The following is a 110,771-nucleotide window of genomic DNA, read 5'->3' on the forward strand; positions in this document are numbered from 1 at the left end:
TGCTGCTCAAGGTCAAGCCGCACGACCCCGATGCGCCGCCGCACGAACTCTTCGATTCACGCTTCTACAACGCCTTCCGCGGTGCAGTGAACTGGTGCGTGGCGCACCGCTGGCTCACCATCGGCGCAACGGTGGCGATCTTCGCGCTCGGCATCGTGGGCATGGGGCGGGTGCAGCAGCAGTTCTTCCCCGATTCGAGCCGGCCGGAAATCCTGGTCGACCTGTGGTCGCCCGAAGGCACCGCCTTCGCCGCCAACGAGGACATCGCCAAGCGCGTGGAGCAGCGGCTGATGCAGGAGCCAGAGGTCGCGTCCGTCACGACCTGGATCGGCAGCGGCGTGCCGCGCTTCTACTTGCCGCTGGACTACATCTTCCCGCAGACCAACGCGTCGCAGGTGCTGGTGCTGGCCAAGGACCTGCATCAGCGCGACGCCTTGCGTCAGCGCCTGCCCGCCTTGCTGGCCCAGGAGTTTCCGGAGGTGCGCGCCCGCGCCAAGCTGTTGCCGAACGGGCCGCCCGTGGCCTACCCGGTGCAGTTCCGCGTGGTCGGGACCGACCCGGCGCAACTGCGTCTGCATGCCGACGCGGTGAAGGCGGCGATGCGCCAGAACGCGAACACGCGTGGCGTCAACGACAACTGGAACGAGTCGGTGAAGGTGATCCGCCTGGACGTCGACCAGGACAAGGCCCGCGCGCTCGGTGTGACGAGCCAGGCCATCGCCCAGGCATCGCGCACGATGTTCAGCGGCACCACCATTGGCCAGTACCGCGAGAACGACCGGCTGATCGACATCGTGCTGCGCCAATCGCCCGACGAGCGCGAAGCGATCTCGGACATCGGCAACGCCTACCTGCCGACGGCGTCGGGCCGTTCGATCCCGCTGGCGCAGATCGCCAGGCCGGTGTTCACCTGGGAGCCGGGCGTGATGTGGCGCGAGAACCGCGACTACGCCATCACGGTGAACGCCGACATCGCCGAGGGCCTGCAGGGCGCGACCGTGACGCAGCAGCTGCTGCCCGAATTGCGCGCGCTGGAAGCGAAGTGGCGCGCGGCCGGGCAGGGCGGCTACCGCATCGAGGTGGCCGGCGCGGTGGAGGAAAGCAGCAAGGGCTCGACCTCGATCGTGGCGGGCATACCGATCATGCTGTTCCTGGTCTTCACGCTGCTGATGCTGCAGCTGCACAGCTTCAGCCGGGCGCTGCTGGTGTTCATCACCGGGCCGCTGGGCATCGCGGGTGTGGCGGCGGCGCTGCTGCTCCTGAACCGGCCCTTCGGCTTCGTCGCGCTGCTGGGCGTGATCGCGCTGATGGGGATGATCCAGCGCAACTCCGTGATCCTGATCGACCAGATCGAGAGCGACCGCGCCGCCGGCGTGCCGGCCTGGGACGCGATCGTCGAATCGGCCGTGCGGCGGCTGCGCCCGATCGTGCTGACGGCCGCGGCCGCGGTGCTGGCGATGATCCCGCTGTCGCGCAGCGTCTTCTGGGGCCCGATGGCCGTGGCCATCATGGGCGGCCTGATCGTGGCCACCGTGCTCACCCTGCTGGCGCTCCCGGCGATGTACGCCGCCGCCTTCCGCGTGAAGCGGGAAGAAAAGGCGGCGCCGGTTAGCGTCTAAAATGCGCGGTTGACCGATTTCGAAGCGGGTGGTCTGCATCTGGAGGCCGCCCGCTTTTGCTTGATTCACCTGACCGCGCGGGTGGCGAAATTGGTAGACGCACCAGGTTTAGGTCCTGACGTTCGCAAGAACGTGCCGGTTCGAGTCCGGCCCCGCGCACCAGCACACCTCACAAGGAAGAACGAAAATGACCGTGAATGTTGAAACCCTCGAGAAACTCGAGCGCAAGATCACGCTGACGCTGCCCGTCGGCACCATCCAGTCGGAAGTCGATTCCCGCCTGAAGAAGCTGGCCCGCACCGTGAAGATGGACGGTTTCCGTCCGGGCAAGGTGCCGATGAACGTCGTGGCCCAGCGCTATGGCTACTCGGTGCACTACGAAGTCATGAACGACAAGGTCGGCGAAGCCTTCTCGCAGGCGGCCAACGAAGCCAAGCTGCGCGTGGCCGGCCAGCCGCGCATCACCGAGAAGGAAGAAGCGCCCGAGGGCGTGATGGCCTTCGACGCGGTGTTCGAGGTGTTCCCCGACGTCAAGATCAACGACCTGGCCAACGCCGAGGTCGAGCGCGTCACGGCCGACGTGAGCGACGAAGCCATCGACAAGACGCTCGACATCCTGCGCAAGCAGCGCCGCACCTTCGCACAGCGCCCGCAAGACACCGCCGCCGCCGACGACGACCGCGTGACGGTCGATTTCGAAGGCAAGATCGACGGTGAAACCTTCCAGGGCGGCAAGGCCGAGGACTTCCAGTTCATCATCGGCGAAGGCCAGATGCTCAAGGAATTCGAAGACGCCGTGCGCGGCCTGAAGTCCGGCGACAGCCGCACCTTCCCGCTGTCGTTCCCGGCCGATTACCACGGCAAGGACGTGGCTGGCAAGCAGGCCGACTTCATGGTCACCGTCAAGAAGATCGAAGCCTCGCACCTGCCGGAAGTCAACGAACAACTGGCCAAGTCGCTCGGCATCGAGGAAGCCACGGTCGAAGGCCTGCGCGCCGACATCAAGCGCAACCTCGAGCGCGAAGTGAAGTTCCGCGTGCTCGCGCGCAACAAGAACGCCGTGATGGACGCGCTGATCGCCAACGCCGAACTCGACCTGCCGAAGTCGAGCGTGCAGTCCGAAGTCGACCGCATGGTCGAAGGTGCCCGCGCCGAACTCAAGCAGCGCGGCATCAAGGACGCCGACAAGGCCCCGATCCCCGACGAAGTCTTCCGCCCGCAGGCCGAGCGCCGCGTGCGCCTGGGCCTGGTGGTCGCCGAACTGGTGCGTGCCAACAACCTGCAGGCCAAGCCCGAGCAGATCAAGGCCCACATCGACGAACTGGCGGCCAGCTACGAGAAGCCGGCCGACGTGGTTCGCTGGTACTTCAGCGACAACCGCCGCCTGGCCGAAGTGGAAGCCGTCGTGATCGAGAACAACGTGACCGACTTCGTGCTGGGCCAGGCCAAGGTCGCCGACAAGTCGGTGTCCTTCGACGAGCTGATGGCGCAGCAGGCCTGATCATTGTGCGACCCGGCGGGGCTTGCACCCGCCGGCACCATCCCCATCTGACCCTTCACCGGGGAATTCCCGGCAGGTCAAGCACTGAACGGAGCTATTCATGAGCGCACAGGACATCCAAGGTCTCGGCATGGTGCCGATGGTGATCGAGCAATCGGGCCGCGGCGAGCGGTCCTATGACATCTATTCGCGTCTGCTGAAAGAGCGCGTGATCTTCCTGGTGGGCGAGGTCAACGACCAGACGGCCAACCTGGTGGTCGCCCAGCTGCTCTTCCTGGAGAGCGAGAACCCGGACAAGGACATTTCGTTCTACATCAACTCGCCGGGCGGCAGCGTGAGCGCCGGCATGGCGATCTACGACACGATGCAGTTCATCAAGCCGGCCGTCTCGACCCTGTGCATCGGCTTCGCGGCCAGCATGGGCGCCTTCCTGCTGGCGGCCGGCGAAAAGGGCAAGCGTTTCTCGCTGCCCAATTCGAAGATCATGATCCACCAGGTGCTGGGCGGCGCACGCGGCCAGGCGACGGACATCGAGATCCACGCACGCGACATCCTGAAGACGCGCGAGCAGATGAACCGCATCCTGGCCGAGCGCACCGGTCAGCCGCTGGAGAAGATCGCCCGCGACACCGAGCGCGATTACTTCCTGACCGCCGACGAGTCGAAGGACTACGGCCTGATCGACCAGGTGATCTCCAAGCGCGGCTGATCCCGCCCGGCGCTGCGGCGCCTGCGCAACGACGGCGTTTTCCATGCGGAGAACGCCGTTTTTGTTTCGTTATCATTGATCCACCCCTGTTACGAGGCATTTGCCCATGGCCGAGAAAAAAGGCTCTTCCAGCGAAAAAACGCTTTACTGCTCCTTTTGCGGTAAGAGCCAGCACGAGGTCAAGAAGCTGATCGCCGGTCCTTCGGTGTTCATCTGCGACGAGTGCATCGATCTTTGCAACGAGATCATCCGCGACGAACTGCCCGCGGGCGACGAGGCGCGCGACGCGCGCAGCGACCTGCCGACACCGCTGGAGATCAAGACCAACCTCGACAATTACGTGATCGGCCAGGAGCCGGCCAAGCGCATGTTGTCGGTGGCGGTCTACAACCACTACAAGCGCCTGCGCCACAAGGAAAAGAACACCAAGGGCGACGAGGTCGAACTCAGCAAGAGCAACATTTTGCTGATCGGCCCCACAGGCTCGGGCAAGACGCTGCTGGCGCAGACGCTGGCCCGCATGCTCGACGTGCCCTTCGTGATGGCCGACGCCACGACGCTGACCGAAGCCGGCTACGTGGGCGAAGACGTCGAGAACATCATCCAGAAGCTGCTGCAGAGCTGCAACTACGAGGTCGAGAAGGCCCAGCGCGGCATCGTCTACATCGACGAGATCGACAAGATCTCGCGCAAGTCGGACAACCCGTCGATCACGCGCGACGTGTCGGGCGAGGGCGTGCAGCAGGCGCTGCTCAAGCTCATCGAAGGCACGATGGCCAGCGTGCCGCCGCAGGGCGGGCGCAAGCACCCGAACCAGGACTTCCTGCAGATCGACACGACCAACATCCTGTTCATCTGCGGCGGCGCCTTCGCGGGCCTGGAAAAGGTCATCGAGAACCGCACCGAGGCGTCGGGCATCGGCTTCGGCGCGATGGTCAAGAGCAAGGCCCAGCGCAGCATCACCGAGGTGTTTCGTGAGGTGGAGCCCGAAGACCTGATCAAGTTCGGCCTCATCCCCGAACTGGTCGGCCGCATGCCGGTGGTCGCCTCGCTGGCCGAACTGAGCGAAGACGCGCTGGTGCAGATCCTGACCGAGCCGAAGAACGCGGTGGTCAAGCAGTTCACCAAGCTGCTGCAGATGGAGGGCGTCGACCTCGAAATCCGCCCCGGCGCGCTCAAGGCTATCGCTCGCAAGGCACTGGCGCGCAAGACCGGCGCCCGAGGCCTGCGATCGATCCTTGAACAGTCGCTGATCGACACCATGTTCGAATTGCCGAACGCAACCAACGTCGACAAGGTGGTGGTCGAGGAATCGACCATCGACGAAAACAAGCCCCCGTTGCTCGTGTACCGCGAAGCAGCGAAAAAGGCCTAAAGGATCTCAATGTCCGGTCATACGCCTCTGCCTCCCGACGCCATCGACCTGCCGCTGCTGCCGCTGCGCGACGTCGTCGTGTTCCCCCACATGGTGATTCCGCTCTTCGTGGGTCGCCCCAAGAGCATCAAGGCGCTCGAACTGGCCATGGAAGCCGAGCGCCGCATCATGCTGGTGGCCCAGAAAGCCGCCGCCAAGGACGAGCCCTCGGTCGAGGACATGTTCGAGGTCGGCTGCGTCTCGACCATCCTGCAGATGCTCAAGCTGCCCGACGGCACCGTGAAGGTGCTGGTCGAGGGCCAGCAGCGCGCCCGCGTCAACAGCATCCATGACGGCGAGACGCACTTCACCGCCAACGTCACGCCGGTCGAGGTGCTCGAGGGCGCTGCCGCCCAGAAGGGCACCGAGATCGAGGCACTGCGCCGCGCGGTGATGCAGCAGTTCGACCAGTACGTCAAGCTCAACAAGAAGATTCCGCCGGAGATCCTCACGTCGATCTCCAGCATCGACGACCCGGGCCGCCTGGCCGACACCATCGCCGCGCACCTGCCGCTCAAGCTGGACAACAAGCAGGCGGTGCTCGACCTCGACAGCATCAAGGAGCGCCTGGAAAACCTGTACGGCCAGCTCGAGCGCGAGGTCGACATCCTCAACGTCGACAAGAAGATCCGTGGCCGCGTGAAGCGGCAGATGGAGAAGAACCAGCGCGACTTCTACCTGAACGAACAGGTCAAGGCGATCCAGAAGGAACTGGGCGAGGGCGAAGACGGCGCGGACATCGAGGAGATCGAGAAGAAGATCAAGCTCGCCAAGATGCCCAAGGACGCGCTCAAGAAGGCCGAGGGCGAGCTCAAGAAGCTCAAGCTGATGTCGCCGATGTCGGCTGAAGCCACGGTGGTGCGCAACTACATCGACGTGCTGATCGGCCTGCCCTGGAGCAAGAAGACCAAGATCAAGCACGACCTGGCGCACGCCGAGGCGGTGCTGAACGAAGACCACTACGGCCTCGACAAGGTCAAGGACCGCATCCTGGAATACCTCGCGGTGCAGCAGCGCGTCGACAAGGTCAAGGCGCCGATCTTGTGCCTGGTGGGCCCGCCGGGCGTGGGCAAGACCTCGCTCGGGCAGTCGATCGCCAAGGCCACCGGCCGCAAGTACACCCGCATGGCGCTGGGCGGCATGCGCGACGAGGCCGAGATCCGTGGGCACCGCCGCACCTACATCGGCGCGCTGCCGGGCAAGGTGCTGCAGGGCCTGACGAAGATCGGCACGCGCAATCCGCTGTTCCTGCTCGACGAGATCGACAAGCTGGGCACCGACTTCCGCGGCGACCCGTCGAGCGCGCTGCTCGAGGTGCTCGACCCCGAGCAGAACCACACCTTCGGCGACCACTACGTCGAGGTCGACTTCGACCTGTCGGACGTGATGTTCGTCGCGACCTCGAACTCGATGAACATCCCGCCGGCGCTGCTGGATCGGATGGAGGTGATCCGTCTGTCGGGCTACACCGAAGACGAGAAGACCCACATCGCGCTGAAGTACCTGCTGCCCAAGCAGCTGAAGAACAACGGCGTGAAGGACGAGGAGCTGCTGATCACCGAAGAAGCGGTGCGCGACATCGTGCGCTACTACACCCGGGAGGCCGGCGTGCGCTCGCTCGAGCGCGAGCTCTCGAAGATCTGCCGCAAGGTGGTGAAGGGTCTGTTGCTCAAGAAGATGACCCCCAAGGTCACGGTCGATGGTGCCAACCTCAACGACTTCCTCGGCGTGCGCAAGTACACCTTCGGGCTGGCCGAGAAGCAGAACCAGGTGGGGCAGGTCGTCGGCCTGGCGTGGACCGAGGTCGGCGGCGACCTGCTGACCATCGAAGCCGTCGCCATGCCCGGCAAGGGCGTGATCAGCCGCACCGGTTCGCTGGGCGATGTGATGAAGGAATCGGTCGAGGCTGCCCGCACGGTGGTGCGCAGCCGCGCCCGCCGCCTGGGCATCCGGGACGACGTCTTCGAGAAGCGCGACATCCACATCCACGTGCCGGACGGCGCGACGCCCAAGGACGGCCCGAGCGCCGGCGCGGCGATGACGACGGCCTTCGTGTCGGCGCTGACCGGCATCCCGGTGCGCGGCGACGTCGCGATGACCGGCGAGATCACGCTGCGCGGCGAGGTCACGGCCATCGGCGGTCTGAAGGAAAAGCTGCTGGCGGCTCTGCGTGGCGGCATCAAGACGGTGTTGATCCCCGAGGAGAACGCCAAGGACCTGCAGGACATTCCAGAGAACGTGAAGAACGGCCTCGAGATCGTGCCGGTCAAGTGGATCGACAAGGTGCTGGAGATCGCGCTCGAGAAGATGCCCACGCCGCTGTCCGACGAGGAAGTGGCGGCGTCCGCGGCCGCCGTGGCGGAGCTGTCGAAGCAGCGCGCGGCAGCACCGGCCGAAGGGTCGATCAAGCACTGAGGCCGTGAGGCTTGTCGATGCCCGAAAAAGTGTTCTATAATCTAAGGCTCGAAACGCGGGATTAGCTCAGTTGGTAGAGCGCAACCTTGCCAAGGTTGAGGTCGAGAGTTCGAGTCTCTTATCCCGCTCCAGGTTTGAAAAAGGGAAGCTTTGGCTTCCCTTTTTTTCGCAAAAACCAAGAAAAAACGAAGAATTCGAAGCTTCAAGACGACCCAGAAAAAAGCGTGGCGCGATAGCAAAGCGGTTATGCAACGGATTGCAAATCCGTCTAGCCCGGTTCGACTCCGGGTCGCGCCTCCATCTTCTCTTCAGGCCCCGCCAACCGTTGTTGTCGGGGCTGTTTTGTTTTGGGTTATCTTCGTTGCACAGACCGGCCCGGATGGTGAAATTGGTAGACACATCGGACTTAAAATCCGCCGCTTCCTGCATAAGGGGCATACCGGTTCGACCCCGGTTCCGGGCACCACCGCATGACAAGGGAGCAAGACATGCCACGCTATAACGCTCCATTCGAAATCCATGTGCATGGCGATGTGCCGCTGCGTTCGGACGTGACCTTCGCGCAGATCCAGGAGGCGCTCGCGCCGCTGTGGAAATATGCCGGCGCCAAGTCGCTGGCCGACGGCGCCACCAGCACTTACGAAGAGGAGCCCGGCATCCGCTTCGAGCAGAAGGAGCACATGCTGCAGATGTGCTGGACCGTGCCCGGCGACGAGGACTTCCGCCAGGAACTCGACGAGATGTGCATGGCGCTGAACGAACTCGCCGAGCAGGGCGCCGCCATCGAGGTCACGTTCTACGACACCGACTACGACGAGGAAGAGGGCGACCCCGAGGAGGAGTCGCGCGACGACTTCATCATGCTGTTCGTCGGCCCCAACCCCGCGGCGATCATGCAGGTCCAGCGCGACCTGCTGGTCGAAGACGTGGTGAACCTGATGGAACGCCACTTCGATGGCGCCGAACTCGGCGGTGTGGTCGCCGAGATCGACAAGCTCTTCGGCGACCGCTTCGATGCTCTCGTGAATTCGCTCGAAATCGGCAAGCGGCCGCGCGGCGGCGGCCCGGGGGGGCCGGGCGCCGGCGGCCACGGCGGCGGGCGCCGCCCGCGCCACCTCCACTAGGCGGCCCATGTCCGCGCTGCGTCCGGGCGTGCGCAAGCGCGAGGTGTTCGGCTGGGTGATGTACGACTTCGCCAACTCGGGCTACACCACGGTCGTCATCACGGCCGTGTTCGCGGCCTATTTCGTCGGCGGCGTTGCACAAGGCGCGGCATGGGCCACGTTCGCCTGGACCGCGGCGCTGAGCCTTTCCTATGCGCTGGTGATGGTGTCCATGCCCGCCATCGGCGCCTGGGCCGACCGCCATGGCGCCAAGAAGCGCGTGCTCATGATGGCGACGGCAGGGTGCGTGGTGGCGACCGCCGCCCTGGCGCTGACGCCCCAGGTCACCGGCGCGAACGCCGTGGTGCTGGCCATGGTGATGGTCATCGTCTCGAACACCTTCTATTCCTACGGCGAGTCCCTGACCGGCGCCTTCCTGCCCGAACTCGCGACGCCCGAGGGCATGGGCAAGATGAGCGGCTGGGGCTGGGGCTTCGGCTACGTGGGCGGCATGCTGACGCTGGGCGTGTGCCTGGCGTACGTGCTGTGGTCGCAGGCGCGTGGTCTGCCGGCGTCGCACTTCGTGCCGGTCACGATGCTGATCACCGCAGCGGTCTATGGGCTGGCCGCCTGCGTCACCTTCGCGCTGTTGCCCGAACGTGCCGAGCCACAGCCCGACAGCGCGCCGGAGGGTCCCTGGACGCAGTTGCGCAAGACCTTCCGCGAGGCGCGCGGCTACCGCGATTTCATGGGGGTGCTGGCGTGCACCGTCTGCTACCAGGCCGGGGTTGCGGTCGCGATCACGCTGGCGGCGATCTACGCCGAGCAGGTGATCGGCTTCCTGCCGCAGGAGACGATGGTGCTCATCTTCGTGCTCAACCTCGCAGCCGCGGTGGGCGCCTTCGCCTTCGGCTACCTGCAGGACCGCATCGGCCATCGGTTGGCGCTGGCCATCACCCTGGTTGCGTGGATTGCCGTCTGCGTGATTGCCGCGTCGGTCACGACCAAGGGCGGCTTCTGGTGGGCGGCGGCGATCGCGGGCCTGTCGATGGGGTCCAGCCAGTCGGCCGGGCGCGCGATGACGGGCTACCTCGCACCACCGGTGCGCAGTGCCGAGTTCTTCGGGCTGTGGTCCTTCGCGACGCGCCTGGCGAGCATCGTCGGCCCGTTGAGCTACGGAGCCATCACCTGGGCCACCGGCGGCAACCAGCGCGTGGCCATCCTCGCGACGGCGGTCTTCTTCGTTGGCGGGCTGCTGCTGCTGTTGCCGATCCGCATGCAGCGCGGCCGCGACGCTGCGTTAGCGGGATCGGGCGCGTCACGCTGAATCGGCCGGTCGGCCGTCACGGCGTGCGCAGCGCCTTCGGCACACGGTAGCGCTCGCCGTCGTAGCGCAGCACCACGGTGCCGTACTGTGCCGGCTGGGCCTGCTCGGCGCAGCTGCCGTCTTCCTGCATCTGCCCGCGGCTCTGGGCGACGGTGCGTGCGAGCACCAGGTCGGCGAAGGCGCTGTTGCGGTTCGGCCGGGTGGAGAGCATCGAACGCAGCTGGCGGAAGCGGCCGGTGCAGTCGGCGTTCCATTCGCCGCTCTCGTTGTCGAGCTCGACCTCCTGCATCACCTCGCGCAGCTTGCCGCTCTGCATGACGTACAGGCGCAGCGTCTCGCTCGCGAAGGTGTCGCCGCGGGTCGTGCCGCGGTAGCGCACCCGCAGGCCGAAGGCGCGCGCGTCGGGCGCCAGCACGTAGCGGCCGGTGTCGACCAGGATTTCCTGGATGGCGACGCCTTCCTCGTCCAGCGCCTCGGCCTGGAACAGGCGGCCGATGACGGTGTCGCGCTCGGTGTTCCCGTTGTCGGGTCGCTGCACCAGCAGGACCTCAAGGTCGTAGATCGTCGTCGCGCTCGCATCGCCGGACGGACGCGGCATCGGCAGCACGACGACGATGCGGCCGAGGGCGCCCGGCCACGGCTTGCAGGCGGCCAGTCGCTCGTCGAGCAGCCGATCGGGGTGCAGCCTCGCGTGCATGCGTTCGGCCAGGCCGCTTTCGCAGGCAGCCTGCGCGGCGCCTGACAGAAACAGCAGGCCGAGCAAGCAGAGGGCTTGGCGGAGTACCGGCGCTGTGCTCATGCGTTGGTTGATGTCGAAGCCGCGACCGGCGTCGCAAGGAGCCATCGCTCGGCTGCGACTTTGAACTGCGGCAGATCGCCGCTCGCCGCCAACAGCACCGATGCGTCGTCCGCGGGCCGTGCGCGCAGCAGGCCGGTACTCGTCAACAACCGTCGCGTCTGCTGCGCGACCGGTGCGCCGGTGTCGAGCAGGCGCACGTCGGCGCCGGCCAGGCGCTGGAACACGTCGGACACCAGCGGATAGTGGGTGCAGCCGAGCACCAGCGTGTCGATCTCGCCGGGGCCATCGCCGAAACGGCCGGCCTCACCGACGTACTGCGCGCAGAGCGCGGCCATACGCGCGTCGTCCCCCGACTCGATGGCGTGCGCCAGGCCGTCGCAAGGCACGAGGTGGAAGCTCGTCTCTGCCACGAGCGCCGCATGCAAGGCCGCGAACTTTGCGCTGGCCAAGGTGCCGCGTGTGGCCAGCACCGCGACATGCCGCGAGCGGCTCGCCGCCACGGCCGGCTTCAACGCGGGTTCGACACCGACCACGAGCAGCGAAGGATGCTCGGCTCGCACCACGTGGATGGCCGCCGCCGTCGCCGTGTTGCAGGCGACGACCAGTGCCTTGATGCCGTGTTTCGCGACCAGGCCGGACGCCACGGCGCGTGTTCGCTCGATCACGTAGGCTTCACTGCGCTCGCCGTAGGGCGCATGCGCGGTGTCGGCGAAGTAGACGAAGCGTTCGTGCGGCAGCTCGACCTGCAGCGCCCGCAGCACGCTCAGGCCGCCGATGCCGCTGTCGAACACGCCGATCGGGTGATCGCTGCTCGATGCCGCGAGGGCCGGGTCGAACGCCTGCCGCTTCAACTCAGGCCGCAGCGACCGCGATGGTCTTGAACTCGCCGCTGGCGATGCGCTTTTGCCACTCGGCCGGGCCGGTGATGTGCGCGCTGGTGCCGCCGGCATCGACCGCCACCGTGACCGGCATGTCGACCACGTCGAACTCGTAGATGGCTTCCATGCCGAGGTCGGCGAAGCCCACGACCTTGGCGGTCTTGATCGCCTTGCTGACCAGATAGGCGGCACCGCCCACGGCCATCAGGTAGGCGCTCTGGTGCTTCTTGATGGCCTCGATCGCGACCGGGCCGCGCTCGGCCTTGCCGATCATGGCGATCAGGCCGGTCTCTGCCAGCATCATCTCGGTGAAGCCGTCCATGCGGGTCGCGGTGGTCGGGCCGGCGGGGCCCACGGCCTCGTCGCCGACCGGGTCGACCGGGCCGACGTAGTAGATGACGCGGTTGGTGAAGTCCACCGGCAGCTTTTCGCCCTTGGCCAGCATGTCGGCGATGCGCTTGTGGGCGGCGTCGCGGCCGGTGAGCATCTTGCCGTTGAGCAGCAGCGTGTCGCCCGGCTTCCAGCTGGCCACTTCGGCGGGCGTGAGGGCGTCGAGGTCGACCTTCTTGCTCTTGTTGTAGTCGGGCTTCCAGTCGACGTCCGGCCACAGGTCGAGCGAGGGCGGCGTGAGGTAGACCGCGCCGCTGCCGTCCATCGTGAAGTGCGCATGGCGGGTGGCCGCGCAGTTGGGGATCATCGCGACCGGCTTGCTGGCCGCGTGCGTGGGGTACATCTGGATCTTCACGTCGAGCACGGTGGCCAGGCCGCCCAGGCCCTGCGCGCCGATGCCCAGCGCATTGACCTTCTCGTAGAGCTCGATGCGCAGCGCCTCGACCTTGGTCAACTCGGCGCCCGAGGCCTTCTTGGCCTGCAGCTCGTGCATGTCGAGGTCGTCCATCAGGCTTTCCTTGGCCATCAGCGCCGCCTTCTCGGCCGTGCCGCCGATGCCGATGCCCAGCATGCCGGGCGGGCACCAGCCCGCGCCCATGGTCGGGACGGTCTTGAGCACCCAGTCGACGACGCTGTCGCCGGGGTTGAGCATCGCCAGTTTGCTCTTGTTCTCGCTGCCGCCGCCCTTGGCTGCGACGGTCACTTCCAGCTTATCGCCGGGCACGATCTCGGTGAAGATCACGGCCGGCGTGTTGTCCTTGGTGTTCTTGCGGTCGAACTGCGGGTCGGCCACGACCGACGCGCGCAGCGTGTTGTCGGGGTGGTTGTAGCCGCGTCGCACGCCTTCGTTGATGGCGTCGTCCAGGCTGCCGGTGAAGCCGCCCCAGCGCACGTCCATGCCCACCTTGAGGAACACGTTCACGATGCCGGTGTCCTGGCAGATCGGGCGATGGCCGGTCGCGCTCATCTTGCTGTTGGTCAGGATCTGCGCAATGGCGTCCTTGGCCGCCGGGCTCTGCTCGCGCTCGTAGGCCTTGGCCAGGTGCGCGATGTAGTCGGCGGGGTGGTAGTAGCTGATGTATTGCAACGCGGCGCTGATCGACTCGATCAGGTCGGCCTGCTGGATCGTGGTGGTCATGACGTTTTCGTGGGTTGGACGCTCGATCAAATGCGAGTCGTTCTCGTTCGGGCTATGCTGGCGGACTTTTCGGTGCTTCCTTCCGGCAAGCACACCCCCCCATTTTGACAGCGGAGCTTTTTTCTCATGACGACCCCCTCCAACATCCGAGTCGAACGCGACACCTTCGGCCCCATCGAGGTCCCTGCCGACAAGCTGTGGGGCGCGCAGACGCAGCGCTCGCTGCAGAACTTCGACATCTCCGGCGAGACGCAGCCCAAGGAGATCATCAAGGCGCTGGCGCAGGTCAAGCGCGCCTCGGCGGTGGTGAACCACGCGCTCGGCCTGCAGGACGAGAAGAAGACGCAGGCCATCGTGGCCGCGGCTGACGAGGTCATCGCCGGCCAGCACCCGGGCGAGTTCCCGCTGGTGGTGTGGCAGACCGGCTCTGGCACGCAGACCAACATGAACGTCAACGAGGTGCTGGCCAACCGCGCCAGCGAACTGCTCGGCGGCGAGCGCGGGGAAGGGCGCCTGGTGCACCCGAACGACGACGTGAACCGCAGCCAGTCGAGCAACGACGTGTTCCCGACCGCGATGCACGTCGCAGCCGTCGAGGCGCTCACGCACAAGCTGCTGCCGGCCATCGCCAAGCTGCGCGGCACGCTGGAGCAGAAGTCGATCGCCTTCATGGAGATCGTGAAGATTGGCCGCACCCACCTGCAGGACGCCACGCCGCTGACGCTGGGCCAGGAGTTCTCGGGCTACGTCGCGCAACTCGCGCATGGCGAGGCGCACGTGCGCGCCGCGCTGCCGCACCTGAGCGAGTTGGCGCTGGGCGGCACGGCGGTCGGAACCGGCCTGAATGCCCCGAAGGGCTACGCCGAGCAGGTCGCGGCCGAACTGGCCACGCTCACGGGCCTGCCTTTCGTCACCGCGCCGAACAAGTTCGAGGCGATGGCCTCGGTCGATGCGCTGGTGCATGCGCATGGCGCGCTCAAGACACTGGCCGCCAGCCTGATGAAGATCGCCAACGACGTGCGCTGGCTCGCCAGCGGCCCGCGCAGCGGCATCGGCGAGTTGAGCATTCCCGAGAACGAACCGGGCTCGTCGATCATGCCGGGCAAGGTCAATCCGACGCAGAGCGAAGCGGTCACGATGCTGGCCGCGCAGGTGTTCGGCAACGACGTGGCCATCAACTTCGGCGGTGCCTCGGGCAACTTCGAGCTGAACGTGTTCCGCCCGATGGTGGCGCACAACTTCCTGCAGAGCGTGCGCCTGCTGGCCGACGGCATGGTGAGCTTCAACGACCACTGCGCCGTGGGCATCGAGCCGAACCGCGAGCGCATCACCGAGCTGGTTCAGCGCTCGCTGATGCTGGTGACCGCGCTCAACACGCACATCGGCTACGACAAGGCGGCCTACATCGCCAAGAAGGCGCACAAGGAAGGCACGAGCCTGCGCGAAGCGGCCGTCGCGTCCGGCCACCTCACCGGCGAGCAGTTCGACCAGTGGGTCGTGCCCGAGAACATGACCGGGCGTTGAGTGAGCGTGCCCGAGGCCACGGCGCGTCCTGCGCTGCTGGAGAGCTTCCGCACCAGCTACCGGGATCTGCTGCGCTACCTGTCGCATCGCACCGGTTCGGCCGACGAGGCGCGCGATCTGGCGCACGACACCTGGCTGCGGCTGGCCGAACTGGCGGAGCAGGGCGCGCTGCCGACGCTGCCGGATGGCGGCGAGGCGCGGGCCTATCTGTTCGCGATGGCGCGCAACCTGAGCACCGATCGGCAGCGCCACCACGGCGTCGTGTTCCGGCATGCCGATGGGCATTCTTCGCAGGAACGCACGAGCCCGGATGCGACCGAGGCGCTGATGTACCGGCAGGCGATCGCCGCGATCGAAGGGGCGCTTGGCGGGCTGCCCGAACGCGCGCGGCAGGTCTTCCTGCGGCACCGCGTGCATGGCGAGGACCAGGCCGTGCTGGCGGCGGAATACGGCGTGTCGCGCAACATGATCGAGCGCGACATGATGCGTGCGATGGACCGGGTGCAGACGGCCATGGAGCGCTGGCACACGGGCACCGCCGCGCCGTCCACCCCGCAGCGCGCAGGCCGGCGCCGCTCGCTGGCGGCCCTGCTGGGCGTGGCCGGCATGACCGCCGGGCTGGGCGGCTGGCAGGCCTGGCGTCTGTTCGTGCCGCAATGGCAGGAGGTGCTGGCGACCGGCCAGGGGCGGCTGCTGCGCCGTGAGTTGCCCGACGGCAGCGTGCTGACGCTGGACGCGCGCAGCCAGGTGCAGGCCGCCTATCTCGCGGCAAGCCGTCGCGTGCGCCTGATGGCGGGGGCCATCTTCCTGGAGGTCGTGCGCGACACCGACCGGCCTTTCGTGGTCGAGGTGCCGGGGGCGCCCACCCAAGGCGACGGACCTTCGGGCTCGGTGCGCATCACAGTGCTGGGCACGCGCTTCGGCGTGGAGCGCCTGCCGGGCGCCGCGGTCGAGGTACAGGTCGAGTCGGGAAGGGTGCGCGTGGAAGCACTCGATGCCGCAGGCCGGGTGCGGGCCGAGCGCACGCTGACCGATGGCGACTCGCTTCAGGTACATGCCGGTGCCACACCCGCGCAGGTGTTCGAGCGCCCGCCGGGCGCGATGGCCGAGGCCGCCTCCTGGCGACACGGCGTGTTCGTGCTGTCGGACATGCCGCTCGGCGCCGCCATCGAGCGCCTGGCGCGCTACCTGCCGCGGCCTGTGGCGGTCGACCCGCGCGTGGCCGGGCTGCGGCTGTCGGGCCAGGTGCGCATCGCGCAGGCAGAGGGTTTCCTGCGGGCACTGCCCGACATCGTGGCCGTGCGTTCCGTGCTGGCCGACGACCGATGGACCATCGGACCGCGCACGGCCCAATAAAAAAGATCCGCAATTGCATTCAGGATGGCGCGAGGCTGGGCCGTTGTCGTCAGGAATCTTCCTTTTTCCTGACGGGTCCAACGCCATGCAACGCTTTCCTCTTTCCAGATTCGCCCTCGACAAGCGTCTCGCCACCCTGACCGCGACGGCGACCGCGCTCGCGGCCTTCGCACTTCCGCTCGCCGCCCAGGTCGTGCCTGCGCCGGCCACCCGCGCCTTCGACATCCCGGCGCAGCCCTTGCCGGCGGCGCTGGCCTTGTTCGCGCGCCAGGCCGACGTGCAGATCGTCTTCGCAGCCGGCCTGGCCGACGGCTTGCGCGGCAACGCGGTCAGCGGCCTGCTTCGCACCGACGATGCGCTGGCCGAACTGGTCCGTGGCACCGGACTGCGGGTGCGTCGAAGCGGTGCGACGCTGACGCTCGAACGCAGTCCGCAAGCGAGCACGCCCACGCTGGAGGAGGTCACGGTGTCGGCCGACGGCGCCGAGGCCTCTGCCACCAGCCCGGTGCAGGGCTACGTGGCGCATCGCAGCGGCACGGCGCTCAAGACCGACACGCCGCTCATCGAGACGCCGCAGTCCATCACGGTCGTCGGTGCCGACGAGATGGCTGCGCGCAAGACCGATTCGATCGCCGATGCGCTGGGGTATGCGAACAGCATCGTCAGCCAGCCCTCGAGCTTCTCGCGCCTGGCGGACGACTACGTCATTCGTGGCTTCGACGCCGGTGGGCGCACGGGCAGCGTGCTGCGCGACGGCATGAAGCTGCAGGCCACCCAGTTCGACGGCGGCCAGGAGCCGTACGGGCTGGAGCGCGTCGAACTGCTGCGCGGCCCGTCATCGGTGCTGTACGGGCAGATGTCACCCGGTGGTCTGATCAACACGGTGAGCAAACGTCCCACGGCCGAAGCGATGCACGAGATCCTGGTGGAAGGCGGGAGCAACAACCGCCGGCAGATCGCCACCGACCATGCGGGCGCGCTCAATGCGGACGGCACCCTGTCGTATCGCCTCACGGCGCTAGTGCGCGAGAGCGACACCCAGATGGCAGAGGTGAACGACGACAGGCGCTACATCGCGCCGGCCCTGACCTGGCGCCCCGACGCTACGACCTCGCTCACGCTGCTGGCCAGCGAGCAGCGCATCGACACCCGTTTCGTGGCCCCCATGGCGTACGACAGCACCATCTACAGTCGCACGGCGGGCCTCAAGATCCCCTACACGCTGTTCACCGGCGAGCCCGGCTTCGACCATTACGACGGCCGGATGACCACGCTGGGCTACGTGTTCGAGAAGAGCTTCGAGGGCGGGCTGAAGCTGCGCCACGGGCTGCGCCGCTACGCGGCCAAGGTCGACTACAACTACATCACGCCGGGCGCCGTGACGCGCGGCAATCTGGCCCGTCGCTACGACGCCCGCGCGGACGATTCCTCCGCCCTCACCAGCGACACCAATCTCGAGTGGCAACGCGATATCGGTCTGTGGCAGCACACCTGGCTGGCTGGCTTCGACGTCTATCGCAAGGACTACGACGGCCAACGCTTTTCCGGAACGGCACCCACGTTGAACCTCGCCAACCCCGTGTACGGCCGCTTGCCCGTGGTGGGAAGGACCAACACCGGCTCCCACCAGATCGGACTGCAGAAAGGCCTGTACCTGCAGGACCAGATCCGCTTCGACGACCGCTGGGTGATGGTGCTCGGTGGCCGCTACGATTGGTCGGACAGCCGCACGGATTCGTACCAAACCGGCGTGCGCACCGACCAAAACGACCGCAAGTTTTCCGGCCGCGTCGGCCTGGTGCGCCTGTTCGACAACGGGTGGGCGCCGTATGCGAGCTTCAGCCAGTCCTTCTTCCCGGCCAGCGGTACCAACCGCGCCGGCGACCCCTTCAAGCCGGTGCTGGGCGAGCAGTACGAACTGGGCGTGCGCTACCAGCCGAAGGGCAGCCAGACGCTGCTGAGCGCGGCGGTCTACCAGCTGCAGCAGAAGAATGTGTTGACGGAAGACCTGGTCGACAGCGCCTACGACGTGCAGACCGGCAAGGTCCGCTCGCGCGGGCTCGAGCTCGAGGCCCGCTTCTCGCCGACACGCCACCTCCGCGTGGTGGCCTCCTACAACTACACCGACGCGCGCACCGTGGCTGACAACGACCCGGCGTTGGTCGGCCAGCGCACCGTCGGCGTGCCGCGCCACACCGCGTCGCTCTGGGCCGACTACCACCTCGCGGCGCTGGGCCTGCAGGGCGCGCGCGTCGGTGCGGGCCTGCGCTACGTGGGGCCGCTGGTCACGGCCGCGTCCGCATCCGAGCGCGAGACCGACGGCTACACGGTGATCGACCTGCTGCTGAGCTACCAGTTCGACGCCCATTGGCAGGCCAGCCTGAAGGTGCAGAACCTGGCCGACAAGCGCTACGTGCACTGCCTGTCGACCTGCCGGTACGGCGACGTGCGCACGGTGGTGGCGACGCTCGGCTACCGCTGGTAGGCGATCAGGTCCTGCGTGATCTGCAAGAAGCGGTCCACGTCGGCCGCCGAGTGGCAGTGCAGCGGTGAAATGCGCACCGCGCCATCGAGGCCGAAGGACGCCAGCATGCGCTTCGAGTAGATGCTGCTCGCGACCCGCTCGTAGACGGTGACGCCGCGCTGCGCGTACGCCTGCACCGCCTGCGTGTAGTCGAGTGCGTCGAAGCCGATGCCGATGATCAGGTCGCGCTTCGTCAGGTCGTCGTGGTCGAGGAACACGTGCACCCCCTCCATCCGGCGCAAGCCTGGCGTGGCTTCGCTGCCGTCGAGCAGGCGCGCCAGTAGCGCGCGTTCGTGCAGCTCGATGTGTTCGATGCCCGTGGCGAAGAGCGCGCGCCGATCGGTCGCGGCCGAGAACTGGCCGCCGATCCAGCAGACGTAGTCGACGATCTCGGTGATCACGGCGAACTGCCAGGGTGCCGAACTGCCCAGATCCCAGAAGGCGGGCGGTTTGCCGCCGAGCTTGTGGTGCGGCAGAACGGCCGCGCGATCGGAGACCCAGGCGATGCCCGAGCCGCGGCAGCCGAAGAACTTGTACGGCGCGATGTTGATGCCATCGACCGGCGTCTTCTGCAGGTCGATCAGGCCGTGCGGTGCGTGCTGCACGGCATCGACCACGATGTACAGGTCCGGCTTCACGGCACGCGCGCGCCGAACGATCGCTTCGATGTCGAGCTTGGCCCCCGAGATGTTCGACGCGTAGATCACGTTGAGCAGCACCGTGTCGGCATCGATCAGGCGCACGATCTCCTCGACGTCCACGCCGCCGGTCGCCGGGTTGCTTTTGGCGACCCGCAGTTCGCGGCCGAGCCGCTGGGCGTACATCGACATCGCGTCGAAGGCGGACGGGTGCTCCAGTGCGGTCGTGACCATGTTGGTCCCGGGCACGTTCTCGGCGATGGCGCGCACCATGTCGAACATCGCACCCGAGGCGGTGAGCGACGCGTACACGCTGCCGCCGTGGGCGTTAAGAATCACGCGGACGTCGTCGACGGCCTTCGACTGGATCGCCTTCAGTTCCTCGGCGATGTCGTGAATGCGTTCCGCGTTGTCGGGGATCGCGTCGATCTGCGCGAAGCGCTCGACCGCGGCCTTCAGGCGGAACGAGCCGCCCGCGTTGTCGAAGTAGAGGCGCTCGCGCCCGCGGTGGTCATGGTCGACGTTCAGGAAGCGCTCGCGGATCTGCTGCTGCAACGCATCGGCGAAAAGAAGGCCCTGGGGATGGTGGGTGGACATGCGGGGGAATAGCGGTGTGTGGGCGCGTCAGACGCCCTTGTTGTTCGGGTTCTGGAAGGCCTCGCGCACGGCGTCGGTCATCGGGAAATTCAGGTTCACGTTGCTCGGCGGGATCGGGCTGGTGAACCACTTGGCATAGAGCTGGGCCATGTCGCCCGACTTCATCAGGCCGCCGACGGTCTGGTCGACCAGCGCCTTGAACTGCGGATCGTTCTTGCGCAGCATGATGCCGTAGGGTTCCTGGCGCAGCACCACGTCCTTGAGGATCGTGTACTCGGCCGGGTTCGGCGCGGTGGCGATCAGGCCGGCGAGCTGCACGTCGTCGAGCACATAGGCCGCGGCGCGGTCGCTGGCGAGCAGCAGGAACGCGTCGGCCGTGTCCTTGCCCGAGACCTCCTGCACGTCGATGTTCTCGGCCTTGCGGTAGTTGCGCAGCAGCTGGATCGAGGTGCTGCCCGTGACCGTCGCCACCGGCTTGCCGCCCAGGTCTGCGAGCGACTTGATGCCCGAGCTCTTCTTGACCGCGACGGTGATGTTCGTGACGAAGTGGCTCGGTGCGAAATCGACCTGCTGCTGCCGCGCGACCGAGTTCGTGGTCGTGGCGCAGTCCAGGTCGACCGTGCCGTTCTGCATCAGCGGGATGCGGTTGGTCGAGGTCAGCGTCGTGTATTGCACGCGCAGGCTGGGCAGGCCGAGCTTGGCCTTCACCGCATCGACGATCTTCAGGCAGATGTCGTTGGAGAAGCCGATGGGTTCGTTGGCGCTGCCCAGCTTGTACGAGAAGGGGATGGAGCTGTCGCGGCTGCCGATCTGGATCGTGCCGCTTGCCTTGATCTTGCTGAGCGTGTCGGAATCCTGGGCTGCGGCATTCGAGGCGAGGAGCGCAGTGCCAAGAGCGATGGCGAGAGGCAGGCGGAAGTTCATGGGCATCTTTCGGGTGGAAGCGGTGGACAGGTGCGACCGAATTCTGAAAGTACGAACAGATTTAAAAAAGCGATTTTTTGTGCTGGAATCAGATCACCTAAAGCGTTCTATTCGACGCTGTCTGCACCGGAAACGCACCGTGATGACCTTCAAGCAACTCGAGGCCCTGTTCTGGATCGCGCAACTGGGCGGCTTCGGGCCGGCGGCGCACAAGCTCAACACCTCCCAGTCGGCCGTGTCCAAACGGGTGCACGAGCTGGAACGGCTGTTCGACACCGAGCTCTTCGACCGCAGCCTGCGCACGGCCCGGCTGACCGAAAAAGGCGAGGAGATGTTCGTGCTGGCGAAGAAGCTGCTGCAGCAGCGCGACGCCGCGATCGAGCAGTTCGGCAAGCCGGAAGTCATCGAGCGCCGGGTGCGCATCGGCGTGACCGAGCTGACCGCGATGACCTGGCTGCCGCGGCTGGTCGGGCTGATCCAGCAGCACTACCCGAAGGTCACCATCGAGCCCGACGTGGACGACAGCCTGTCGTTGCGGGACAAGCTGCTCGCGGACGAACTGGACCTGATCATGGTGCCCGATGCCTTTGCCGACGCACGCATTCCGGGCAAGGCGATCGGCAAGGTGGAAAGCGCGTGGATGTGCAAACCCGGGCTGGTGCCCGCGGCCGGACCGGTGCGGCTGCACGAACTGGCGCGCTACCGGATGCTGGTGCAGGGCAATGCGTCGGGCACCGGCCGGGTGTACGACGCGTGGATGAAGGAGCGCGGGGTCGAGCCCTCCAACGTCATCGTGGTGAGCAACCTGGTCGCGCTGACCGGGCTCACCGTGTCGGGCCTGGGGGTGAGCTATCTGCCGCGGCAGTGCCTCGAACCGCTGGTCGCGGCCGGCATGCTGGCGGTGCTGGACGTGGTGCCGGCCCTGCCGCCGGTTCCCTATGTGGCCATGCACAAGGGCGAGCACCGCAGCGCGCTGACCGCCTCGATCATCATGCTCGCGCAGTCCTGCTGCGACTTCACGCGGATCTTCCAGGCGGAGCCGGAAGAAGCGCTGTCGTAGTCGCCGGGTCAGTGCTCCTTGGACATCAGCTTGTCGGTGTACGCGATGGCCATGGCCGAGAACAGGAACGCGATGTGGATCACCGTCTGCGCAATGAGCACGCGGTCGGTGTAGTTGTCGGCGTTGATGAAGGTCTTGAGCAGGTGGATGGAACTGATGCCGATGATGGCGGTGGCCAGCTTGACCTTCAACACCGACGCGTTCACGTGGCTGAGCCACTCGGGCTGGTCGCGATGGCCTTCGAGGTCCATGCGGCTCACGAAGGTCTCGTATCCGCCCACGATCACCATGATCAGCAGGTTCGAGATCATCACCACGTCGATGAGGGCCAGCACCACCAGCATGATGACCGTCTCGTTGAGCGCGGTGATCGGGGCGGTGGTCTTGTAGCCGATGCTGCTGATCAGTGCCTGCAGTGCGGTCTGGCTACCGAAAGCGGCCTCGACCAGGTGCAGCAGTTCGACCAGGAAGTGCACCACGTACACGCCCTGCGCGACGATCAGGCCGAGGTAGAGCGGGAGCTGCAACCAGCGGCTGGCGAAGATGAGCCTTGGCAGCGGCCGCATCGGCGAGCTGCGCCGCACGGCGGGCGGGTTCTGGGGGTCGAAAGGATCGGGGGAGGCCATCGGGGGGACGTGAGCGAAAGAGCCCGGATTCTAGGGTCGGCCCGCGTCCGTTCGGTGAAGCCCCTCTGCCGTCGCTACCATGTCCGTCAGTCATCCGTAAGTGCCGCGGCAGACATTACGCCCGCATTCCACCCTGGCAGGAGACAACAATGAGCCAAGCATCGAACATCGAATCCGTCCTGGTCGAGAACCGGGTATTCCCGCCTTCCGCAGACGCCGAGCGCGGCGCCCGAATCAGCGGCATGGCGGCCTATGAGGCGCTGTGCGCCGAGGCCGAGAAGACGCCCGACGCCTTCTGGACCCGCCTGGCCCGCGAGAACCTGGCCTGGACCAAGCCCTTCACCCGCACGCTCGACGAGTCGAACGCGCCGTTCTACACCTGGTTCGACGACGGCGAGCTCAACGCGTCGGCCAACTGCCTCGACAAGCACATGGGCACGCCGGTCGAGCACAAGACCGCGATCGTCTTCGAGGCCGACGACGGCGCCGTCACCACCATCAGCTACCGCGACTTGCTCACGCGCGTGAGCCGCTTCGCCAACGCGCTCAAGGCCGAGGGAATACAGAAGGGCGACCGCGTCATCATCTACATGCCGATGACCATCGAAGGCGTGATCGCGATGCAGGCCTGCGCGCGCATCGGTGCGACGCACAGCGTGGTGTTCGGCGGCTTTTCGGCCAAGGCCTTGCAGGAACGCATCATCGACGCCGGCGCGGTGGCGGTGATCACCGCCAGCTACCAATTGCGCGGCGGCAAGGAACTGCCGCTGAAAGCGATCGTCGACGACGGCATCGCGATGGGCGGCTGCGAATCCATCAGGAGCGTGCTGGTCTACGAGCGCACGCTGAGCGACTGGCAGCGCGTCGAAGGCCGCGACAAGAGCTTCACCGAGGTGCTCAGCGCCATCGAGGGGCAGGACGAATGCGTGCCCGAGCCGGTGGGCGCCGAGCATCCGCTCTTCATCCTCTACACCTCGGGCTCGACCGGCAAGCCCAAGGGCGTGCAGCACGCCACCGGCGGCTACCTGCTGTGGGCCAAGCTCACGATGGACTGGACCTTCGACCTGCGGCCCGACGACGTCTTCTGGTGCACGGCCGACATCGGCTGGATCACCGGCCACACCTATGTCGCCTACGGTCCGCTCGCGGCCGGCGCCACACAGGTGATCTTCGAGGGCGTGCCCACTTTCCCGCATGCGGGCCGCTTCTGGCAGATGATCGAGAAGCACAAGGTCAGCATCTTCTACACGGCGCCGACGGCGATCCGTTCGCTCATCAAGGCGGCGGAATCCGACGAAAAAGTGCATCCGAAGAACTGGGATCTGTCGAGCTTGCGCATCCTCGGGTCGGTCGGCGAGCCGATCAATCCGGAAGCCTGGATGTGGTACCACCGAAACATCGGCCACGAGAAATGTCCGATCGTCGACACCTTCTGGCAGACCGAGACCGGCGGCCACGTGATCACGCCGCTGCCGGGCGCGACGCCGCTGGTGCCGGGCTCCTGCACGCTGCCGCTGCCGGGCATCGCCGCGGCCATCGTCGACGAGACCGGCAAAGACCTGCCCAACGGCGCGGGCGGCATGCTGGTCATCAAGCGGCCGTGGCCTTCGATGATCCGCACCATCTGGAACGACCCGGAGCGCTTCAAGAAGAGCTATTTCCCCGAAGAAATGGGCGGCACGATCTACCTCGCCGGCGACGGTGCGGTGCGCAGCGAGGACCGCGGCTACTTCCGAATCACCGGGCGCATCGACGACGTGCTCAACGTGTCGGGCCATCGCCTGGGCACGATGGAGATCGAGTCGGCCCTGGTCGCCAAGACCGACCTGGTGGCCGAGGCTGCGGTGGTGGGCCGGCCCGACGACGTGACCGGCGAGGCGGTCTGCGCCTTCGTCGTGCTCAAGCGCGGCCGTCCGACCAGCGACGAAGAGGCGAAGAAGATCGCGACCGAGCTGCGCAACTGGGTCGCCAAGGAGATCGGCCCGATCGCCAAGCCCAAGGACATCCGCTTCGGCGAGAACCTGCCCAAGACGCGCAGCGGCAAGATCATGCGCCGGCTGTTGCGCTCGATCGCCAAGGGCGAGGCGATCACGCAGGACACCTCGACGCTCGAGAACCCGGCCATCCTCGATCAGCTCGGCAAGGCGTTCTGAAGAAGGCCGTCCACGCGCGGCGTCGGTGTCCGACAGGGGCACCGGCACCGATGCGCTACAACCGCTCCTTCGACACAACGGTCTTCGGGAGAATCACATGGGTATAAGAACAGGCATCCTGCTTTTCGTGGTGCTGGTCATCGCCGCACTCGCGGCGCTCAACTGGGGCACGCTCGCCACGCCGACACTGATGTCGCTGGGCTTCATGCAGGTCACCGCGCCGCTGGGCATGATCATGCTGGGGCTGACGGTGCTGCTGGGCGTCCTCTTCGTCGCCTACGTGGTCTACCTGCAGGGTTCGGTGCTGCTGGAGACGCGCCGGCACACCAAGGAAATGCAGGTCCAGCGCGACCTCGCCGACAAGGCCGAGGCGTCGCGTTTCACCGAGCTGCGCAATTTCCTGGAAGCCCAGGAGAACACCCACATGAGCCGCAACGCGGAACGTCACGCGGCGCTGATCGCGCGGGTCGAACAGCTCGAGAACACGCTCGCCGCGCACGTCGGACAGCTCGAAGACCGGCTGGACCGGCGCGCACCGGTGGCGGTGGTGCCGACCACACCGGTTTCGCCGACCGTGATCACGCCGCCGGCACCGCGCTTCTGAGTGTTCAGCCCGTTGCGGGCCGGCTACTTGGTCGACAGCACCCAGGCTGCGAGCTTCTTCGCATCGGCTTCGCTCACCTGCGTGTTCGCTGGCATCGGGACCGGTCCCCAGACGCCGGCGCCGCCCTTCATGATCTTGGTGGCCAACAGGTCGGGGGCCGCCTTGTTGTCCTTGTAACGCGCCGCGATGTCCTTGAACGACGGTCCGAGCACCTTGCGTTCGACGGCATGGCAGCTCATGCAATTCTTGGAGGTGGCCAGCGCCAGGTCGGCGAGGGCGGGTGCAGCGGCGCCGAGGCTCAGCAGGGCGAGCAGAAATGCTCTTTTCATGGGGGCGTTTCGTGGGGTCGGTGGGTTACATTCTTTCCGACGCATTGTAGGCAGGGCCACCCAGGCCCCACGCCCTTGCGCAGAACACACCGGAGGGTTGCGCAATGTGGTTCCTGATGCTGGGCGTGCTGGGCGCTCTCCTGAAATACCTTGAGATCGGCCCCGTGGCGCAATGGTCGTGGTGGGTTGTGCTGATCCCCTTCGCACTGGCGCTGGCCTGGTGGGCCTGGGCCGACTGGTCGGGTTACACCAAGCGCAAGGTCATCGAGCGCGAGAACGCCCGCAAGCAGGCGCGCATCGACCGCCAGCGCAGCAACCTGGGGTTGCTGAGCAGCAAGTCGAACCGCAACAAGCGCCGTTGATCAGTACTTGTCGAGCACCGCGCCCGAGCTGGCGCTCGACGCGTTGAACGCGAACTTCGCCTGCACGCCACGCGTGTAGCGCGGTGCCGGCGCCTTCCAGCCTTCGCGGCGCTTGGCGATCTCGGCCTCGGGCACGTTCAGTTCCAGCTTCAGTTCGTGCGCGTCGATGGTGATCGAGTCGCCCTCGTTGACGAAGGCGATGGTGCCGCCGGCGTAGGCCTCGGGCGCCACGTGGCCGACCACCATGCCCCAGGTGCCGCCGGAGAAGCGGCCGTCGGTGATCAGGCCGACGCTTTCGCCCAGGCCCGCGCCGATCAATGCGCCCGTCGGTGCCAGCATCTCGGGCATGCCGGGGCCGCCCTTGGGGCCGAGGTAGCGCAGCACCATCACGTCTCCGGCCTTGATCTTGCCGGCCAGGATGGCGGCCAGCGCCGATTGCTCGTCGTCGAACACGCGCGCCGGGCCGGTGATGACCGGGTTCTTCAGGCCCGTGATCTTGGCGACCGCGCCTTCGGGCGACAGGTTGCCCTTGAGGATGGCCAGATGACCTTCCGCGTACATCGGCTTGTCGATCGGACGGATCACGTCCTGGTCGGCGCGCGGCACGTCGGGCACGTCCTTCAACACTTCGGCGATGGTCTGGCCGGTGATGGTGATCGCGTCGCCGTGCAGCAGGCCGGCCTTGAGCAGCACCTTCATCACCTGCGGGATGCCGCCGGCGTTGTGCAGGTCGACGGCCAGGTACTTGCCGCTGGGCTTCAGGTCACAGATGACCGGCACCTTCTTGCGCATGCGCTCGAAGTCGTCGATGGTCCAGTCGACCTCCGCCGTGTGTGCGATGGCCAGGAAGTGCAGCACCGCGTTGGTCGAGCCGCCGGTGGCCATGATCACCGCGACCGCGTTCTCGATGGCCTTCTTGGTCACGATGTCGCGCGGCTTCAGGTCCTTCTTGATCGCCTCGATCAGCACCTTGGCCGATTCCTTGGCCGAGTTCTGCTTCTCGTCGTGCGGGTTCGCCATGGTCGACGAGTAGGGCAGCGACATGCCCAGCGCCTCGAAGGCGCTCGACATGGTGTTGGCGGTGTACATGCCGCCGCAGGAGCCGGTGCCAGGGATGGCGCGCTTCTCGATCTGCAGCAGGTCTTCGTCGCTCAGGTTGCCGGCGGCGTTCTGGCCGACCGCTTCGAACACGCTCACGATGTTCAGGTCCTGCCCCTTGTAGCGGCCGGGGAGGATGGTGCCGCCGTAGACGTAGATGGCCGGCACGTTGGCGCGCAGCATGCCCATCATGCCGCCGGGCATGTTCTTGTCGCAGCCACCGACCACCAGCACGCCGTCCATCCACTGGCCGCCGACGCAGGTCTCGATGCAGTCGCTGATGACTTCGCGGCTGACCAGCGAGTACTTCATGCCTTCGGTGCCCATGGCCATGCCATCGGAGATGGTGGGCGTGCCGAACACCTGCGCGTTGCCGCCGGCTTCCTCGATGCCCTCGATGGCCGCGTCGGCCAGCTTCTGCAGGCCCGAGTTGCAGGGCGTGATGGTGCTGTGGCCGTTGGCCACGCCGACCATGGGCTTCTTGAAGTCGCTCTCTTCGTAGCCCATCGCGTAGTACATCGAGCGGTTGGGTGCGCGCGACTTGCCTTCGACGATGTTGGCGCTGCGGCGGTTGATCTGGAGGGGTGGGATGGCCATGGTGGGTCTCTTCTCGTGGGGTTGTCTTGGCTTCGATGAGCGGCGCCCAGTATCCGCCCTTTGATTGATTGCTTCCAATCCATTTTGACGGGTCGATTGATATGCTCGGCCTATGAAGGAAACCCTCATCGACCTGCGGGCCTGGCGCCAGTTCGTGGCGGTGGCCGAAGAGCTGCACTTCGGCCGCGCCGCCCAGCGCCTGCACATGACGCAGCCGCCTGTCACCCAGGCCATCGCGCAACTCGAGAAGACGCTCGGCATCGTGCTGTTCGACCGCACCCGCCGCCGTGTGGCGCTCACCCCCGCCGGCGAGGCGCTGCTGCCCGATGTGCGCGACATGCTCGAGCGCGCCCAGGCGCTGCCGGCGCGCGCCCGCGCGGCGGCGGCCGGGGAGGTCGGGCGCGTGCGCCTGGCCTTCGTCTCGACCATCGGCTTCGAGCGGTTGCCGGTGTGGGTGCGCGAGTTCCGCGCGCTCTGCCCCGAGGTGGCGCTGGAGCTGGTCGAGGCCACCGGCGACGTGCAGCTCGAAGGCTTCGCACGGGGCGAGATCGACGCCGGCCTGATGCTGCACTCCCCCGGCTTCGCACCGCCCGGCCTGGAGCGCCTGGCGGTGGCCGACGAGCCGCTGGTGCTCGCCATGCCGGCCGCGCACCCGCTGGCGCGCGCCGATCGGCTGGCGCTGGCCGACGTGCTGGCCGAGCCGCTGGTGATGTTCCCGCGCCGCATCGTGCCGTCGCTGCACGACGCCATCCTCGGGCTGTACCACGCGGCGGGCCGGTCGCCGGCCGTGGCGCAGGAGGCGATCCAGATGCAGACCATCGTCAACCTCGTCTGGGGCGGGCTCGGCGTGGCCTGGGTGCCGGAGAGCGTCACGCAGTTCCAGCGTACCGGCGTGGTCTACCGCGCCGCCGATGCCTTCGCGCCGACGGGCCGCCGGCAGAGGGCCGCGCCGCTGCCGCGCTGCGAGACCAGCCTGGTCTGGCCGGCCTCGGCCGACAACGCCGCGCTGGCGCGCTTCGTCGCTTTCGTGGCCGAGCGCGGGTTGCCGCCGGCGTCGCAGAAGCAGCACACGGCATAGGCACAATCGCCCGATGCTCATGTACCCCCACATCGACCCGATCGCGCTGCAGATCGGGCCCCTGGCCATCCATTGGTACGGCCTGACCTACCTCGCCGCCTTCGGGCTCTTCTTCTTTCTCGGCACCCGCCGGCTCGGCCACGAGCCGTACCGGTCGCTTGCCGCGCAGGGTGTCTGGAGCCGCAAGGACGTGGAGGACATCCTCTTTCTCGGCGTGCTCGGTGTCATCGTCGGCGGGCGCCTCGGTTACTGCCTGTTCTACAAGCCGGGCTACTACCTGACGCATCCGCTCGAGATCTTCATGGTCTGGCAGGGCGGCATGAGTTTCCACGGTGGTCTGCTCGGCGTGATCGGCTCGATGGTGTGGTTCGCCAGGTCGCGTGCACGGCCCTTCTGGCAGGTGATGGACTTCGTCGCGCCCTGCGTGCCGACCGGCCTGGCTGCCGGGCGCGTGGGCAACTTCATCAATGGCGAGCTGTGGGGCCGGTTCAGCAGCCCCGACCTGCCGTGGGGCATGGTCTTCCCGCAGAGCGGCTCGATGCTGCCGCGGCACCCGTCGCAGGTCTACCAGTTCCTGCTCGAAGGGCTGCTGCTCTTCGTCATTCTCTGGCTCTATGCCCGCAAGGAACGCCTCGAGCGCCGCGTGTCGGCCGTGTTCCTGATCGGCTACGGCGCAATGCGCTTCATCGCGGAGTACTTCCGCGAGCCCGACGACTTCCTCGGTCTCTTGGCGCTCAACATGAGCATGGGCCAGTGGCTGTGCGTGCCGATGATCGCCTTCGGGCTCTGGCTCTACGCCACGGCGCCAAAGCGGCACGCCTGACGCGCCATCACATGCAGCGGAACATGACGCCGGTTTCGCCCGGTGCGCGTTCAAGGATCTGCGCCGTCTGGCCCTTCTGCTGGCAATAGCCCACGGCATCGGCCGTGCTCGGCGCGCGCGTCCGGCCATTGGGGTAGGTGACGACTTCGTAGGCCTGGGTGCCGCAGCCGGCAAGGATGCAGGCGAGCGGCAGGACGTACAGGAGCGGGCGGAGAGAGAAGGCGTGGGCTCGGTTCATCCGTCCGATTCTGGCGCAGTCGGTCCGACGGGTGGGTGCAGCCGGTAAAAGCACGGCGGCCCGCCCTGGACGCTGTCAGCCTGCGAGCCGCAGCGCCGACGCGAAGCGGCGTGCCGTGCCGCTCAGCGGGTCGGTGAATTCAAGGGTCTTGGCGAGCAGTTGCAGCGGCTGGTCGTAGCGCTCGCTGCCCACCGGCAGCCACGTCGGGTAGATCGGGTCGTTGACGATGGGCATGCCCAGCGCGGCGCAATGCACGCGCAGCTGGTGCGTGCGGCCCGTCACCGGCGACAGGCGCAGCCGCGCACGGTCGGTGCCCCGCATCTCCAGCAGCTCGAAGCGGGTTTCCGAGTTCGGCTCGCCCGGCGCTTCCCACACCGGCATCTTGCCCTTGATGCTCTCGAGTCGGCTGCGGTGGACCGGTGCCAGCGTGTGCCCGGCCGGCCAGTGCACGATCGCCTCGTAGGACTTCTCGACGCGGCGCTCCGCGAAGAGCGCCTGGTAGGCGCCCCGTGTCGCGGGATCGAGGCTGAAGAGCACCAGGCCCGCCGTGCTGCGGTCGATGCGGTGCACCGGCACCAGCGTGTCGATGCCCAACTGGCGCTTCAGCCGAACCAGCAGGGTTTCCTGCACGTACTGGCCACCGGGCGTGACCGGCAGGAAATGCGGCTTGTCGGCGACCAGCAGATGCGCGTCCTGGAACAGCACCTGCGCTTCGTAGGGAATGCGCGGTTCGTCGGCGAGCGTGCGGTAGTAGTACAGACGCTGATGGCCGCGGTACGGCGCGTCGGGCCCGATCGGTCGGGCGGCGTCGTCGACCACGTCGCCCGCCTGCATGCGGTCGCGCCACGACGCTTCGGTCACGGCCGGAAAGCGCTCCACGAAAAAGTCGAGCATGGTCGGCCAGGTGCCGGCCGGCAGGCCGACGGTGCTGGGGCCGACGCCGTCACGTGTCGGCAGGGGCGGTGGCGAGGGTGGGGTTGGCGGGACGGAGGAGCGACGCACGATGCCCCGAATGTACCGGGCAGGCGCCCCCGGTCACGGCTGGCGGAAGGGCTGGCCGACCGCCGCGGGCATGCGCGCTCCACGACCCAGCCCGGCCAGGATCGCCAGTGCCGCGAGGTACGGCGTCATCTGGATCACATAGGACGACACCGGCAGGCTGAAGGCCTGCACGCGCAGCGACAGCGCCTCGGCCGCCCCGAAGAGCAGGCAGGCGAGCACACTGCCGCCCGGCATCCAGCGGCCGACGATGATGGCGGCCAGCGCCAAGTAGCCGCGGCCGCTGGTCATGCCGTCGGTGAAGGTGCCGACCTGCTGCAGCGACAGCACCGCGCCGCCCAGCCCGGCCAGCGCGCCGCCGCCGATGATCGCCGCGATGCGCACCCGCGTGGGGTCGGCACCGGCGGCGAAGGCGGCCAGCGGGTTCTCGCCGACGGCGCGCAGCGTGAGGCCGGCGCGGCTTCGAAAGAGGAACAGCGCCAGCGGCACGATCAGCGCGAAGGCCAGGTAGGTGAGCGGCGGTTGCCGAAACAGCAACGGGCCGACCCACGGCAGGTTCGACAGGCCTGGCACCGACCACACGTCCAGCAGCGGCACGCGGATCGCCGCGCCGCCTTCGCGGCCGCCCGCGATCATCCGGACCAGGAAACTGGTGAGCCCCAGCGCCAGGATGTTCGCGGCGATGCCCGTGACCATGTGCTCGGTGTGAAAGCGCGTGGTCGCGATCGCCACGACCAGCGCCATCGCCATGCCGGCGAGCGCGCTGGCCACCAGGCCGACACCCGCATTCGATGCGGCATGCGTCACCACCACACCCAGAAAGGCGCCAGCCAGCATCTGCCCTTCGAGGCCGACCGCGAAGGTGCCGCTGCGCTCGCACAGGATGCCGCCGAGCGCGGCGAAGATCAGCGGCGTGGCGATGCGCAGGCTGGCTGCCAGGAAGTCGAGGAGAACGGCGGGTTCCATGGGTCAGGTCCTGTCGTGGCTCGAACGGCCGATGCCGCACAGCACGAAGATCATCGTCAGGCCCTGGATGACCAGCACCAGGGACGAGGGCACGCCGACCTGCCGCTGCATCGCGAGCGCGCCGGTTTCCAGAAAGCCGAAGAACAGCGCCGACGGCAGCACGTAGAGCGGGTTGAGCGCCCCCATCAGCGCGATGGCCACCGCGTTGAAGCCGAAGCCGGCCGAGAAGCCCTCGATCAGCCGGTAGTGCACGCCCAGGCATTCGATGGCGCCCGCCAGGCCGGCCAGCGCGCCAGCCGTGCCCATCAGCCCGAAAACCGCGCGCCCATGCGACACGCCGGCATAGCGCGCGGCCGGCAGGCTGGCGCCCACCACCCGCCAGCGAAAGCCCAGCGTGGTGCGCCACAGCAGATGGTTCGCACCCAGCGCCGCGGCCACCGCGATGGCGATGCCCAGGTGCAGGTCGGTGCCAGGCACCAGTTTCGGCAGCCAGGCGGCCGCATCGAACAGCGGCGACTGCGGGAAGCCCGCGCCTTCCTCGCCCATGCGGCCGTGCAGCAGTTCGGCCACCAGCAGCAGGGCGACGAAGTTCAGCAGCAGCGTGACCAGCACCTCGTGCACGCCGCGCGTCACGCGGATCGTCGCGGCCAGCCCGGCCCAGGCCGCACCGCCAGCGGCCCCGGCGGCCAGCGCCAGCGGCAGCAGCAGCCAGGCCGGCAGGCCCGTCGCAAACAAGGCCACGGCCGATGCCGCCGCGCCGCCGAGCGCCAGTTGCCCTTCGGCGCCGATGTTGATGACCCGGCCGCGAAAGCACAGCGCGATGCCGACCGCGCAGAGCAGGTAGGGCGTCGTCTTGTTCAGCCCCACGACCACGCGGTCCCAGCCGCCGAACGCACCCATCAGCAAGTGGTAGTAGGCCGTGAGCGGGTTCTTGCCCGCCAGCAGGATGAGCATGGCCGTGAGCAGGAAGGCCATGCCCACCGAGGCCGCGGCGCGCCACAGGGCGCCCGCGCGCCGGGTGGCACCGAGCAGGTCGGGAATGCGCCAGGCCGCGCGGGTCGTTGGCGCTGGCGCGCTCATGGGCTCACCGCCTGCAGCGCCCCGGCCATCGCCAGCCCGATGCGTTCGAGGTCGGCCTGCGCGCGCGGCACCACGTCGACGACGCGGCCCTCCGACAGCACGCCGACGCGGTCGCCGACGGCCAGCACTTCCTCGAGCTCCGACGAGATGTAGAGCACCGCCGCGCCCTGGTCGCGCAGGCGGCGCAGGCGGTCGATCACGAACTGCGTGGCGCCGGGGTCGAGTCCCCAGGTCGGCTGGAAGGCGATGACGACCTCGGGCTGGCGGCCCAGTTCACGGGCCAGCGCCACCTTCTGCTGGTTGCCGCCGGACAGCGTTCTTGCGGGAGCGTCGGGCGAAGCGGCGCGCACGTCGAAGTCGCGCATGCGTTCGATCGACAGCCGGCGCGCCGCGCCGCGGTGGATGCGGCCGAAGCGCGAGTAGGGCGCCCGGCTCACGTCGCGCAGCATCAGGTTCTCCTCGATCGACATGCCCTGGACCAGGCTGGTGCCGGCGCGGTCGGCCGGAATGTAGGCGATGCCGGCGGCCAGGCGCTGCGCTGCGCCGCCACGCGTGATGTCGATGCCGTCGAACACGATCTGCCCGCGCGTCGGCCGTGCCAGGCCCGCGAGCGTGTCGGCCAGTTCACCCTGGCCGTTGCCGTCGATGCCGGCCAGTGCGAGGATCTCGCCGGCCCGCAGGTCGAAGCTGGCGTCTTTCAGGCGCTCGACGCCGCTCGCATCGCGGGCTGCGAGCCCGTGCACCGTCAGCCGCACACTGCCCGGCGGGGTGGCGGCGGCCGGTGGCGCGGCGGTCGTTTCGCGGCCGACCATCAGCCGCGCCAGCGACTCCCGCGTGGCGCCGGCCACCGCGGCGGTGCCGGCCACCTGGCCATCGCGCAGCACCACCACCTGGTCGGCCACCGCCAGCACCTCGCCGAGCTTGTGGGTGATGAAGACCACCGAATGGCCCTCGGCCCGGAAGCGCCGCAGGAAGTCGAGCAGCCGCGCGATCTCCGGCGGCGACAGGATGGACGTGGGCTCGTCGAGGATCAGCAGGTGTGCGCCGCGCAGGATGGCCTTGAGGATCTCAACCCGCTGCTTCTCGCCGAGCGCGAGCTGCTCGACCCGCGCGTCGGGGTCGATCTCCAGCCCGTAGCGCGCCGCCGCATCGCGCACCTGCGCCGCCACGCCGCGGCGGTCAAGCCAGGGGCCGGTGGCGCCGCTCCAGCCGAGCATCAGGTTCTCGGCCACCGTCATGGCCTCCACCAGCGTGAAATGCTGGTGGATCATGGCGATGCCCGCCTGCAGCGCGGCCTTCGGGCTGCCGGTGTCGAGTTCGCGGCCCTCGTAGACGATGCCGCCCTCGTCGGGCCGCACCATGCCGAAGAGCACCTTCATCAGCGTGCTCTTGCCCGAGCCGTTCTCGCCGAGCAGGCCGACGATCTGCGCGGGCATCACGGTCAGGTCGACGCCGCGATTGGCCCGCACCGTGCCGTACGACTTGGAGATGCCGCGCATCTCCAGCAGCGCGCCGCTCACAGGCCGCCGCGCGCGTCTTCCTTGACGACGTTGACCTTCAGGGCCCCGCTGGCGAACTGCTTCTTCAGGCCGTCGATCTCGGCGATGACCTCCTTCGGCACGGCCGGGCCATAGGCCTTGTCCTTGCTGTACATCAGCTCGGCACCCGGGTTCCTGGCTTCGTAGCCGTAGGTGATCAACGTGGGCTTGAGCGTGCCGGCACGGGCTTCGGCGGCGGCCGCGACGTACATGTCGTCCCACTTCTCGATGATGGCGGTCAGCACGTTCTGCGGCGCGGCGTCCACGTTGCCGAACGAGCGGCCGCTGGTGAACACGTTCTTCTCCTTGGCCGCCTGGATGATCCCGCTCTGGGCGGCATTGAGCTTGCCGAAGACGAAGTCGGCACCGCCGGCGATCAGCGCCAGCGCCGCCTCCTTGGCCATGGCCGCGTCTTCCATGTCCTTGATGTAGATCACGCGCACCTCGGCGGTCGGCTTGACGCTCTTCACGCCCTGGCGGAAGCCGCCCACCTGCTGCACGACGTTCGGCAGGCCTTCGAGCCCGTTGACCGAGCCGATCTTGCCGGTCTTGGACATGCGCGCGGCCAGCACGCCCATGAGGTAGCCGACCTGGGCGTTGTCATAGTCGACCGAGGTCACGTTCTTGCCCGCACCGGCACCGCCCGAGCCCACGACGAAGGTGGTCTTCTCGAATTCCGGGCCGACGCGCTGTGCGGCCGAGAGAAAGCGGCCCGAATGGCCGATCACGGGGTTGAAGCCGCGGCGTGCGTAGTCCTTCATCGTCTCGATGTGGTCGGCCGGCTGCACGTTCTCGGAGAAAGCGGTCTCGGTGCCCGCCGCCTTCATCTTGGCGATCGCGGCATAGCCGCTGGCGTTCCAGCTCTGGTCGTTGATCGAGCCGGGCAGGAGCAGGGCGACCTTGCCCTGCGCCGAGGCGTTCGACAGGGTGGCGAGGCTCGCCGCGCCCAGAAGCAGCAGGGTGGCGGCACGCGCGAAGGGGCGGATGGCAGCGGTGAGGGACATCGAGGACTCCGTGAGATGGGGGTGCCAAGCTTGCGCAACATCCAGGCCAGCATCGGCGCACCAGGGCGCATACGACGGCGACGTCGGCGCACCTTGCGCGTTCAGCGCGTGCATTCACTTTCCATCAAATACGAAGCGCCCCGGTGCCCATCCGGCATCGCCTCGCGTGCACGACCGAAGCGGTGCATGGCGCCAACGGCGCCCCAAAAAAGACGGCCGGCCCTGGTCAGGCTTGGTGCATGGCGACGAGCTCGCCGCGCAGGTGTTCGGCGAAGCGCGCCGATGCCACGGGCAGTACGCGGTCGCGCAGCGTCATCAGCACCAGCCGGCTGGCCGGCAGGCTGCGCTCCTCGATCGGGATGGCGCGCAGGCGCGGGTCGCCGGCAGCGCCCAGGGCGATCTGGAAACTGACGCCGCCGGACTGGCAGGCAAAGCTGCGCATCATCTCGAAGGAGTTGCAGACCAGCGCCGCGACGGGCTGTTCGGACGCGTTCTCCAGCAGGTCGTCGATCACGCCACGCCCCGACAGGCTGCCGTCGGGCAGCGCGACCGGGTACTTCAGACAGTCCTTGAGCCGTACGCTGGCGTGCCCGGCCAGCGGATGGTCGGCCGCGACCACGGCACAGGTGCGCTGCCGCGCCTGCGCGAGGATGCGCACGCCGCGGCCGGGCGGCGGGTTGAACACCAGCGCCAGATCGACCTCGAAGTCGAGCAGCGCCTGCACGGCGCGTTCGCGGTCGAGCACCTTGACGGCGAAGCTGACGCCGGGATGTTCCGCCTGGAAGGCGACCAGGGTGCGCGGCAGAAAGGCGGGCGCGAGCGCCTGACTGACGGCCATCGACACGTCGCCGCGCCGCAGTCCCCGCAGCGATTCGATTTCGGAGCGCACGTGGTCCAGGTCGGCGGCCCGTCGCCGCGCATAGCCCACGAACAGCTCGCCGGCCGCGGTCAGGCGCACGCCGCTGGGCAGGCGCTCGAAGATCGGCGTGTCCAGCTCGCGCTCGAGTTCCTTGATGCGCCGGTTGACCGCCGAGGCGGCCACCTGGAGCGCTTCTGCCGCACTGCGGATGGACCCGCAGCGCGCCACGGCGTCCACGTAGTCGAGGTATCGGAGATGCTGCATCGCCCCGCGTTGCAATAGCGATGCCCGGCACCGGGCAGCACCTCTGAACAGGTTATTCCCTGACGTTGCAACGCGCCTTTGCATGGTGTGCCGCCGGGCCACGCGTTCTAGGCTGAATTCACGGACCACTGCGACGCGGCGCGCGCGATGAAGCAATCCGCTTTGCGCACAACGGGCTTCAGAGCGGTCACCTCATGGACGACAACGCGCGGTGCATGGGCACATCATTCGTGGATTGGCAGGATCTGACGCAGGCCTACCTGGCCGGAATCGAGGCACTGCGCCGCGGGGAGCCGGGCGCCACCGAGGCGCTGCGACGGCTCGCCCTTGAACTCGAGCACTGTGACGGGGCCGTCGCGCAACACCTGGCTTGAAAGCAGGCCTCCGAGCTGACGCCCGGGATTGGGGAGGGCCGAGCGCCCCGAAATCGGTGGCGAAGCGATCTCGTCAGGCCAGGCGACCTTTGGGAAAGGGCTGGCCTTGGCTCTGCGCAAAGTTCTTGAGCTCTGCGTACATGGCCAACATCTGCGCTCGCGCTGCCGCGTCGCCTCGCTGCACGGCCACCACAGCAGCCGCATATTGGTCCGTCAACTCATACCAACGCGCCGCATCTTGAGACGCCACCGTCGAACCAGTAAACATTCCTATCCTCCGTGGAAATCGCGCTGTCTTTGCGGCGCGAACTTAAGTATTCCCTCTTAAAGCGAAATGTACAACATTCTTGCTAAGTTGTTGTGACAGATCGGTATTTTGGTGAGTCGTCGGTGCGACGCAGCATTGATGGGAGGGCCGGGGAAGGGCGCAGCGGCTCGACGCGATAATGCGCACCTGTGAAAAATGCCCTGCCTTTCCCGCTCGCTTCGGCGGGCTCGAACGCCACCGCGCGCCTGCGCCGAGGCTGAGCGGCGTCTCATCCCATCCACCGATCAGAGCGGACGGTCGCTGCGCCGACGTTGAAGACAGTTCATGAGAACGTACCTCGAGAATTTCAGTGCGCTCTGCCGCAGGAGCCTTCTTTCGCTCGGGCCGCAGCAGCGCGGCATCGGGATTCAGTCGTTTCCGCACGGCACCTGCGGCGTGGTCACGGAATTGACAGGGCGGCTGCTGTACGAGATGACCGGCGAGCAGGGCGCACATGTGTGCGGGACGGGTCACCCGGACCTGGGAGCGCTGCAATCGCATGCCTGGCTCGAGGTGCGCGGCTACATCGTCGACCTGACCCATGACCAGTTCCAGGGGACCGGGATGACCGGCTGGGTGGCGCAGGCATCCGCGTCCGACTGGCACGGCAAGTTCAACCGAGAGGTGTATCCGTTTCGGCGCTCGCCCCGCGGGGCGCTCTATGCCAACGAGGCGTATGTCGCCATGAAGAGCGCGGCCAGCCATCTCTGGCTCGGTCCGCGTCGGACGGACATGCCGGCGATCGGCCAGGGCTGTTGACCCTGCGCCGGACACGGCGCCCCCAACGTGGCGACGGAACGCGCCGCTGCCGAGAGAGGGTTTGTCCGGACCTCTTGACACTTGTTGGCCTACGTTGCCTTGTTCATAATTATCCGTAATTACCCAAAATTACAGAGGTGAGCGCCGACAGCCTGTCGTCGCATTTCCTCCCAGGGTCCGACCGGAGCCACCATGCGCCTCGTCCCGAATTCGTTGCACGACCAGGTGGCTGCCACCTTGCGCGAGGAGATCTTCGCGGGGTCGCTCACGCCCGGCAGCTTCCTCGACGAGACGGGGCTGTGCGAGCGGCTGGAAATCTCGCGGACGCCGCTGCGCGAGGCGCTCAAGGTGCTCACGGCCGAAGGGCTGCTGCGCCACGAGCCGCGCCGCGGGTGCTTCGTGGCCGAGGTCACGCAGCGCGATCTCGACGAGATCTTCCCCGTCATCGCGCTGCTCGAAGGGCGCTGCGCCTGGGAAGCCGCCCGCAACGCGAGCGACGCCGACATCGAGGCGCTGGCCACGCTGCATGCCCAGCTCGAGGCACACGCCAAGGCGCAGCGCATCAACGCCTACTACGCCACCAACTTCACCATCCACGAGGCGATCATCACGCTGGCCGACAACCGCTGGCTCGCGCAGACGATCGGCGATCTGCGCAAGATTTTGAAGCTCGCCCGCCTGCAGCAGCTGAAGGCCCCCGGCCGCCTGGAGCAGAGCCTGGCCGAGCACCTGGCGGTGTTCGCTGCGCTGAAGGCACACGACAGCGACGGCGCCGAGGCCGCCATGCGCACCCACCTCCATCGCCAGCGCGAAGCCTTGCGCGCCGTGGCGCTTCAACAGAAATCGAGGCTCGTTTCATGAATGCTTCCACCTGGATCTCGCGCAGCGTGTCGCGCTTGCGCGCCCCGGCCCCCGCCAAGGACCATGCCGTCACCGAGCCTGCTGCGAAGAAGACGACCAAGCCCGAGTTGCCACCGCGTTCCCTCAGCGAACGGCTCGACGCCACGCTGCGCCGCCATGGCGAGGCGATGACGCCCCGCGCCTTGCGGCGTGCGCTGACCGACCTGCAGGCCGTGGTCGACGCCCGCGTCAGCGAGGTCGAGGCCGGCCGCCGTGCCTGCGAGGTGATGCACTGGTACGGCGAGCTCGACGCGGCCGAGCGGCGCGACGTGTGGTTGCTGATCAGCGAACGTTTCGCACCCGACGGCAAGAAGCTCAGCAGCGCGCGGGCGCGTCACGAGGCCGCCGTCGGCACTGCCGACGAGGGGCAGGCCGAGGTGCACCTGCGCCGCGCGCTCGCGTCTCCACGGGCCCGGCTGCTGCAGCGCTTCACCATCGATCCCGAAGGCATGCGCTTCCTGCTCGACCTGCGCGCGGAAGTGCTGCCGCAGGTCAAGGGCGAGCGCCGCTTCGTGCCGCTCGACGCCGAGCTGGAACACCTCTTCTCGACCTGGTTCGACGTGGCCTTCCTCGACCTGCGCCGCATCAGCTGGGATTCGCCGGCTTCGCTGATCGAGAAGCTGATCCAGTACGAGGCGGTGCACGACATCAAGAGCTGGGCCGACGTGAAGAACCGGCTCGACAGCGACCGGCGCTGCTACGGTTTCTTCCACCCGCGTCTGCCCGACGTGCCGTTGATCTTCGTGGAGGTCGCGCTGGTCGACCACATCAGCGACGGCATCGTGCCGCTGCTCGACGAGGCCGCGGCGCTGGCCACTGCGGACAAGGCGACCACCGCCATCTTCTATTCCATCAGCAACACGCAGACCGGGCTGCGCGGCGTGAGCTTCGGCGATTCGCTGATCAAGCGCGTGGTCGAGACGCTGCAGGCCGAGTTCCCGAAGCTCAAGGTGTTCGCGACGCTGTCGCCGATCCCGGGCTTCCGGCATTGGCTGGGCAAGCACGCGGCCGAGATGCTGCTGCGCCTGGACGACAAGCGCGCCGCCGAGCTGGGCCGGGCGCTCGGCTCGCTGCCGCCCACGCCCGACCGACTGCTGGCCGCGGCCGACGAGGCGCTCGCGCTCGACCCCAAGTCGCCGGTGCGGCAGACGCTGATGCAGTGCGCCGCCGAGTACCTGGGCCGCGCCACCATCGAGGGCAAGCCGGTTGACCCGGTGGCGCGCTTCCACCTGGGCAACGGGGCCCGCGTCGAACGGCTGAACTGGGCCGGAGACCCCTCGCCCAAGGGGGTGAAGCAGTCCTACGGACTCATGGTCAACTACCTCTACGATCTCAAGCGGCTCGACAAGCACCGCGCCCTGCTCGCGCAGGGCAAGGTGGCGGTGTCGGGCGAGGTCGATGGCCTGTTCCTCAAGGGCTGACCCGACCTCTCTTTCCAAGGGCCGACCCCGCACCGAAGGCCCCGGTGCGCAGCGATTCCAACAAGACAGGAGACACATCCATGATCCACCCCTTCCAGCGGCGCGACATGCTGCGCCTGGCCGCCGCCGCGGCCGCCGTCCTCGGTGGCGGCGCGCGCGCGCAGTCCGGCTGGCCGTCCAAGCCCGTCACCATGATCGTGCCGTTCCCGGCCGGTGGCGGCACCGATGCTTTCGCGCGGCCGCTGTCGGCGCAGTTCTCGAAGACCACCGCCCAGACGCTGGTGATCGACAACCGGGGCGGCGCGGGCGGCACGCTGGGAGCGAGCATCGCGTCGAAGCTGCCGGCCGATGGCTACGGGCTCTTCATGGGTGCGGTGCACCATGCGATCGCACCGTCGATCTACCCCAAGCTCGACTACGACATCCAGAAGGACTTCGTGCCGCTGATGCTGCTGGCCAATGCGCCGCAGGTGGTGGTGGTCAACCCCAAGCGGGTGACGCAGCCGACCATCCAGGAATTCATCGCCTACGCCAAGCGCAACCCCGCGAAGATGAACTACGGCTCGGCCGGCGCGGGCACCTCGCACCACCTGGCGGGCGAACTCTTCAAGCAGCAGACCGGCACCTTCATCACGCACATCCCGTACCGCGGCGCCGGCCCGATGCTGCAGGACCTGATCTCCGGCAACGTCGACGTCTGCTTCGACGGCCTGGGTTCGTCGTCCGCACACATCAAGGGCGGGCGCATCAAGGCGCTGATGATGGCCGGTGCCAAGCGCAACCCGGCCTTCCCCGACGTGCCCTGTGCGGCCGAGGTCGGCCTGCCCGACTACACCGTGACCACCTGGTACGGCCTGTGGGCGCCCAAGGGAACGCCGGCCGACGTGCAGGCGAAGATCATCGAGGAGATGAAAAAGGCCCTGGCCTCCGACGAGCTCAAGACGATCTGGAACGCCAACGGCTCCGACATTCCCAACGTCACGATGGCGGCCTACGCCGACTTCGTGAATGCCGAAGTCAAGCGCTGGGCGACGGTCGTCAAGACCTCGGGCGCCAAGCTGGAGTGATGAACGCACAAGGCGGCCGGCATGGCAGGTGACATCAGGATCGAACGCGACGGCGACATCGCCGTCGTCACGCTGGTACACGCGGGGCGTTTGAATGCCATGTCGCGCACGATGTGGCGTGCGCTCCGCGCCGCCTTCGTGGCCTTCGAGACCGACGCCGCGCTGCGCTGCATCGTCGTGCGCGGGGAGGGCGGTGCCTTCTGCGCGGGCGGCGACATCTCCGAGTACCCGGCCTTCCGCTTCGACCCCGTGCAGTTGCGCAGCTTCCATGAAGACGAAGTCGGCGCTGCGCTGCAGGCAATGCTCGACTGCAGCGTGCCCGTCGTCGCGCAGATCGAGGGCGCCTGCATGGGCGCGGGCCTCGAGATCGCAAGCTGCTGCGACATCCGCCTGGCCGGTGCGTCCGCCAGGTTCGGCGCGCCGATCGCCAAGCTCGGCTTCCCGATGGCGCCGCGCGAGGCGGCCGTGGTGCACCGCGCCGTGGGCGACGTGCTGGCGCGCGACATGCTCCTGGCTGCCGGCGTGCACGACGCGCAGCGCCTGCTGTCCGCCGGCTTCCTGCTGCGCGTGGTGCCCGACGATGCGGTGGCCGACGAAGCCGTCGCGTATGCACGTCGCATCGCCGCGCTCGCTCCCGAGGCCGCGCGCGCCAACAAGCGCGTGCTGTCCGCGCTCACGTTCCAGGGCATGACAGGCCTCACGGGCCTGCTGCCCACCGCCTACGACTACGCCGACTCCCCCGAACACCGGGAAGGCATCGCCGCCTTCCTGGCCAAACGACCGCCTCATTTCTGACCTATCGCCGAGACACCGATGACCTCGAACGCCAACCTCTTTGCCGCGCTGCGCGCCGGCTTCTCCGCCGACCTCGATGCGGTCGCCGTCGAAACCGACGACGGCCTGCTGTACACCTGGGGCGACCTCGACCGCGCCAGCGCGATGATCGCCAACCTCTTTGTCGCCCTTGACCTGGAGGAGGGTGCGCGCATCGCGGTACAGGTCGAGAAATCGGTCGAGGCGCTGATGCTCTACCTGGCGACCCTGCGGGCCGGCTACGTCTTCCTGCCGCTCAACACGGCCTACCGCGGCGCCGAGATCGAGTACTTCATCGGCAACGCCGAGCCGGCCGTGGTGGTGTGCAGCAGCGCCAATGCCGACTGGGTCGGCCCGATCGCACTGGCCGCCGGCACGCGCCACGTCTTCACGCTGAACGACGACCGCACCGGCACGCTGCTCGACGTGGCCGTGCAGTGCAGCGACCGCCACACCGTCGCGCAGCGTGGCGAGGACGACCTCGCCGCCATCCTCTACACCAGCGGGACCACCGGCCGCAGCAAGGGCGCGATGCTGACGCACCGCAACCTGCTGTCGAACGCCGAGGTGCTCAAGGACTACTGGGGCTGGACGGCCACCGGAGGGCCTGACGGCCGGGGCGACGTGCTCATCCACGCGCTGCCCATCTTCCACGTGCACGGCCTGTTCGTCGCCATCCACGGCGCGCTGCTCAACGGCAGCAAGATGATCTGGATGAACAGGTTCGACCCGAAGCGCGTGGTGGCACGGCTGCCGGACGCGACGGTGTTCATGGGCGTGCCCACGCTCTACGTGCGCCTGCTGGCCGAGCCCGGCCTGACGAAAGAGGCATGCAGCACCATGCGCCTCTTCGTCGCCGGCTCGGCACCGCTCCTGATCGAGACCTTCCACGAATGGCAGGCGCGCACCGGCCACACCATCCTCGAGCGCTACGGCATGAGCGAAACCGCCATGCTCACGTCGAACCCCTACAAGCCGGTGCAGGGCGAACGGCGCGGCGGCACGGTCGGCTTTGCATTGCCGGGCGTGCAGTTGCGGGTGCGTTCGTACGAAGAGGGCCGTGAAGGGCTCGATTGCGGAACGGACGAGATCGGGCACATCGAGGTTGACGGCCCCAACGTCTTCGCCGGCTACTGGCGCATGCCCGAGAAGACGAAGGACGAGTTCACCGCCGACGGCTTCTTCAAGACCGGCGACGTCGGCAAGATCGACGGGCTGGGCTACATCACCATCGTCGGGCGCAGCAAGGACCTGATCATCAGCGGCGGCTACAACGTCTACCCCGCCGAGATCGAGGGCTTCATCAACGAGATGGCCGGCGTGGCCGAAAGCGCGCTGGTCGGCGTGCCGCACCCGGACTTCGGCGAGGTCGGCGTGGCGGTGGTCACCGTGAAGCCTGGCGCCAGCGTCGACGGCGACGCCATCGTGGCCGAGCTCAAGGCCCAGCTGGCCAATTTCAAGATCCCGAAGCGCTGCTTCATCGTGCCCGAGCTGCCGCGCAACGCGATGGGCAAGGTGCAGAAGGCGCTGCTGCGCGAGCAGCACAAGGGGCTGTTCACGCAAGGCTGACGCCGCAAAAAGAACCGGTCAACCGCCGCTTGCTTCATTGAGCCGCGCGAGAAGCCCGGCCAGCTGCGAAATCTCGGTGCTCGACCATCCGCGCATCCGTTCGGAGAAACGGTTCCCCTTGTTCGCCAGGGCCCGGTCCATCTTTTTGCGGGCATCCTTCGTCAATGCGTAGATGGTCACCCGGCCATCCGAGGGGTCTGGGTACGCTTCCACAAGACGGCTTTGGGTCAAGGCCTGGAGCAATCTGCTCAAGGCGCTTCGGTCCATGGCAAGCGCTTGTGCGACCCGCGTGGAACGCGTTGCGCCAACGGCGTGCAGCCATTGGAGCACCTGGAAAGAGGCGCCCGATACTGCTGGCGTGAAGTCGGCCGCCGTCTCGGCGGTGAATGCGCGCGCGGACGACAGCAGTGCATTGAGCTGCGTGCCCAGTTCCAGAAGCGCCTGTTCCCGGGGAATGCCTGCATCGTCCATATGATGTGCAAATATCCATTAATCTGTTAAAGTGGATTTTTGCACATGACCTGGAGCTGGGGTGGATACGTTCTCGACAATCGTGCTGACCGGGGCGACGAGCGGATTGGGCCGGATCGCGGCGTCGGCCCTGGCACGGCCCGGTGTTAGGCTCGTACTCGTCGCGCGCAACAAGGCCAAGGCGCAGGCCACGCGTGCGGCGTTGCTGCAAGAGGCGCCGGGTGTGGCCGTCGACTGCATCCTGGCCGACTTCGCCAATCTGCGCAGCGTCGCGCAGGCCGGCGCTCGCATGGCCGCAGACTACCCGCGGATCGACGTGCTCATCAACAACGCCGGAATCCACGCGTTCGAGCAACGGGTCACGCCGGACGGCTTTTCGGAGATGGTTTCCACGAACTACCTCGCGCCTTGGCTGTTGACCGCCTGCCTCCGGCGCTCGCTCGTCGCAGCGGGGTCATCACGGGTCGTGACGGTGGGCTCCGAAGCATCCAGGCGTGCGGGCGGGCTCGATATCGCGCACGACCTGACGGACACGCGCCCCTTCTCCCGCCTGGGCTCTTCGGTCATGTACGGCAAGACGAAGTTGATGGCCATCATGTTCAGTGCGGAACTGGCAAGGAGACTGGCGTCCACGGCCGTCGTCGCCAACAGCGTCGACCCCGGATTCAACGTGACCGGGCTGGGCCGGGAGCTTCCCTTCGCCGCGACGCTCGAGCGTGTCCTGCGCGTGCTCCGCGTAGGTGCGCCGGAGCGGGGCGCGGCCATCATCGCTCGTCTGGCCACGTCCGAGGCGTTCACGGGTGTCAGTGGCGGCTATTTTTCCCGAGAGGCCAGACGCCTGGAGCCGGTTCAACCGGGCGGCGATGAACTCAAGCAGCGGCGGCTCTGGGTGGCGACCGAGCGATGGCTGGCGCCGTTCCACCGAACGGTCCCGCAGGGCGCTTGACGGGGCACCGCAGCACGTACCATTGCCGCGCGGCGCTTGGGCCGTCTTCCAATTCAGCGCGCGCGCCCGACCCGGTGCGACCGCAAGGGCTCACATGGACAAGTTGTCGTCGCGCGAACGTCTGGGCATCGGCACGGTGCTCCCGGCCACCTGCCTCTTGCTGCTGCTGCATTTCGGGCAGGACGTGCTGCGGCCGATCGCCATCGCCGCGGTGCTGAGCCTGGTGCTCGCACCGCTCGCACGCCAGTTCGCGCGCACCGGCATGGGCCGCACGGTCGCCACGCTGGTGTCGGTGTTGCTGGTGGCGATGGGCGTGGTCTGCATGAGCGCGGTGCTGGCGATCCAGCTGGTCGACGTGGGTGCGGGGCTCCCGCAGTACCGGGCCGCCATCACGTCCAAGGTCGAGTCGGTTCGGGAAGTCGTGGTCCGGCCCTTCGAGCGCTTCGAGGCGGAACTCAAGGGCGTGGCGCCGCAGGCCACGCCCGCGCCGACGCCGCCCGCGCGCGCGCGCGCGTCCGCACGGCCGGCTGCGCCGGTCGCGAGCACCGAGCCCTTGCCGGTGCAGATCCGCCAGACCCCGCCGTCGGCGGGCGACCTGGTGTCGAAGCTGCTGTCGTCGCTGTGGGGACCCATCGGCGAGGCCGGCATCGTCTTCATCCTGCTGGTGTTCATCCTGCTGGAACACGAGTCGCTCAGCGACCGCTTCATCCGGGTGATCGGCGTGGCCGAACTCGGCCCCACGGTACAGGCGCTGAGCGACACGGCGCAGGGCGTGTCACGCTACTTCCTGTCGCAATTCATCGTCAATGCGACCTTCGGCGCGATCGTCGGCGTCGGGCTGTGGGCGATCGGCATCCCGCACGCGGCGCTGTGGGGATCCATCGGCGCGCTGCTGCGTTTCGTCCCCTATGTCGGCGTGCTGGCGGCGGCGGCGCTCATCGCGATCTTCAGCGCGGCGGTCGATCCGGGCTGGTCGCTGGTGCTGTCGAGCCTGACGCTCTTCATCGTGCTCGAACTGGTGGTGGCGCATGTCGTGGAGCCGCAGGTCTATGGCCACAGCACCGGGCTGGCGCCGCTCGCGGTCATCGTGTCGGCGCTGTTCTGGGGCGTGATGTGGGGGCCGGCCGGCCTGCTGCTGTCGACGCCGCTCACGCTGATCATCGTGGTGGTCGGCCGACATGTGCGAGCCCTGGAGCCGCTGTCGATTCTGCTGACCGATGCGCCGGGGCTGAACGCGGGGCAGCGCTTCTACCAGCGCGCGCTGTCCGACAACACGGCGGCCATCATCAAGGACGCACGGCTCTACCTGCGGCGCAGCACCTTCGCCAAGTACTGCGACCAGGTGCTGCTGCCGGGGCTGGCGCTGGCGGGGCTCGATTTCCAGCTCGGGCGCATCGACGTGCGCCAGCGCGGGCGCATCGAGAAGACGGTGGTCGGCCTCGCCGAGACGCTGGCGGGTGGTCCGTCAGGCAAGCGCTTCGGCCGGCGCCGGTCGACCGTGTCGCTGGCCGATGCCAGCCTCGGCAGCCGCCTGCGACAGATCCGCGAATCGCGCCTCGGTCCGTACCAGGGCCGGCTCGACGTGCCGTCGCAATCGATCGTGCTGTGCGCGGGCTTCGGCTCCGAGCGCGACGAACTGCTCACGGAACTGCTGGTGCGTGCACTCCGCCAGGACGACGTCGACGCCCGGAGCGTGTCGCTTGCCGAGCCGCCAGACCCGGAAATGGCGGACAAATCGATCCTGGTGGGCACCGTGTTCCTGGCGTACCCGCGGCACGACGCCATCGACACCTGGCGCGCCACCGCGGCCGAGATGCGTGCGGCGCTGCCGCATGCCGCGCTGGCCACCGTCAAGCTGCCGCTCGACGAGGCGGGAGCGGATGAACAACTGGTGAAGGACTCGGTCGACCTGATCCTTCACTCCTACTCGGAGGCCGAGGCCTTCGTGCTGCAGGGCGCGAAGGCCAGCTCGTAGCCAGGCCGGCGCTCGGCCGGTCGGGTGGCTGCGGGTGCCTACTTGACCAGCAGCACCGACACCGGGCTCTCGGCGACCACCTTGGTGGCTACCGAGCCCATCAGCGCGCGGCCGAACATGCCGTGGCCGTGCGTGCCCATCACGATCAGTTCGGCGCCGGCAGCCTTGGCCGCGGCGACGATCTCCTCGGGTGCGTGGCCGTGGCGCAGCTGGACCGCGTAACCGGTGATGCCCTGCGCGTCGAGGTATTTCTTGACCGGGTCGAGCACCTTGGCGGCCTCCTCGGCGTAGTAGCCCTCGACGATGTCCTTGGTGACGTGGCGCGTGACATTGGCCGGCAGGCCGGTGCTCACGTTGACCAGCACCAGGTCGCTGCCCTGGCCGAACATGCTGCGGTTGGTGATGAGGTAGGCGAGGGCCTTCTGCGTGAAGGCGCTGCCATCGACGGCGACGAGAATTTTCATGATGTCTTCTTTCCTTGTTCGTGAAAACGGGTGGGCCCATGGCCGCACGTCGTGCATGTGACCACATGCGCCGCGAGGCTTCCAATGAAGCCCCCGAGACGGCTGCGGTCTTGTCCTCGCGCGTTCAGCGCAGCACCAGCACCGGCAGCGTCGAATGCGTCAGCACATGCTGCGTCTCGCTGCCCAGCAGCAGGCGCTTGATGCCCTTGCGTCCATGCGACGCCATGACGATCAGGTCGCACTTGTGCTTCTTCGCGGCCGCGACGATCGACTCTGCGACCAGGTCGGAACTGACCGTGGCGGTCTTGATCTTCACGCCGCTGCTCTTCGCCCGTGTGGCGACCGCGGCCAGCGTTTCCTCGGCTGCCACCGCCCATTGCTTCTCGATGCGGGCGATGTCGTCGGGCGCGAACACCATGGCGCCGTCAAAGTAGGCCTTCGGGTAGCGCGGCACCACCGTCAGCGCCACCAGATCGGCGCCATGCTGGGCCGCCAGCGCGATGCCTGTGGCCACGGCCTTGCGCGACAGGGTGGAGCCGTCGGTGGCGATGAGGATGCGTTTGAACATGGTGTTCTCTTCGTGATGGGACCAGGCCGAGCCTAGGCGCCGCCACAGCGCACGGCTTGATCCAGATCAAGCGACGCCGCGGTGCCCGGCGCTAGCCTTGCGGCATGCAAGCTGCCCTCCCGTTCGCCGCGCCCGGCCTCGCCCTGCCGGACGCCGCCGGATCCGCGGCGCCGGCCGCGTCCACCGCGCTCGATGACCCGGCCGAGTGGGCGGCCTTCGGCCAACCGATGGATGGCGATGCGCCGGGCGGCCGCTGGTCGTCGCAGGTGGTGGTCGAGGGCATGCACTGCGCGGCCTGCGCCTTCACGGTCGAAGCGGCATTGGCGCAGGTGCCCGGCGTGCTGCGCGCCGAGGTCAACGCGGCCACGCGGCGTGCGCGCATCGTGTGGTCCGCAGCCGAGGTGCAACCGTCGCGCTGGTTCGCCGCCTCCGCCGCGGCCGGCTACCCGCTGGTGCCGGCCGGCGACCTGCAGGCCCGTGCGCAGCGGGCCCGCGTGGCCCGCCTGGCGCTGTGGCGCTGGCTGGTCGCGGGCTTCTGCATGATGCAGGTGATGATGTATGCGTACCCCGCGTACATCGCGCAGCCCGGCGACATGTCGGCCGACGCGGCGCAGCTGCTGCGCTGGGCCTCCTGGGTGCTCACGCTGCCGGTGGTCTTCTTCTGCTGCGGCCCGTTCTTTCGCAGCGCGTGGCGCGACCTGCGGCAACGCCGCGTCGGCATGGACCTGCCGGTCGCGATCGGCATGGCCATCACCTTCGCCGTGAGCACCGCCGCCACCTTCGACCCCACCGGGCCGCTCGGCGCCGAGGTCTACTTCGACTCGCTCACGATGTTCGTGTTCTTCCTGCTGACCGGCCGCTGGCTGGAGACGCGGCTGCGCGACCGCACGGCCGGCGCGCTGGAAGCGCTGATGAACCGGCTGCCCGACAGCGTCGAACGGCTGGCACCCGACGGCCGCTTCGTGCGCGTGGCCGTGCGGCGCCTGCAGGCGGGCGACACCGTGCGCGTGCTGCCCGGCGAAGCCTTCCCGGCCGACGGCGTGGTCGTGCTCGGCGACACCAGCGCGGACGAAGCATTGCTCACCGGCGAGTCGCGCCCGGTGCCGCGCCCCTGCGGCGCGCGCGTCCTGGCCGGCAGCCACAATCTCGCCGCGGCCGTGCAGGTGCGCATCGACGCCGTGGGCGGCGGCACGCGTTTCGCGGAGATCGTGGCCCTGATGGAAAGCGCGTCGCTCGGCAAGCCGCGCCTCGCGCAACTGGCCGACCGCGTGGCACGGCCTTTCCTGATCGGCGTGCTGGGTGCGGCCGCCTTGGCCGGCGCCTTGTGGTGGCAGGCCGGCCCGGGACATGCGCTGATGGTCGCTGTCGCGGTGCTGATCGTCACATGTCCCTGCGCGCTCTCGCTGGCCACGCCCGCCGCGATGCTGGCCAGCGCCGGGTCGCTGGCGCGCGGCGGCGTGGTGGTGCACGACCTGCAGGCGCTCGAGGCGCTGGCGTCGATCGACACCGTGGTCTTCGACAAGACCGGCACGCTCACGCGCGACACGCCGCGACTCGACCGGGTGTACAGCCGGCGCGGCGTCATGCCGGGCGACGCGGTCGAACTGGCCGCCGCACTGGGTGCGCAGTCGCTGCACCCCGCGGCGCGGGCGCTGGTCCACGCGTGGCAGATGCAGCATCGGGTGCCGCCGGACTGGACCGCCTCGCAGGTGATCGAACAGGCGGGGCGGGGCCTCGAAGGGGTGCTGCAGCGGCGTCAACCCCTTCCCGGTGCCGTGCCGCGCCGTCTGCGCTTCGGTGCGGCGGATTTCTGTGGCGTGACGCCCCTCGCGTGCGACGCCACGCAGGTCCACCTGGCCGACGAGGCCGGCTGGGTCGCGAGCTTCGTGCTGGCCGAAGACCTGCGCGAGGACGCGGCCGCCGCGGTCGGCGCGCTGCAGGCGCAGGGCATCGGCGTGCAGCTGCTCTCGGGCGACCGCGACGCCGCGGCGCGCGAGATCGCGCAGCAGGCCGGCATTCGTGACGCACGCGGTGGCTGTACGCCCGAAAACAAGCTCGCGGCCATGCGGGCGCTGCAGGCGGCAGGATGCAAAGTGGCCATGGTGGGCGACGGCCTCAACGACGGCCCGGTGCTGGCGCAGGCGCACGCATCCTTCGCCTTCGGCAAGGCGGTGCCGCTGGCGCAGGCGCGCGCCGACTTCATCGTGCTGGGGGATGCGCTGTCGGCCATTCCCGCGGCGATCGCGCAGGCACGGCGCACGCTGCGCATCGTGCGGCAAAACCTCGCCTGGGCGGCCGGCTACAACGCGCTGTGCGTGCCGCTCGCGCTGGCCGGCTGGCTGCCCGCGTGGCTCGCGGGGCTGGGCATGGCGGGCAGTTCGCTGGTGGTGGTGCTCAACGCCGCGCGGCTCGCGCGGCCGGCGGTGCCAGCGGTGCCAGCAAGAGAGCAGGGCACCTGATGGACATCCTCTTCCTGCTCATCCCGTTCTCGGTCGTGCTCGTGCTGCTGATCCTCGGGGGCCTGTGGTGGGCCGTGGACCGTGGGCAATTCGACGACGTCGACCGCGAAGGCGAGCGCATTCTTCAGGGCGATTGATCTGTATCAAGCCGTAGGATGTGTCTCACCAAGACACTGACCGGGTCTCATAGAAAAGGCCCGACGATGCAAGTTCCCAACCCTCCCGCAGCGGTTTACAGCGACACCGCTGTCCGCCAGTTCGCCATCATGTCCGTGGTCTGGGGCGTGGTCGGCATGCTGGTCGGCGTGATCATCGCGTCGCAGCTCGCCTGGCCCGAACTCAACCTCGGCATCTCCTGGCTCAGCTACGGGCGGCTGCGCCCGCTGCACACCAACGCCGTGATCTTCGCCTTCGGCGGCTGCGCGCTGATGGCGACCAGCTTCCACGTGGTGCAGCGCACCTGCCAGGTCCGGCTGTTCGCGCCAGCGCTGGCGTCCTTCGTGTTCTGGGGCTGGCAGATCGTGATCGTGGCCGCGGCCATCAGCCTGCCGATGGGCTACACCAGCGGCAAGGAATACGCCGAGCTCGAATGGCCGATCGACCTCCTGATCACGGCGGTGTGGGTGGCCTACGCGATCGTGTTCTTCGGCACCATCGCGATGCGCAAGGTGCGCCACATCTACGTGGCCAACTGGTTCTACGGCTCCTTCATCATCGCGGTGGCATTGCTGCACATCGTCAACAGCGCGGCCATCCCGGCCGGCTGGATGAAGAGCTATTCGGCCTACGCCGGCGTGCAGGACGCGATGGTGCAGTGGTGGTACGGCCACAACGCGGTGGGCTTCTTCCTCACCGCGGGCTTCCTCGGGATGATGTACTACTACATCCCCAAGCAGGCCGGTCGGCCGGTGTACTCGTACCGGCTCTCCATCGTCCACTTCTGGGCGCTGATCTTCACATACATGTGGGCCGGCCCGCACCACCTGCACTACACCGCGCTGCCCGACTGGACGCAATCCATCGGCATGGTGTTCTCGCTGATCCTCCTGGCGCCCAGCTGGGGCGGGATGATCAACGGTGTGATGACGCTGTCGGGCGCCTGGCACAAGCTGCGCACCGACCCGATCCTTCGCTTCCTGATCGTCGCGCTGTCCTTCTACGGCATGGCCACCTTCGAGGGGCCGATGATGTCCATCAAGACGGTCAATGCCCTGAGCCACTACACCGACTGGACCGTCGGCCACGTACATGCCGGCGCCCTCGGCTGGGTCGGCCTGATCACGATGGGCTCGCTCTACTACCTGATCCCGCGCCTGTGGGGCCGCACCGAGATGCACAGCATCAAGGCGATCGAGTTCCATTTCTGGATGTCGACCATCGGCATCGTGCTCTACATCGCCGCGATGTGGATCGCCGGCGTGATGCAGGGCCTGATGTGGCGCGCCATCAACGCCGACGGCACGCTCACCTACACCTTCGTCGAAGGCGTGAAAGCCACCTATCCGTACTACGTGGTGCGTCTGCTCGGCGGCCTGCTGTACCTGGGCGGCATGCTGGTCATGGCCTGGAACGTCGCCATGACGGTCGTCGCCGGCCGCTCGGTGCGCGCGCCGATCCCCGCACTGGTCCATGCCTGAACGCCTGAAAAAAAGCACACCATGAGTTCCAACGCACCCAAGACCGGCAAGACCGGCTTCTCCCACGAGAAGATCGAGACCAACAACTTCCTGATGATCGTGCTGATCCTGCTGGTGATCGCCGTCGGCGGCCTGGTGGAGATCGTTCCGCTGTTCTTCCAGAAGTCGACCACCGAGGCCGTGACCGGCGTGAAACCGCTCGAGCCGCTGCAGCTGGTCGGCCGCGACATCTACACCCGTGAGGGTTGCTACAACTGCCACTCGCAGATGATCCGCCCCTTCCGCGCGGAAACGCTGCGCTACGGCCACTACTCGGTGGCGGGCGAGTTCGTCTACGACCACCCCTTCCAGTGGGGCAGCAAGCGCACCGGGCCCGACCTGCACCGCGTGGGCGGCAAGTACAGCGACGAGTGGCACCGCATCCACCTGAACAACCCGCGCGACCTGGTGCCCGAGTCGAACATGCCGGCCTACACCTGGCTCGACACCTCGCCGGCCGACGCGGCCAGCATCGGCACCCACATGACGGCACTGCGGCGCGTGGGCGTGCCCTACACCGACGAACAGATTGCCGGCGCCAAAGAGGCCGTGGCCGGCAAGACCGAGATGGACGCCCTGGTGGCGTACCTGCAGTCCCTCGGCCTGGCACTCAAGTAACGGGAACAGAGCGAACCATGGACATCACCACCCTTCGCATCGCGGCCACGCTGGCCTCTTTCGCCACCTTCATCGGCATCCTGGTGTGGGCCTTCGCGCGCCGCAATCGCGCGGGCTTCGACGAAGCCGCGCAGTTGCCCTTCGAACAGGACTGAAGCGAACATCATGAGCGATTTCATCAGCGGCTTCTGGTCGCACTACGTCACCGTCATCTCCCTGCTCAGCATCGCAGCCTGCGCACTCCTGTTGTGGATCACCAACCGGACGCGTGCGCCCATCGGTGGCGACAACACCACCGGCCACGTCTGGGACGAAGACCTGCGCGAGATGAACAACCCGCTGCCGCGCTGGTGGGTGGGCCTGTTCGTGCTGACCATCGTGTTTGGCCTCGGCTACCTCGTGGCCTACCCGGGCCTGGGCAGCATGCAGGGCCAGCTCGGCTGGAGCACGACCGGCGAGTACGAAAAAGAGATCGCCAAGGCCAACGCCGAACTGGCGCCGGTGTATGCGAAGTTCGCCGCGATGCCGGCGGACCAGATGGCGCGCGACCCGCAGGCCATGGCGATCGGCGAGCGGCTGTTCCTGAACAACTGTGCGCAGTGCCACGGCTCGGACGCGCGCGGCAGCAAGGGCTTCCCGAACCTGAGCGACGGCGACTGGCTGCATGGCGGTGACCCGGCCAAGATCCAGGAGTCGATCACGCTCGGTCGCATCGGCGTGATGCCGCCGATGGCGGCGGCCGTGGGCACGCCGGATGACGTGAAGAACGTCGCCAACTACGTGCTGAGCCTGTCGGGCAGCCCGCACGACTCGGTGCGCGCCGGCCTGGGGAAAGCCAAATTCACCGCCTGCGCGGCCTGCCACGGCATGACCGGCGGCGGAACCCCCGCACTGGGTGCGCCCAACCTGTCGGACCGCATCTGGCTGCACGGCTACGGGCAGGACGCGATCATCTCGATCATCAACACCGGCAAGACCAACCAGATGCCGGCCCAGCAGGAGCGGCTGACCGAGGCGCAGATCCACGTGCTGGCCTCCTACGTCTGGGGCCTGTCGAACGCCCCGCAGACGGCGTCGCGCTGAGCGCGGCCGTCCAGCGTCTGCCTTCATGGCCGCCTCCCCACGACCCGCACCAGCGCCCGCACCGGCATCCGCCACGCCGCGCAAGGTGATTCCCATCGCCCCGGCAGAGGGCGAGGGCGTCGGCCTCTACGAAGCGCACAAGAAGATCTATGCGCGCAGCATCCAGGGCGTGTTCGCGCGCTGGCGCTGGGCCATGGTGTTCATCACGCAGATCGTGTTCTACGGGCTGCCGTGGATCGACTGGGGCGAGCGGCAGATGGTGTTGTTCGACCTGGCCGCGCGGCGCTTCTACATCTTCGGGCTGGTGCTCTATCCGCAGGACCTGATCTACCTCACAGGGCTGCTCATCATCTCGGCGCTGTCGCTCTTTCTCTTCACCGCCGTGGCGGGCCGCCTGTGGTGCGGCTACGCCTGCCCGCAGACGGTCTACACCGAAATCTTCATGTGGGTCGAAGAGAAGATCGAGGGCGCCCGCAGCGCGCGCATGCGGCTGGACAAGGGCGCGCTGTCGATGGAGAAGGGCGTCAAGAAAACCTTCAAGCACGTGGTGTGGCTGGGCATCGCGATGTGGACCGGCTTCACCTTCGTCGGCTACTTCACGCCCATCCGTGACCTCGGCATGGCCTTCCTGCAGACGCAGATGGGCTCGTGGGAGGTGTTCTGGGCCTTCTTCTACGGCTTCGCGACCTATGGCAACGCGGGTTTCATGCGCGAGCAGGTCTGCAAGTACATGTGCCCGTACGCGCGCTTCCAGAGCGCGATGTTCGACCGCGACACGCTCATCGTCAGCTACGACACCGCCCGCGGCGAGCCGCGCGGCGCCCGCGGCAAGCAGCACGAGCGCAATGGCCTGGGCGACTGCATCGACTGCACGCTGTGCGTGCAGGTATGCCCGACCGGCATCGACATCCGCGACGGCCTGCAGTACGAATGCATCGGCTGCGGCCTGTGCGTGGACGCTTGCAACACCGTGATGGACAAGATGGACTACCCGCGCGGCCTGATCCGCTACGCCACGCAGAACGGCCTGGCCGCGCGCTGGTCGGCGCGCCAGGTGGTGGCGCGCGTGATCCGCCCGCGCGTGCTCGTCTACACGGGCGTGCTGGCGGCGCTGTGCATCGGCCTGCTCGCGAGCCTGGTGGTGCGCACGCCGCTGAAGGTCGACGTGGTGCGCGACCGCGCTTCGCTTGCGCGCATCGTCGAGGGCGGCATGCTGGAGAACGTGTACCGCCTGCAGGTCATGAACGCGACGGAAAGGCCGCAGCGCTATGCCATTGCGGCCAGCGGCCTCGAAGGCCTCACGGTCGCCGCTGGCGATTCGGTCGAGGTCCAGCCTGCCGAATCGCGCTGGGTCGCGGTGCGCCTGCAGCTGCCGTACGGTGCCGCGCCCTCGGGCTCGCACCCCGTGTATTTCGACGTGCGGGCGGCCGACGGCGGCGCCCACGTGTCGGAGAAGGCCATCTTTCTCGTTCCGCGCTGAACTACAGGAGACAAACCCATGAATGCCCTTGCATCGAAGACACCCGCCGAGCCAGCCGAGCCATGGTGGAAGTTCCCGCTCGTCTGGATGGTGATCGCCGGCCCGGCGATCGTCGTGGTGGCCGGGTTCGCCACGCTGTGGCTGGCCATCCGCACGCCCGACCCGGTGGTGTCTGCGGACTACTACCGCCAGGGCATCGAGATCAACAAGACGCTGGCCGACAAGAAGCTGATGCCGGCCCAGGCAGGACGCAACCATGCCGCCACGCCCAGCGACGACGTGCCCTTGCCCAAGCGCTGAGACGGCCGCGATGAAACGCCGCATTCGCCGCCTGGCCTGGATCCTCTGGCCCTCGTTCCTGCTGGCCTGCGTGGTCGAGATGCTGGTGTTCGCCATGGTCGACCCGAGCGACGTGCACTGGCGCGGCGAGCCGCTGCCGCTGTCGCGCCAGGGGCTCTACACCGCGAGCTTCTTCGTCTTCTGGCTGTTGGCGATGGGCTCGAGCGCGCTGACCGCGCTGCTCGCGATGTCGCGGCGCGAGGTCAACACGCCGGCGCGTTGACCAACCGGCGCAGCTTGTCGGCGTCGACGATGCGCACATGGCGCTGCTGCACCGCGACGATGCCGTCCTCGACGAACTTCGACAGCGTGCGGCTCACCGTCTCGAGCTTGAGGCCAAGGTAGCTGCCGATCTCCTCGCGCGTCATGCGCAGCACCAGCTCCGACTGCGAGAAGCCGCGCGCGTGCAGGCGCTGCACCAGGTTCAGCAGGAAGGCCGCGAGACGCTCCTCGGCACGCATGCTGCCCAGCAGCAACATCACGCCGTGCTCGCGCACGATCTCGCGGCTCATGATCTGGTGCACATGCCGCTGCAGAGCCGTCACCTCGCGCGAGAGTTCCTCGATGCGGTCGAAGGGCATCACGCAGACTTCCGCGTCTTCCAGTGCCACCGCGTCGCAGGTGTGGTGGTCGTTCACGATGCCGTCCAGGCCGATGATTTCGCCCGCCATCTGGAAGCCGGTGACCTGGTCGCGGCCGTCCTCCGAGGTCACGCGGGTCTTGAAGACGCCGGTGCGGATGGCGTAGAGCGAGGTGAAGCGCTCGCCGTTGTGGAACAAGGTCTCGCGCCGCTTCACCTTGCGGCGCGTGGCGACGATCTCGTCGATGCGCTTCAGGTCGGCGGGCTGCAGGCCGATCGGCATGCACAGCTCGCGCAGGTTGCAGTTGGAACAGGCGACTTTGATGGTTTCGGGGGTCATGGGCTGCGGGCGAGGCAGGCGGGGAGGGCGCTGCCGACGCGTCGGTGGTTTGAGGGAATTGTTCGCGAGCCGTGGGTGCGCAGGCTTGACGGGCGTCAATGAAGAAGGGCCCGGTTGGCGGCACAGTCGACGAGCCCTCCGCGCCCCATCACCATGCCATCCACCCTCCTTACCGAATCCGCCGCGCCGAGCCGGCTGCAGTTGGTTCCCCCGTCTGCCGCACCCGCCGCACCCACCATGACGCCGGCGACCCTGAAGCGCTTCGATGTTGCCGGCCCGCGCTACACCTCGTACCCGACCGCGGACCGCTTTGTCGAAGCCTTCGGCAGCGACGACTACGCGCAGGCGCTGCGCCAGCGCCGCATGGGCACCAGCGCCCGGGCGCTGCCGCTGTCGCTCTACGTGCACGTGCCGTTCTGCGCGTCGCTGTGCTATTTCTGCGCCTGCAACAAGATCGTCACCAAGCACCACGAGCGCGCCGACGACTACCTGCGCTATCTGGCGCGCGAGGTCGATTTGCAGGTGGCGCAACTCGGGCGTGGCGCGCTGGTGAGCCAGCTGCACCTGGGGGGCGGTACGCCGACCTTCCTGGACGACGCCAGCCTCGGCCGCCTCATGGACATCCTGCGCAGCGCCTTCGTGCTGGCGCCCGACGGCGAGTACTCGATCGAGATCGACCCGCGCACCATCGACGAGGGCCGGCTCGAGAAGCTGGCGGCGATGGGCTTCAACCGCCTGAGCTTCGGCGTGCAGGACTTCGACCCTGCGGTGCAGAAGGCGGTGCACCGCATCCAGCCTGCGGCGCAGGTGTTCGACCTGATGGCGGCGGCGCGGCGTCTTGGCTTCATGTCCATCAACGTCGACCTGATCTACGGCCTGCCGAAGCAGACCGCCGCCTCCTTCGACCGCACGCTGGCGCAGATCTGCGACCTGCGGCCCGACCGCATCGCGCTCTATGCCTATGCCCACCTGCCGGAGCGCTTCAAGCCGCAGCGCCGCATCGAGGCGGCCGAGCTGCCCGACGCGGCGACCAAGGTCGACATGCTGTCGCGCTCGATCGCCGCACTCACCGCGGCCGGCTATGTCTACATCGGCATGGACCATTTCGCGCTGCCGACCGACGCGCTGGCCATCGCCAAGCGGCAGGGCCGGTTGCACCGCAACTTCCAGGGCTACAGCACGCAGCCTGACTGCGACCTGGTGGCGCTGGGCGTGTCAGCCATCGGCCGCGTCGGCGCCACCTACAGCCAGAACGCGAAGACGCTGGAGGAGTACTACGACCTGCTCGACCAGGGTCGCCTGCCGGTGGTGCGCGGCCTGGCGCTGTCGCGCGACGACGTGCTGCGGCGCTCGGTGATCATGGCGTTGATGTGCCAGGGGCAGGTGAACTTCGAGTCGATCGCGCTGGCGCACCTGATCGACTTCCGCCGGCACTTCGCCGCCGAGCTCGAAGCACTCGAGCCGCTGGCCGCGCAGGGTCTGGTGACCCTCGGCGAGCACGAGATCGAGGTGACGCCGACCGGCTGGTTCTTCGTGCGTGCCATCGCGATGGTGTTCGACCGCTACCTGCAGGCCGACCGCAACCGCACGCGCTTTTCAAGAATCATCTAGGTCCGCCATGCAGACCGCCCTTGTCGGCACCGCACTCCTGATGGGCCTGGCCGGCGGGCCGCATTGCGTCGCCATGTGCGGTGCGGCGTGCGCCGGCGTGATCCGCATCGTGCGGCCGCCGCCGGGCGGCGGGGTGGCGGCGCTGCCCGCGGCCACCCCGACCGTGCCGGCCGCACTCGCTTTCCACGCAGGCCGCGCGGCCGGCTATGCGCTCGGCGGCGCCATCGCCGCCATCGCCGTGCAGAGCCTGGCGCTGGCCAGCGAGCAGGTCGCTGCGCTTCGGCCACTGTGGCTGCTGATGCACGTCTTCGTGTTCGCGTGGGGGCTCGTGCTGGCCGTGTCGGGCCGGCAGCCGCTGTGGACGCATGGTGTGGGCCGATGGCTGGCGCGTGGGCTCAAGCCGCTGGCCGGCTCGTCGTGGCGCGTGCTGGCCACGGGCGCGCTCTGGGTCGGCATGCCCTGCGGGTTGTTGTACTCCGCGCTGATGCTCGCCGCGCTCGGCAACGGGCCGCTGGAGGGCGCGGCCGTCATGGCCGCCTTCGCGCTCGGCAGCAGCGTATGGCTCTTGCTGGCCCCCTGGCTGTGGCGGCACCTGCGCAACGGCATCGGCCCCGTGCGCCGCGAAGGGGGCACGCGCATCGCGGGCGCCTTGCTCGCGGCCGTGGCGCTGCAGGCCGTGTGGCATGACCTGAGCCAGCAGATCGCGATCTGGTGCGTCTAGGCGCCGACGTCGCTCGGTGGGTACAAACCCGCTGAGGCGCTGCGGGGCGGGTCCGTACATTGGTCGTCCTTTTCGAGGAGACACGACCCATGAGACTTTCTTTCATCCGCACGGTGGCTGCGGCCCTTGCGGTCTGTGCCATCGGTGCCGCATCGGCGCAGGACATCAAGGAGCGCACCCTCAAGCTCGGCCTGCAGAACCCCAAGGGCCATCCGGCCGTCATGGGCGCGGAGAAGTTCGCCGAGATCGTCGCCGCCCAATCGGGCGGAAAGATCAAGGTGACCCTGTTCCCCGGCGGCGTGCTGGGCGGCGACGCGCAGACGGTGTCGGCGGTGCAGGGCGGCACGGTCGAGATGACGGTGCTCAATTCGGGCATCCTGGCCGCGCAGGTCAAGGAGTTCGCGATCTACGACTTTCCCTTCCTGTTCGCCAATGCGCGCGAGGTCGATGCGGTGGTCGACGGCCCGTTCGGGACGGCTCTGCACGCCAAGCTGGCAGACCGGGGCATCATCGGGCTGGCGTACTGGGAGCTGGGTTTTCGCGACCTGACCAACAGCAGGCGCCCCATCCGCAAGGTGGAGGACATCGCGGGCCTCAAGCTGCGCGTGATCCCGAACCCGATCAACATCGACTGGGTCAAGGCGCTCGACGCCAACCCGACACCCCTGGCTTTTCCGGAGCTGTACGCCGCGCTCGAGCAGCGTGCGGTCGATGGGCAGGAGAACCCGGTCAGCGTGATCCTCGCCAACAAGTTCGCCGAGGTGCAGAAGCACCTGGCGCTGACCCATCACCAGTACAACCCGCAGTCGGTGATCGTGAGCAAAAAGCTGTGGGACGCCATGAGTGCGGCCGAGCGGCAGATCCTCCAGGGCGCGGCGACCGAGGCCGGCCGCTACCAGCGCACCGTGTCGCGCGAGCTTGCCGCCACCCAGCTCGATGCACTCAAGAAGGCCGGCATGCAGGTCACCGAACTGCCGACGGACGAGCAGGCCAAGCTGCAGGCGAAGATCAGGCCGGTGATCGCGAAGTACAGCGCGAGCGTGGGCGAGACGACGCTCAAGGACCTCGAGGCCGAGCTCGCCAAGCTGCGCAAGTAAGGCGTCAGGCGGCGCGCTTCTTCAGCAGCGGCGACGCGCCGCTGGCCTGCGCGAGCTGGCGCGTGGTGTCGAGCAGCGCCGGCGCCAGGGCAACCATCCGCTCTTCGGTCAGCCGCACCATCGGGCCGGCGATGGTGACCACGCCGATGACGCTGCCGTCGGGCGTCTGGATGGGCGCCGCCATGGCCGTCATCGCAGGCGCGAACACCTCCACGATCATGCTGTAGCCGCGCTGGCGGGCCGCCTTGAGATAGCCCAGCAGCGCCTTCACCGAGGTGACGGCGCGCGGGCCGAAATCCTCCGGCCGGCCGAAGCCCTGGGCCGCGACCAGTTCGAGCGCCTGCTCGTCACGCATCGTCGACAGCCACGCATGGCCGGCCGAACTGCACGACAGGTTGACCGACAGCCCCATGTCGGGGTCGTAGCGCAACCCGCGCGTCGCGCCCTGCGACTTGGCGACGAAGGTGAGGGCGTCGCCGTCGACCACCGCGAGCCGCACCAGCTCGCCCGATTCGGCGGCCAGCCGGTCGAGCAGCGGCTGCGCGACATCGACGATGCCGCTGGAACTCAGAAAGCCGAGGCCGAGCGACACCAGTTTGATCGTCAGCATGTAGTCGCCGTGGCTCTGGTCCTGCCGCACATAGCCGCAGCGGACCAGTTCCGCGAGCAGCCGGTGCGTGGCGCTCAGGGGCATCTCGAGCTCGGAGGCGAGGATGGACAGCGCCTTGCCTTGCGGGTGGGCGGCCAGGTGCTCCAGGACTTTGAAGCTGCGCTCGAGGATGCTGCTCATCGCGAATGGTCGTGTCGGTGCTCGGGGAGATCAGACGCGACTCTAGCAAAAAATCGCAAAGGGTTTCCACTATGGAAACAGTTTCCACTAAATCCTACGATTCGTCCGGTTGCCGAACCCGGCGTCGGCCTTTCGTCCGAACAACGTCCACATTGCGCCCGAATCCGCGAGGAGACCTCCATGAGAAAAACCACCCGCCTGCTGGCCGCCGCCGGCCTGTCCGTCCTGATGGCCTTGCCGGCCTTCGCGCAGCAGGAGCGCGTCATCCGCTTCGGCCACCTCAACAACGCCGACCACCCGGTGAGCTTCGGCGTGAAGCGCTTCGCCGAATTGCTCGCAGCCAAGAGCGGCGGCAAGATGAAGGTGCAGGAATTCCCGGCCTCGCAGCTGGGCAACGAGATGCAGCAGCAGTCGGCGCTGCAGGGCGGCGTGCAGCAGATGTCGGCCCCGGCGACCACCTCGCTCGCCGGCATCGTGAAGGAGTTCGGCCTGGTCGACTTCCCCTTCGCCGTGAACAGCTTCGCGCAGGCCGATGCACTGCTCGACGGCCCGCTGGGCCAGGCGCTGATCGCCAAGCTGCCCGAGAAGGGCCTGGTCGCGCTCGGCTACTGGGACCTGGGCTTTCGCAACGTCACCAACAGCAAGCGGCCGATCACCAAGCCAGAAGATCTCGACGGGCTCAAGATCCGCGTGATTCCCAACCCGGTGTTCCTGGAGACCTTCAAGGCTTTCAAGGCGAACCCGGTGCCCATGCCCTTCGCCGAGCTGTACGGCGCGCTGGAGGCCAAGGCGGTCGACGGGCAGGAGAACCCGTACGCGGTCATCCTGTCGAACAAGTTCTTCGAGGTGCAGAAGTTCGTGAGCGCCACGAACCACGTCTACGCCGCGAACATCGTGCTGGTGAGCAAGAAGTTCTGGGACTCGCTCACGCCGGCCGAGCAGAAGATGATGAACGACGCCGCCAACGAGGCACGCGGCTACCAGCGCCAGGTCAGCCGCGCCGCCGCCCAGCGCGCCGTGGGCGACCTGCAGGCCAAGGGTCTGCAGTACAACGAACTGGCGCCCGCCGAGCAGGCGCGCATGCGCCAGATCGCCAAGCCGGTCACCGAGAAGTTCGCCGCCAGCTACGACCCGGCGATCGTCAAGCTCTACAACGACGAGCTGGCGCGCATCCGCAGGTGACCCGAACGAGCGCACACACACCCGACACCCCATGAAGATCCTCGTCCTCCACGGCCCCAACCTCAACCTGTTCGGGCGCCGCGAACCCCACATCTACGGCACCACGACGCTGGCGCAGATCAACGAACGCCTGGAACGCCTGGCCGGCGAACTCGAGGTTGAGCTGGCCATCCTGCAGTCGAACCACGAAGGCGCGCTGGTCGACTTCCTGCACGAGCACATCGACATCGCCCAGGGCGCGCTGGTGAACCCGGCCGGCCTCACGCAGCACGGCGTGCCGCTGCACGACGCGATCAAGGCGATGCCCTTTCCGACCATCGAGGTGCACATGTCGAACATCGCGGCGCGCGAGGCGTGGCGTGCGCATTCGATCATCTCGCCCGCGGTCAAGGCGACCATCCAGGGGCTGGGACCAGTGTCGTACCTGGCGGCGCTGCGTGCGCTGGTCGACACGCTCCGCGCGACGGCCTGACCCCCATCGAGGAAGCCCATGAACCGATGGATCGACGGCGCTTGCCGCGGCATCGAGGCGGTGATCGCCTTCATGCTGGCGGTGATGGTCGTGCTCGTCTTCGGCAACGTCGTGCTGCGCTACGGCTTCAACTCCGGCATCACGGTGTCCGAGGAGGTGTCGCGCTGGCTCTTCATCTGGATGACCTTCCTGGGCGCCGTGGTGGCGCTGCGCGAGCACGGCCATCTGGGCGTCGACATGGTGGTGCAGCGCCTGCCGCGGGGCGGCAAGAAGGCCTGCCTGCTGTTCGGCCATGTCGTGATGCTCTACATCGTCTGGCTGCTGTTCCAGGGCAGCGTCGCGCAGGCCCGCATCAACTGGGACGTGACCGCGCCGACCACGGGCGCATCGATGGCGATCGTCTATGCGTCTGGCATCGTGTTCGCCGTGCTGGCCGGGCTGATCCTGCTGCTCGACCTCTACCGCATGTTGAGCGGCCAGCTGGCCGACGACGAGCTGGTGATGGTGCAGGAATCGGAAGAAGCCGTGCAGCTGCAGCAGATCCTCGGTGAGGTCTCCGCACAATCCGCGTCGCCGACGGCGCAGCGCAAGGTGTCCCCATGACCATTCTCGTTTTCGTCGGCGCGCTGCTGCTCGCCATGGCGATCGGCATCCCGATCGCGTTCTCGCTGCTGGCGAGCGGCGTCGCGCTCATGTGGCACCTCGACCTGTTCGACGCGCAGATCCTGGCGCAGAACGTGATCGGCGGCGCCGACAGCTTCCCGCTGCTGGCGGTGCCTTTCTTCATGCTGGCCGGCGAGATCATGAACGCCGGCGGCTTGTCCAAGCGCATCGTCGACTTCGCGCTCGCGCTGGTCGGCCATGTGAAGGGCGGGCTGGGCTACGTGACGATCATGGCGGGCTGCCTGCTGTCGGCACTGTCGGGTTCGGCGGTGGCCGATGCCGCCGCGCTGACGGCGCTGCTGCTGCCGATGATGGTGAGCGCGGGCCACGACAAGGCGCGCGCCGGCGGGCTCATCGCGGCCACGGGCGTGATCGGGCCGGTCATCCCGCCGAGCATCGGGCTGGTGATCTTCGGCGTGGCGGCCAACGTGTCGATCTCCAAGCTGTTCCTCGCGGCCATCGTGCCGGGCCTGCTGATCGGCGGTGCGCTGTGGGTCACCTGGGCCTGGCTGGTGCGCCGCGAGAAGATCGTGCCGCCGCCGCGCAAGTCGGGCGCCGAGATCGCCACGGCCTTTCGCAAGGCGCTGTGGGCGCTGATGCTGCCGGTGATCATCCTGGTGGGCCTGCGCATGGGCGTCTTCACGCCGACCGAGGCGGCGGTGGTGGCCGCGGTGTATGCACTGTTCGTCTCGACGGTCATCTACCGGGAGCTGTCGTGGCGCACGCTCTACCCGGTGTTCGTCAGCGCTGCGAAAACCAGCGCCATCGTGATGTTCCTGATCGCCGCGGCCATGGTGAGCGCGTGGCTCATCACGGTGGCCGACCTGCCGTCGAAGGTGATCGGTCTGCTGCAGCCCTTCATGGACAACAAGATCCTGCTGATGGTCGCGATCATGGTGCTGGTGATGATCGTCGGCACCGCGATGGACATGACGCCGACCATCCTGATCCTCACGCCGGTGCTGATGCCGGTGGTCAAGGCGGCCGGCATCGACCCGGTCTACTTCGGCGTCATGTTCATCATCAACAACTCGATCGGCCTGATCACGCCGCCGGTCGGCACGGTGCTCAACGTGGTGGCGGGGGTGGGGCGCATGAAGATGGACGACGTCACCCGCGGCGTGGTGCCGTTCATGATCGCGGAGTTCGCGGTCATGTTCCTGATGGTGATCTTTCCGTGGCTGGTGACGGGGCCGGCCAAGTTCTTCCACGGCTGACCCGTGCCGATCACTGCGGGCGCGCTTCCGGCAGCTTCGCGATCACCTTGATCTCGAACTGGAAGCCGTAGAGCCAGGTCACGCCGATGCCGGTCAGCGTCGGGTGCGGCGCGCTGCCCCAGTACTCGGGCACCACCTTCCAGATGGTCTCGAAATTCGATTCGGGATCGACCACGAACAGGGTGACGTCGACCACGTCGTCGAAGGTGCAACCGGCCGCCTTCAGGATGGCATTCAGGTTCTCGAAGGCGAGCCGCACCTGGGCTTCGAGCCCGGGTTCGGGCGAGCCGTCGGGGCGGCTGCCGACCTGTCCCGACACGAAGAGAAATCCGTTGGACCGGACCGCCGGCGAATAGCGGTTCTTTTCATAGAGGGCCTGGCGCCCCGCTGGAAAAACGACATCGCGTTGTGTCATGGAATGCTTTCTCTTTGCGGGCGACATCGCGCCCCGGGGTTGCTGATGCAGGGACTTTAGAGACGCGTGCTTCCCGGATAAACAGGCAGCATCAACAATCACTGTTTGTCGATCCCGAACAATCGTCGAATGCCTCTGGAGCCTTGATGGACCGTTTCGATGCGATGCACGCTTTCGCTCGCGTGGTGGAAACGCGCAGCTTCACCAAGGCGGCCGAGACCTTGCACATGAGCAAGACCAGCGTGACGCAGCTGGTGCAGCAGCTGGAAGCGCGACTGCGCGTCAAGCTGCTCAACCGGACCACGCGCAAGGTCAACGTCACCGCCGATGGCGCGGCATATTACGAGCGCGTCGTGCGCCTGCTGGCCGACATGGACGATGCCGAGACCAGCCTGTCGAGCGCCTCGGCCTCACCGCGCGGGCGGCTGCGCGTGGACGTGCCCAGCCCGCTGGCCCGCATGATCCTGGTGCCCGCATTGCCGGCCTTTCACGCGCGCTACCCGGAGATCCAGCTCGACATGGGCGTGAGCGACCGCATGGTGGACCTGATCGGCGAGAACGTGGACTGCGTGGTGCGCGGCGGCGTGATCACCGACCCGTCGCTCATGGCCCGCCATGTAAGCGACCTGGCGCTCGGGGTTTATGCCGCACCGGGCTACCTGGCCAGCGCCGGCACGCCCTCGCACCCGCGGGTGCTGGACGACGGTGCCGGGCACCGCATCGTCGGCTACGTGTGGTCGCGCACGGGCAAGACCTTCCCCTACGCCATGCGGCGCGGCGACGAGCGCGTCGAGGTGCAGGGGCACTGCGCCTTCTCCTTCGACGACGGCAACGCCTATCTGGAGGCCGGCCTGGCGGGGTTGGGGATTCTCTGGCTGCCGGAGTACATGGCCAAGGCGCATGTGGCACGCGGCGAGCTGGTCGCGCTGTTCGAGGAGTGGCGGATGGATCCGATGCCGATGTTCGTGGCGTTTCCGCCGAACCGGCGTGTCAGCGCCAAACTCCGCGTGTTCATCGACTGGGTGATCGAACTGATGGCCCAGCATGCACCCGTCTCGGCCGGCCGCGACGCGTGACCGCACGTCGCGGCGGCCTTTGCGGCATCAGCCCTGCAGGCCCTTCCAGAGCATGTACGCCGCCAGCACGTAGAGGATGCTTGCGAACACCCGCTTGAGCTTTTTCACCGGCAGGCTGTGCGCCGCCTTGGCGCCCAGTGGCGCCGTGAAGACGCTGCAGGCCGCGATCACGACCAGCGCCGGCAGCCAGATGTAGCCGAAGGCGCCGGCCGGCAGGCCCTGCACGTTGTGGCCGCTCACGATGTAGCCGGCCACGTTGGCGACCGCGATCGGGAAGCCCAGCGCCGCGCTGGTGGCGACCGCGTTGTGGATGGCGACGTTGCACCAGGTCATGAAGGGCACGCTGATGAAACCGCCGCCCGCGCCGACCAGGCCCGAGATGAAGCCGATCACGCCGCCTGCGCCGAGCTGCCCCGCGGTGCCGGGCATCTGGCGCGTCGGCTTGGGTTTCTTGTCGAGGAACATCTGCGTGGCCGAGAAGCCGACGAAGAGCGCGAAGAAGATGGCCAGCGCCGTGCCCTTGAGCAGCGCGAAGACGCCGAGGCTGCCGATCAGGCTGCCGATCACGATGCCGGGCGACAGCCGCTTGACGATGTCCCATCGCACCGCGCCGCGCTTGTGGTGGGCGCGCACGCTCGAGATCGAGGTGAAGATGATGGTGGCCATCGAGGTCGCGATCGCCATCTTCACGGCCAGGTCGGCGGGCACGCCGCGGTGACCCAGGATGATCGTGATGAAGGGCACCATCAGCATGCCGCCGCCGATGCCCAGCAGGCCTGCCAGGAAGCCGGTGCCGATGCCCAGCACGGCGAGTTCGAGGATGAGCATCGGTTCGAGCGACATGCGAGAGACAACTTCCGTCAGAAAAAACGACGGCCCCGATGAGGGACCGTCGCGGGCTGAAAAGGTGTCTGCAGTGGGGTGTGCCGGACCCGCATCCTGAACCAGGGTTCAGGTGGGCGAGGGCAGCAAGACTTCGGGTTCATCTGACGCGAGATGATCACGCCCGTCTAGCGATGTACCAAGCCCGGCTCCGGAGAGCATTGGAACAAGGAAATATTAAGCCCGACACGCACTGCAGACCCCTCCGATTTTACGCATGCATCGCGTCGGACGTGTAGGCCAATGGGCCACGCGATCTGCCGAATTCGCGTTGACAACAACGCGTCGGCGCGTCAGAGAAGCAGGCCGTCGCCCGCGAGCGCGTGATCCAGACGCTGGATCAGTTGGGCCGCGCGTGCGTAGTCGGGTGCCGTGCCATTCAGCGCCGCCGGTGCCGGCTCGACCGGAGCAGCCGGGGAAGGCGCGGCGGCGGGTTGCTGGCCCAGGTCGAAGGCCAGGTTGAGTGCGGCCAGCACCGCGATGCGGTCGCGTGCCTTCACCTTGTTGGCGTCGCGGATCTTGCACATGGCCACGTCGACGCGTTCGACGGCTTCGCGCAACTGCGCTTCGCCGCCTTCGGGGCAGCCGAGCAGGTAGCTCTGGCCCATGATCTGGACTTCGATCTGTTTCATGAGGCGCTGGAATCCTCTGACGGTTCGATCGGCAGCCGTTCGAGCACGGCGTCGATGCGGGTGCGGGCCGCCGCGAGGCGCGACTTCAGCGCGTCGCGTTCGCGCGTGAGTGCTTCGACCTGTGCCAGCAGCAGCGCGTTGGTGCGCCGGATTTCTTCATGGCGCACGAGCAAACGTTCGACACGCTCTGCGATCTGATCGAGGGGGCTCGGTGCGGACATGGCTGGAGATTGTAGGGGCCTGGCGGCCAGCAGCCGCCCTTAGAATCCCGTGCGTTGGTGCTCGCCCCGCGGTTCACGCGGTGCAGTTCAACGGGAAGCAGGAGCCAGAGCCCTTCGGGCCGAGGTCAGCCTGCGCTGCCCCCGCAACGGTCAAACAGACGGAACCCTCACCGCTTCCGCTTTCATCATCAGCCACTGGGCGCCCTGAAACAGGTGCCTGGGAAGGCGATGAAGGTCGCTCTGTCAGCCCGGATACCGGCCAACGAGGAGACCGTGCGTGCGCCCCTGGCGTGCACGCGGTCGTGACGCCCACACGTCCGGCGGGGAAGCCGGACAGGGTTTTGTTTTCGAGTTCGTTCCCATGATTCATCGCTTTTCTTCCGCGGGCGCTTTCCTGCCTGTGCGTTCGCGCGCGCGCGTCGGCCGGGCCACGTTGCCCTGGGCCGTCGCCGCGGCCTTTCCGATCTGCGCGCTGGCGCAGAGTCCGTCCGCTGCGCCCGCCCTGCGCGAAACCGTGGTCACCGCCACGCGCGTCGAGCAACCGCTGTCGGACCTGGTGGCCGACGTGTCCATCGTCGACCGCGACACCATCGAACGCAGCGGCGCCACCGGCGTGGCCGATGTGCTCGCGCGCCTGCCGGGCATCGAGATCGGCCGCAGCGGCGGCATCGGCAATGCGACCAGCGTCTTCATCCGCGGCGCCGAGTCGCGCTTCACCGCGGTCTATATCGACGGCGTGCGCATCGATTCGCAGTCGACCGGCGGCGCCGCCTGGGAAGGCATCCCGCTCGGACAGATCGACCGCATCGAAGTGCTGCGCGGCCCGGCCGCCGCGGTGTACGGTTCGGACGCCATCGGTGGCGTGATCCAGCTCTTCACCAGGCGCGGCGAAGGCCCGGCGAGGCCTTTCGTCGGCGTGGGCATCGGCAGCCACAACCTGCGCAAGACCGAAGCCGGACTGAGCGGCTCGGCCGGCGAGGGCGGTGCCTTCGACTACGCGCTGGGCGTGTCCCACGAGGAGAGCGACGGCTACAACATCCAGCCGCTCGACAAGCGCAACCCGGTGCGGACCGCGCAGTACGGCGCCGACGGCTGGACCAGCCCCGACCGCGACGGCTACCGCAACACGGCGGCCAATGCGCGACTGGGCTTCCAGATCAACCCGGCGCACCGGCTCGAAGGCACCTTCCTGTACAGCGACACCGAGGCGCAATACGACGCGTCCCGCACGGGCGCCCGGCCGCCCGCCGTGTTCGCCGACGACACCGGCACCAACACCCTGCGCACCGCCGGCCTGGCCTGGACGGCCAAGTGGAACGAGATCTACAGCACCCGCCTGCAGGTGACCGACGGCAAGACCACCTACCAGACCGATCCCTCGTTCTATCGCACCGAGACCGAGACCCGCGGCTATCTGTTCCAGAACGATGTCAAGTTCGGGGCGCACCGCTTCAATGCCACGCTCGAACGGCGTGAGGACGCGCTGACGAACGCGCCTGCGCTGCTCGCGCGCGACCGGTCGCAGAACGCGCTGTCGCTCGGCTACGGCTTCGTGCAGGGCCCCCATTCGCTGCAGCTGCAGGCGCGGCACGACGACGACAGCGAGTTCGGCGGCAAGACCACCGGCAGCGCCGCCTACGGCTTCGCGATCACGCCGCAGTGGCGTGCGACGGCTTCGGCCGGGACCGCCTTCCGCGCGCCGACGCTGTACCAGCGCTTCAGTCAATACGGTGTCGCGAGCCTCAAGCCTGAAGAAGGCCGCAACGTCGAACTGGGCCTGCGCTGGAGCGAAGGTACGAGCAACGCGGGCGTCGTCGTGTACCGCAACCGCGTGAGCAACCTGATCTCCTTTGATGGCAGTTCGTTCGCGTGCTCCGCCGCCGTGGGGTCGACCTTCGGTGGCTGCTACGCCAACACGGCACGTGCCGAGTACCAAGGCCTCACGCTGAGCGCGGGCCACCGCATCGGTGATGTCACGCTGCGCGCCTCCGCCGACTTCCAGGATCCACGCGATCTCGTGACCGACAAGCAGCTGGCCCGCCGCGCCCGCCGGCACGGCACGCTGGGCGCCGACTGGGCCGTCGCCGGCTGGACGCTGGGCGCCGAGGTGCAGACGTCGAGCATGCGCTACGACGATGCCGCCAACACCCGCCGGCTCGGCGGCTACACGCTGCTCAATCTGGTGGCGAGCACCCGGCTCACGCCGTCGCTGACGCTGATCGCGCGCCTGGACAACGCGGGCGACAAGGACTATGCGCTGGCCCGCATCTACGCCACCGGCGGCCGCACCGCCTACCTCGGGCTGAAGTGGTCGCCGCTGTAACGCCACGCGCCAGCTGCGCGGCCATCCTCGTGGCAGCCCCGGCGTCCGGCCAGGGCAAGACCACGGTGGCGGCCGCGCTCGCGCGCCTGCACGCACGGCAGGGCCGGCGCGTGCGCGCCTTCAAGTGCGGGCCGGACTTCCTCGACCCGCACTGGCTGGCGCTCGCCACCGGCGCGCCAGTGCATTCGCTGGACCTCTGGATGACCGGCGAAGCCGACTGCCGCGCGCGGCTGCACGAGGCCGCGGCAACCTGCGACCTGGTGATCGTCGAAGGCGTGATGGGCCTGTTCGATGGCACGCCGAGCGCGGCCGACCTGGCCGAGCGCTTCGGCCTCGCGGTCGTGGCCGTGATCGATGCGCGCGCCATGGCCGGCACCTTCGGGGCGCTGGCCTTCGGCCTGCAGAACTTCCGCCCGGGCCTGCCCTGGGCCGGCGTTCTGGCCAACCGCGTGGCCAGCGAGCGCCATGCCGGCATGCTGGAAGATGCGCTGCGCGATCCGGCGCAATGGCTCGGCGGCCTGCCCAAGGGCGAAGCCTTCAGCCTGCCCGAACGCCACCTGGGCCTGGTTGGCGCCACGGAGCTCGGCGATGCAATGGCGCGGCTCGACGCTGCTGCCGACGCGCTGGCCGCGACGCCGCTGGGCCAGCGCCCGCTCGACGCGCTGCCGCAGTTGCATGTCGATGATTCGCCATCGCCGGCCGACGCACCGACGCCGCGGTGGCTCGCCGGCCGCACCATCGCCGTCGCCCGCGATGCCGCCTTCTCCTTCATCTACCCGGCCAACCTCGACCAGCTGGCCGCGCTGGGGGCGCGCGTCGTTTTCTTCTCGCCGCTGGCGGGTGACGCGCTGCCGGACTGCGACGCGGTCTGGCTGCCGGGCGGCTACCCCGAGCTGCATGCCGAGGCGCTGTCGCGCTGCACTGCCGTGCGCGACGCGCTGGCGGCCCATGTCGCGGTCGGCAAGGCGCTGTGGGCCGAGTGCGGCGGCATGATGTCGCTGTTCGACACGCTGGTCACGGCGGATGGCACGGCGCATCGGATGTGGGGCCTGTTGCCGGGCCGCGTGACGATGCAAAAGCGCCTGTCCGGCCTGGGGCCGCAGCAGCTGGACATCGGTGCGCTGTCCTTGCGCGGCCACACCTTCCACTATTCGTCCTGCGAGACGCCGTACCCTGTCGCGCTGCGCACCGCCAAGCCGGGCGCCGTGCAGGCGGTGGGCATCGGCGAGGCGGTCTATGAACAGGGCGCTCTACGCGCGAGCTACTTTCACGCCTGGTTCCCGTCGAACCCCGAGGCCGCGGCGCGGCTCTTTCTTCCCGAACCCCTGGAAGGTGCGCATGCGCTTTGAACGCGAACTGATCCTCGGCGGCCAGCGGAGCGGCAAGTCGCGCCGTGCCGAGATGGCGGCCGCCGCCTGGCTCGCGGCCGACGCCGCACGCGACGCCGTCCTGATCGCCACCGCGCAGCCGCACGATGCCGAGATGCACGAGCGCATCGCGCGCCACCGGGCCGACCGCGCGGTGCGCGTGCCCGGCCTGCGTACGGTCGAGGAGCCGCTGGCGTTGCCGGGCACGATCGCGGCGCTGTCCGCGCCCGGCACGCTGGTGGTGGTCGATTGCCTCACGCTGTGGCTCACGAACCTGACGATGCCGCTGCACGGCGCGCCCGCCGATGCCGGCGATGCGGCGGCGTCGCTGGTCGCCGCATTGCGCGACGCGCGGGGCCCCATCGTGCTGGTCGGCAACGAGATCGGCCTGGGGGTGATCCCGCTGGGCCGCGAGGTGCGTGCCTTCGTCGATGCGCTGGGCCGGCTCAACCAGGCCGTGGCCGCGGCCTGCGACCGCGTCACGCTGATGGCGGCCGGCCTGCCGCTGACCTTGAAGGAACCTGCATGACGTCGTTCTTGCGCGCCTTGCTTGCCTGCGGCGCATGGATGGCCTTCTGCGCCGCAGCCCATGCGGTCCAGGTGACCGACGAGCGCGGTGTCGTGGTCGACCTGCCGCAGCCGCCGCAGCGCATCGTCACATTGCTGCCCTCGTTGACCGAAGGCGTCTGCGAGATGGGCGCCTGCGCACGGCTGGTCGGCGTGGACCGCTATTCGAACTCGCCCGCGCCGGTGCGTGCGCTGCCGCAGGTCGGCGGCGGGCTCGACCCGAACGTGGAGGCTATCGTCGCGCTCCGGCCCGACGCGGTGCTGCTCGCGAAATCGTCGCGCGTCACGCAGCGGCTCGAAGCCCTCGGCCTGAAGGTGCTGGTGCTCGAGCCCAAGAACCATGCCGACGTGCAGCGTGTGCTCGCCAAGCTCGACGAGGTGCTGGGTACGCACGAGGCGCCGCGCGTCTGGCGGGTGATCGACGCCAGCGTGTCGGCCGCGGCGCAGTCGGTGCCGCCCTCGGCGCGGGCGATGCGCGTCTATTTCGAGGTGAACAGCGGCCCCTATGCGGCCGGCGAGAGTTCCTTCATCGGCGAGACGATGACCCGCCTGGGCGTGCGCAACATCGTGCCGGCGTCGCTCGGGCCCTTCCCCAAGATCAACCCGGAATACGTGGTGCGCGCCAATCCCGATGTGATCATGGTGGGCGAGCGCAGCGCCGCCGGGCTGGAGCAGCGGCCGGGCTGGGCCGGCATCCGCGCGGTGCGCGAAGGGCGCGTCTGCCGCTTCACCGCCGCTGAGTCCGACGTGCTGGTGCGGCCCGGCCCGCGCATGGGCGAGGCCGCACGGCTCATGGCGAAGTGCCTCGCCGACAAGGCGCCATGAAGCTGCAACGACGTCGTGCGCCGCTCCTGGCCCTCGCCTTGCTGCTGCTGTCGGCCGGTGCGCTGCTGTTCGGCCTGGGCATCGGCAGCACCGGTTTCCAGAGCGTGCTGGCGGCGCGCCACGACCCCATCGCGCTGCAGATCGTCTGGGACATCCGCCTGCCGCGCACCCTCGGCGCCTGGCTGGCTGGCGGGCTGCTCGGGCTGGCAGGCGCGGTGGCGCAGGGGCTGTTCCGCAACCCGCTGGCCGACCCGTACCTGCTGGGCAGCGCCTCGGGCGCAGCGCTCGGCGTCGCCGTGGCGCTGCTGCTCTTCGGCGCCTCGCCGAGCACCACGCAGTGGGTGGTGCGGCTGGGCCTGACCGGCGCCGCCTTCGTGGGCGCCGTGGTGGCCGTGCTGCTCACGCTGGCGCTCGCACGCGGGGTGCAGCAGACGCTGCGCCTCTTGCTGGCCGGCGTGATCGTCGGCGTGGTGCTGGGCGCGGTGAAAGACCTGATCACCATTCAGTCGGCCGACATCCTGGTCGCGCTCACCGGCTTCATGCTGGGCAGCACCGGCCTGGTCGGCTGGAGCGCCTGTGCACTGATGGCGATCTTCGGCACCGGTTGCCTGCTGCTGGGTTGGGCGCTGGCGCCGGTGCTCGACGGCCTGGCGCTGGGCGAATCGACTGCGGCGAGCCTCGGCCTGCCGCTGGGCGCGATGCGCGCCGCGCTGGTGGCGGTGCTGGCGCTGGCCACGGGCGCGGCCGTGGCGCAGACCGGCCTCATCGCCTTCGTCGGCCTGGCCGCGCCGCACCTGGTGCGCTCGGTCGTCAAGACCACGCACGCCTGGCTGCTGGTGCTGTCGACGCTGATGGGCGGCCTGCTGCTGATGACCGCCGACCTCGGTGCGCGCTGGCTGATCGCGCCGCAGGAGCTGCCGGTCGGCGTGCTGACCGCGGTGCTCGGCGGCAGCTACCTGCTGTGGCTGATGCACCGCCGCAGCCTGCGAGGTGGCCGATGACGCCCGCCGCGACGCCCGCGCTGCAGGCCGAAGGCGTGCACGCCACGCTCGGCCAGACGGTGGTGCTGCACGGCATCGACCTGGTGCTGCCCGCGGGCCGCTGGAGCGCCATCGTCGGCCCGAACGGCGCCGGCAAATCGACGCTGCTGCGCGTGATGGCCGGCCTGTTGCCGCACGAGGGCGCGGTGCGGCTCTTCGGCCAATCGTTGCAGCGCCTGCCCGGCCGCACCCGTGCGCAGCGGCTGGCCTGGCTGGGGCAGGGCGGGGCGGGCGAGGGCAGCGCCGACGACCTGCTGGTCTACGACGTCGCGATGCTCGGCCGACTGCCGCACCAGCGCTGGCTGGCGGCGCCGAGCCCGGCCGATCATGCCGCGGTCGAGCGCGCACTGCGCAGCACGCAGGCCTGGGACTGGCGCGAACGCCCGCTCGGTCAGCTCTCGGGCGGCGAGCGCCAGCGCGTGCTGCTGGCGCGCGCGCTGGCGGTCGAGGCCGAGGTGCTGCTGATGGACGAACCCTTGGCCAACCTCGACCCGCCGCACCAGGCCGACTGGATGCACACGGTGCGGGCCTTGGTGGCCGACGGCCGCACGGTGGTCAGCGTGCTGCACGAACTCTCGATGGCGCTGGCTGCCGACACCGTGGCGGTGATGGCCGAGGGCCGCCTGCTGCACCACGGCGAGGCGGCCGATGCATCGACCCACCGGGCCCTGGAACACGTCTTCGACGAGCGCGTGGCAATCCACCGCGTCGCCGACCAATGGATCGCGCTGCCCCGCTAGACAACGAAGGAATACCCATGCAGATCGAAACCCCACCCAGCGCCAAGCCCTACGAGAAGCCCGAAGGCGAACGCCGCGGCATCGTCATCGTCAACACCGGCGACGGCAAGGGCAAGAGCACCGCGGCCTTCGGCCTTGCGCTGCGCGCCCACGGCCGCGGCAAGGCCGTGAAGATCTGGCAATTCATGAAGGTGCCGACGGCGCGCTTCGGCGAGCACCGCATGTTCGAGCAGATCGGCATTCCGATCGAGGGCCTGGGCGACGGGTTCAGCTGGAAGAGCCAGGACCTGGAGCATTCAGGGCAGCTGGCCCGAGACGGCTGGCTGCGCGCCAAGGCGTCGATCCTGTCGGGTGACTACTTCCTCGTGGTGCTCGACGAGATCACCTACCCGCTCATTTACGGCTGGCTGCCGCTGGACGACGTGCTGGCCACGCTGCGCGAGCGGCCCAGGCACGTGCACGTGGCGCTCACCGGCCGCCGCTGCCCGCCCGAGATCATCGAACTGGCCGACACGGTGACCGAGATGACGATGGTCAAGCATGCGTTCAAGGCCGGCATCCCGGCGCAACGCGGCATCGAGGATTGACGACGATGAACGCGCAGGACTTCTCTGCGGCCGAGACACGGGCCGTCTACCGCGCCATCCACGAGCGCCGTGACATGCGGCACTTCGCGGGCGGCGCGGTGGCGCCCGACCTGCTGCGCCGGCTGCTCGACGCCGCGCACCACGCGCCGAGCGTCGGTTTCATGCAGCCATGGCGCTTCATCCGCATCCGCGATGTGGCGCTGCGCCAGCGGCTGCACGCCACCGTCGAGCAGGAGCGGGTGCGGACCGCGCGTGCCCTCGGCGAGCGCGAAGACGAATTCATGCGCCTGAAGGTCGAGGGCCTGCTCGATGCGGCCGAGCTCATCGCCGTGGCGCTGGCCGACGGGCGCGAGCCCCATGTGTTCGGCCGCCGCACGCTGCCGCAGATGGACCTGGCCTCGGCCGCCTGCGCCATCCAGAACCTGTGGCTCGCCGCGCGCGCCGAGGGGTTGGGCATGGGCTGGGTGTCGCTGTTCGACCCGGCCGAGGTCGCGGCGCTGCTGGGCTTGCCCGCGGGCGCCGAACCGATCGCCTTGCTGTGCCTCGGGCCGGTCCACGATTTCTACGAGGAGCCGATGCTCCAGCAGGAACGCTGGGCGCGGCGCGAGCCGCTGGCGTCGATGGTGTTCGACGACCGCTGGGGCGCGGCGTCGGCCCTGTTCGATGCGACGCCCGATAAGGAGACGCGCTGATGCTGGCCTTCGATAGCGTGCTGTTCGAGCTGGCACGCCTGTTTCTCTGGCCGGTCACGCTGGGTGTGCTGCTGTCCTTCGTCTACGCAGTGTGGAGCCTGGGCGCCTTCGGCATCGAAGCGCTGCAGCGCCGCCGCGATCCGGCGCGCGTGCTGGTGCTGCAGCGCGTGGCGGAGCAGGGCCAGGAACAGATGGAGCTGGCCGTGCTCAAGTCGCTCGAAGGCGTGCGCCTGTGTAGCCGCGTGGCACCGATGCTCGGGCTGATCGCGACCATGATCCCGATGGGACCCGCGCTGGTGGCGGTGGCCTCCGGTCAGTCGCAGGGCGTGGCGCAGAGCCTGGCGCCGGCCTTCGCGGCGGTGATCGTCGCGCTGGCCTCGGCCTCGATCACCTTCGTGGTGTACACGGTGCGGCGCCGCTGGCTGATGCGCGAACTGGTGACGGTGCTGGACGCCCGGGACGCCAGGGGCGAGCGATGACGCGGCGCCAGTTCAGCCTCCTGAACAGCCTCGACGCCGAGGACGATGACCCGGTGCTGTCGACCATCAACCTGATCGACGTCTTCATGGTGGTCATCGGCATGCTGATGATCGCGGTCATCGACAACCCGGTGAACCCGTTCGCGCAGGACACGCTGACCATCATCCGCAACGAGGGCCGACCCGACATGGAGATCATCACCAAGGATGGCCAGAAGCTCACGCGCTTCAAGGCGAGCGGCGCGACGGGGCAGGGCGATGGCGAGAAGGCCGGTACCGCCTGGCGGCTGAAGGACGGGACGATGGTCTACGTGCCGGCGGACGCGACGCCCGAGCCCGCGGCGCCAGGCGCCCGGTGATGCGCATGGGGCGTGTGGGTTGCGGCTGGCTGGGCGCCTGGCTGTGCCTGGCACTGGGAGCGTTCGGCCCGGTCATCGCGCTCGCTCAGACACTGCCTGCCTCCCCGCGCATCGTGCTGCTGAGCACGCGGCTGGTGCCGCCCACGCGGCTGGCGCACCAGCAGGCCGCGGCGCGCGACGCGGGGTTGCCGCTGCAGGTCGTCTCCGCCACCGAAGACACGCCAGAAGCGCTGGACAAAGCCCTCGACGGCGCACGCCTGCTGGTCATCGACGCGCCGCACCTGAGCCTGACGCAAGCCGCGGCGGAACGCTTCGGCGATGTCATCGCGCGCAGCACGACGCCTTATGTCCTCGTCGGCGAATTCGGCCTGGTCGCCAAGGGCCAGCTGTCGGCCGCGCCGCCCATCGCTGCCGATCGCGGCGTCGACCCGGCCTGGGCGCAACGGCTGCGTGCGTACTGGCGCTTCTCCGGCAACGAGAACCTGCGCGCGGCAATGAGGGCACTGGGCCGCGTCGGCGACATGGCGGGGCTGCCCGCGCCGGTCGTGCTGCCGCTGGCCGGCTTCTACCACCCCGGCTGGCCGCGCGTCGAAGCCGACATCGCGTCTCTCAATGGCTTGCCCGGTGCATCGAACGCCGCCACCGTCGCCATTGCCGTCAACGTCGCCACACTGACCAGCGACGACACCGACTGGCTTGACCGCACGATCCGCGGCATGGAGCAGCGCGGCCTGCGCGCCTATGCCTTCTACGGCCCGCGCCAACAGAAGGACCTGTTCTTCCGCATGACGCACGCAACCGGCGCCGACGGCAGCGCGCGCCGCGTGGTCGATGTGATCGTCAACGCCGCCCTGGTGTTCAACCCGAACGACCGCAAGGCCGAACTCGAACGCATCGGTGTGCCGGTGCTGCAGACCCTGCCGGCCGGGGCGATGGACGCCGCCCAGTGGGCGCGCAGCACCGAAGGCCTGGCGCCCGCCGACATTGCCTACTACTACAGCCCGAGCGAGCTGGCCGGCATGACCGACGCGATGCTGGTCACCGCGCGCGATGTGGCCACCGGCTCGCTGCAGCCCTTGCCCGCGCAGATCGATGCCGTCGCCGACAAGGCCGCGGCGCTGGTCCGGCTGCAGCGCACGCCGCCGGCCGAGCGACGCGTGGCGATGCTGGTCTACAACTACCCGCCCGGCGAGGCGAACTTCGGCGCGTCCTTCCTCAACGTGCCGCGCAGCGTCGACGGCATGCTGGCGGCGATGCAGCGCGCCGGCTACCGCACCGATGCGCCCGGCAGCGAGGCGTTGATCGCGAAGGTGCAGGCGACGATGCAGGCCTATTACCCCGTGCCCGGCAACGACGCGTTGCAGCCGTTGCTCGCGCAAGACCTGGCCGATGCGCTGCCGCTGTCGCGCTACCTTGCGTGGTTCCGCGCGCTGCCGGCCACCACGCAGCAGCGCATCGAGGCCTATTGGGGGCCGCCGGCAAGCTCGACGATGCTGCGAGAGGTCGGCGGTGCGCCGGCCTTCGTGATCCCGCGCGTGCGCTTCGGGCAGGTCGTGGTGCTGCGCCAGCCGCCGCGCTTCGAGCCCGGCACCGCCGTGCGCGACAGGGCCGGGAAGGTGTATCACCGCTCGGCCGTGCCGCTGAGTCACGGCTACCTCGCGACCTACCTCTGGTTGCGCACGCAGTTCGGGGCCAGCGCCCTGGTGCATGTCGGCACGCACGGTACCGTCGAATGGTCGGCTGGCAAGGAGCGCGGGCTGTCGGTGCAGGACGACCCGATGCTCGCGCTGGGCGACCTGCCCAACGTCTACCCCTACGTGATGGACAACCTGGGCGAGGCGACCACTGCCAAGCGCCGCGGCCGCGCGACGATGGTGAGCCACTCGACCCCGATGTTCTCGCCGGCCGGCTTCCGCCCCGGCGTGCAGGCGATGCACGAGCGCATGCACGACTGGGAAACGCTGTCGCCCGGTCCGGTCAAGCGCGCGATGGAAGCCGGGCTCGCCAAGGAATTCATCGCGCAGCACTACGACCGCGATTTGCAATGGGCGCCGGCCCGCATCCGTGCCGACTTCGCCGGCTTCATCGCCGTGCTGCACCCCTACCTCGACGAACTGGCGCAGACCGCGCAGCCGCTCGGCCTCGCGACCTTCGGCGAGGCGCCGGACGCCACGCGCCGCCGCCTCACCGTGCTGCAGATCCTGCGCAAGCCGCTGGCCGAAGCGCTGCACCTGGATGCCGACGAGGCCTTCCTGCTGGAGCCCAAGAACCTCGCCATGTCGCCGATGGTCCAGTGGCTGGAACGCGCGCTGCGGCATGCAGAGACAGCCGATTCGGACGCGTTGCGCGCGCTGGCCGAGCGGGCGCGGCAGCTCGATGCGGTGCTTGCGCACAACGAGGAAATCGATGGCCTGCTGACCGCCCTGGACGGCCGCTACCTGAAGGCGAGCTACGGCGGCGACCCGGTGCGCAACCCCGACAGCCTGCCGACCGGCCGCAACCTCTACGGCTTCGACCCCAGCCGCGTGCCGACGCGCGCGGCCTGGGACGTCGGCACGGCCGCGCTGGACGCGTGGGTCGCCGCGCACGCGATGAATCATCAGGGAAAGGCGCCCGGGAAGATCGCCTTCACGCTGTGGGCCGGCGAGACGCTGCGCCATCAGGGCGTGATGGAAAGCCAGGCCTTCTACGCGATGGGCGTGAAGCCGCGCTGGGACGACGCGGGCCGCATGACCGGCATCGACGTCATCCCCGACGCGGTGCTGCGCCGGCCGCGCATCGACGTGCTGGTGAGCGTCACCGGTTCGTACCGCGACCAGTTTCCGGCCGTGATGCGTTGGCTCGACGAGGCGGTGCGGCAGGTCGCAGCCATGCCATCCGCGAACAACTTCGTGGCCCGCCACAGCGAGGCGCTCGCGCGCCGCATGACGGCCGACGGCGCCTCGCCCGCCGAAGCGCAGCGCTGGTCGACCGCCCGCGTGTTCTCGAACGAATCCGGCAGCTACGGCGCCGGCCTGGAAGAGGCGGCGATGGCCAGCGAGCTCTGGCGCACGCAGCGCCGCGGCGGTGGCGATGCGCAGATGGCGCGGCTCTTCATCGACCGCATGGGCCACGCGTACGGTGAAGGGCTCGACAGCGCCGCGCCGCCCGGCGCCTTCGCCGGCAACCTCGCGCAGGTCGATGCGGCGCTGATGTCGCGCACGTCCAACCTCTACGGCGTGCTGACCAACGACGACCCGTTTCAATATCTCGGCGGCATCGCGCAGGCCGTCCGGCAGCTCACCGGCAAGGACCCGGCGCTGTACGTGCAGAACCTGCGCGAGGGCACGGCCGTGCGCACCGACACCGCCGCCGGCGCCATCGCCCGCGAGATGCAGACGCGCTATCTGCATTCGCAGTGGATCGAGGCGCAGAAGGCCGAGGGCTACAGCGGCGCCCTGCAGGTGCTCAAGACCGCGCAGTTCCTCTGGGGCTGGCAGGTGACCGCGCCCGCAGCGGTGCGGCAGGACCAGTGGCAGTCGCTGCACGACGTTTATGTGCGCGACCGCTACCAGCTCGGCACGCGGCAGTGGCTGGAGGGCGCCAACCGCGCCGCCTTCGCGCAGACGCTGGAACGCCTGCTCGACGCGGTGCGGCTGGACTACTGGCGGCCCGATGCGGCGACGCGGCGCGAGCTGGCGCAGGCCTATGTCGCAGCCGCGGCGGCGAGCGGATTGCGGGAGCGCCATGCCGAGGTGGCGCGCTACGCGCAGGCCGAACTGCAGACGGCGCCGCGCGAGACGGTTGCTGCGCCCCGGCCGATCGAGGTGATGACGGTGCGCGATGCGCCTGTCCCGGTCGAGGTCGCGCCTCCTCCATCTCCGATCGCGGCCGAGCCGGCCACCGATCGCGTCCAGGGCCTCAAGCTCGAACCCGTGCCCGAGCCAACACGCGCCGCACCGCCCGTCGTACAAGGCCTCTGGGCCGCTTTCGGTGTGGCGATGCTGATGGCGCTGGGCGCATGGAGCCAATGGCGGCGCAGTCGCCGCGCGGTGCCGGCATGACGATGGCCGCCGCCACCGTCGACGCGCTGCGCACGGCCGGCACGATGAGTGCCGCGCTCTGGATCGCGCTCCTGATCGATCACGTCCTCGGCGAGCCGCCGGCGCGCTGGCACCCGGTGGTGTGGATCGGCCACTACCTGGGGGGGGTCGGCCAGCGCATCGCGCCGCTCGGCGTGTCGACGGCGCGCGCCGCGCCCTTCATCGGTGGGGCGCTCGCCTGGTGCATCGGCGCGGCCGTCGTTGGCGGCGTGACCTTCGGCATCGAGCGCGCCTTGTGGATGTTGCCGTTCTGGGCGACGACCCTTGGGCTCGGCCTGCTGCTCAAGCCCTTGCTGGCCTGGCGCATGCTGCGCAACGAGGTGATGGCGGTCGACGCGGCGCTGGGCGTGTCGCTGGAGGCCGGCCGCGCCCAGTTGGCCCGGCTGGTGAGCCGCGACGTCAGCCTGCTCAGCGAGGCCGAGGTCCGCGAAAGCGCCATCGAGTCGCTGGCCGAGAACCTCAACGACTCGGTGGTCGCACCGATCTTCTGGTTCCTGCTGTTCGGCCTGCCGGGCGCCGCCCTCTACCGCTTCGCGAACACCGCCGATGCGATGTGGGGCTACCTCGGCCTGCGCCACGGCCGCGACTGGACCTGGGCCGGCAAGTGGGCGGCGCGGGCGGACGATGCGCTGTCGTGGGGGCCGGCGCGCATCACGGCGCTGCTGCTGCAGGGCCTGGCGCGGACGCCGGGCTGGCGCGTGCTGCAGCGCGAGGCCCGTCGCACGCCGTCTCCCAACAGCGGCTGGCCGATGGCCGCGATGGCGCTGCGCCTGGGCGTGCGGCTGGGCAAGCCGGGCGTCTATGTGCTGAATGCCGAGGGGCGGCTGCCACAGTCCGGCGACATGCCGCGCGCGGCGCGCTTCGGTGGCCATGCGGTGCATGCGGCGGTCGCCCTGGCGACGCTGGCCTTCTTCCTGGTCGCCTGGGCCGCGCGCGGCTGACGGGCTGCCCCGCGGCTTGCGTATCCTCCGTTCGCCATGTCTTCTCCCTTTCCCTCGTCGATGAACGCGGCCGTCGTGCACGGCGGCCCCGACGCGCTGGGCGTGCCGGCGCACGACTTCTCGACCAACGGCAATGCCTGCGGCCCCTGTCCCGTCGCGCTCGCGGCGCTTCAGGCGGTCGACGCCGCGCACTATCCCGACCCGCACTACACCGCGCTGCGCGAAACGCTGGCGCGCTTCCACGGCGTCGATGCGCGGCGCATCGTGGTCGCAGCCAGCGCCAGCGAATTCATCTTTCGCGTCACTGCCGCTTTCGCGTCGCGCGGCGGGCGCCGTGTCGCGCTGCCGCCGCACAGCTACGGCGACTACCGGCGCGCAGCGCGGGCCTGGGGCCTGACCGCGTCGACATGGAACGAGGACGAATGGGCCGGCGGACCCGCGCCGTCGCTGCACTGGGCCTGCGATCCGTCGAGCCCACTGGGCCAGGAGGAGCCGGGGCTCGGCGCGCGCATCGACCGGCTGCCCGAGGGCGCGACCTGCGTCCTCGACCTGGCCTACGAGCCGCTGCGCCTGGAGGGCGCCCTGGCACTCACGACAGCGCAACGCGATCGCGTCTGGCAACTGGTCACGCCGAACAAGGCCCTCGGCCTGACCGGCATCCGCGCGGCCTACGCGATTGCGCCGCGTGCAAACCGCGACATGCACGAGGTCGTTGCGCGGCTCGCGCCTTCGTGGCCGGTCGGCAGCCATGGCGTCGCGCTGCTCGGTGCCTGGACGTTGCCCGAGGTGCAGGCACATCTGCAGCGCACGCGCGCGACGCTGGCCGACTGGAAGCAGCAACAGATCGCGATGTGTGCGTCGCTGGGCTGGGAATGCCTGCCGAGCGTGGCCAACTTCTTCTGCGTGCATCCCGGCGTGAAGGGTCTGCCCGCCTTGGCGACCGGCCTGCGCGGTCACGGTGTGAAGGTGCGCGAGGCGGCTTCCTTCGGGCTGCCGGAAGCGCTGCGACTGGCGGTGCTCCCGCCTGCCTCGCAGGACGCCTTGCACGCGGCGGTGCGGGCGCTGGCCGCGCGCTGACGACGTTTCTCCGACGGCGCGCGGCCAGCGCCAGTCAGTCCTCGGACTTCTCCTCGCCGGGTTGCTCCGCGAGCTTCTTGTTGCGCACCTTCTTCATCATCTCCTCGCCTTCGACGTCCTTGCCGTCGGTGGGCACGGATTCTTCCTGGGTGATCTCGGGTTCGTCGTGGTGTTCGGGTGGGCTCGGTGTTGCGGGTGTCGTCATGCACGTCTCCGTTGGTGGTGCACGACCATGGCCTGCCCGTGCTTCCGGGCGGGGCAGGGCAACCCGCCCGTGCGTGTCGGCCAATGCCGACAGTGACCGCGCGGCGTCAGCGCGCCAAGGTGTTTCCCTTCAATTCGAGCTGCGTGATCAGGCGCTGCAGCTTGCCTTCGACGTTGCCCGGCAGCGTCAGGAAGCGGAACCCCAGGAGATGGCGCTGCCCGCCGTTGGGCAGGACGGTGGGGCGGCGCGACACCAGTTCCAGGTCGATCGAGAGCCGGCCGAAGGTGCCGAGCGAGAGTTCGCAGTTCCGCAGGGAGGTGCCGATGGCCCAATCGGCCACGCGTTTGTCCGTGGTGCGGATGGCGACACCGCCGAGCGACAGGTCGTGCACTTCGAAGCGGAACGCCCCGTCCTTGGGCAAGGACCCGGTGCATGTGTAGGCGTTCTGCACCGGCGTGCCGACGCGGAAATGCTCCCGGCGCTGCAGGTAGTACAACACCTCGGGAAAGTCGACCTCGAAGGCGGGCAGCCCTTCGAAGCGGGTTTCGCGCGGCGCAGCGGTGGCGAATTCGACCCGCACGCCTTCCGGCTGGGCGCTGAACTGGCAACGTTGCGCGGCCAGCAGGCCCTCGTTCTGCCGGGTCGACGCGCCCCAGTCGACAGTGAAGGTGCGCGCGCGTGTATCCACGTCGAGCAGCTGCGTCACCAGTTGTCCGCTTGCGGACTGGATGGTGAGGAAATCGCCGCCATTGACGAGACTGCGCAGCCGCGCACCGATCACGATCGGATCGCGGTGGCCGAATTCGTCGTCGCTCTCGCCTGGCGAGGTGTGCGTCTGATTGGACGCGTCGGCCTGGCCGCTCGAGTTGTTTTCCATGATGTGTGGGGATATAGACCCACTATCAATAGCGGCATTCGCCGCCCAAAGTGAAGGGTGCAGCGCGGAAATATTTGCTGCAGGGCGTGGACGTCAGCTTTTCTGCAGATTCGGATGCTTCGTGAAAAGCTCCGCCGCCCAGTCGACAAAGGCCCGCACCTTGGCGCTCAGGTGCCGATTGGGCGGGTACACCACGTAGATCGGCAGCGGCTCGCGGGTCCAGTCCGGCAGGATCTGAACCAGCTCGCCGCGGTCCAGGTAGGGCTGGGCGACGAAGGTCACCATCTGCGAGGCACCCAGCCCGGCCAGCACGGCGGTGGTGTGCGAGTTGCTCTCGTTGACCGCCAGGCGGTAGGGCGCATCGGGCTCGATGTGCTCGCCGTCCTTGTTGAATTCCAGTGGGTACATGCGCCGCGTGTTGCCCGAAAAATGGTTCACCACGCGGTGGCTCCTCTCCAGGTCGTGCGGATGCTGGGGCACGCCGTGGCGGCGCAGGTAGCCGGGCGACGCGACGTTGACGAAGGGCAGGTGGCCGATGCGGCGCGCCACCAGCGACTGGTCGCTGATCTCGCCGACCCGGATCACGCAGTCGACGTTGTCGGCGATCAGGTCGACGATGCGGTCCGACACGCCCATGTCGAGCTGGATGTCCGGAAAGCGCTCGTAGAAGCTCTCGATGGCCGGGATCAGCAGCAGGTTGGCCATCGACGAGCCGACGTCGATACGCAATCGCCCGGACGGGTTGGCCTGGGCATTGGTCATGCTGGCGTCGAGGTCGTCCAGCTCGGTGAGCAGGCGCGAGGCGCGTTCGTAATAGGCCGCGCCGTCGGGCGTCACGGTCACGCGGCGGGTGGTGCGGTTGAGCAGCTTCACGCGCACGCGCGCCTCCAAGGCCTGGATCTGCTTGGTGACCGTGCCCTTGGGCAAGGCCAGCGAGTCGGCCGCGCGGGTGAAGCTGCCGGTTTCCACCACGCGGGCGAAGACCCTCATTGCCTGGATCTGATCCATCCGGTTGTTCCTGCTCTTTGGTCGGCTTGTGGCCTCTGGCTGCCGCAGCGCCCTGCTGCGTGGGAGGATTCTCACACGCACGCGCGGCGTCGATTGTTCGTCGTGGAGAAACGGTGAGGTGGCAAAGTACCTCTTTCGGCGCTGGCTGGCGCCCGTACATTTCATCCATCGTTCATCCAACCGACCGCCCACAGGTTCACCATGTCCACCCGCCCCGTGCCTCCCGCCATCGAGCCGTCCCGCGCTGCCGCGTCGCCGGCCGCTGCCGAGAACGACATCACGATCCTGCTGCCCAAGCGCGAACCGGTGGCGGCCCGTACCTACGGTGTGCGCACGGGACGGGGCGTGCCGGTCGACCGGCCGCTGGTGCTGCATTTCCACGGCGGCAACTTCTCGAATGGTGACCTCGACGACGGCCGTGCCGTGGCACGCATGCTGGTAGAGGCGGGCGCCACGGTGGTGTCGATGGCCTATCCGCTGGCACCGCTGCACCCGTTCCCGGACGCGATCGAGGTCGGCTACGAGGCGCTCGAGTGGCTCTACAAGCAGCGGACCAAGCTGGGTGGCAAGGGCGCACGCATCTACCTGGCGGGCGAAGAGGCCGGCGGCAACCTGGCGGCGTCGCTGGCGTTGATCGCCCGCGACCGCGCCCATCCGCCGCTGGCCGGCCAGGTTCTGTTGTCGCCGATGCTCGACCCGTGCGCTGGTACCGCGTCGCTGCGCCAGGCGACCGGCGACGCCACCGACTGCAAGTACAGCGAAGGCTGGCAGAAGTACCTGCGCTGCCCGCGCGACGCGGAGCACCCGTACGCGGTGCCGGGCTCGTCCCGCCGGCTGGCCGACCTGGCGCCGACGCTGGTGTTGACCGGGCAGAACGACCCGATGCGCGATGAGGCCGTGCGTTACGCGAAACGGCTCGAGGACGCCGGCATTCCGGTGCGCAGCGAAGTCCTCGACGCCGCCCGGGGTTGGCCTGAAGCGCTGGCCGATCCGGCGACCTGTATCGACTGTCCGTGCGCACCGGTGGTGACGCAGCGTTTCCGCGAGTTCTTCGAGAGCACGCGCACGCCACCGCCTCACTAGGCGCCGGCTGGCGGGCCTCGGAGACAGGACGCCGGCATCTCTTTCCATGTCTGAATTTCGGCAACCGGATGCCCGGGGGCCGGCCCTTTTGTCGCCCGGCATTGCGTGCCGGAGGGACTTTTGCTTTCGAAAAACCAACTTGAGGACGGAAACCATCATGAACAAGCAGCCAGCCAACCCGCTCGTCGCCACCGCCCGCCGCGGCCTGTGGCCCACCGTGACCGCGCTCACGGCGGTTGCCGCCATCGTGTCGGCGATCTTCGGCCTGCGCCCGCTCGAGGCCGAGGCCAACACGCCCGCGGCCACCGCACCGCGCGCCACGCCGGTGTCGGTCGCCACTGTCGCGCAGACCGAGATCACCGCCTGGGACGAGTTCTCGGGCCGGCTCGAAGCGGTCGAACGCGTCGACGTCCGCTCCCGCGTCGCCGGTGCGGTGCAGTCGGTGCATTTCCGCGAAGGCTCGCTGGTGAAGAAGGGCGACCTGCTGATCACCATCGACCCGGCACCGTACGCGGCCGAGGTCGACCGCGCCGAAGCGCAGGTGGCGTCGGCCCAGGCCCGCGCCGCCTTCAGCCGCAGCGAACAGGAACGTTCCAAGCGCCTGTGGGACGAGCGCGCCATCGCCCAGCGTGAGCTGGACGAACGCACCAACGCCGGCCGCGAGGCCGAAGCCAGCCTGCGTGCCGCCCAGGCGTCGCTGCAGAGCGCACGCCTGAACCTGGGCTACACGCAGGTGAAGGCGCCGGTGGCGGGCCGCATCGGCCGGATCGAGGTCACGGTCGGCAACCTGGTGGCCGCCGGCCCCGGCGCCCCGGTGCTGACCACGCTGGTGTCGGTCAGCCCGATCTACGCGAGCTTCGATGCCGACGAGCAGATCGTGGGCAAGGCGCTCAAGGACATGGCGGGCAGCGGCGCGAGCACACGCACGCCGCTCGAACAGATCCCGGTGCAGATGGGCACGGCCGCCACCGAGGGCACGCCCTTCGCGGGCAAGCTGCAGCTGATCGACAACCAGGTCGATGCCCGCAGCGGCACGGTGCGCGTGCGCGCCGCCTTCGACAACAAGGACGGTTCGCTGATCCCCGGCCAGTTCGCCCGCATCCGCATGGGCCAGGCCCACACCAGCCGCGTGGTGCTGGTGAACGAACGCGCCGTCGGCACCGACCAGAACAAGAAGTTCGTGATGGTCGTGAACGGCGAGAACAAGACCGAGTACCGCGAAGTCACGCTGGGTGCGCCGGCCAACGGCCTGCGCGTGGTCACCCAGGGCCTGAAGCCGGGTGAGCGCGTGGTTGTCAACGGCCTGCAGCACGTGCGCCCCGGCGCGCTGGTCGAGCCGACGGTGGTGCCGATGGACGCAGCGCAGGCCAAGGCCCAGGCCGCTGCCACCAAGGTCGCCGCGACCAACTGAGCCCAGGCCCCGATGCCGCTCTGAAAGAACACCATGAACCTCTCCAAATTCTTCATCGACAGGCCGATCTTTGCCGGCGTGCTGTCGGTGCTGATCCTCATCGCCGGCCTGATCGCCATGCGGGCGCTGCCGATTTCCGAATACCCCGAAGTCGCGCCGCCCTCGGTGGTGGTGCGCGCCCAGTACCCGGGCGCCAACCCCAAGGTGATCGCCGAGACGGTGGCGACGCCGATCGAGGAGCAGATCAACGGGGTCGAAGGCATGCTCTACATGGGCAGCCAGGCGACCACCGACGGCGTGATGACGCTGACCGTGACCTTCAAGCTGGGCACCGACCCGGACAAGGCGCAGCAGCTGGTGCAGAACCGCGTCTCGCAGGCCGAGCCGCGCCTGCCTGAAGAAGTGCGCCGCCTGGGTATCACGACCATCAAGAGCGCGCCCGACCTGACGATGGTCGTGCACATGGTCTCGCCCAACAACCGCTACGACATCAACTACCTGCGCAACTACGCGGTGCTGAACGTCAAGGACCGGCTGGCGCGCATCGGCGGCGTGGGCCAGGTGCAGATCTTCGGCGGCGGCGACTACGCGATGCGCGTCTGGCTCGACCCGCAGAAGGTGGCCCAGCGCGGTCTGTCGGCCAGCGACGTGGTGGCGGCCATCCGCGGCCAGAACATCCAGGCGGCCGCCGGTGTGGTCGGCGCATCGCCAGGCCTGCCGGGCGTGGACATGCAGCTGTCGATCAATGCACAGGGTCGCCTGCAGAGCGAGGAAGAGTTCGGCGACATCATCGTCAAGACCGGCACCGACGGCGCCGTGACCCGGCTGCGCGACATCGGCCGCCTCGAGATGGGCGCCGCCGACTATTCGCTGCGCTCGCTGCTGAACAACGATCCGGCCGTCGGCATGGGCGTGTTCCAGTCGCCCGGCTCCAACGCGCTCGACATTTCGAGCAACGTGCGCGCCACCATGGAAGAGCTGGCCAAGAACATGCCTGAAGGCGTGGAATACCGCATTGCCTACGACCCGACGCAGTTCGTGCGTGCGTCCATCGAATCGGTGGTGCACACGCTGCTTGAAGCCATCCTGCTGGTGGTGTTGGTGGTGATCCTGTTCCTGCAGACCTGGCGCGCGTCGATCATTCCGCTGCTGGCCGTTCCGGTGTCGGTCATCGGCACCTTCGCAGTGCTGCACATCCTCGGCTTCTCGATCAATGCACTCTCTTTGTTCGGGCTGGTGCTGGCCATCGGCATCGTGGTGGACGACGCGATCGTGGTGGTGGAGAACGTCGAGCGCAACATCGAGGCGGGCCTGAGTCCGCGCGACGCCACCTACCGCGCCATGCGCGAGGTGTCGGGCCCCATCATCGCCATCGCGCTGGTGCTCGTCGCCGTGTTCGTGCCGCTGGCCTTCATCAGCGGTCTCACGGGCCAGTTCTACCGCCAGTTCGCGGTGACCATTGCGATCTCGACGGTGATCTCGGCGATCAACTCGCTCACGCTGTCGCCCGCGCTGGCCGCCTTGCTGCTGCGTGGCCACGACCAGCCCAAGGACGCGCTCACGCGCTTCATGGACCGCTACCTCGGCTGGCTGTTCCGCGGCTTCAACAAGCTGTTCCACCGCGGCTCCGAAGCCTACAGCGGCGGTGTCAAGGGCGTGATCGGACGCAAGACGCTGATGATGGTGGTGTACCTGGCGCTGATCGGCGTGACCTTCGGCCTCTTCAAGGCGGTGCCGAGCGGCTTCGTGCCGGCCCAGGACAAGCAGTACCTGATCGGCTTCGCGCAACTGCCCGACGGCGCCACGCTCGACCGCACCGAAGACGTGATCCATCGCATGGGCGAGATCATGAAGAAGAACCCGAACATCGAGGACGCCATCGCCTTCCCGGGCCTCTCGATCAACGGCTTCACCAACAGCTCGAACTCGGGGATCGTGTTTGCGACGCTCAAGCCCTTCGCAGAGCGCGAGCGCAAGGACCAGAGCGGCGGCGCCGTCGCGGGCCAGCTCAATGGGGCCTTTGCCAGCATCCAGGATGCCTTCATCGTGATGTTCCCGCCGCCACCGGTGGCGGGCCTGGGCACCACGGGCGGCTTCAAGCTGCAGGTGGAAGACCGCGCCTCGCTGGGCTACGACCAGATGGACGCGGCCGTGAAGGCCTTCATCGGCAAGGCACGGCAGGCGCCTGAACTGGCCGGCATGTTCACCAGCTGGCAGGTCAACGTGCCGCAGCTGTATGCCGACATCGACCGCACCAAGGCGCGCCAGCTCGGCGTGCCGGTGACGGACATCTTCGACACGATGCAGATCTACCTGGGCAGCCTGTACGCGAACGACTTCAACAAGTTCGGCCGCACGTACTCGGTGCGGGTCCAGGCCGATGCGCCTTACCGCGCCCGTGCCGAAGACGTGGGCCTCTTGAAGGTGCGCTCGAGCACCGGCGAGATGGTGCCGCTGTCGGCGCTGATGAAGGTCAACGCGAGCTTCGGCCCGGAACGCGCGATGCGCTACAACGGCTACCTCACGGCCGACATCAACGGCGGCCCGGCCCCCGGCTATTCGTCGGGGCAGGCGCAGGACGCGATCAAGCGCATCGCGGCCGAAACGCTCCCGCAGGGCATCAGCTTCGAGTGGACCGAGCTGACCTACCAGGAGATCCTGGCCGGCAACTCCGCCTTCCTGGTCTTCCCGCTGGCGCTGCTGCTGGTGTTCCTGGTGCTCGCCGCGCAGTACGAAAGCCTGACGCTGCCGATCGCGATCATCCTGATCGTGCCGATGGGCCTGCTCGCCGCCATGACCGGTGTCTGGATCTCGGGGGGTGACAACAACGTCTTCACGCAGATCGGGCTGATCGTGCTGGTGGGGCTGAGTGCGAAGAACGCGATCCTGATCGTGGAGTTCGCACGCGAGCTCGAGTTCGCCGGGCGAACGCCGATCCAGGCCGCCATCGAGGCCAGCCGCCTGCGGCTGCGCCCGATCCTGATGACCTCGCTGGCCTTCGTGATGGGTGTATTGCCCCTGGTGCTCTCGACCGGTGCCGGTTCCGAGATGCGCAAGGCGATGGGCGTAGCGGTGTTCGCCGGGATGATCGGGGTGACGGCCTTCGGCCTGTTCCTGACGCCGGTGTTCTACGTGCTGCTGCGCCGCCTGGCGGGCAACAAGCCGCTCAAGCAGCACGGCGACGTGCCGCACGACGTCGAGGCCTTCGCGCCGGCGGGCGATCTGTCCGTGGCGCACGGGGCAGGCGGTGGCGCGCCGCTGCACCCGCATCCGGCAGCCCCGCGCCATCCGAACGAATAAGAAGGCGCACGCCGCCGAACGAGGAGTCTTCAACATGACCAACTTTTCAACTTTGCTGGGCCGGCCGCAGCGCCTGCTGCCCTTGATCGCCGCCCTGGTGCTGGCCGGCTGCGCCTCCGTGGCGGAGCTGCCGGCCGCGCCGGCGGCCCCCCGGCAGTTCAAGGAAGCCGCTGTGGCGCCCGCCGGGACGACCGCACCGGTGCGGGCCGCGGGCGACTGGTGGCGCGCCTTCAACGACCCGGTCCTCGATGACCTGGTGACGCGCGCCGCCGCCAACAACACCAGCATCCAGCAGGCCGCGGCACGGCTGGCGGAGGCCCGCGCGCTGGCGCGCAGCGTCGACTCGGACCGCTCGGTGCAGGTCGGCCTGAACGGCGGGGCGAGCCGTGCACAGGGGCTGGACCGCAACCAGAGCAACCGCCCGTCGACCCTGCTCAACGCAGGGGCCAGCGTGTCGTATGAGCTGGACCTGTTCGGCCGCCTGTCGGGCGCCAGCAACGCGGCGACGCTCGATGCAGAGGGCAGTGCGGCGCTGCTGCAGAGCGCTCGACTGCTGGTGCAGGCCGAGGTGGCGCAGAACTACCTCACGCTGCGCGCGCTGGACGACGAGCGGGCGCTGATGCGCGACACCGTCGAGGCCTACCGCGACACGCTGCGCCTGACGGAGCGGCGCGAGCGGGCGGGCGATCTGGCCGAACTCGACGTGGTGCGGGTCCAGACCGAGGTCGCATCGACCGAATCCGACGCCCTGGCGCTCGATCGCCAGCGCGCGCTGGTCGAGCATGCCCTGGCCGTGCTGACTGGCGAGGCCGCCTCGCAGTTCAGCCTGCCGAGCGGCGAGTGGCGTACCGCGCTGCCGCAGATTCCGGCCGGGCTTCCCTCGACGGTGCTGGAACGTCGGCCCGACGTCGCCGCGGCGCAGAAGACGGTGATGGCCGCGCAGGCCCGCGTCGGTGTCGCGCAGACGGCCTGGTTCCCCAGCATCGCGTTGACCGGCGGCGGCGGCTACGCCTCACCGGAACTGGGCGACCTGTTCAAGTGGTCGGCCCGCTCCTGGGGCATCGGCGCGCTGCTGTCGCTGCCGATCCTCGATGGCGGCCGGCGCGAGGCGGGGGTTCAAAGTGCGTCGGCGCAGCTCGACGGCGCGCTGGCGAGCTACCGCTCGCAGGTGCTGGTGGCCTTCCGCGAGGTCGAAGACCAGCTCGCATCGCTGCGGCTGCTCGACGAGCAGTCGGTGGTGCAGGCGCGCGCCGTGAGTTCGTCGGCGCGGGCCACCTCGCTCTCGGACACGCGCTACCGCAACGGCTACATCAGCCAGCTCGACCTGCTGGATGCCCGCCGCAGCGAACTGCGCAACCGCCGGCAGGCGCTGCAGGTGCGCTCGGCGCAGTACCAGGCCACGGTGGGCCTGATCCGCGCGTTGGGCGGCGGCTGGGGCGAGGTTCAGGCGACGGCGGGGGCGGAGCCGGCCGCGGCCACCCGTGTCAGCTCGGCGATTCCGACCGCCAAGGCGCTGGAGTAACTCGGCTGCGCTAGCGCCGCCGTGCAGGCGGGGCGGTAGTACAGGGCATCGGAACCGGCGACCGGTTCGGTGGCGGCCATCATCATCCAGATGTACTGGCCGTCGGCACGTTGCTGGACAGTGAGGGCGAGGTCGTGGGTGGCTTGCATGTAGTCAATTGTATTAATTTTATGCACACCCCTGCCTGGCACCAGACGGGATGGACCACGCTGTCTGCGCAATTCGGCCCCGCGGTCTCTGAACTGACCGGGGGACGTCCACTGCGTTCCGCTCAGCCCTTCGGCCGCGCCGGCAGGAGCGGCGCAACGAACTTTCTGGCAACTTCGAGATTCTGGGCGGCCAGATCCTTCATCTGCTGCGACGTGGGCACGGCCAACGGCTCCGTCTGGACCGCGCCCCAGAATCGTTCGGTCGCCTCCATGGCACGCGCCCAGACGTCGGGCTTGGCGCCGATGGTGCCGACCTTGGGCTCCACCGGTGTCAGGGCCGGATCGACGCCGCCGCCAATGGACGCGTAGCGCATGGGCAGGACGTCATAGGCGGGCGCGATGCCGGCGTATTCACCCGCTTCGTCGATCAGCAGCGAGATGTTCTCGAAATGGCGGTCGGTATTTCCGATGAGCTCACTGAAGGCGGCCACCGTGTCGACATCGCGCGCGTCCGCGGATGAAAGGTACTTGGCTGTTTCGCACCGCGCTGCGAACTCCGACCACGTGTCGCGGAGTCCAAAGAACTCGTCGTCGACAGCGCCGGCCGACAGCATGCCGACTCGGCCGGCGCTTCCGGTGCGATCAAAGCGCTGGACCTGCAGGAAAACGTAATCGCCGATGGCGAGCAGGTCGGTCGCTGCGGCAGCCACGCCTGCCTCGGACAGCGAGCGCAGTGCCAGGTGTTCCAGCGGCAGGAGTTCCGCCATGCGGCTGCCGAGCTTTGCGAACTTGACGATGACGTGGCCCGCGTCTTCGGTGAGGTCCAGGAACTTGGGCTGTTCACCGCCGGCGCTCGAGCCGAACGTTGTCTCTTTGAGTGCCGTGGCCATCTGCAGGAAATGCGTGCGCTTCCGGGCTGCTGGCGTCGGCTCGACGGCGCGAAGGTCCATCTCCGCTTGCAGCGATGTGTCCCCGAACACCAGATTGCCGGGGAGGTTCATTCCACGGGTGAAGAGGTAGGCGACACGGTGCTCGTCGCCCCAGTCCTTGAGGCTCGCCGGAAACCGCAGATCCCGCGCCGCCTGCTGCGCCAAATGGCGCCCGAGGAACCCCGATGGGGCCGCGAACGTCATGTAGGGCGGCAGCCCCTCGTACAAGGTGGTGGATTGCGAGCCGATCCGCTCCAGCGTGGCGCCGCCAGCGAGGAACTCAATGTCTGCGAACGGCGCGAAGGTGCCGGTGTTCAGCACGCGGTAGATCTTCTGACGCGGGGCGACGCCGAGCGGCAGCTGGCGCAGCAATCCATACCTTGGTGTCCGGTCTCCGGGGATCCGGAACGACGTCACCGAACCAGACATGCGCTGAATAGTTCGCGATAGGGTTGGTTGGCTGACGCCCAGTCCGGAGATGAGCTGCGCTGCACTCCTCGGACCGCCCACGAGAAGGCGCTCAATCCTGCCTTGCTCCTCGACGTCTCGGACGATCATATGAATTGTTCGTGAATAATTCAAAAAATTATATGTGAATTCAATGTTCGGATGTGTTTGGGTCCTGATGGTCGTCGCTCGCCGTTGGAGTTGCGGCTCAGTTGGCCGGGGCAGAGCCGGCAGCGGCCACGCGCATGAGTCCGGCGATGCCGATCGAGAAAAGCGCTGGAGTAGATCGACCGCGCCACCGCCGCGGTGCTGGACGGTGAGAGCGAGGTCGTGGATGGCTTGCATGTAGTCAATTGCATTGACGTTCATGGGCGCGGGCTGTTCGTCGCGTCGGCGGTTGGGTCAGGCCACGGTGGCATGTTGGGCGCACAGTCCCTCCTTCTCACCTCACCTCACCTTCGGAACGACCATGTCATTTGGGGAATCCGCAGCGATCTACACCACGACGCGCCTGTCTTATGCAGAGGAAATCGTCGACCGGGTCACCGACCTTCTCGGCCCGGCGCACGGTCACTCGATCCTCGACATCGGGTGTGGAACCGGTATCGCGACGCGGCAGTTGGCGGCACGCGGCTTCCGGATGGTCGGCACCGACGTGGACGCGGACATGGTCGAGGAGGCCCGCGCGCTGGGCGCGGCAGGCAGCTACCAGGTCGCCACCGCCAGCCAACTCGATTTCCCGGATGCGGAATTCGACGGGGCCACAGCGTTCGGCGCGTTTCATTGGTTCTCCGATGAAGCGTCCGTTCGGAGCATCCAGCGTGTGCTGCGACGTGGCGCGGCCTTTGTCGTCGTCAACAAGAACGACGTCGGCGATTTTCGTGAATCCATCGTCGAGATCGTCAGCCGCCATGTCGCACTCGCGAGCGCCCGCCCGAAGCGCGACTACCAGCCCGCGAAGACGCTCGACGCCTTCGGTTTCAATGCGGTCGAGGAGACCGTCATCCCGGTGATCGAGCATCTTTCCCTGACTCAGACCGTGGGACACGTCCGGTCCATGCGGCTGTGGGAAGAAGTACCGCCGTCGCTCCACGACACGATCGAAGCCGAGTTGCGTTCCAACCTCGCCGGCCGACTCGACGCGTGCGGAAACTTTCAACGCCGGCTTTCTGTCGCCGTGGTGTGGGGGCGCAAGCCGTAGGGCATGCCTATGCCAACCACATTGCAGACGCGTCGCCATTTGCCAATGCCAAGGGGAAGCGTGACACGTCGTGCAGGGTGAAGTCAGCGGGGCTCAAGGTCATGTTTTCTCCCGGGGGGTGTCAGGGTGGGGCGAATTCATGCCGGCTGGCCCAGGCGCAACGAGAGCAGCCCGCACAGCAGCGCCAGGCCTGCGGCAGCGAAGAACGCGGCATGACTGCCTGCCAGCAGGGCGCCTTGTGCATCGATGCCTGCGGGCTGCCCCTGCGCGACCGCACCAGCCAGCGTGGCGAGTGCGGCCACCCCCAGTGCGCCACCCAATTGGCGTGCGGTGTTGGCCAGCCCGGAAGCCAGGCCGGCGTCCTGCACCGGCACGCCCGAGGTCACCGCATGCGTGGCTGCCAGGATGAGCATGCCCAGGCCGGAGCCGACCAGCAGCGTCGGCCCGAGCACGTCTTGCATGAACGCCGCCCGGGCAGGCAAGAGGCCCAGCCAAGCCAGCCCCGCAGCCGCCAGCAGGGCGCCCCACAGCGGCAGGCGCCGGGCCGTGCCCGCGCCCATGGCTTTGGTGAACAGCAGCCGCACCGCCGCCAGCATCAGGCCCATCGGCAGCATCGCCAGCCCCGTCTCGCGTGCGCCGTAGCCCGCCACTTGCTGCAGGCTCGTGGAGATCAGGTAGATCGACGCGGCGAGCAATGCGCCCAGTCCCAGCATCAGCAGGTTGCCTGCAGCCAGGCCGGGCAGCTGGAAGATCGACAGCCGCACCAGCGGGCTGGCACTGCGCCGCTCGACCGCGATGAACAGCACGAACAGACTCAACGCAAGCGCCAATGCGCCCAGGACGATGGGCGAGTTCCAGCCCTTCGCGGTCGATTGCGTGATGCCATAGACGAGCAGGGCGCTGCCCAGCGTGGACGCCAGCGCGCCCGGCACGTCGAGCCGGGGTCGTGCCGTTTGCGCCGGTGGTGCCATCAGACTGGAGGCGATACCCGCCATCAGTAACAGCCCGACCGGCACATTGACGAACATCACCCAGCGCCAGCCTGCGCCTTCGGTCAGCACGCCGCCGATGACCACACCCAGCGCAAAGCCGGCCGAGTTCAGCGCGGCCCACAGGGACAGCGCGCTGGCGCGTGCCTGCTTGTCGTGGTGCGTGGCGGCCATCACCAGCGTCATCGATGAGGTGGCCAGCACGGCGGCGCCGATGCCCTGCACGGCGCGTGCCGCCAGCAGCAGCGCGGCGCCGGAGGCCAGGCCGCCAGCCAGGCTGGCGAGCGTGAAAAGGAACAGGCCGGCCAGCAGCACCGGGCGCCGCCCGTACAGGTCTCCGGCGCGCGCTGCCAGCAGCATGCAGCCGCCGAAGCTCAGCAGGTACGCATCAATCACCCACTGCTGGGCCTCATGAGACAGCTGCAGGTCGCGCTGCATCGCGGGCAGGGCGACGTTCACGATGGAGCCGTCCATCACCACCATGAAGGAGGCGAGACAGGCCATCGCGATGACGAGCCACAGAGGCAGCTCGGGGCGAAGCAGGGGCGCGGGGGCGGGCAGTGCGGCGGTGCGCATAGGAAGGACTCCGGTCGTTCGTGATGGCCCAGTGTCCGGTCGACAGGGAGAAACCTGATAACGTTGTATGGACATAAAACAATGGAATCCGGCCATGCCCGAATCCCTCGCGCTTTCGGCGGCTCACGGGCCAGCCATTTCGCCGAACACGGCGCTGTTCGATCTCAGCGAACGTGCCGACGGCCCGCCGCTGATCGCTGTCTGGGGCAGCGAAAAGACGGACAGCGAATTCCAGCTCGGCACGCGCGAGACCGGCTGGCACCAGCACCTGCGCGGGCAGATCTTCTGCATCGAGAACGGACTGGTGCACGTGCGCACCCAGCAGGGTTCGTGGCTGCTGCCGCCGCACCGCGCCGGCTGGGTGCCCCCGGGCATGCCGCACATGGCCAACATCAGCGGCGTGATGAGCGGCTGGAACGTGCTGGTGACGCCCGAGGCTGCGCGAGCCTTGCCCGCGGGCCCTTGCGTCGTGGGCGTGAGCGAGTTGCTGCGCGCGCTGGTGCGCCGCGCGGTGGGCTGGAGCGGGCAGGACCGGCTCACCGCTGCGCAGCGCCGGGTGACGGCCGTGCTGCTCGACGAACTGCGGCTTGCCCCGCGTGAGCCCCTGCATCTGCCCATGCCCACCGACCGGAGGCTGCTGCGCATCGCCCAGGCCGTGCTGCAGGCACCGGGCGATGCACGCACGCTCGATGAATGGGCCGTGTGGGCGGGGCTGTCGCCGCGCAGCCTGACACGGCTGTGCCAGGCCGAACTGGGCATGGGCTTCGCCCAGTGGCGCCAGCAGGCGGGGCTGGTTCATGCGCTCGAAGGCCTGGCCCGGGGCGAGTCTGTCGCCGCCGTGTCCGATGCGCTGGGCTATGCCACGCCGAGCAACTTCATCGCGATGTTCCGGCGGGCCTTCGGGGAGTCGCCGGCGCGGTACTTCGCGAAGCGCAACGGTCCGTAGGGACGCCTCGCGCCTGCCCGCCTCCGATCGTGAGCATCAAGTCGGCATCACCGCATTCATCAACAGCACCATCCCCAGGCCCACCAGCGCCACGATCGACTGCACCACCGTGATGGTCCGGGTCGCTTCGCCCATCGACATGCTGAACGACTCCTTCACCAGCCAGAAGCCGGCGTGGTTGGCGTAGTTGAAGAACAGCGAGCCGCTGCCGATCGACAGGGCCAGCAGTGGCAGATTGAGCGTCGGGTCGGCGCCCGCCAAGGGCGCGAGCAGGCCGGCCGCGCCCACGATGCCCACCGTGGCAGAGCCGGTCGACACCGACAGCAGCATGGCGATCAGCCAGCCGAGGACGAGCGGGGGGAAGGCGAACTGCTGCGTCAGGTGCACGATCGCATCGCCGACCTTGGCGCTGGTGAGGATCTGCTGGAAGGCGCCGCCGCCCGCGATGATGAGCATGATCCCGGCGATGGGCTTGAGGCTGGCGCCCATGGCATCGCGCAGCTTCTCGGCATCGCCGCCGCGCGCGTACACCAGGGCGATCGCAGCGAAGAGCACACCGAGCAGCATGGCGATGATCGGGTTGCCGACGAACGCAGCGGCACCGGCCAGGGCGGAGCCCTTGGGCAGGAAGGTTTCGCTCAACGCGTGCACCAGCATCAGCAGGGCGGGCAGCAAGGCCGCGAAGGCGCCCAGGGCCACGCCCGGCGGGTTGGCGGCGCTGGCCGCGTGTTGCTGCGTGAGCGTGAACTGGTCGAGCAACGCCTGATCGGGGCGCGTGGTCATGCGTGGCGCGATGAAGGCGCCATACAGCGGCCCCGCCAGCACCATCGCGGGCAGCGCCGCGATGAAGCCGTAGAGCATGGTCGGGCCGACGCTGGTCTTGAGCGCGGCGATGGCGGTCAGCGGCCCGGGGTGCGGCGGCACCATGCCGTGCATCGCGGCCAGCGCGGCAATGACCGGCACCCCGACGTAGACATAGGCCGAGCCCTTGAAGCGCTCGCGCCCTTCGAGCTTGCGCGCCACGCTGAAGATCAGCGGCAGCATCACCACCAGACCGACCTCGAAGAACATCGGAATGCCGACGACGAAGGCCACCAGCGTCATGGCCCACGGAATCATGCGGTCCGAGGCATGGCGCAGGAGGGCGTTGGCGATCTGCTCGGTGATGCCTGCGTCGGCGAGGATCTTTCCGAGCATCGCGCCGAGCGCGATCACCACGCCGACCGCACCCAGCGTCTTGCCGGCTCCGTTGGTGATGTTCTTGGCGATCTCGCCGAGGTCCATGCCGGTGGCGAGACCGACGCCCACGCAAACGATCAGCAGGGCGACCAGCGGGTGCATGCGCACGCGCGAGACGATGAGGGCGACCAGCAGCAGGACGCTGGCCAGGGCGGTGAGCAGGAGATGGATGTCGGTGGAGGTCATGGGATGGGTGGAAGGGTGAAGCGGCAGTTCGCCGTCGGATGTCACCCGTCGTTGTCGATCGATTCTATGAATCCGGGCGTGTCGCCGCTGCCGGCGCCGCGCCGCGTGCCGCCGACGACAATCGCCCCATGACAGCGAAATGCGTGATGGTCCTGGGAACGACGAGCGGCGCCGGCAAGAGCTGGGTGACCACGGCGCTGTGCCGCCACTACGCTCGCCAGGGCCTGCGCGTGGCGCCGTTCAAGGCGCAGAACATGAGCAACAACGCGCGGGTGGTCGCCGGCGGCGAGATCGGCAGCGCGCAGTACTTCCAGGCGCTGGCCGCGCGCGCGGTGCCCGAGGTGCGGATGAACCCGCTGCTGCTCAAGCCCGAGCGCGACACGCACAGCCAGGTCGTGTTGCTGGGGCAGGTGAGCGCCGAACTCACCGGCCTGCCGTGGCGCGGTCGCAGCGAACGCGTGTGGCCGCAGATCGCCGCGTCGCTCGACGCGCTGCGCGCCGAGAACGACGTGGTGGTGATCGAAGGCGCCGGCTCGCCGGCCGAGATCAACCTGATGGCCAGCGACATCGTCAACCTGCGCGTCGCGCGCCATGCCGATGCGCGCTGCCTGCTGGTGACCGACATCGACCGCGGCGGCGCCTTCGCGCATCTCTACGGCACCTGGGCGCTGATGCCCGAGGCGGACCGCGCGCTGCTCCATGGCTTCGTGCTCAACCGTTTTCGCGGCGATGCGTCGCTGCTGTCGCCCGCGCCTGAACAGCTCCAGGCACTGACTGGCGTGCCGACCGTGGCGACGCTCCCCATGTGGTGGCAGCACGGCCTGCCCGAGGAAGACGGCGTTTTCGACGACCGCAGCACATCGACGGGGCAGGTGACCTGCACCGTCGCCGTGATCGCCTACCCCCGCATCAGCAACCTCGACGAATTCCAGCCACTGAAGAACGTGCCCGGCGTGCGCCTGCGCTGGGTGCGCAGCCCGGCCGAGCTGTCCGACGCCGACTGGGTCGTGCTGCCCGGCTCCAAGCAGACCAGCGGCGACCTGACCTGGCTGCGCGCGCAGGGGCTGGACCGCGCCGTGGCTGCGCACGCCGCGCGCGGCGGCCGGGTGCTGGGCGTGTGCGGCGGGCTGCAGATGCTGGGCGAGGCGCTGATCGACCCGCACGGCATCGACGGCAACGCGCCGGGCCTGGGGCTGCTGCCGCTGGTGACGGTGTTCGCGCCCGACAAGACGGTGCGCCAGCGCAAGGCCGCCTTCGCGACGCTCACGGGCGCCTGGTCGGCGCTGTCGAACGTCGGCGTGCACGGCTACGAGATCCATCACGGCCAGACCGCCGAGCACAGCGCGATGGCCGCAGCCGGCGACCACGCGCACGCCGCCATGCCCGATGGCCTGGCCTGGCAGAACGCCGCGGGCAACGTGCTGGGTGTGTACCTGCACGGCCTGTTCGAAGACCCGGCCGTGCTGCAGGCGCTGTTCGGTGCCACAGCGCCCACGCTCGATGCCGTCTTCGACGGCCTCGCCGATTTCATCGACGCGCATTTCGCGCCCGGTGTGTTGTCTTCCTTGATCGACTGAGCCCATGTCCACCGTCACGCTTCCATCCGCGCTTCCCCCTGTTGTTGACCTGCACGACGCCGCCTTGGCCAGCCGCCTGCAGCACGCAATCGACAACAAGACCAAGCCGCTCGGCGCGCTGGGCCGGCTCGAGGCGCTCGCGCTGCGCATCGGCGCGATCCTCGGCAGCGAGACGCCGGTGCTGGCGCAGCCGCAGATGCTGGTCTGCGCGGCCGACCACGGCCTGGCGGCGCGCGGCGTGTCGGCCTATCCGAGCGATGTGACCTGGCAGATGGTCGAGAACTTCCTGGCCGGCGGTGCCGCCGTGAGCGTGCTGGCGCGCCAGCACGGCCTGGCCCTGACGGTGGTCGATTGCGGGGTGCGTCGCGACTTCGCGCCGCGCGACGGATTGGTCGTGCGGAAGGTCGCTCAAGGCACGGCCGATGCGTCGACCGGCCCCGCGATGACCGCCGCGCAGTGCGCCGAGGCCATCGCCAACGGCATGGCGATCGTCCGCGACCTGCCCGGCAACGCGCTGCTGCTCGGCGAGATGGGCATCGGCAACAGCTCGGTGGCCGCGATGCTGCTGGCACGCCTGGTGGGCCACGACATCGAGGCCTGCACCGGCGCCGGCACCGGCCTCGACGCCGAAGGCCGCGCCCGCAAGGCGCGCGTGCTGCGCGACGTGCTCGCGCTGCACGCCGGCGCCACGTCGCCATTCGACGCCCTCGCAGCCTTCGGTGGCTTCGAGGTCGCGACGCTGGTGGGCACCGTGCTGCAGGCGGCCGAGGAGCGCCGCGTGATCGTGGTCGATGGCTTCATCGCCAGCGCGGCCGTGCTGGTGGCGCAGGCGCTGCGGCCGCACGTGGTGCAGCGCTGCGTCGCGGCCCATGTCTCGGCCGAACCGGGCCATGCGCTGCTGCTGACGCACCTGGGGCTCGACCCGCTGCTGCACCTGGACCTGCGGCTGGGCGAGGGCTCGGGCGCCGCGCTGGCCTGGCCGTTGCTCGAATCGGCCTGCCTCGTGCTGCGCGACATGGCCAGCTTCGAGGCCGCTGGCGTGGCGCGCAAGGACGCCCCATGAGCGGGGTGCGCCACTTCCTGCTGGCGCTGCAGTTCTTCACCCGCATCCCCGTCACCGGCCGGCTGGCGCAGTGGGTCGGCTACAGCCCGGCGATGCTGCGCGCGAGTGCGGCGCATTTTCCGGCGGTCGGCTGGGTCGTCGGCGCCATCGGCGCGCTGGCACTGGCCGGGGCGCTCGCGCTGTGGCCGCCGCTGGTTGCCGCGGTGCTGTGCACGGTGGTGACCGTGCTCGTCACCGGCGCCTTCCACGAAGACGGCCTGGCCGACGTGGCCGACGGCCTGGGCGGTGCGTCGACCCGCGAGCGCGCGCTGGAGATCATGAAGGACTCGCGCATCGGCGCCTTCGGCGCCATTGCCGTGGTGCTGGCGCTGGGGCTCAAGTTCGCGCTGCTGGCCGCGCTGGCCGGGCAGGGCGCCTTCGTCGCCTGCGCGGCGCTGTTGGCGGCGCATGTGCTGTCGCGGCTCGCGCCGCTGGCGGTGATGCGCGCGTCGCCCTATGTCGGCGGCGAGGGCGGCAAGTCCAAGCCGATGGCCGATGCGGTGAGCGGCGCGTCGGTCGCCGTCGCGGTGGGGTGGTCGCTGCCAGCCGCGGCGCTGCTGGTGGTCGCGGGCGGCACCGTGAACGGCGTGGCCGCCGTGGTCGCCGGAGCGCTGGTGGCGCTCTTCATGGTGCGACTGCTGCGCCGCCGGCTCGGTGGCTTCACCGGCGACGGACTCGGTGCGACGCAGCAACTGAGCGAACTGGCCATCTACCTCGCGCTGGCCGCGCGGCTGTGAGCGCACGGTGAGCACCCTCTGGCTGCTGCGGCACGCGCCGGTCGATGCACCGGCGGGCCTTTGCTACGGCCGCACCGATCTGACATGCGCGGCCGAGGCCACGCAGGCCGTGGCCGCGACCATCGCGCCGCTGCTGCCGGCGAATATCGCCCTTCATACCTCGCCCCTGCAGCGCTGCACGACGCTGGCCCGCGCCATCGCCGACCAGCGGCCGGCGCTGTCGCAAGCCACGATCGACCCGCGGCTGGCCGAGATGAACTTCGGCGCCTGGGAAGGCCAGCCCTGGGACCGTATCGCGCGTACCGACTTCGATGCCTGGATGAACGACTTCACCGACGCGCGCGCTGGCACGCACGGCGAAAGCACGCGCCTTTTCATGGCGCGCGTTGGCGAGGCGTGGGACGCCTGGCACGCGTCGAGGCGCGACGCGCTGTGGGTCACGCACGCGGGGGTGATGCGCGCGGTGACGCTGTTGCAACGAGGGGTGCGCATGCCTGTGGATGCAAGCGAATGGCCGCGCCAGCCGATCGGCTTCGGCGAGTGGCTGAAGGTGGCGGATTCGCAGATGGTTGAACGGACACGAGAGGACGTCGATGCGTACCTGGAGCGGCATCCGCAGGAGCAGCAGCGCCTGTGCGCCCTGCGCGCCCAACTGGGGGACGATGCCGATCCGTTCGTGCGGTCGAACATGGCAGGCCACATCACCTCCAGCGTGCTGGTCTTCGACGCCGGACTGCAGCATGTGCTGCTGATCCACCACAAGGTCTATGCGAGCTGGATGCAGCCGGGTGGCCACGTCGAGCCGGATTCGCTCAGCCTGCTCGATTCGGGTCTGCGCGAGGTCGAAGAAGAGACCGGTCTGCCTGTCGTCGACGTGCAGCCGCTGCTGCAGGGTGGGGTGATGGACATTGACACGCACGCCATCGCTGCCCGGCCGGACAAGGGCGAAGGCGCTCACCGGCACCACGATTTTCTCTATCTCGCCGTCGCACGCCAGCCTTTCGTTCCCCGGCCTCAGCTGGAGGAGGTCAACGATGTGGCGTGGTTGCCGATCGAGGATTTCCTGGCCATCCCCGGGCAGCGCATGCGGCATCTGGTTCCGAAGTTGCGGCGTTTCCTGATGGAGGCGCGAAGGCCCTGAGCGCTCAGCCCTTCGGCGCGGCCGTCTTCGGCTTGTAGTCGCAGTACGGCGCCACCGCACACTCCCAGCACTTCGGTTTGCGCGCGACGCAGATGTAGCGCCCATGCAGGATGAGCCAGTGGTGGGCGTGCAGGCGGTAGGCGGGCGGCACGCGCTTCTCCAGCTTCAGTTCGACGTCCAGCGGCGTCTTGCCCGGCGCCAGTCCGGTGCGGTTGCCGACGCGGAAGATGTGCGTGTCGACCGCCATGGTCGGTTCGCCGAAGGCGACGTTGAGCACCACGTTGGCCGTCTTGCGGCCGACGCCGGGCAGGGCCTCCAGTTCGGCCCGCGTGCGCGGCACCTCGCCGCCGTGCAGCTCGACCAGCATCCGGCAGGCTTCGACCAGGTGCCTGGCCTTGCTGCGGTACAGGCCGATGGTCTTGATGTAACTCTCGAGACCTTCCACGCCCAGGTCGAGAATGGCCTGCGGCGTGTTCGCGACCGGGTAGAGCTTGCGCGTCGCCTTGTTCACGCCGACGTCGGTGGCCTGCGCCGACAGCAGCACGGCGGCCAGCAGCTCGAAGGGCGTGGTGTAGTCGAGTTCGGTCTCGGGCGTGGGGTTGGCCGCCTGCAGCGTGGCGAAGAAGGCGGCGATGTTTTCTTTTTTCATGGGGTCACGAAGCGGGCGCAGGGGCGGGCTCGGTGTCGTGCAGGCGTTGCGCGGTTGTGGTCATGCCGTCGAAGATCGCTTCGGCGAGTGCCGGTGGAAAGTCCGGCGGAAGCGCGGCCTCGACCGCGCGCAGCACACCCGGCAATTGCTGCAGCAGCTCGTCGCACAGCGCGCGTGAATCGCCCAGGCCGGCCAGCTTGGCGACGCCGTCCCAATGCCGCGCCTGGATGTCGGCCAGCCCCCAGTGCGCGCTCTTGGCCCGCAGCGCCATCGCGAGCTTGGCCTTCTGTCGGGCGAGCTGGTTGGCGCCGCTGCCGATGATCGGCCAGGCCGAGAGCACGTCGTAGAAGGGCGTGAGCCGGTAGCCGCCGCCGCGCTCCAGGAAGATCGAGAAGTTCTTGGCGTGGCCGTCGGTGGCCGCGAGCAGCCAGAACACCATCTGGGCCTTCACGAAGGCGGTCTTGTCGGCCAATGCGTTCGCGCTGGCGTCGAGCACCCGCAGGATGTCGCGCATGCCCGGGCCGCCATCGGTTTCGTACTTCTGCGCGCCGGGCACGCCCAGCGCCTGGCAGAAGTCCTCCTGCGGCAGGCGGGCGATCCATTCGGCGTCGGTGCCGGCGTTCTGCAGCACGCGGTCGAAGCGCTGCACGACCAACGCCTTGCGCTGGCCGAAGGTGGCGATGTCGCAATGCGCGGTGGGCAGGCCGAAGGCCGTCATCACGCGCGAACAGAGCCATTCGTTCTCCACCGACTGCTGCATGTCGGCCTGCATGTTGCCGACCAGGCCGAGGGGCAGCTTGAGGATGTGCGTGGTCGGCGTGGCACCCAGCGGGCGGAACCACGCATCGCCGCGGCGCAGCAGCGCGGTCTTCTCCTGCGCACCGGCAATGGAGATGCGGAATTCGTCGTCGTCGCGCTGGCCCAGCACGCGGCCGGTGGCGAGCGAGGCGTTGATCGCGTGCTCGACGCCCGCGTCGTCCAGCGGCTCGGCCGCGATGCGGTCGAAGCCCGCCGGCTGCGCGCCGGGCTCCAGCAGTTGCACCGCGCCCACGCACTCGCGGCCGATGGCGGTCAGCAGGTCGAAGGCATCGGTGCTCGCGGTGGCGAACTTGCCCTGCAGCCGGCGGCGGATGCTGTCGTTGTCGGGCAGCAGGTTGTCGAAGTAGTTCTGCACCGCGGGGCCGCGCAGCGGTACGTTGCCGGGCGTCAGCGGCAGCGACAGCGACAGCCGGCGCGCCGCTGGCGACGCGATCCAGTCGTCGGCGTACTGAAAGCGGTGTTCGCCCTCGCGCACCGACCATTCGCCGACGATTTGTCCGTTGGTCCACACCACCAGCGGATGCGGGTGGCGCGCGCCGCGGCCGCGCTTCTTGGGGCTCACCATGATGTGTCTCCGGGCGCGGGCACGGCAGATACCGCTTCGGTGGCCGGCATTTCTTCGAGCACGAGCCGATGACCCATGAGCGCGACGAGGCGGGAGATCTGGTCGAAGCTGGTGACGCCGGGCGCGGCCTCGATGCGGGCGATGCGCTTCTGGTTCACGCCGAGCCGTTCGCCCAGCTCGGCCTGCGTCAGCTGGCGCGACTGCCGCAATGCGCGCAGCAGGGTGCTCAGCTGCTGGCTGGTTTCAAGGGGGTATTGCATGCTTACTACTTCAGAGTGGTAATGTCAGATTACTATCCATGGATAGTAAAGTCAAATCACTACCTGTGAGTGGTATGGCCGCGCTGTCGCTTCCCCTCGACAATAGCGGTCCAGAAAGTGAGTCCATCCGCCATGCAATTCGCCTCCCGCCTCGACAACGTCGAAACCTCCGCCATCCGCGAACTCTTCAAGCTGCTCGGCACGCCCGGCATCATCAGCTTTGCCGGGGGCTTCCCGGACAGCGCGATGTTCGACGTCGAGGGCCTCAAGGAAGCCAGCGCCAAGGCGCTCGACGAGGAGCCCGGCGGGGCGCTGCAGTACGGCGCCACCGAAGGCTACGAGCCGTTGCGCACGCAGCTCAGCGCCTTCATGAAGACCAAGGGCGTGGACGTGGCGCCCAGCGGCCTGATTGTCACCACCGGCAGCCAGCAGGCGCTCGACCTGCTGGGCAAGACCATGATCTCGCCGGGAGACAAGGTGATCGTCGAAGGCCCGACCTTCCTGGCCACCATCCAGTGCTTTCGCCTGTATGGCGCCGAACTCATCAGCGCCCCGGTCGACGCCAACGGCGTGAAGACCGACGAACTGGAAAAGCTCATCGCCGAGCACCAGCCCAAGTTCGTCTACCTGATCCCGACCTTTGGCAACCCGAGCGGCGCGATGCTGAGCCTGGAGCGCCGCAAGAAGGTGCTGGAGATGGCGGTGAAGTACCAGACGCTGATCGTCGAAGACGACCCGTACGGCGACCTGTACTTCGGCGAGGCGCCGCCACCGTCGATCCTGTCGCTGAGCCAGGACGTGCCCGGCAGCCGCGAGCTCATCGCGCACTGCGGCAGCCTGAGCAAGGTGCTCAGCCCCGGCCTGCGCATCGGCTGGATGATCGCGCCGGCCGAGTTGCTGGCCAAGGCGACGATGTGCAAGCAGTTCAGCGACGCGCACACCAGCACCTTCGCGCAGGCGACCGCCGCGCAGTACTTGAAGAGCGGCCGCATGCCGGCGACGCTCGCCAACGTGCGCCAGGTCTACGGCGAACGCGCGAAGGCGATGGGTGCGGCGCTCAAGCGTGAACTGGGCGATGCGATCGAATTCACGCAGCCCAACGGCGGTCTGTTCTTCTGGGCGCGCCTCACGGGTGCGAACGGCAAGATCGCCGATGCCAACGTGCTGGCCAAGAAGGCAATCCAGGAGCTGGTCGCCTTCGTGCCCGGTGCGCCGTTCTTCGCCGAGAACCCGGATGTGGCAACGCTGCGCCTGAGTTTCGCGACGGCCAACGTCGAGAAGATCGAGGAGGGCATTGCCCGCCTCGGCAAGGCGCTGTAGTCATTCAAGGCGAGCGGTGCAGCCGGGGCGCGGACAAAAGCGCCAGGTTGTCCGCGATCGCCGCATCGACCTGGCGGTATTTCCCGGTGATGCGCGACAGGGTCATGATGGTCTGAAGGGCCTTCAGGTCCTTCACGCTCGGCGCCACCTTGATCTGCGCGATGGCGGCTGCCGTGTTGCCGCCATTCACCAGCGCCATTACCTTGCCTGCCCAGTCGTTCGCTCGCGCCATCGTATTCACCTGTTGTCCGTCGGAGCGCCGACTGTACACACGCAGTTAGGATCACCCATGAGAAAAACTTTTCAGCTCAAGCCCGAGGGCAAGCACCCCGACCGCCACCTCGAAGCGGTCAAGCACGAGATCCGCAAGTACATCCAGCGCGAAAAGCGCCGGGACCTGCCGGAAGACACGGATTACTGGGCCTTCGATTGCCGTTTCGGCGCCGAGGCCGAATCGGCTCAGGCCATCCACGTCGAGGAGATCACCACGTCGATCGACGCGGTGGTGAAAGCCGAGGGCGCGCAGTTCTACATCGAGATCCTCGCCAGGCCGGCCAAGCGCGGGCCGCGTGGAGAGCGGAAGGTGGTCGAGAAGAACACCGACAGCGCCGACGACGGCGAAGCGGACACCGAGGACTGACCCGCCTTTTCAGCGCAGCGCCTGCGCCAGCTGCAGGCCGTAGCGCGCTTCCGCCGCCTTCAGCGAGGCGGCGATCGACGGGTGCAGCCGCACGCCGTCCTTCTCCTGCGACGTTCGACGCTTCAACCCCCCTTCGCCGGGCAGGCGCACCGGCGTGCCGGCATCGACGGGCACGTTCTCTCGACAGCGCGCGGCCACATGGTCCATCTGGCGCAGGAAGGCGTCCTTGCCGCCGAAGGCCTGCAGGTCGTGCAGCGTGATGTGGACCGTCGCGCCCCAGCCTTCGGGTGGGTCGACCCGGCCGTGGCCGGCGAGCCCGGCGGTCAAGGTCTCGACCAGCAGCGCCATGCCGTAGCCCTTGTGGCCGTGGCTCAATCCGCCGACCGGCAGCAGCGTGCCGGGTGGCTGGTCGAACAGGGTCTGCGGGTCGTTCGTGGGATGGCCTTTCGCATCGATCAGCCACTCTTGCGCGAAGCGCTCGCCCGCAGCGCGCTTGCGGTTGCTCATGCCGTTGGTCGTGATCGAGGCCGAGATGTCGACCATCACGCCGCCGCCCGTCAACGGAAAACCCATCGCCATCGGGTTGGGCGTGAAGACGGCCTGCGTGCCGCCGAAGGGCGCGACGCTCGCGGTGTTGGGGTCGGAGCAGGCCAGCAGCATCAGCAGGTCTTCCTCGAGCGCGCGCAGCATGTACGCGGCGAGGCAGGCGATGTGGTGGCTGCGCCGGACGACGAGCGACGCGGTGCCGAGTTCGCGGGCACGCGGAATCAGCAGGTCGAGACCCTGGTGCACCAGCCACGGGCCGGGCAGGCGACGGCCGTCCCACAGCACGGCGGCGGGGCGGTCGGACAGCACCTCGGGCACGCCGTCGCGCGTCATGCCGCCCGACTCGATCTCCTTCACGTAGCCGGCAAGCAGGGCCAGCCCGTGGGTGTCGTGACCGAGCAGATCGCCTTGGACCAGCGTGCTGGCCACGCACGCTGCCATCGGTACGGAGAGCCCGGCGCGCTGCAGCAGATCGGTCGCGAAGCGACGCAGCGCGTCGGCGTCGTACAAGGAAGTGGTGTCGGTGGAAGCGGTCATGCGGGAACGGGATCGGTGATCGGGCGCAGCTTGCGGCGGCGCCAGGCCAGCCAGCCCGAGCCGCCCCACAGCAGCAGGGTGAAGATGGCCAGGCCGGCGGCGATCGGCCGCTCGACGAAGGCGAGCCAGCTGCCGTCGGACTTGATCATCGAGGTGATGAAGTTCTCTTCCAGCATCTTGCCCAGCAGCATGCCGAGGATGGCCGGCGCCACGGGGAAGCCGTTTTCTTCCAGCACCCAGGCCGCGACGCCGAAGCCCAGCAGGATCCACAGGTCGAACAGTGCGTTGTTGATGGCGAAGGCGCCCACCAGGCAGAACACCAGGATGATCGGCATCAGCACGTTGCGCGGCATGCGCAGGATGCGCGCCGATGCCTTGATGCAGGCCCAGCCCAGCGGCAGCATCAGCAGGTTGGCCAGGATGAACACGATGAACACCGCGTAGACGTTCTGCGGGTTGTTCATGAAAATCATCGGACCCGGGTTCATGTTCTTCATGTAGAGCACGCCGATCACGATGGCGGTGATCGAGTCGCCCGGAATGCCGAACACCAGTGCCGGCACCCAGGCACCGGCCAGCGCGCTGTTGTTGGCAGCACCGGCCTCGACCAGGCCTTCGGGGTGGCCGGTGCCGAACTTCTCGGGTTCCTTCGACAGCTTCTTGCTCATCGCGAAGGACATCCACGCCGCGATGTCGGCGCCCGCGCCGGGCAGGATGCCGACCGCCGTGCCCAGCACGCTGCCGCGCAGCGTCTGCTTCGGGTACTTGCGCATCAGGGCGCCCATGCCCTTGAACACCGAGCCGATCTGCGCCTTGAACTCGGCCACCTTCGAGGTGTCGAGCGTGAAGCGGATCAGCTCGGAGATGGCGAACATGCCGATCATCGCGGGGATGAGGCTCAGCCCGCTCAGCAGGTCGGGGCTGTCGAAGGTGAAGCGCGGATGGCCGGCCGGGTTCTCCAGCCCGACGCTGCCAAGCAGCAGGCCCAGGCACAGCGTGATCAACCCCTTGAGCGGCGTATCGCTGGTGATGAACACCGCGCAGCTCAGGCCCAGCAACACGAGCCAGAAGTACTCGAAGGAGCTGAACTTGATGGCCACCTCGGCCAGCGCTGGCGCGGCGACGATCAGGACCACCGTGCCGAACAGGCCGCCGATGCACGAGAACACCAGGCCGATGCCCAGCGCGGTCTCGCCCTGGCCCTTGCGCGTCATGGCGTACGACTCGTCGGTGTAGGCCGCCGAGGCGGGGGTGCCGGGGATGCGCAGCAATGCGCCGGGGATGTCGCCGGCGAAGATCGCCATGGCCGTGGCCGTGACGATCGCCGCCACGGCGGGCACCGGCGGCAGGAAGAAGGTGATCGGCACCAGCAGCGCGGTGGCCATGGTGGCGGTCAGGCCGGGCACGGCGCCCACGAACATCCCGAAGATGCCCGAGAGCAGCATGACGACGAGCACGGTCGGCGTGGCGACCATCTGCAGGGCGAGGATGACGGCGTCCATCAGTGGTCTTTCACCAGGCGAATCGTTGCAGCAGGCCCCACGGCAGCGGTACCTTGAGGAGCTTGTAGAAGCAGGTGTGGATCACCAGCGTGGCGGCGATGGCCACGGCCACGGCGAGCAGCGGCCGCACCCCGCAGGCCCACTGAAGCGCCACCAGCACCACCAGGCTGCACACGATGAAGCCCAGCGTCTCGGACAGCAGGATGTAGAACACCATGCTGCCGACGGTGATGGCGAAAGCTGCCAGGTGCCGTGGCGAGCGCAGCCCCTCGCTCAGGACGAGCCAGGGCTGCTTCATGCGCAGCCCCTGCCAAGCCAGCACCGCCGATGCCGCCCCGAGGCCGATGGCGACCAGCCCCGGGAACAAGGCCGGCCCGTATTGCTGCCCGGCCGCGGGTGGAAAACCCTGGATGTGCCAGAGCACCGCCAGGGACAGCAGCAGCAGGACGCCGCCGATCAGGCTGTCGTGGATGCGCATCGGTGCGATGCGCTCACTTGGCGATGCCG

General features: G+C 68.5%; 105 protein-coding genes, 4 tRNA genes and 1 riboswitch (2 of these 110 running past the window's edge). Of the genes, 71 read left to right on the plus strand and 38 right to left on the minus strand.

The window, feature by feature from the left end:
* The 11 genes from ACSFA2_RS14870 to ACSFA2_RS14920 form a co-directional block, all read left to right on the plus strand.
* Positions 1-1,619 carry the 3' portion of an efflux RND transporter permease subunit gene (locus tag ACSFA2_RS14870; protein ID WP_435456084.1) on the plus strand. Its footprint begins 1,534 nt before the window's first position, so 1,619 of the gene's 3,153 nt are visible here — the last part of the coding sequence; the start codon falls outside the window, past its left edge; its stop codon occupies positions 1,617-1,619.
* A 75-nt stretch (positions 1,620-1,694) separates the two neighbouring features.
* A tRNA-Leu gene (locus ACSFA2_RS14875) sits at positions 1,695-1,781 on the plus strand.
* A 25-nt stretch (positions 1,782-1,806) separates the two neighbouring features.
* Entirely contained in the window at positions 1,807-3,120 is a 1,314-nt protein-coding gene (gene tig, locus ACSFA2_RS14880; RefSeq protein WP_435456085.1) for a trigger factor, read from the plus strand.
* Between the two features lie 100 nt (positions 3,121-3,220).
* Positions 3,221-3,829, plus strand: coding sequence for an ATP-dependent Clp endopeptidase proteolytic subunit ClpP (gene clpP, locus ACSFA2_RS14885; RefSeq protein WP_262074659.1), 609 nt, complete (start codon positions 3,221-3,223; stop codon positions 3,827-3,829).
* A gap of 106 nt (positions 3,830-3,935) precedes the next feature.
* Complete coding sequence (gene clpX / locus ACSFA2_RS14890; protein ID WP_435456086.1) at positions 3,936-5,204, plus strand: ATP-dependent Clp protease ATP-binding subunit ClpX; 1,269 nt, start codon at positions 3,936-3,938, stop codon at positions 5,202-5,204.
* Positions 5,205-5,213: 9 nt separating this feature from the next.
* Entirely contained in the window at positions 5,214-7,658 is a 2,445-nt protein-coding gene (gene lon, locus ACSFA2_RS14895) for an endopeptidase La (protein ID WP_435456087.1), read from the plus strand.
* A 55-nt stretch (positions 7,659-7,713) separates the two neighbouring features.
* A tRNA-Gly gene (locus tag ACSFA2_RS14900) sits at positions 7,714-7,789 on the plus strand.
* A gap of 95 nt (positions 7,790-7,884) precedes the next feature.
* Positions 7,885-7,958 (plus strand) — tRNA-Cys (locus tag ACSFA2_RS14905).
* A gap of 73 nt (positions 7,959-8,031) precedes the next feature.
* A tRNA-Leu gene (locus tag ACSFA2_RS14910) sits at positions 8,032-8,124 on the plus strand.
* A 22-nt stretch (positions 8,125-8,146) separates the two neighbouring features.
* Positions 8,147-8,782, plus strand: a complete 636-nt coding sequence (locus tag ACSFA2_RS14915; protein WP_435456088.1) for a DUF6806 family protein — start codon at positions 8,147-8,149, stop codon at positions 8,780-8,782.
* Between the two features lie 7 nt (positions 8,783-8,789).
* A complete protein-coding gene (locus ACSFA2_RS14920) occupies positions 8,790-10,088 on the plus strand; it encodes an MFS transporter (RefSeq protein ID WP_435456089.1) in 1,299 nt (432 codons plus the stop codon).
* 16 nt (positions 10,089-10,104) lie between these two features.
* Here the strand turns inward: ACSFA2_RS14920 and ACSFA2_RS14925 are convergent, their stop codons facing one another.
* From ACSFA2_RS14925 to ACSFA2_RS14935, 3 genes are read right to left on the minus strand one after another with little or no spacing between them, the layout of a single operon-like run.
* Complete coding sequence (locus tag ACSFA2_RS14925; protein ID WP_435456090.1) at positions 10,105-10,887, minus strand: PA3715 family protein; 783 nt, start codon at positions 10,885-10,887, stop codon at positions 10,105-10,107.
* Positions 10,884-11,738 carry a glutamate racemase gene (murI, locus tag ACSFA2_RS14930; protein ID WP_435456091.1) on the minus strand — a complete coding sequence of 285 codons (855 nt, stop codon included), beginning with the start codon at positions 11,736-11,738 and terminating at the stop codon, positions 10,884-10,886. Before murI ends, ACSFA2_RS14925 begins: the two co-directional genes overlap by 4 nt.
* A 1-nt stretch (position 11,739) precedes the next feature.
* Positions 11,740-13,293, minus strand: coding sequence for a fumarate hydratase (locus ACSFA2_RS14935; RefSeq protein WP_435456092.1), 1,554 nt, complete (start codon positions 13,291-13,293; stop codon positions 11,740-11,742).
* A 126-nt stretch (positions 13,294-13,419) separates the two neighbouring features.
* Here ACSFA2_RS14935 and fumC point away from each other — a divergent pair, with 126 nt between their 5' ends.
* The 3 genes from fumC to ACSFA2_RS14950 all read left to right on the plus strand — a co-directional run bounded on the left by fumC (position 13,420) and on the right by ACSFA2_RS14950 (position 18,658).
* Complete coding sequence (gene fumC, locus ACSFA2_RS14940; protein ID WP_435456093.1) at positions 13,420-14,817, plus strand: class II fumarate hydratase; 1,398 nt, start codon at positions 13,420-13,422, stop codon at positions 14,815-14,817.
* Complete coding sequence (locus ACSFA2_RS14945; protein WP_435456094.1) at positions 14,818-16,173, plus strand: sigma-70 family RNA polymerase sigma factor; 1,356 nt, start codon at positions 14,818-14,820, stop codon at positions 16,171-16,173.
* A gap of 85 nt (positions 16,174-16,258) precedes the next feature.
* On the plus strand, positions 16,259-18,658 hold the full coding sequence (locus ACSFA2_RS14950; RefSeq protein ID WP_435456095.1) for a TonB-dependent siderophore receptor: 2,400 nt from the start codon (positions 16,259-16,261) through the stop codon (positions 18,656-18,658).
* On the opposite strand, the gene ACSFA2_RS14955 is transcribed toward ACSFA2_RS14950, so the two are convergent.
* Together ACSFA2_RS14955 and ACSFA2_RS14960 are read right to left on the minus strand one after the other, a co-directional pair.
* The gene (locus ACSFA2_RS14955) at positions 18,646-19,932 is read right to left on the minus strand and encodes an aminotransferase class V-fold PLP-dependent enzyme (RefSeq protein WP_435456096.1); all 1,287 of its coding nucleotides are present in this window, start codon (positions 19,930-19,932) and stop codon (positions 18,646-18,648) included. The genes ACSFA2_RS14950 and ACSFA2_RS14955 overlap by 13 nt on opposite strands.
* A 27-nt stretch (positions 19,933-19,959) precedes the next feature.
* Positions 19,960-20,856 (minus strand): amino acid ABC transporter substrate-binding protein, encoded by an 897-nt coding sequence (locus ACSFA2_RS14960; protein ID WP_435456097.1) that lies wholly within the window; start codon positions 20,854-20,856, stop codon positions 19,960-19,962.
* Positions 20,857-20,998: 142 nt separating this feature from the next.
* Between ACSFA2_RS14960 and ACSFA2_RS14965 the strand changes: the two genes are divergently transcribed.
* Positions 20,999-21,916 (plus strand): LysR family transcriptional regulator, encoded by a 918-nt coding sequence (locus ACSFA2_RS14965; RefSeq protein ID WP_435456098.1) that lies wholly within the window; start codon positions 20,999-21,001, stop codon positions 21,914-21,916.
* Between the two features lie 8 nt (positions 21,917-21,924).
* Here ACSFA2_RS14965 and ACSFA2_RS14970 read toward each other — a convergent pair whose 3' ends face one another.
* Positions 21,925-22,542, minus strand: a complete 618-nt coding sequence (locus tag ACSFA2_RS14970; RefSeq protein WP_435456099.1) for a YqhA family protein — start codon at positions 22,540-22,542, stop codon at positions 21,925-21,927.
* A gap of 149 nt (positions 22,543-22,691) precedes the next feature.
* On the opposite strand from ACSFA2_RS14970, the gene acs reads away from it, so the two are divergent.
* Entirely contained in the window at positions 22,692-24,695 is a 2,004-nt protein-coding gene (gene acs, locus ACSFA2_RS14975; protein WP_435456100.1) for an acetate--CoA ligase, read from the plus strand.
* 97 nt (positions 24,696-24,792) lie between these two features.
* Positions 24,793-25,299, plus strand: coding sequence for a LapA family protein (locus ACSFA2_RS14980; protein WP_435456101.1), 507 nt, complete (start codon positions 24,793-24,795; stop codon positions 25,297-25,299).
* A 23-nt stretch (positions 25,300-25,322) separates the two neighbouring features.
* Here the strand turns inward: ACSFA2_RS14980 and ACSFA2_RS14985 are convergent, their stop codons facing one another.
* The gene (locus tag ACSFA2_RS14985; protein WP_435456102.1) at positions 25,323-25,628 is read right to left on the minus strand and encodes a c-type cytochrome; all 306 of its coding nucleotides are present in this window, start codon (positions 25,626-25,628) and stop codon (positions 25,323-25,325) included.
* 104 nt (positions 25,629-25,732) lie between these two features.
* On the opposite strand from ACSFA2_RS14985, the gene ACSFA2_RS14990 reads away from it, so the two are divergent.
* Positions 25,733-25,990 (plus strand): TIGR04438 family Trp-rich protein, encoded by a 258-nt coding sequence (locus tag ACSFA2_RS14990; RefSeq protein ID WP_435456103.1) that lies wholly within the window; start codon positions 25,733-25,735, stop codon positions 25,988-25,990.
* Here the strand turns inward: ACSFA2_RS14990 and ilvD are convergent, their stop codons facing one another.
* Positions 25,991-27,685, minus strand: a complete 1,695-nt coding sequence (gene ilvD, locus ACSFA2_RS14995; protein ID WP_435456104.1) for a dihydroxy-acid dehydratase — start codon at positions 27,683-27,685, stop codon at positions 25,991-25,993.
* Positions 27,686-27,797: 112 nt separating this feature from the next.
* Here ilvD and ACSFA2_RS15000 point away from each other — a divergent pair, with 112 nt between their 5' ends.
* The gene (locus ACSFA2_RS15000; protein ID WP_435456105.1) at positions 27,798-28,763 is read left to right on the plus strand and encodes a LysR family transcriptional regulator; all 966 of its coding nucleotides are present in this window, start codon (positions 27,798-27,800) and stop codon (positions 28,761-28,763) included.
* A gap of 13 nt (positions 28,764-28,776) precedes the next feature.
* Positions 28,777-29,586 (plus strand): prolipoprotein diacylglyceryl transferase, encoded by an 810-nt coding sequence (lgt, locus tag ACSFA2_RS15005; protein ID WP_435456106.1) that lies wholly within the window; start codon positions 28,777-28,779, stop codon positions 29,584-29,586.
* Between the two features lie 7 nt (positions 29,587-29,593).
* Here the strand turns inward: lgt and ACSFA2_RS15010 are convergent, their stop codons facing one another.
* The 7 genes from ACSFA2_RS15010 to ACSFA2_RS15040 all read right to left on the minus strand — a co-directional run bounded on the left by ACSFA2_RS15010 (position 29,594) and on the right by ACSFA2_RS15040 (position 36,534).
* Positions 29,594-29,824 carry a hypothetical protein gene (locus ACSFA2_RS15010; RefSeq protein WP_435456107.1) on the minus strand — a complete coding sequence of 77 codons (231 nt, stop codon included), beginning with the start codon at positions 29,822-29,824 and terminating at the stop codon, positions 29,594-29,596.
* A 75-nt stretch (positions 29,825-29,899) separates the two neighbouring features.
* Positions 29,900-30,718, minus strand: coding sequence for a pseudouridine synthase (locus ACSFA2_RS15015; RefSeq protein ID WP_435456108.1), 819 nt, complete (start codon positions 30,716-30,718; stop codon positions 29,900-29,902).
* A gap of 141 nt (positions 30,719-30,859) precedes the next feature.
* Entirely contained in the window at positions 30,860-31,789 is a 930-nt protein-coding gene (locus tag ACSFA2_RS15020) for an ABC transporter permease (RefSeq protein ID WP_435456109.1), read from the minus strand.
* A gap of 3 nt (positions 31,790-31,792) precedes the next feature.
* Complete coding sequence (locus ACSFA2_RS15025; protein ID WP_435456110.1) at positions 31,793-32,869, minus strand: ABC transporter permease; 1,077 nt, start codon at positions 32,867-32,869, stop codon at positions 31,793-31,795.
* On the minus strand, positions 32,866-34,389 hold the full coding sequence (locus ACSFA2_RS15030; RefSeq protein WP_435456111.1) for an ABC transporter ATP-binding protein: 1,524 nt from the start codon (positions 34,387-34,389) through the stop codon (positions 32,866-32,868). The genes ACSFA2_RS15025 and ACSFA2_RS15030 overlap by 4 nt, the downstream gene beginning before the upstream one ends.
* A complete protein-coding gene (locus ACSFA2_RS15035; protein WP_435456112.1) occupies positions 34,386-35,411 on the minus strand; it encodes a BMP family protein in 1,026 nt (341 codons plus the stop codon). Before ACSFA2_RS15035 ends, ACSFA2_RS15030 begins: the two co-directional genes overlap by 4 nt.
* Before the next feature lie 226 nt (positions 35,412-35,637).
* Positions 35,638-36,534, minus strand: coding sequence for a LysR family transcriptional regulator (locus ACSFA2_RS15040; RefSeq protein WP_435456113.1), 897 nt, complete (start codon positions 36,532-36,534; stop codon positions 35,638-35,640).
* A 194-nt stretch (positions 36,535-36,728) separates the two neighbouring features.
* Between ACSFA2_RS15040 and ACSFA2_RS15045 the strand changes: the two genes are divergently transcribed.
* The 7 genes from ACSFA2_RS15045 (at position 36,729) to ACSFA2_RS15075 (ending at position 43,744) form a co-directional block, all read left to right on the plus strand.
* A complete protein-coding gene (locus ACSFA2_RS15045; protein ID WP_435456114.1) occupies positions 36,729-36,908 on the plus strand; it encodes a hypothetical protein in 180 nt (59 codons plus the stop codon).
* 592 nt (positions 36,909-37,500) lie between these two features.
* Positions 37,501-37,974 (plus strand): hypothetical protein, encoded by a 474-nt coding sequence (locus ACSFA2_RS15050; protein ID WP_435456115.1) that lies wholly within the window; start codon positions 37,501-37,503, stop codon positions 37,972-37,974.
* 192 nt (positions 37,975-38,166) lie between these two features.
* A complete protein-coding gene (locus ACSFA2_RS15055; protein ID WP_435456116.1) occupies positions 38,167-38,835 on the plus strand; it encodes a GntR family transcriptional regulator in 669 nt (222 codons plus the stop codon).
* Complete coding sequence (locus ACSFA2_RS15060; RefSeq protein WP_435456117.1) at positions 38,832-40,295, plus strand: malonyl-CoA decarboxylase; 1,464 nt, start codon at positions 38,832-38,834, stop codon at positions 40,293-40,295. Before ACSFA2_RS15055 ends, ACSFA2_RS15060 begins: the two co-directional genes overlap by 4 nt.
* Positions 40,296-40,375: 80 nt before the next feature.
* Positions 40,376-41,362 carry a Bug family tripartite tricarboxylate transporter substrate binding protein gene (locus ACSFA2_RS15065; protein WP_435456118.1) on the plus strand — a complete coding sequence of 329 codons (987 nt, stop codon included), beginning with the start codon at positions 40,376-40,378 and terminating at the stop codon, positions 41,360-41,362.
* Between the two features lie 21 nt (positions 41,363-41,383).
* Positions 41,384-42,157, plus strand: a complete 774-nt coding sequence (locus ACSFA2_RS15070; protein ID WP_435456119.1) for an enoyl-CoA hydratase/isomerase family protein — start codon at positions 41,384-41,386, stop codon at positions 42,155-42,157.
* Between the two features lie 18 nt (positions 42,158-42,175).
* Positions 42,176-43,744 (plus strand): malonate--CoA ligase, encoded by a 1,569-nt coding sequence (locus ACSFA2_RS15075; protein WP_435456120.1) that lies wholly within the window; start codon positions 42,176-42,178, stop codon positions 43,742-43,744.
* Positions 43,745-43,762: 18 nt separating this feature from the next.
* On the opposite strand, the gene ACSFA2_RS15080 is transcribed toward ACSFA2_RS15075, so the two are convergent.
* The gene (locus ACSFA2_RS15080) at positions 43,763-44,215 is read right to left on the minus strand and encodes a MarR family winged helix-turn-helix transcriptional regulator (protein ID WP_435456121.1); all 453 of its coding nucleotides are present in this window, start codon (positions 44,213-44,215) and stop codon (positions 43,763-43,765) included.
* A gap of 61 nt (positions 44,216-44,276) precedes the next feature.
* Between ACSFA2_RS15080 and ACSFA2_RS15085 the strand changes: the two genes are divergently transcribed.
* Positions 44,277-45,161 carry an SDR family NAD(P)-dependent oxidoreductase gene (locus tag ACSFA2_RS15085; RefSeq protein WP_435456122.1) on the plus strand — a complete coding sequence of 295 codons (885 nt, stop codon included), beginning with the start codon at positions 44,277-44,279 and terminating at the stop codon, positions 45,159-45,161.
* A gap of 94 nt (positions 45,162-45,255) precedes the next feature.
* On the plus strand, positions 45,256-47,136 hold the full coding sequence (locus ACSFA2_RS15090; protein ID WP_435456123.1) for an AI-2E family transporter: 1,881 nt from the start codon (positions 45,256-45,258) through the stop codon (positions 47,134-47,136).
* 38 nt (positions 47,137-47,174) lie between these two features.
* On the opposite strand, the gene ACSFA2_RS15095 is transcribed toward ACSFA2_RS15090, so the two are convergent.
* Positions 47,175-47,600, minus strand: a complete 426-nt coding sequence (locus tag ACSFA2_RS15095; RefSeq protein WP_435456124.1) for a universal stress protein — start codon at positions 47,598-47,600, stop codon at positions 47,175-47,177.
* A 124-nt stretch (positions 47,601-47,724) separates the two neighbouring features.
* Positions 47,725-48,168, minus strand: coding sequence for a universal stress protein (locus tag ACSFA2_RS15100; RefSeq protein WP_435456125.1), 444 nt, complete (start codon positions 48,166-48,168; stop codon positions 47,725-47,727).
* A gap of 104 nt (positions 48,169-48,272) precedes the next feature.
* Here ACSFA2_RS15100 and ACSFA2_RS15105 point away from each other — a divergent pair, with 104 nt between their 5' ends.
* The 9 genes from ACSFA2_RS15105 to ACSFA2_RS15145 all read left to right on the plus strand — a co-directional run bounded on the left by ACSFA2_RS15105 (position 48,273) and on the right by ACSFA2_RS15145 (position 56,046).
* Entirely contained in the window at positions 48,273-50,627 is a 2,355-nt protein-coding gene (locus ACSFA2_RS15105; RefSeq protein WP_435456126.1) for a heavy metal translocating P-type ATPase, read from the plus strand.
* On the plus strand, positions 50,627-50,764 hold the full coding sequence (gene ccoS / locus ACSFA2_RS15110) for a cbb3-type cytochrome oxidase assembly protein CcoS (RefSeq protein ID WP_435456127.1): 138 nt from the start codon (positions 50,627-50,629) through the stop codon (positions 50,762-50,764). The genes ACSFA2_RS15105 and ccoS overlap by 1 nt, the downstream gene beginning before the upstream one ends.
* Before the next feature lie 66 nt (positions 50,765-50,830).
* Positions 50,831-52,264 (plus strand): cytochrome-c oxidase, cbb3-type subunit I, encoded by a 1,434-nt coding sequence (gene ccoN / locus ACSFA2_RS15115; protein ID WP_435456128.1) that lies wholly within the window; start codon positions 50,831-50,833, stop codon positions 52,262-52,264.
* 21 nt (positions 52,265-52,285) lie between these two features.
* Entirely contained in the window at positions 52,286-52,921 is a 636-nt protein-coding gene (gene ccoO, locus ACSFA2_RS15120) for a cytochrome-c oxidase, cbb3-type subunit II (protein ID WP_435456129.1), read from the plus strand.
* A gap of 17 nt (positions 52,922-52,938) precedes the next feature.
* Complete coding sequence (locus ACSFA2_RS15125; RefSeq protein ID WP_435456130.1) at positions 52,939-53,076, plus strand: cbb3-type cytochrome oxidase subunit 3; 138 nt, start codon at positions 52,939-52,941, stop codon at positions 53,074-53,076.
* 10 nt (positions 53,077-53,086) lie between these two features.
* Entirely contained in the window at positions 53,087-54,004 is a 918-nt protein-coding gene (ccoP, locus tag ACSFA2_RS15130; RefSeq protein WP_435456131.1) for a cytochrome-c oxidase, cbb3-type subunit III, read from the plus strand.
* Between the two features lie 25 nt (positions 54,005-54,029).
* Positions 54,030-55,484 (plus strand): cytochrome c oxidase accessory protein CcoG, encoded by a 1,455-nt coding sequence (gene ccoG / locus ACSFA2_RS15135; RefSeq protein ID WP_435456132.1) that lies wholly within the window; start codon positions 54,030-54,032, stop codon positions 55,482-55,484.
* Positions 55,485-55,502: 18 nt separating this feature from the next.
* Complete coding sequence (locus ACSFA2_RS15140; protein ID WP_435456133.1) at positions 55,503-55,784, plus strand: FixH family protein; 282 nt, start codon at positions 55,503-55,505, stop codon at positions 55,782-55,784.
* A 10-nt stretch (positions 55,785-55,794) separates the two neighbouring features.
* A complete protein-coding gene (locus ACSFA2_RS15145) occupies positions 55,795-56,046 on the plus strand; it encodes a hypothetical protein (protein WP_435456134.1) in 252 nt (83 codons plus the stop codon).
* On the opposite strand, the gene fnr is transcribed toward ACSFA2_RS15145, so the two are convergent.
* Positions 56,027-56,743, minus strand: a complete 717-nt coding sequence (gene fnr, locus ACSFA2_RS15150) for a fumarate/nitrate reduction transcriptional regulator Fnr (protein WP_435450782.1) — start codon at positions 56,741-56,743, stop codon at positions 56,027-56,029. The two genes, ACSFA2_RS15145 and fnr, sit on opposite strands and share 20 nt — an antisense overlap.
* A 237-nt stretch (positions 56,744-56,980) precedes the next feature.
* Between fnr and hemN the strand changes: the two genes are divergently transcribed.
* From hemN to ACSFA2_RS15165, 3 genes are all read left to right on the plus strand, one after another.
* Positions 56,981-58,354, plus strand: a complete 1,374-nt coding sequence (gene hemN, locus ACSFA2_RS15155) for an oxygen-independent coproporphyrinogen III oxidase (RefSeq protein ID WP_435456256.1) — start codon at positions 56,981-56,983, stop codon at positions 58,352-58,354.
* Positions 58,355-58,361: 7 nt separating this feature from the next.
* Positions 58,362-59,075 carry a sulfite exporter TauE/SafE family protein gene (locus ACSFA2_RS15160; RefSeq protein WP_435456135.1) on the plus strand — a complete coding sequence of 238 codons (714 nt, stop codon included), beginning with the start codon at positions 58,362-58,364 and terminating at the stop codon, positions 59,073-59,075.
* Positions 59,076-59,164: 89 nt separating this feature from the next.
* Positions 59,165-60,172, plus strand: coding sequence for a TRAP transporter substrate-binding protein (locus ACSFA2_RS15165; protein WP_435456136.1), 1,008 nt, complete (start codon positions 59,165-59,167; stop codon positions 60,170-60,172).
* A 4-nt stretch (positions 60,173-60,176) separates the two neighbouring features.
* Here ACSFA2_RS15165 and ACSFA2_RS15170 read toward each other — a convergent pair whose 3' ends face one another.
* A complete protein-coding gene (locus ACSFA2_RS15170; RefSeq protein WP_435456137.1) occupies positions 60,177-60,962 on the minus strand; it encodes an IclR family transcriptional regulator in 786 nt (261 codons plus the stop codon).
* 180 nt (positions 60,963-61,142) lie between these two features.
* Between ACSFA2_RS15170 and ACSFA2_RS15175 the strand changes: the two genes are divergently transcribed.
* The 4 genes from ACSFA2_RS15175 to ACSFA2_RS15190 are packed head-to-tail and all read left to right on the plus strand — an operon-like array spanning position 61,143 to position 64,496.
* Positions 61,143-62,144, plus strand: a complete 1,002-nt coding sequence (locus ACSFA2_RS15175; protein WP_435456138.1) for a TRAP transporter substrate-binding protein — start codon at positions 61,143-61,145, stop codon at positions 62,142-62,144.
* A 31-nt stretch (positions 62,145-62,175) separates the two neighbouring features.
* Entirely contained in the window at positions 62,176-62,616 is a 441-nt protein-coding gene (locus ACSFA2_RS15180; protein ID WP_435456139.1) for a type II 3-dehydroquinate dehydratase, read from the plus strand.
* Between the two features lie 18 nt (positions 62,617-62,634).
* Positions 62,635-63,219, plus strand: coding sequence for a TRAP transporter small permease (locus ACSFA2_RS15185; RefSeq protein WP_435456140.1), 585 nt, complete (start codon positions 62,635-62,637; stop codon positions 63,217-63,219).
* The gene (locus tag ACSFA2_RS15190) at positions 63,216-64,496 is read left to right on the plus strand and encodes a TRAP transporter large permease (protein WP_435456141.1); all 1,281 of its coding nucleotides are present in this window, start codon (positions 63,216-63,218) and stop codon (positions 64,494-64,496) included. Before ACSFA2_RS15185 ends, ACSFA2_RS15190 begins: the two co-directional genes overlap by 4 nt.
* Before the next feature lie 10 nt (positions 64,497-64,506).
* Here the strand turns inward: ACSFA2_RS15190 and ACSFA2_RS15195 are convergent, their stop codons facing one another.
* Positions 64,507-64,911, minus strand: a complete 405-nt coding sequence (locus tag ACSFA2_RS15195) for a RidA family protein (protein WP_435456142.1) — start codon at positions 64,909-64,911, stop codon at positions 64,507-64,509.
* 146 nt (positions 64,912-65,057) lie between these two features.
* Between ACSFA2_RS15195 and ACSFA2_RS15200 the strand changes: the two genes are divergently transcribed.
* Complete coding sequence (locus tag ACSFA2_RS15200) at positions 65,058-65,987, plus strand: LysR family transcriptional regulator (RefSeq protein ID WP_435456143.1); 930 nt, start codon at positions 65,058-65,060, stop codon at positions 65,985-65,987.
* Between the two features lie 27 nt (positions 65,988-66,014).
* Here ACSFA2_RS15200 and ACSFA2_RS15205 read toward each other — a convergent pair whose 3' ends face one another.
* The 3 genes from ACSFA2_RS15205 to ACSFA2_RS15215 form a co-directional block, all read right to left on the minus strand.
* Positions 66,015-66,830, minus strand: coding sequence for a sulfite exporter TauE/SafE family protein (locus ACSFA2_RS15205; protein ID WP_435456144.1), 816 nt, complete (start codon positions 66,828-66,830; stop codon positions 66,015-66,017).
* Positions 66,831-67,162: 332 nt separating this feature from the next.
* Positions 67,163-67,501 carry a cell division protein ZapA gene (locus tag ACSFA2_RS15210; RefSeq protein ID WP_435456145.1) on the minus strand — a complete coding sequence of 113 codons (339 nt, stop codon included), beginning with the start codon at positions 67,499-67,501 and terminating at the stop codon, positions 67,163-67,165.
* Positions 67,498-67,722, minus strand: a complete 225-nt coding sequence (locus ACSFA2_RS15215; protein ID WP_435456146.1) for a DUF904 domain-containing protein — start codon at positions 67,720-67,722, stop codon at positions 67,498-67,500. The genes ACSFA2_RS15210 and ACSFA2_RS15215 overlap by 4 nt, the downstream gene beginning before the upstream one ends.
* 38 nt (positions 67,723-67,760) lie before the next feature.
* Positions 67,761-68,000: riboswitch (cobalamin riboswitch) on the plus strand.
* Between the two features lie 83 nt (positions 68,001-68,083).
* Between ACSFA2_RS15215 and ACSFA2_RS15220 the strand changes: the two genes are divergently transcribed.
* Genes ACSFA2_RS15220 through ACSFA2_RS15280 form a run of 13 tightly spaced genes read left to right on the plus strand, consistent with a single transcriptional unit; the run spans position 68,084 to position 82,801 of the window.
* The gene (locus tag ACSFA2_RS15220; RefSeq protein WP_435456147.1) at positions 68,084-70,045 is read left to right on the plus strand and encodes a TonB-dependent receptor domain-containing protein; all 1,962 of its coding nucleotides are present in this window, start codon (positions 68,084-68,086) and stop codon (positions 70,043-70,045) included.
* Complete coding sequence (locus ACSFA2_RS15225; RefSeq protein WP_435456148.1) at positions 70,030-71,394, plus strand: cobyrinic acid a,c-diamide synthase CobB; 1,365 nt, start codon at positions 70,030-70,032, stop codon at positions 71,392-71,394. Before ACSFA2_RS15220 ends, ACSFA2_RS15225 begins: the two co-directional genes overlap by 16 nt.
* A complete protein-coding gene (locus tag ACSFA2_RS15230) occupies positions 71,384-71,941 on the plus strand; it encodes a bifunctional adenosylcobinamide kinase/adenosylcobinamide-phosphate guanylyltransferase (protein WP_435456149.1) in 558 nt (185 codons plus the stop codon). Before ACSFA2_RS15225 ends, ACSFA2_RS15230 begins: the two co-directional genes overlap by 11 nt.
* Positions 71,938-72,804, plus strand: coding sequence for an ABC transporter substrate-binding protein (locus ACSFA2_RS15235; RefSeq protein WP_435456150.1), 867 nt, complete (start codon positions 71,938-71,940; stop codon positions 72,802-72,804). The genes ACSFA2_RS15230 and ACSFA2_RS15235 overlap by 4 nt, the downstream gene beginning before the upstream one ends.
* Positions 72,801-73,805, plus strand: coding sequence for a FecCD family ABC transporter permease (locus tag ACSFA2_RS15240; RefSeq protein ID WP_435456151.1), 1,005 nt, complete (start codon positions 72,801-72,803; stop codon positions 73,803-73,805). Before ACSFA2_RS15235 ends, ACSFA2_RS15240 begins: the two co-directional genes overlap by 4 nt.
* Positions 73,802-74,584 (plus strand): ABC transporter ATP-binding protein, encoded by a 783-nt coding sequence (locus ACSFA2_RS15245; protein ID WP_435456152.1) that lies wholly within the window; start codon positions 73,802-73,804, stop codon positions 74,582-74,584. The genes ACSFA2_RS15240 and ACSFA2_RS15245 overlap by 4 nt, the downstream gene beginning before the upstream one ends.
* 17 nt (positions 74,585-74,601) lie before the next feature.
* Positions 74,602-75,171: a cob(I)yrinic acid a,c-diamide adenosyltransferase gene (cobO, locus tag ACSFA2_RS15250; protein ID WP_435456153.1), complete on the plus strand. Its 570-nt coding sequence runs from the start codon at positions 74,602-74,604 to the stop codon at positions 75,169-75,171.
* A gap of 5 nt (positions 75,172-75,176) precedes the next feature.
* Positions 75,177-75,863, plus strand: coding sequence for a 5,6-dimethylbenzimidazole synthase (gene bluB, locus ACSFA2_RS15255; RefSeq protein ID WP_435456154.1), 687 nt, complete (start codon positions 75,177-75,179; stop codon positions 75,861-75,863).
* The gene (locus tag ACSFA2_RS15260) at positions 75,863-76,342 is read left to right on the plus strand and encodes a MotA/TolQ/ExbB proton channel family protein (protein ID WP_435456155.1); all 480 of its coding nucleotides are present in this window, start codon (positions 75,863-75,865) and stop codon (positions 76,340-76,342) included. The genes bluB and ACSFA2_RS15260 overlap by 1 nt, the downstream gene beginning before the upstream one ends.
* A complete protein-coding gene (locus ACSFA2_RS15265; RefSeq protein WP_435456156.1) occupies positions 76,339-76,701 on the plus strand; it encodes a DUF2149 domain-containing protein in 363 nt (120 codons plus the stop codon). Before ACSFA2_RS15260 ends, ACSFA2_RS15265 begins: the two co-directional genes overlap by 4 nt.
* On the plus strand, positions 76,701-80,744 hold the full coding sequence (gene cobN / locus ACSFA2_RS15270; protein ID WP_435456157.1) for a cobaltochelatase subunit CobN: 4,044 nt from the start codon (positions 76,701-76,703) through the stop codon (positions 80,742-80,744). The genes ACSFA2_RS15265 and cobN overlap by 1 nt, the downstream gene beginning before the upstream one ends.
* Before the next feature lie 2 nt (positions 80,745-80,746).
* Positions 80,747-81,724 carry an adenosylcobinamide-phosphate synthase CbiB gene (gene cbiB / locus ACSFA2_RS15275; RefSeq protein ID WP_435456257.1) on the plus strand — a complete coding sequence of 326 codons (978 nt, stop codon included), beginning with the start codon at positions 80,747-80,749 and terminating at the stop codon, positions 81,722-81,724.
* A 36-nt stretch (positions 81,725-81,760) separates the two neighbouring features.
* Entirely contained in the window at positions 81,761-82,801 is a 1,041-nt protein-coding gene (locus ACSFA2_RS15280; RefSeq protein WP_435456158.1) for an aminotransferase class I/II-fold pyridoxal phosphate-dependent enzyme, read from the plus strand.
* 34 nt (positions 82,802-82,835) lie between these two features.
* On the opposite strand, the gene ACSFA2_RS15285 is transcribed toward ACSFA2_RS15280, so the two are convergent.
* The 3 genes from ACSFA2_RS15285 to ACSFA2_RS15295 form a co-directional block, all read right to left on the minus strand.
* Positions 82,836-83,006: a hypothetical protein gene (locus ACSFA2_RS15285; protein ID WP_435456159.1), complete on the minus strand. Its 171-nt coding sequence runs from the start codon at positions 83,004-83,006 to the stop codon at positions 82,836-82,838.
* 106 nt (positions 83,007-83,112) lie between these two features.
* Positions 83,113-83,883, minus strand: coding sequence for a flagellar brake protein (locus tag ACSFA2_RS15290; RefSeq protein ID WP_435456160.1), 771 nt, complete (start codon positions 83,881-83,883; stop codon positions 83,113-83,115).
* A gap of 93 nt (positions 83,884-83,976) precedes the next feature.
* Positions 83,977-84,891: a LysR family transcriptional regulator gene (locus tag ACSFA2_RS15295; protein ID WP_435456161.1), complete on the minus strand. Its 915-nt coding sequence runs from the start codon at positions 84,889-84,891 to the stop codon at positions 83,977-83,979.
* 201 nt (positions 84,892-85,092) lie between these two features.
* On the opposite strand from ACSFA2_RS15295, the gene ACSFA2_RS15300 reads away from it, so the two are divergent.
* From ACSFA2_RS15300 to ACSFA2_RS15315, 4 genes are all read left to right on the plus strand, one after another.
* Complete coding sequence (locus ACSFA2_RS15300) at positions 85,093-85,974, plus strand: alpha/beta hydrolase (protein WP_435456162.1); 882 nt, start codon at positions 85,093-85,095, stop codon at positions 85,972-85,974.
* A gap of 157 nt (positions 85,975-86,131) precedes the next feature.
* Positions 86,132-87,385: an efflux RND transporter periplasmic adaptor subunit gene (locus tag ACSFA2_RS15305; RefSeq protein ID WP_435456163.1), complete on the plus strand. Its 1,254-nt coding sequence runs from the start codon at positions 86,132-86,134 to the stop codon at positions 87,383-87,385.
* A gap of 33 nt (positions 87,386-87,418) precedes the next feature.
* Positions 87,419-90,685, plus strand: a complete 3,267-nt coding sequence (locus tag ACSFA2_RS15310) for an efflux RND transporter permease subunit (RefSeq protein WP_435456164.1) — start codon at positions 87,419-87,421, stop codon at positions 90,683-90,685.
* 34 nt (positions 90,686-90,719) lie between these two features.
* Positions 90,720-92,207 carry an efflux transporter outer membrane subunit gene (locus tag ACSFA2_RS15315; protein ID WP_435456165.1) on the plus strand — a complete coding sequence of 496 codons (1,488 nt, stop codon included), beginning with the start codon at positions 90,720-90,722 and terminating at the stop codon, positions 92,205-92,207.
* A 271-nt stretch (positions 92,208-92,478) separates the two neighbouring features.
* Here the strand turns inward: ACSFA2_RS15315 and ACSFA2_RS15320 are convergent, their stop codons facing one another.
* Positions 92,479-94,101 (minus strand): HipA domain-containing protein, encoded by a 1,623-nt coding sequence (locus ACSFA2_RS15320; RefSeq protein WP_435456166.1) that lies wholly within the window; start codon positions 94,099-94,101, stop codon positions 92,479-92,481.
* Between the two features lie 100 nt (positions 94,102-94,201).
* On the opposite strand from ACSFA2_RS15320, the gene ACSFA2_RS15325 reads away from it, so the two are divergent.
* Positions 94,202-94,933 (plus strand): class I SAM-dependent methyltransferase, encoded by a 732-nt coding sequence (locus tag ACSFA2_RS15325; RefSeq protein WP_435456167.1) that lies wholly within the window; start codon positions 94,202-94,204, stop codon positions 94,931-94,933.
* A 137-nt stretch (positions 94,934-95,070) separates the two neighbouring features.
* On the opposite strand, the gene ACSFA2_RS15330 is transcribed toward ACSFA2_RS15325, so the two are convergent.
* Positions 95,071-96,498 carry an MFS transporter gene (locus ACSFA2_RS15330; RefSeq protein WP_435456168.1) on the minus strand — a complete coding sequence of 476 codons (1,428 nt, stop codon included), beginning with the start codon at positions 96,496-96,498 and terminating at the stop codon, positions 95,071-95,073.
* Positions 96,499-96,592: 94 nt separating this feature from the next.
* On the opposite strand from ACSFA2_RS15330, the gene ACSFA2_RS15335 reads away from it, so the two are divergent.
* Positions 96,593-97,444, plus strand: coding sequence for an AraC family transcriptional regulator (locus ACSFA2_RS15335; RefSeq protein ID WP_435456169.1), 852 nt, complete (start codon positions 96,593-96,595; stop codon positions 97,442-97,444).
* Between the two features lie 36 nt (positions 97,445-97,480).
* Here ACSFA2_RS15335 and ACSFA2_RS15340 read toward each other — a convergent pair whose 3' ends face one another.
* A complete protein-coding gene (locus ACSFA2_RS15340; RefSeq protein WP_435456170.1) occupies positions 97,481-98,869 on the minus strand; it encodes a GntT/GntP/DsdX family permease in 1,389 nt (462 codons plus the stop codon).
* Positions 98,870-98,997: 128 nt separating this feature from the next.
* Here ACSFA2_RS15340 and ACSFA2_RS15345 point away from each other — a divergent pair, with 128 nt between their 5' ends.
* Genes ACSFA2_RS15345 through ACSFA2_RS15360 form a run of 4 tightly spaced genes read left to right on the plus strand, consistent with a single transcriptional unit; the run spans position 98,998 to position 103,426 of the window.
* Positions 98,998-100,446 (plus strand): cobyric acid synthase, encoded by a 1,449-nt coding sequence (locus ACSFA2_RS15345; RefSeq protein WP_435456171.1) that lies wholly within the window; start codon positions 98,998-99,000, stop codon positions 100,444-100,446.
* A 4-nt stretch (positions 100,447-100,450) separates the two neighbouring features.
* Positions 100,451-101,509: a nicotinate-nucleotide--dimethylbenzimidazole phosphoribosyltransferase gene (gene cobT, locus ACSFA2_RS15350; protein ID WP_435456172.1), complete on the plus strand. Its 1,059-nt coding sequence runs from the start codon at positions 100,451-100,453 to the stop codon at positions 101,507-101,509.
* Complete coding sequence (gene cobS / locus ACSFA2_RS15355; protein ID WP_435456173.1) at positions 101,506-102,285, plus strand: adenosylcobinamide-GDP ribazoletransferase; 780 nt, start codon at positions 101,506-101,508, stop codon at positions 102,283-102,285. The genes cobT and cobS overlap by 4 nt, the downstream gene beginning before the upstream one ends.
* Before the next feature lie 7 nt (positions 102,286-102,292).
* Positions 102,293-103,426 (plus strand): histidine phosphatase family protein, encoded by a 1,134-nt coding sequence (locus tag ACSFA2_RS15360; RefSeq protein ID WP_435456174.1) that lies wholly within the window; start codon positions 102,293-102,295, stop codon positions 103,424-103,426.
* A 4-nt stretch (positions 103,427-103,430) separates the two neighbouring features.
* On the opposite strand, the gene nth is transcribed toward ACSFA2_RS15360, so the two are convergent.
* Genes nth through ACSFA2_RS15375 form a run of 3 tightly spaced genes read right to left on the minus strand, consistent with a single transcriptional unit; the run spans position 103,431 to position 105,719 of the window.
* The gene (gene nth, locus ACSFA2_RS15365; RefSeq protein WP_435456175.1) at positions 103,431-104,075 is read right to left on the minus strand and encodes an endonuclease III; all 645 of its coding nucleotides are present in this window, start codon (positions 104,073-104,075) and stop codon (positions 103,431-103,433) included.
* A gap of 4 nt (positions 104,076-104,079) precedes the next feature.
* Positions 104,080-105,459, minus strand: coding sequence for a type II toxin-antitoxin system HipA family toxin (locus tag ACSFA2_RS15370; protein ID WP_435456176.1), 1,380 nt, complete (start codon positions 105,457-105,459; stop codon positions 104,080-104,082).
* Positions 105,453-105,719, minus strand: a complete 267-nt coding sequence (locus ACSFA2_RS15375; RefSeq protein ID WP_435456177.1) for a helix-turn-helix domain-containing protein — start codon at positions 105,717-105,719, stop codon at positions 105,453-105,455. The genes ACSFA2_RS15370 and ACSFA2_RS15375 overlap by 7 nt, the downstream gene beginning before the upstream one ends.
* 132 nt (positions 105,720-105,851) lie before the next feature.
* On the opposite strand from ACSFA2_RS15375, the gene ACSFA2_RS15380 reads away from it, so the two are divergent.
* Positions 105,852-107,039 (plus strand): aminotransferase-like domain-containing protein, encoded by a 1,188-nt coding sequence (locus ACSFA2_RS15380; RefSeq protein ID WP_435456178.1) that lies wholly within the window; start codon positions 105,852-105,854, stop codon positions 107,037-107,039.
* A 4-nt stretch (positions 107,040-107,043) separates the two neighbouring features.
* Here the strand turns inward: ACSFA2_RS15380 and ACSFA2_RS15385 are convergent, their stop codons facing one another.
* Positions 107,044-107,271 (minus strand): hypothetical protein, encoded by a 228-nt coding sequence (locus ACSFA2_RS15385; RefSeq protein WP_435456179.1) that lies wholly within the window; start codon positions 107,269-107,271, stop codon positions 107,044-107,046.
* 57 nt (positions 107,272-107,328) lie between these two features.
* Between ACSFA2_RS15385 and ACSFA2_RS15390 the strand changes: the two genes are divergently transcribed.
* Positions 107,329-107,679, plus strand: coding sequence for a DUF6172 family protein (locus ACSFA2_RS15390; protein ID WP_435456180.1), 351 nt, complete (start codon positions 107,329-107,331; stop codon positions 107,677-107,679).
* Between the two features lie 9 nt (positions 107,680-107,688).
* On the opposite strand, the gene ACSFA2_RS15395 is transcribed toward ACSFA2_RS15390, so the two are convergent.
* The 4 genes in view from ACSFA2_RS15395 to ACSFA2_RS15410 are tightly spaced (at most 13 nt apart) and all read right to left on the minus strand, a layout consistent with a single transcriptional unit that may run on beyond the window.
* Positions 107,689-108,762: an Ldh family oxidoreductase gene (locus ACSFA2_RS15395; RefSeq protein ID WP_435456181.1), complete on the minus strand. Its 1,074-nt coding sequence runs from the start codon at positions 108,760-108,762 to the stop codon at positions 107,689-107,691.
* A complete protein-coding gene (locus tag ACSFA2_RS15400; RefSeq protein ID WP_435456258.1) occupies positions 108,759-110,267 on the minus strand; it encodes a tripartite tricarboxylate transporter permease in 1,509 nt (502 codons plus the stop codon). Before ACSFA2_RS15400 ends, ACSFA2_RS15395 begins: the two co-directional genes overlap by 4 nt.
* Positions 110,268-110,274: 7 nt before the next feature.
* Positions 110,275-110,742: a tripartite tricarboxylate transporter TctB family protein gene (locus tag ACSFA2_RS15405; RefSeq protein ID WP_435456182.1), complete on the minus strand. Its 468-nt coding sequence runs from the start codon at positions 110,740-110,742 to the stop codon at positions 110,275-110,277.
* Positions 110,743-110,755: 13 nt separating this feature from the next.
* On the minus strand, positions 110,756-110,771 hold the 3' end of the coding sequence (locus ACSFA2_RS15410; RefSeq protein WP_435456183.1) for a tripartite tricarboxylate transporter substrate binding protein. Its footprint extends 956 nt past the window's final position; 16 of the gene's 972 nt are visible here — the last part of the coding sequence; the start codon falls outside the window, past its right edge — the gene reads right to left on this strand; the stop codon is at positions 110,756-110,758.

It is taken from the genome of Variovorax cryoconiti (genome assembly GCF_051216395.1).
GTDB lineage: Bacteria > Pseudomonadota > Gammaproteobacteria > Burkholderiales > Burkholderiaceae_C > Variovorax.

Bases quoted from the DNA above. Each gene is read 5' to 3' on its own strand.
- ccoS (WP_435456127.1), top strand. From the start codon at position 50,627: ATGGACATCCTCTTCCTGCTCATCCCGTTCTCGGTCGTGCTCGTGCTG.
- ACSFA2_RS15175 (WP_435456138.1), top strand. From the start codon at position 61,143: ATGAGAAAAACCACCCGCCTGCTGGCCGCCGCCGGCCTGTCCGTCCTG.
- ACSFA2_RS15200 (WP_435456143.1), top strand. From the start codon at position 65,058: ATGGACCGTTTCGATGCGATGCACGCTTTCGCTCGCGTGGTGGAAACG.
- ACSFA2_RS15090 (WP_435456123.1), top strand. From the start codon at position 45,256: ATGGACAAGTTGTCGTCGCGCGAACGTCTGGGCATCGGCACGGTGCTC.
- ACSFA2_RS15025 (WP_435456110.1), bottom strand. From the start codon at position 32,869: ATGAGCGCGCCAGCGCCAACGACCCGCGCGGCCTGGCGCATTCCCGAC.
- ACSFA2_RS15050 (WP_435456115.1), top strand. From the start codon at position 37,501: ATGAGAACGTACCTCGAGAATTTCAGTGCGCTCTGCCGCAGGAGCCTT.
- nth (WP_435456175.1), bottom strand. From the start codon at position 104,075: ATGAAAAAAGAAAACATCGCCGCCTTCTTCGCCACGCTGCAGGCGGCC.
- ACSFA2_RS14915 (WP_435456088.1), top strand. From the start codon at position 8,147: ATGCCACGCTATAACGCTCCATTCGAAATCCATGTGCATGGCGATGTG.
- ACSFA2_RS15345 (WP_435456171.1), top strand. From the start codon at position 98,998: ATGACAGCGAAATGCGTGATGGTCCTGGGAACGACGAGCGGCGCCGGC.
- ACSFA2_RS15305 (WP_435456163.1), top strand. From the start codon at position 86,132: ATGAACAAGCAGCCAGCCAACCCGCTCGTCGCCACCGCCCGCCGCGGC.
- ACSFA2_RS15395 (WP_435456181.1), bottom strand. From the start codon at position 108,762: ATGACCGCTTCCACCGACACCACTTCCTTGTACGACGCCGACGCGCTG.
- ACSFA2_RS14935 (WP_435456092.1), bottom strand. From the start codon at position 13,293: ATGACCACCACGATCCAGCAGGCCGACCTGATCGAGTCGATCAGCGCC.
- ACSFA2_RS15160 (WP_435456135.1), top strand. From the start codon at position 58,362: ATGCAGACCGCCCTTGTCGGCACCGCACTCCTGATGGGCCTGGCCGGC.
- ACSFA2_RS15210 (WP_435456145.1), bottom strand. From the start codon at position 67,501: ATGAAACAGATCGAAGTCCAGATCATGGGCCAGAGCTACCTGCTCGGC.
- ACSFA2_RS15020 (WP_435456109.1), bottom strand. From the start codon at position 31,789: ATGGAACCCGCCGTTCTCCTCGACTTCCTGGCAGCCAGCCTGCGCATC.
- ACSFA2_RS15325 (WP_435456167.1), top strand. From the start codon at position 94,202: ATGTCATTTGGGGAATCCGCAGCGATCTACACCACGACGCGCCTGTCT.
- ACSFA2_RS15245 (WP_435456152.1), top strand. From the start codon at position 73,802: ATGACGCCCGCCGCGACGCCCGCGCTGCAGGCCGAAGGCGTGCACGCC.
- ACSFA2_RS15215 (WP_435456146.1), bottom strand. From the start codon at position 67,722: ATGTCCGCACCGAGCCCCCTCGATCAGATCGCAGAGCGTGTCGAACGT.
- lon (WP_435456087.1), top strand. From the start codon at position 5,214: ATGTCCGGTCATACGCCTCTGCCTCCCGACGCCATCGACCTGCCGCTG.
- ACSFA2_RS15125 (WP_435456130.1), top strand. From the start codon at position 52,939: ATGGACATCACCACCCTTCGCATCGCGGCCACGCTGGCCTCTTTCGCC.
- ACSFA2_RS14980 (WP_435456101.1), top strand. From the start codon at position 24,793: ATGGGTATAAGAACAGGCATCCTGCTTTTCGTGGTGCTGGTCATCGCC.
- ACSFA2_RS15195 (WP_435456142.1), bottom strand. From the start codon at position 64,911: ATGACACAACGCGATGTCGTTTTTCCAGCGGGGCGCCAGGCCCTCTAT.
- ACSFA2_RS15105 (WP_435456126.1), top strand. From the start codon at position 48,273: ATGCAAGCTGCCCTCCCGTTCGCCGCGCCCGGCCTCGCCCTGCCGGAC.
- ACSFA2_RS15335 (WP_435456169.1), top strand. From the start codon at position 96,593: ATGCCCGAATCCCTCGCGCTTTCGGCGGCTCACGGGCCAGCCATTTCG.
- cobO (WP_435456153.1), top strand. From the start codon at position 74,602: ATGCAGATCGAAACCCCACCCAGCGCCAAGCCCTACGAGAAGCCCGAA.
- ACSFA2_RS15035 (WP_435456112.1), bottom strand. From the start codon at position 35,411: ATGTCCCTCACCGCTGCCATCCGCCCCTTCGCGCGTGCCGCCACCCTG.
- ACSFA2_RS15060 (WP_435456117.1), top strand. From the start codon at position 38,832: ATGAATGCTTCCACCTGGATCTCGCGCAGCGTGTCGCGCTTGCGCGCC.
- ACSFA2_RS15045 (WP_435456114.1), top strand. From the start codon at position 36,729: ATGGACGACAACGCGCGGTGCATGGGCACATCATTCGTGGATTGGCAG.
- ACSFA2_RS15185 (WP_435456140.1), top strand. From the start codon at position 62,635: ATGAACCGATGGATCGACGGCGCTTGCCGCGGCATCGAGGCGGTGATC.
- ACSFA2_RS15240 (WP_435456151.1), top strand. From the start codon at position 72,801: ATGAAGCTGCAACGACGTCGTGCGCCGCTCCTGGCCCTCGCCTTGCTG.
- ACSFA2_RS15390 (WP_435456180.1), top strand. From the start codon at position 107,329: ATGAGAAAAACTTTTCAGCTCAAGCCCGAGGGCAAGCACCCCGACCGC.
- ilvD (WP_435456104.1), bottom strand. From the start codon at position 27,685: ATGGCCATCCCACCCCTCCAGATCAACCGCCGCAGCGCCAACATCGTC.
- ACSFA2_RS15180 (WP_435456139.1), top strand. From the start codon at position 62,176: ATGAAGATCCTCGTCCTCCACGGCCCCAACCTCAACCTGTTCGGGCGC.
- fumC (WP_435456093.1), top strand. From the start codon at position 13,420: ATGACGACCCCCTCCAACATCCGAGTCGAACGCGACACCTTCGGCCCC.
- ccoG (WP_435456132.1), top strand. From the start codon at position 54,030: ATGGCCGCCTCCCCACGACCCGCACCAGCGCCCGCACCGGCATCCGCC.
- ACSFA2_RS15385 (WP_435456179.1), bottom strand. From the start codon at position 107,271: ATGGCGCGAGCGAACGACTGGGCAGGCAAGGTAATGGCGCTGGTGAAT.
- ACSFA2_RS14955 (WP_435456096.1), bottom strand. From the start codon at position 19,932: ATGTCCACCCACCATCCCCAGGGCCTTCTTTTCGCCGATGCGTTGCAG.
- acs (WP_435456100.1), top strand. From the start codon at position 22,692: ATGAGCCAAGCATCGAACATCGAATCCGTCCTGGTCGAGAACCGGGTA.
- clpP (WP_262074659.1), top strand. From the start codon at position 3,221: ATGAGCGCACAGGACATCCAAGGTCTCGGCATGGTGCCGATGGTGATC.
- ACSFA2_RS15075 (WP_435456120.1), top strand. From the start codon at position 42,176: ATGACCTCGAACGCCAACCTCTTTGCCGCGCTGCGCGCCGGCTTCTCC.
- ACSFA2_RS14970 (WP_435456099.1), bottom strand. From the start codon at position 22,542: ATGGCCTCCCCCGATCCTTTCGACCCCCAGAACCCGCCCGCCGTGCGG.
- ACSFA2_RS15330 (WP_435456168.1), bottom strand. From the start codon at position 96,498: ATGCGCACCGCCGCACTGCCCGCCCCCGCGCCCCTGCTTCGCCCCGAG.
- ACSFA2_RS15310 (WP_435456164.1), top strand. From the start codon at position 87,419: ATGAACCTCTCCAAATTCTTCATCGACAGGCCGATCTTTGCCGGCGTG.
- ACSFA2_RS15205 (WP_435456144.1), bottom strand. From the start codon at position 66,830: ATGTCGCTCGAACCGATGCTCATCCTCGAACTCGCCGTGCTGGGCATC.
- ccoO (WP_435456129.1), top strand. From the start codon at position 52,286: ATGAGTTCCAACGCACCCAAGACCGGCAAGACCGGCTTCTCCCACGAG.
- ACSFA2_RS15190 (WP_435456141.1), top strand. From the start codon at position 63,216: ATGACCATTCTCGTTTTCGTCGGCGCGCTGCTGCTCGCCATGGCGATC.
- hemN (WP_435456256.1), top strand. From the start codon at position 56,981: ATGACGCCGGCGACCCTGAAGCGCTTCGATGTTGCCGGCCCGCGCTAC.
- ACSFA2_RS15220 (WP_435456147.1), top strand. From the start codon at position 68,084: ATGATTCATCGCTTTTCTTCCGCGGGCGCTTTCCTGCCTGTGCGTTCG.
- ACSFA2_RS14950 (WP_435456095.1), top strand. From the start codon at position 16,259: ATGCAACGCTTTCCTCTTTCCAGATTCGCCCTCGACAAGCGTCTCGCC.
- ACSFA2_RS15140 (WP_435456133.1), top strand. From the start codon at position 55,503: ATGAATGCCCTTGCATCGAAGACACCCGCCGAGCCAGCCGAGCCATGG.
- ACSFA2_RS15370 (WP_435456176.1), bottom strand. From the start codon at position 105,459: ATGGTGAGCCCCAAGAAGCGCGGCCGCGGCGCGCGCCACCCGCATCCG.
- ACSFA2_RS14960 (WP_435456097.1), bottom strand. From the start codon at position 20,856: ATGAACTTCCGCCTGCCTCTCGCCATCGCTCTTGGCACTGCGCTCCTC.
- ACSFA2_RS15265 (WP_435456156.1), top strand. From the start codon at position 76,339: ATGACGCGGCGCCAGTTCAGCCTCCTGAACAGCCTCGACGCCGAGGAC.
- ACSFA2_RS15015 (WP_435456108.1), bottom strand. From the start codon at position 30,718: ATGCTCGACTTTTTCGTGGAGCGCTTTCCGGCCGTGACCGAAGCGTCG.
- ACSFA2_RS15380 (WP_435456178.1), top strand. From the start codon at position 105,852: ATGCAATTCGCCTCCCGCCTCGACAACGTCGAAACCTCCGCCATCCGC.
- ACSFA2_RS15230 (WP_435456149.1), top strand. From the start codon at position 71,384: ATGCGCTTTGAACGCGAACTGATCCTCGGCGGCCAGCGGAGCGGCAAG.
- ACSFA2_RS15285 (WP_435456159.1), bottom strand. From the start codon at position 83,006: ATGACGACACCCGCAACACCGAGCCCACCCGAACACCACGACGAACCC.
- ACSFA2_RS15165 (WP_435456136.1), top strand. From the start codon at position 59,165: ATGAGACTTTCTTTCATCCGCACGGTGGCTGCGGCCCTTGCGGTCTGT.
- ACSFA2_RS15055 (WP_435456116.1), top strand. From the start codon at position 38,167: ATGCGCCTCGTCCCGAATTCGTTGCACGACCAGGTGGCTGCCACCTTG.
- ACSFA2_RS15070 (WP_435456119.1), top strand. From the start codon at position 41,384: ATGGCAGGTGACATCAGGATCGAACGCGACGGCGACATCGCCGTCGTC.
- ACSFA2_RS15000 (WP_435456105.1), top strand. From the start codon at position 27,798: ATGAAGGAAACCCTCATCGACCTGCGGGCCTGGCGCCAGTTCGTGGCG.
- ACSFA2_RS15170 (WP_435456137.1), bottom strand. From the start codon at position 60,962: ATGAGCAGCATCCTCGAGCGCAGCTTCAAAGTCCTGGAGCACCTGGCC.
- ACSFA2_RS15235 (WP_435456150.1), top strand. From the start codon at position 71,938: ATGACGTCGTTCTTGCGCGCCTTGCTTGCCTGCGGCGCATGGATGGCC.
- ACSFA2_RS15315 (WP_435456165.1), top strand. From the start codon at position 90,720: ATGACCAACTTTTCAACTTTGCTGGGCCGGCCGCAGCGCCTGCTGCCC.
- ACSFA2_RS14925 (WP_435456090.1), bottom strand. From the start codon at position 10,887: ATGAGCACAGCGCCGGTACTCCGCCAAGCCCTCTGCTTGCTCGGCCTG.
- ACSFA2_RS15010 (WP_435456107.1), bottom strand. From the start codon at position 29,824: ATGAACCGAGCCCACGCCTTCTCTCTCCGCCCGCTCCTGTACGTCCTG.
- cobN (WP_435456157.1), top strand. From the start codon at position 76,701: ATGCGCATGGGGCGTGTGGGTTGCGGCTGGCTGGGCGCCTGGCTGTGC.
- cbiB (WP_435456257.1), top strand. From the start codon at position 80,747: ATGGCCGCCGCCACCGTCGACGCGCTGCGCACGGCCGGCACGATGAGT.
- cobT (WP_435456172.1), top strand. From the start codon at position 100,451: ATGTCCACCGTCACGCTTCCATCCGCGCTTCCCCCTGTTGTTGACCTG.
- ACSFA2_RS15295 (WP_435456161.1), bottom strand. From the start codon at position 84,891: ATGGATCAGATCCAGGCAATGAGGGTCTTCGCCCGCGTGGTGGAAACC.
- bluB (WP_435456154.1), top strand. From the start codon at position 75,177: ATGAACGCGCAGGACTTCTCTGCGGCCGAGACACGGGCCGTCTACCGC.
- ACSFA2_RS15375 (WP_435456177.1), bottom strand. From the start codon at position 105,719: ATGCAATACCCCCTTGAAACCAGCCAGCAGCTGAGCACCCTGCTGCGC.
- ACSFA2_RS14985 (WP_435456102.1), bottom strand. From the start codon at position 25,628: ATGAAAAGAGCATTTCTGCTCGCCCTGCTGAGCCTCGGCGCCGCTGCA.
- ACSFA2_RS15100 (WP_435456125.1), bottom strand. From the start codon at position 48,168: ATGTTCAAACGCATCCTCATCGCCACCGACGGCTCCACCCTGTCGCGC.
- clpX (WP_435456086.1), top strand. From the start codon at position 3,936: ATGGCCGAGAAAAAAGGCTCTTCCAGCGAAAAAACGCTTTACTGCTCC.
- ACSFA2_RS14965 (WP_435456098.1), top strand. From the start codon at position 20,999: ATGACCTTCAAGCAACTCGAGGCCCTGTTCTGGATCGCGCAACTGGGC.
- ACSFA2_RS15340 (WP_435456170.1), bottom strand. From the start codon at position 98,869: ATGACCTCCACCGACATCCATCTCCTGCTCACCGCCCTGGCCAGCGTC.
- fnr (WP_435450782.1), bottom strand. From the start codon at position 56,743: ATGACCCCCGAAACCATCAAAGTCGCCTGTTCCAACTGCAACCTGCGC.
- ccoP (WP_435456131.1), top strand. From the start codon at position 53,087: ATGAGCGATTTCATCAGCGGCTTCTGGTCGCACTACGTCACCGTCATC.
- ACSFA2_RS14990 (WP_435456103.1), top strand. From the start codon at position 25,733: ATGTGGTTCCTGATGCTGGGCGTGCTGGGCGCTCTCCTGAAATACCTT.
- ACSFA2_RS15405 (WP_435456182.1), bottom strand. From the start codon at position 110,742: ATGCGCATCCACGACAGCCTGATCGGCGGCGTCCTGCTGCTGCTGTCC.
- ACSFA2_RS14920 (WP_435456089.1), top strand. From the start codon at position 8,790: ATGTCCGCGCTGCGTCCGGGCGTGCGCAAGCGCGAGGTGTTCGGCTGG.
- ACSFA2_RS15280 (WP_435456158.1), top strand. From the start codon at position 81,761: ATGTCTTCTCCCTTTCCCTCGTCGATGAACGCGGCCGTCGTGCACGGC.
- ACSFA2_RS15290 (WP_435456160.1), bottom strand. From the start codon at position 83,883: ATGGAAAACAACTCGAGCGGCCAGGCCGACGCGTCCAATCAGACGCAC.
- cobS (WP_435456173.1), top strand. From the start codon at position 101,506: ATGAGCGGGGTGCGCCACTTCCTGCTGGCGCTGCAGTTCTTCACCCGC.
- ACSFA2_RS15065 (WP_435456118.1), top strand. From the start codon at position 40,376: ATGATCCACCCCTTCCAGCGGCGCGACATGCTGCGCCTGGCCGCCGCC.
- ACSFA2_RS15260 (WP_435456155.1), top strand. From the start codon at position 75,863: ATGCTGGCCTTCGATAGCGTGCTGTTCGAGCTGGCACGCCTGTTTCTC.
- ACSFA2_RS15145 (WP_435456134.1), top strand. From the start codon at position 55,795: ATGAAACGCCGCATTCGCCGCCTGGCCTGGATCCTCTGGCCCTCGTTC.
- tig (WP_435456085.1), top strand. From the start codon at position 1,807: ATGACCGTGAATGTTGAAACCCTCGAGAAACTCGAGCGCAAGATCACG.
- ACSFA2_RS15320 (WP_435456166.1), bottom strand. From the start codon at position 94,101: ATGAACGTCAATGCAATTGACTACATGCAAGCCATCCACGACCTCGCT.
- ccoN (WP_435456128.1), top strand. From the start codon at position 50,831: ATGCAAGTTCCCAACCCTCCCGCAGCGGTTTACAGCGACACCGCTGTC.
- ACSFA2_RS15040 (WP_435456113.1), bottom strand. From the start codon at position 36,534: ATGCAGCATCTCCGATACCTCGACTACGTGGACGCCGTGGCGCGCTGC.
- ACSFA2_RS15080 (WP_435456121.1), bottom strand. From the start codon at position 44,215: ATGGACGATGCAGGCATTCCCCGGGAACAGGCGCTTCTGGAACTGGGC.
- ACSFA2_RS15300 (WP_435456162.1), top strand. From the start codon at position 85,093: ATGTCCACCCGCCCCGTGCCTCCCGCCATCGAGCCGTCCCGCGCTGCC.
- ACSFA2_RS15095 (WP_435456124.1), bottom strand. From the start codon at position 47,600: ATGAAAATTCTCGTCGCCGTCGATGGCAGCGCCTTCACGCAGAAGGCC.
- lgt (WP_435456106.1), top strand. From the start codon at position 28,777: ATGCTCATGTACCCCCACATCGACCCGATCGCGCTGCAGATCGGGCCC.